Annotated in this window: 75 protein-coding genes (2 of these 75 running past the window's edge); 12 read left to right on the top strand and 63 right to left on the bottom strand. The window is 41.2% G+C overall.

All coding sequences use genetic code 11. The features are described from left to right. Positions 1-705: the 5' portion of a tetratricopeptide repeat protein gene (locus tag KZP23_RS15800; RefSeq protein WP_226332756.1), read on the bottom strand. It extends 3 nt beyond the left edge of the window; only the first 705 of its 708 coding nucleotides appear in the window; its start codon is at positions 703-705; its stop codon lies off the left edge, out of view. Positions 706-1,071: 366 nt separating this feature from the next. Here KZP23_RS15800 and KZP23_RS15795 point away from each other — a divergent pair, with 366 nt between their 5' ends. Both KZP23_RS15795 and KZP23_RS15790 read left to right on the top strand, forming a co-directional pair. Then, the gene (locus tag KZP23_RS15795; protein WP_226332755.1) at positions 1,072-1,377 is read left to right on the top strand and encodes a nucleotidyltransferase family protein; all 306 of its coding nucleotides are present in this window, start codon (positions 1,072-1,074) and stop codon (positions 1,375-1,377) included. Then, positions 1,367-1,684: a HepT-like ribonuclease domain-containing protein gene (locus KZP23_RS15790; protein WP_226332754.1), complete on the top strand. Its 318-nt coding sequence runs from the start codon at positions 1,367-1,369 to the stop codon at positions 1,682-1,684. The genes KZP23_RS15795 and KZP23_RS15790 overlap by 11 nt, the downstream gene beginning before the upstream one ends. Positions 1,685-2,677: 993 nt before the next feature. On the opposite strand, the gene KZP23_RS15785 is transcribed toward KZP23_RS15790, so the two are convergent. From KZP23_RS15785 to KZP23_RS15745, 9 genes are all read right to left on the bottom strand, one after another. After that, a complete protein-coding gene (locus tag KZP23_RS15785; protein WP_226332753.1) occupies positions 2,678-3,331 on the bottom strand; it encodes an HIRAN domain-containing protein in 654 nt (217 codons plus the stop codon). Beyond that, complete coding sequence (locus tag KZP23_RS15780) at positions 3,328-4,395, bottom strand: HipA domain-containing protein (RefSeq protein ID WP_226332752.1); 1,068 nt, start codon at positions 4,393-4,395, stop codon at positions 3,328-3,330. Before KZP23_RS15780 ends, KZP23_RS15785 begins: the two co-directional genes overlap by 4 nt. Before the next feature lie 25 nt (positions 4,396-4,420). Continuing rightward, a complete protein-coding gene (locus KZP23_RS15775) occupies positions 4,421-5,728 on the bottom strand; it encodes a restriction endonuclease subunit S (RefSeq protein ID WP_226332751.1) in 1,308 nt (435 codons plus the stop codon). Next, positions 5,721-7,358, bottom strand: coding sequence for an HsdM family class I SAM-dependent methyltransferase (locus KZP23_RS15770; protein ID WP_226332750.1), 1,638 nt, complete (start codon positions 7,356-7,358; stop codon positions 5,721-5,723). The genes KZP23_RS15775 and KZP23_RS15770 overlap by 8 nt, the downstream gene beginning before the upstream one ends. After that, positions 7,355-10,429 (bottom strand): type I restriction endonuclease subunit R, encoded by a 3,075-nt coding sequence (locus KZP23_RS15765; protein WP_226332749.1) that lies wholly within the window; start codon positions 10,427-10,429, stop codon positions 7,355-7,357. Before KZP23_RS15765 ends, KZP23_RS15770 begins: the two co-directional genes overlap by 4 nt. A 378-nt stretch (positions 10,430-10,807) precedes the next feature. Then, complete coding sequence (locus KZP23_RS15760) at positions 10,808-12,250, bottom strand: HsdM family class I SAM-dependent methyltransferase (RefSeq protein WP_226332748.1); 1,443 nt, start codon at positions 12,248-12,250, stop codon at positions 10,808-10,810. Positions 12,251-12,606: 356 nt separating this feature from the next. Then, a complete protein-coding gene (locus tag KZP23_RS15755; protein WP_226332747.1) occupies positions 12,607-12,807 on the bottom strand; it encodes a hypothetical protein in 201 nt (66 codons plus the stop codon). A 318-nt stretch (positions 12,808-13,125) separates the two neighbouring features. Continuing rightward, positions 13,126-13,557: a DoxX family protein gene (locus KZP23_RS15750; RefSeq protein WP_226332746.1), complete on the bottom strand. Its 432-nt coding sequence runs from the start codon at positions 13,555-13,557 to the stop codon at positions 13,126-13,128. Between the two features lie 543 nt (positions 13,558-14,100). After that, complete coding sequence (locus KZP23_RS15745; protein WP_226332745.1) at positions 14,101-14,964, bottom strand: follicular epithelium yolk protein subunit; 864 nt, start codon at positions 14,962-14,964, stop codon at positions 14,101-14,103. A 521-nt stretch (positions 14,965-15,485) separates the two neighbouring features. Between KZP23_RS15745 and KZP23_RS15740 the strand changes: the two genes are divergently transcribed. Then, positions 15,486-15,929: a DinB family protein gene (locus tag KZP23_RS15740; RefSeq protein WP_226332744.1), complete on the top strand. Its 444-nt coding sequence runs from the start codon at positions 15,486-15,488 to the stop codon at positions 15,927-15,929. Between the two features lie 246 nt (positions 15,930-16,175). Here the strand turns inward: KZP23_RS15740 and KZP23_RS15735 are convergent, their stop codons facing one another. The 4 genes from KZP23_RS15735 to KZP23_RS15720 form a co-directional block, all read right to left on the bottom strand. Next, positions 16,176-16,664, bottom strand: a complete 489-nt coding sequence (locus KZP23_RS15735) for a VOC family protein (RefSeq protein ID WP_226332743.1) — start codon at positions 16,662-16,664, stop codon at positions 16,176-16,178. 196 nt (positions 16,665-16,860) lie between these two features. Continuing rightward, positions 16,861-17,472 (bottom strand): dihydrofolate reductase family protein, encoded by a 612-nt coding sequence (locus tag KZP23_RS15730; protein WP_226332742.1) that lies wholly within the window; start codon positions 17,470-17,472, stop codon positions 16,861-16,863. 360 nt (positions 17,473-17,832) lie between these two features. After that, a complete protein-coding gene (locus KZP23_RS15725; protein ID WP_226332741.1) occupies positions 17,833-18,051 on the bottom strand; it encodes a hypothetical protein in 219 nt (72 codons plus the stop codon). Between the two features lie 15 nt (positions 18,052-18,066). Then, positions 18,067-18,558, bottom strand: coding sequence for a DinB family protein (locus KZP23_RS15720; RefSeq protein WP_226332740.1), 492 nt, complete (start codon positions 18,556-18,558; stop codon positions 18,067-18,069). A 288-nt stretch (positions 18,559-18,846) separates the two neighbouring features. Here KZP23_RS15720 and KZP23_RS15715 point away from each other — a divergent pair, with 288 nt between their 5' ends. Continuing rightward, the gene (locus KZP23_RS15715) at positions 18,847-19,872 is read left to right on the top strand and encodes a helix-turn-helix transcriptional regulator (protein WP_226332739.1); all 1,026 of its coding nucleotides are present in this window, start codon (positions 18,847-18,849) and stop codon (positions 19,870-19,872) included. A 320-nt stretch (positions 19,873-20,192) separates the two neighbouring features. On the opposite strand, the gene KZP23_RS15710 is transcribed toward KZP23_RS15715, so the two are convergent. The 14 genes from KZP23_RS15710 to KZP23_RS15645 form a co-directional block, all read right to left on the bottom strand. Beyond that, positions 20,193-20,600 (bottom strand): VOC family protein, encoded by a 408-nt coding sequence (locus KZP23_RS15710; protein ID WP_226332738.1) that lies wholly within the window; start codon positions 20,598-20,600, stop codon positions 20,193-20,195. 7 nt (positions 20,601-20,607) lie between these two features. Then, positions 20,608-20,988: a DoxX family protein gene (locus KZP23_RS15705; RefSeq protein WP_226332737.1), complete on the bottom strand. Its 381-nt coding sequence runs from the start codon at positions 20,986-20,988 to the stop codon at positions 20,608-20,610. Positions 20,989-20,992: 4 nt separating this feature from the next. Continuing rightward, positions 20,993-21,496, bottom strand: a complete 504-nt coding sequence (locus tag KZP23_RS15700; protein WP_226332736.1) for an SRPBCC family protein — start codon at positions 21,494-21,496, stop codon at positions 20,993-20,995. A gap of 1 nt (position 21,497) precedes the next feature. Next, positions 21,498-22,004, bottom strand: coding sequence for an SRPBCC family protein (locus KZP23_RS15695; protein WP_226332735.1), 507 nt, complete (start codon positions 22,002-22,004; stop codon positions 21,498-21,500). After that, on the bottom strand, positions 21,994-22,326 hold the full coding sequence (locus KZP23_RS15690; protein WP_226332734.1) for a metalloregulator ArsR/SmtB family transcription factor: 333 nt from the start codon (positions 22,324-22,326) through the stop codon (positions 21,994-21,996). The genes KZP23_RS15695 and KZP23_RS15690 overlap by 11 nt, the downstream gene beginning before the upstream one ends. A 1,444-nt stretch (positions 22,327-23,770) precedes the next feature. Next, positions 23,771-25,660 (bottom strand): rhamnogalacturonan lyase, encoded by a 1,890-nt coding sequence (locus KZP23_RS15685; protein ID WP_317198001.1) that lies wholly within the window; start codon positions 25,658-25,660, stop codon positions 23,771-23,773. Between the two features lie 98 nt (positions 25,661-25,758). Beyond that, entirely contained in the window at positions 25,759-27,534 is a 1,776-nt protein-coding gene (locus KZP23_RS15680; protein ID WP_226332733.1) for a RagB/SusD family nutrient uptake outer membrane protein, read from the bottom strand. A 38-nt stretch (positions 27,535-27,572) separates the two neighbouring features. Beyond that, positions 27,573-30,770: a SusC/RagA family TonB-linked outer membrane protein gene (locus tag KZP23_RS15675; RefSeq protein WP_226332732.1), complete on the bottom strand. Its 3,198-nt coding sequence runs from the start codon at positions 30,768-30,770 to the stop codon at positions 27,573-27,575. Positions 30,771-30,788: 18 nt separating this feature from the next. Next, positions 30,789-32,156, bottom strand: coding sequence for a fasciclin domain-containing protein (locus tag KZP23_RS15670; protein ID WP_226332731.1), 1,368 nt, complete (start codon positions 32,154-32,156; stop codon positions 30,789-30,791). 43 nt (positions 32,157-32,199) lie between these two features. Beyond that, positions 32,200-32,355 (bottom strand): hypothetical protein, encoded by a 156-nt coding sequence (locus KZP23_RS15665; RefSeq protein WP_226332730.1) that lies wholly within the window; start codon positions 32,353-32,355, stop codon positions 32,200-32,202. Positions 32,356-32,412: 57 nt separating this feature from the next. Continuing rightward, positions 32,413-33,888, bottom strand: a complete 1,476-nt coding sequence (locus KZP23_RS15660; RefSeq protein WP_226332729.1) for a fasciclin domain-containing protein — start codon at positions 33,886-33,888, stop codon at positions 32,413-32,415. 12 nt (positions 33,889-33,900) lie between these two features. After that, on the bottom strand, positions 33,901-35,394 hold the full coding sequence (locus KZP23_RS15655; RefSeq protein WP_226332728.1) for a RagB/SusD family nutrient uptake outer membrane protein: 1,494 nt from the start codon (positions 35,392-35,394) through the stop codon (positions 33,901-33,903). An 18-nt stretch (positions 35,395-35,412) separates the two neighbouring features. Further along, positions 35,413-38,670: a SusC/RagA family TonB-linked outer membrane protein gene (locus KZP23_RS15650; RefSeq protein ID WP_226332727.1), complete on the bottom strand. Its 3,258-nt coding sequence runs from the start codon at positions 38,668-38,670 to the stop codon at positions 35,413-35,415. A gap of 23 nt (positions 38,671-38,693) precedes the next feature. Continuing rightward, on the bottom strand, positions 38,694-40,922 hold the full coding sequence (locus tag KZP23_RS15645; RefSeq protein WP_226332726.1) for a fasciclin domain-containing protein: 2,229 nt from the start codon (positions 40,920-40,922) through the stop codon (positions 38,694-38,696). Between the two features lie 917 nt (positions 40,923-41,839). Here KZP23_RS15645 and KZP23_RS15640 point away from each other — a divergent pair. Beyond that, positions 41,840-45,511, top strand: coding sequence for a hybrid sensor histidine kinase/response regulator transcription factor (locus tag KZP23_RS15640; RefSeq protein WP_226332725.1), 3,672 nt, complete (start codon positions 41,840-41,842; stop codon positions 45,509-45,511). A 424-nt stretch (positions 45,512-45,935) separates the two neighbouring features. Here KZP23_RS15640 and KZP23_RS23100 read toward each other — a convergent pair whose 3' ends face one another. Then, positions 45,936-47,423: a PKD domain-containing protein gene (locus KZP23_RS23100; RefSeq protein ID WP_317198000.1), complete on the bottom strand. Its 1,488-nt coding sequence runs from the start codon at positions 47,421-47,423 to the stop codon at positions 45,936-45,938. Between the two features lie 363 nt (positions 47,424-47,786). Between KZP23_RS23100 and KZP23_RS15620 the strand changes: the two genes are divergently transcribed. Both KZP23_RS15620 and KZP23_RS15615 read left to right on the top strand, forming a co-directional pair. Beyond that, complete coding sequence (locus tag KZP23_RS15620; RefSeq protein WP_226332724.1) at positions 47,787-49,118, top strand: rhamnogalacturonidase; 1,332 nt, start codon at positions 47,787-47,789, stop codon at positions 49,116-49,118. Between the two features lie 565 nt (positions 49,119-49,683). Continuing rightward, positions 49,684-50,733 carry a PKD domain-containing protein gene (locus tag KZP23_RS15615; RefSeq protein ID WP_226332723.1) on the top strand — a complete coding sequence of 350 codons (1,050 nt, stop codon included), beginning with the start codon at positions 49,684-49,686 and terminating at the stop codon, positions 50,731-50,733. 1,112 nt (positions 50,734-51,845) lie between these two features. On the opposite strand, the gene uxuA is transcribed toward KZP23_RS15615, so the two are convergent. The 4 genes from uxuA to KZP23_RS23040 form a co-directional block, all read right to left on the bottom strand. Beyond that, a complete protein-coding gene (gene uxuA, locus KZP23_RS15610; RefSeq protein ID WP_226332722.1) occupies positions 51,846-53,012 on the bottom strand; it encodes a mannonate dehydratase in 1,167 nt (388 codons plus the stop codon). Positions 53,013-53,332: 320 nt separating this feature from the next. Next, a complete protein-coding gene (locus tag KZP23_RS15605; RefSeq protein WP_226332721.1) occupies positions 53,333-54,136 on the bottom strand; it encodes an SDR family oxidoreductase in 804 nt (267 codons plus the stop codon). Between the two features lie 4 nt (positions 54,137-54,140). After that, positions 54,141-57,137 carry a glycosyl hydrolase 115 family protein gene (locus tag KZP23_RS15600; protein ID WP_226332720.1) on the bottom strand — a complete coding sequence of 999 codons (2,997 nt, stop codon included), beginning with the start codon at positions 57,135-57,137 and terminating at the stop codon, positions 54,141-54,143. A gap of 24 nt (positions 57,138-57,161) precedes the next feature. Continuing rightward, positions 57,162-57,284, bottom strand: coding sequence for a hypothetical protein (locus tag KZP23_RS23040; protein ID WP_262904683.1), 123 nt, complete (start codon positions 57,282-57,284; stop codon positions 57,162-57,164). Positions 57,285-57,761: 477 nt separating this feature from the next. Between KZP23_RS23040 and KZP23_RS15595 the strand changes: the two genes are divergently transcribed. Beyond that, positions 57,762-58,811, top strand: coding sequence for a LacI family DNA-binding transcriptional regulator (locus tag KZP23_RS15595; RefSeq protein WP_226332719.1), 1,050 nt, complete (start codon positions 57,762-57,764; stop codon positions 58,809-58,811). Positions 58,812-58,883: 72 nt separating this feature from the next. Here the strand turns inward: KZP23_RS15595 and KZP23_RS15590 are convergent, their stop codons facing one another. From KZP23_RS15590 to KZP23_RS15560, 7 genes are all read right to left on the bottom strand, one after another. Continuing rightward, on the bottom strand, positions 58,884-60,089 hold the full coding sequence (locus tag KZP23_RS15590) for a purple acid phosphatase family protein (RefSeq protein WP_226332718.1): 1,206 nt from the start codon (positions 60,087-60,089) through the stop codon (positions 58,884-58,886). A gap of 4 nt (positions 60,090-60,093) precedes the next feature. Beyond that, entirely contained in the window at positions 60,094-60,951 is an 858-nt protein-coding gene (locus tag KZP23_RS15585) for an endonuclease/exonuclease/phosphatase family protein (protein WP_226332717.1), read from the bottom strand. Positions 60,952-61,011: 60 nt separating this feature from the next. Beyond that, complete coding sequence (locus KZP23_RS15580; RefSeq protein ID WP_226332716.1) at positions 61,012-61,983, bottom strand: discoidin domain-containing protein; 972 nt, start codon at positions 61,981-61,983, stop codon at positions 61,012-61,014. A 17-nt stretch (positions 61,984-62,000) separates the two neighbouring features. Further along, positions 62,001-63,830: a RagB/SusD family nutrient uptake outer membrane protein gene (locus KZP23_RS15575; RefSeq protein ID WP_226332715.1), complete on the bottom strand. Its 1,830-nt coding sequence runs from the start codon at positions 63,828-63,830 to the stop codon at positions 62,001-62,003. Positions 63,831-63,868: 38 nt separating this feature from the next. After that, positions 63,869-67,204 (bottom strand): SusC/RagA family TonB-linked outer membrane protein, encoded by a 3,336-nt coding sequence (locus KZP23_RS15570; protein ID WP_226332714.1) that lies wholly within the window; start codon positions 67,202-67,204, stop codon positions 63,869-63,871. Between the two features lie 81 nt (positions 67,205-67,285). Beyond that, the gene (locus KZP23_RS15565) at positions 67,286-68,251 is read right to left on the bottom strand and encodes a FecR family protein (protein ID WP_226332713.1); all 966 of its coding nucleotides are present in this window, start codon (positions 68,249-68,251) and stop codon (positions 67,286-67,288) included. Positions 68,252-68,622: 371 nt separating this feature from the next. Beyond that, positions 68,623-69,195, bottom strand: coding sequence for an RNA polymerase sigma factor (locus tag KZP23_RS15560; protein WP_226332712.1), 573 nt, complete (start codon positions 69,193-69,195; stop codon positions 68,623-68,625). A gap of 551 nt (positions 69,196-69,746) precedes the next feature. On the opposite strand from KZP23_RS15560, the gene ppsA reads away from it, so the two are divergent. After that, positions 69,747-72,170, top strand: coding sequence for a phosphoenolpyruvate synthase (ppsA, locus tag KZP23_RS15555; RefSeq protein ID WP_226332711.1), 2,424 nt, complete (start codon positions 69,747-69,749; stop codon positions 72,168-72,170). Positions 72,171-72,198: 28 nt separating this feature from the next. Beyond that, positions 72,199-73,059, top strand: a complete 861-nt coding sequence (locus tag KZP23_RS15550) for a universal stress protein (protein WP_226332710.1) — start codon at positions 72,199-72,201, stop codon at positions 73,057-73,059. 6 nt (positions 73,060-73,065) lie between these two features. On the opposite strand, the gene KZP23_RS15545 is transcribed toward KZP23_RS15550, so the two are convergent. The 7 genes from KZP23_RS15545 to KZP23_RS15515 form a co-directional block, all read right to left on the bottom strand. Further along, positions 73,066-74,169 carry an AI-2E family transporter gene (locus KZP23_RS15545; protein WP_226332709.1) on the bottom strand — a complete coding sequence of 368 codons (1,104 nt, stop codon included), beginning with the start codon at positions 74,167-74,169 and terminating at the stop codon, positions 73,066-73,068. Positions 74,170-74,315: 146 nt separating this feature from the next. Continuing rightward, positions 74,316-75,146: an endonuclease/exonuclease/phosphatase family protein gene (locus KZP23_RS15540; RefSeq protein WP_226332708.1), complete on the bottom strand. Its 831-nt coding sequence runs from the start codon at positions 75,144-75,146 to the stop codon at positions 74,316-74,318. 132 nt (positions 75,147-75,278) lie between these two features. Continuing rightward, the gene (locus KZP23_RS15535) at positions 75,279-76,199 is read right to left on the bottom strand and encodes a glycerophosphodiester phosphodiesterase family protein (RefSeq protein WP_226332707.1); all 921 of its coding nucleotides are present in this window, start codon (positions 76,197-76,199) and stop codon (positions 75,279-75,281) included. Positions 76,200-76,353: 154 nt separating this feature from the next. Next, on the bottom strand, positions 76,354-77,952 hold the full coding sequence (locus KZP23_RS15530; RefSeq protein WP_226332706.1) for a RagB/SusD family nutrient uptake outer membrane protein: 1,599 nt from the start codon (positions 77,950-77,952) through the stop codon (positions 76,354-76,356). Positions 77,953-77,966: 14 nt separating this feature from the next. Next, positions 77,967-81,185: a SusC/RagA family TonB-linked outer membrane protein gene (locus KZP23_RS15525; RefSeq protein WP_226332705.1), complete on the bottom strand. Its 3,219-nt coding sequence runs from the start codon at positions 81,183-81,185 to the stop codon at positions 77,967-77,969. Between the two features lie 151 nt (positions 81,186-81,336). Then, positions 81,337-82,299, bottom strand: coding sequence for a FecR family protein (locus KZP23_RS15520; RefSeq protein ID WP_226332704.1), 963 nt, complete (start codon positions 82,297-82,299; stop codon positions 81,337-81,339). 116 nt (positions 82,300-82,415) lie between these two features. Beyond that, positions 82,416-83,000, bottom strand: coding sequence for an RNA polymerase sigma-70 factor (locus tag KZP23_RS15515; RefSeq protein WP_226332703.1), 585 nt, complete (start codon positions 82,998-83,000; stop codon positions 82,416-82,418). 415 nt (positions 83,001-83,415) lie between these two features. On the opposite strand from KZP23_RS15515, the gene KZP23_RS15510 reads away from it, so the two are divergent. After that, positions 83,416-84,750, top strand: coding sequence for a sulfatase family protein (locus KZP23_RS15510; protein ID WP_226332702.1), 1,335 nt, complete (start codon positions 83,416-83,418; stop codon positions 84,748-84,750). A 95-nt stretch (positions 84,751-84,845) separates the two neighbouring features. On the opposite strand, the gene KZP23_RS15505 is transcribed toward KZP23_RS15510, so the two are convergent. After that, complete coding sequence (locus KZP23_RS15505) at positions 84,846-87,044, bottom strand: alpha-L-fucosidase (RefSeq protein ID WP_226332701.1); 2,199 nt, start codon at positions 87,042-87,044, stop codon at positions 84,846-84,848. A gap of 624 nt (positions 87,045-87,668) precedes the next feature. On the opposite strand from KZP23_RS15505, the gene KZP23_RS15500 reads away from it, so the two are divergent. Further along, positions 87,669-88,433 (top strand): 3-hydroxyacyl-CoA dehydrogenase NAD-binding domain-containing protein, encoded by a 765-nt coding sequence (locus KZP23_RS15500; RefSeq protein WP_226332700.1) that lies wholly within the window; start codon positions 87,669-87,671, stop codon positions 88,431-88,433. A gap of 616 nt (positions 88,434-89,049) precedes the next feature. On the opposite strand, the gene KZP23_RS15495 is transcribed toward KZP23_RS15500, so the two are convergent. The 15 genes from KZP23_RS15495 to KZP23_RS15425 form a co-directional block, all read right to left on the bottom strand. After that, on the bottom strand, positions 89,050-89,901 hold the full coding sequence (locus KZP23_RS15495; RefSeq protein ID WP_226332699.1) for a phosphodiester glycosidase family protein: 852 nt from the start codon (positions 89,899-89,901) through the stop codon (positions 89,050-89,052). Between the two features lie 187 nt (positions 89,902-90,088). After that, a complete protein-coding gene (locus KZP23_RS15490; protein WP_226332698.1) occupies positions 90,089-91,408 on the bottom strand; it encodes an IPT/TIG domain-containing protein in 1,320 nt (439 codons plus the stop codon). Positions 91,409-91,436: 28 nt separating this feature from the next. After that, positions 91,437-92,354: a phosphodiester glycosidase family protein gene (locus tag KZP23_RS15485; RefSeq protein WP_226332697.1), complete on the bottom strand. Its 918-nt coding sequence runs from the start codon at positions 92,352-92,354 to the stop codon at positions 91,437-91,439. A 19-nt stretch (positions 92,355-92,373) separates the two neighbouring features. Beyond that, positions 92,374-93,669, bottom strand: coding sequence for a RagB/SusD family nutrient uptake outer membrane protein (locus KZP23_RS15480; RefSeq protein WP_226332696.1), 1,296 nt, complete (start codon positions 93,667-93,669; stop codon positions 92,374-92,376). A gap of 19 nt (positions 93,670-93,688) precedes the next feature. Then, complete coding sequence (locus KZP23_RS15475) at positions 93,689-97,039, bottom strand: TonB-dependent receptor (RefSeq protein ID WP_226332695.1); 3,351 nt, start codon at positions 97,037-97,039, stop codon at positions 93,689-93,691. Between the two features lie 100 nt (positions 97,040-97,139). Continuing rightward, positions 97,140-98,330, bottom strand: a complete 1,191-nt coding sequence (locus tag KZP23_RS15470) for a FecR family protein (RefSeq protein WP_226332694.1) — start codon at positions 98,328-98,330, stop codon at positions 97,140-97,142. 100 nt (positions 98,331-98,430) lie between these two features. Beyond that, positions 98,431-99,006 (bottom strand): RNA polymerase sigma factor, encoded by a 576-nt coding sequence (locus tag KZP23_RS15465; protein WP_226332693.1) that lies wholly within the window; start codon positions 99,004-99,006, stop codon positions 98,431-98,433. 562 nt (positions 99,007-99,568) lie between these two features. Further along, positions 99,569-101,059 (bottom strand): SLC13 family permease, encoded by a 1,491-nt coding sequence (locus tag KZP23_RS15460; protein ID WP_226332692.1) that lies wholly within the window; start codon positions 101,057-101,059, stop codon positions 99,569-99,571. Beyond that, entirely contained in the window at positions 101,059-101,829 is a 771-nt protein-coding gene (locus KZP23_RS15455; protein ID WP_226332691.1) for an SGNH/GDSL hydrolase family protein, read from the bottom strand. The genes KZP23_RS15460 and KZP23_RS15455 overlap by 1 nt, the downstream gene beginning before the upstream one ends. A 41-nt stretch (positions 101,830-101,870) precedes the next feature. Beyond that, a complete protein-coding gene (locus tag KZP23_RS15450) occupies positions 101,871-103,142 on the bottom strand; it encodes an AGE family epimerase/isomerase (RefSeq protein WP_226332690.1) in 1,272 nt (423 codons plus the stop codon). Between the two features lie 23 nt (positions 103,143-103,165). After that, positions 103,166-105,127, bottom strand: coding sequence for a sialate O-acetylesterase (locus KZP23_RS15445; RefSeq protein WP_226332689.1), 1,962 nt, complete (start codon positions 105,125-105,127; stop codon positions 103,166-103,168). A 71-nt stretch (positions 105,128-105,198) separates the two neighbouring features. Continuing rightward, positions 105,199-109,494, bottom strand: a complete 4,296-nt coding sequence (locus tag KZP23_RS15440; RefSeq protein WP_226332688.1) for an Ig-like domain-containing protein — start codon at positions 109,492-109,494, stop codon at positions 105,199-105,201. Positions 109,495-109,703: 209 nt separating this feature from the next. Continuing rightward, positions 109,704-111,344: a RagB/SusD family nutrient uptake outer membrane protein gene (locus KZP23_RS15435; RefSeq protein ID WP_015267932.1), complete on the bottom strand. Its 1,641-nt coding sequence runs from the start codon at positions 111,342-111,344 to the stop codon at positions 109,704-109,706. A gap of 18 nt (positions 111,345-111,362) precedes the next feature. Next, positions 111,363-114,683: a TonB-dependent receptor gene (locus KZP23_RS15430; protein WP_226332687.1), complete on the bottom strand. Its 3,321-nt coding sequence runs from the start codon at positions 114,681-114,683 to the stop codon at positions 111,363-111,365. A 138-nt stretch (positions 114,684-114,821) separates the two neighbouring features. Beyond that, positions 114,822-115,343, bottom strand: the end of a protein-coding gene (locus KZP23_RS15425) for a FecR family protein (RefSeq protein WP_226332686.1). Its footprint extends 618 nt past the window's final position; the window shows 522 of its 1,140 coding nt (coding positions 619-1,140); its start codon lies beyond the right edge, outside the window; its stop codon occupies positions 114,822-114,824.

The raw sequence follows: 115,343 nt of genomic DNA, 5'->3' as shown, positions 1-115,343 counted from the left end.
ACTGTTATTTTTTATCCTTTTAATTTTTTCATCCGCGTAACCACAATACCATTTGATTGGACAATCTTTTTTAAACTGTATATAAATACTGATTAATGAATCTTTATCTGTTTTGCCCATTAGCTCAATTTCAGAAAGTTTTCTGTTCCATATTTTGTTAGTCCGACGCATTGAATCAATAGTTTCTTTCGGATTGTATATTTGTTTGGGAAATCCCAAATCCTCAATTATTTGAAGAATCATTTTTGGGTCATAATCAAATTTCTCATTAGTCTCATTTAATAAATCGGTATACTCTCCAAGAATATTCAATCTTTGAAATGACGATTCAGCAGCATCTAAATTATTTATTGCCCGGTCTACCCAGGTAAAAGATGCTGAATAGTTATTAATATGTCTGTTGCATCTGATTAAAAGTCCGATAATATGGAAATAAAGAAATGGAGCATCTTCAGGATTTAGATTTTCTATCGCCTTTCTAAAAAATGGAATTGCCGATTCATATTGTTGAGCCTCCCAGTAAATAAATCCGATTTCATTGTTATATCTGGTTTTAAAGACCCTGCTGTCAAATGATGATTTAATGGTTCGAGTATAATCCTTGATTAAATTTATTTTTTGTTCAAATTGTTCAGCACCAAAATCCCTGACCAGTTTGAGCACGATTTCTCTAGGTAAAAACTCTCTATTGAATTGTTCTTTCATTTTTATTTCATTTGAAAGGTAACGAGTCTATAAACATTGCGAATATCCCTCTTCTAAAACTAAACAATCCCCAAAATAAATAAAATACCCCACATAGGGTATATCTTCCATAAAACCCTCCCCAAAAAGTACCATAGTTTCTAAGAATTTAGCCAAAAGTAAACGTATAGTATACTAGAGGTATACTAGGCATGGGAGCATCCATAGGGGGACGAGCGTAAAGAAAACAGTCAGTGACTATTTTTAGCGAGTAGCCAGCTTGCAAGGCAGGCACTCTCGTTTAAGAGGTAATTACTATGCTAAGCAACAATAACCAACTATTCAGTTAAAACTTTATTGCTTATATTTGAGTTAAACTTTTACGATATGGTGGACTTAATAAAAAACAACCAGCAGGCACTGATCGCTTTGTGCAAAAAGTACGAAATAAAAACCATGCATATTTTTGGATCAGCTTCTACTGATCAATTTAATGAATCAAGTGATATAGACATATTAATTGCTTTTAAAGAATTACCCTTCGAAAAATACACAGATAATTACTTTGGTCTTCATGAAGAGCTAGAATATCTATTCTCCAGAAAAGTCGACCTGATTACAGAAAGGTCACTCAGCAATCCATACTTTATTGAGGGAGTGGAAAAAACTAAGCAGCTTCTATATGCAGCATAATGTCAAAAAATACCTTTTGGATATTGCTACCTCCATCGAAACCATCAATGAGTTTCTTGGTGATCAAAGGGATTTCAAAGCATATGAATCCAATAAACTTTTGCGAAGGGCAGTAGAGCGGGAAATGGAAATAATAGGAGAAGCTACCAACCGTCTATTAAAAATCCAACCGGACATCGAAATTTCTGATGCCAGGAGAATAGTCAATCTTAGAAATTGGGTAATCCATGCTTATGAGACAATGTGGACGATATCATTATTTGGGGGATCATTTCCAAAGACCTTCCACTTCTCCATCAACAAGTAAAAAAATTAATCGATAACTGATAAGGCTAGCTCTTCAATCAACTATCCCAAGCCACTACCCTTTCTTCCTTCAAAAACCACCAAATAAAATTTGGACGTTCCCTAGACGTTCCCACGACGTCTCCTCGATGTCCCCTCTATGTTTCCTCTTTACTCCCTCTAAAGCTCCTTCCCCAAACCTCGTCATTGCGATCCCGGTTGACCGGGAGAAGCCCGCCTTCCGGAGGGCAGGCAATCTCATCTCCAATAAACAATCTGTTGTCCTGCCAGCTGAGCTACGCCACGGCGCACAGGTGCAGGACCACCTAAAACTGAGTCTCTGACTCAGCTACTTTTATCCTTCATTCCAATGCAATCTCATCTCCAACAGTCAACACACACTTTACGCCCTTACCGAACTACCCACCCTCCCAATTCACAATTCCTCAATTCCCCGATTCGACAGCCTGGCTGCCGCAAGGCAGGTTCAACAATTAACCGATTAAACTTCCCTCTCCCCCCATCTCCCTAGCATCTTTCTACCATCTACTTAGGGGATGTCTTGGGGATACGTTACCCTCAGGTAAATTAATTCTTTGAAATGTTATATTTTTTTCTACAACCTAGAGACAACTATGAAATCCAGAAATAGGAATATAAAAAATTCCCAGGATAAAAGGTTGAAGTGGCATACTCATACCCAATCAGAGATTCTCTTTTAATAAATATCCTATCATGGTCGGTATCATGGTCGGGATCATGATCGGTCAACGTTCATGGGCGCCGAAGGATAACTGCAAAGTTATGATTATCTTCAAATTCAGATGCTTTCCAACCCTCTTTCAGCAGTATAAGCATGCCTTTTCGATATGCCGGTGCCAAAGCTTTCGATAGCTATGATATGGAACCTACACTTGACTTAAAACCAACTGCGGATAAGAATTGTAAGACTCCTTTAATTCGGGTCATATCCAATTTTTAAAGAGGTCAGTAATAAAAAAAAGTCTGTGCCATTTTAAGCACAGACCTTTACAAATATCCTTTTGATAGTTCCATTCTGCTCCACCGCTTTTACTTTTATTTTCAGTGGCCACTTACTTCTATGAAATACCTTCGAGTGTATACGCTTAATATAACCGACTTCCTTGTCTCCTTTTAGAACCTTTACCGCAAAGCTGTCTCGAGGATTTTTAGGTTCTAATTGATAGGTCAATTCATCTCCAGTCTTAACTGTATTTGGTTCAAGTTTAAGTTTGCTTAAGCTTGCTAAATCAGTAAGGAAGCGTAAATCCTTTATCGGGTTGTATTCTGCCAAAAACTCAAAATTATCAGTAGGATTCAAACCTTGGGTATGGGCCAACATATAATATTTGTCTTCTTTATACTTAGGGTCTATTTCCCAAAAATCATAGAAGTCCTTTATATCAGCCCTTTCAGATTTCATGATCCGCTGCCCAAAGGATTCCAATACTCCCTGCTTATACTCCTTTTTGACATCAGGAAATTCCGTATAAGGGGAGAAACCATCCTTTGCAGCTTTTTCAACCTCCTCTTTCAAGTACCTAAAAGACACACCCTCAGTAGCATTTCTCTTCAAAACACCTACTATGTATCGCCTTTTTCCTTGCCCTTCTCTCCAGGTTAAATAAATATGCCCGATTTCTCTCATTTATTGGATTGGTATATCGCTTCAAGTTTTCTGAACCGCAAAATTAGTAATTTAATAATCATCTCTTTCCTATCTGTAGGTAATATTTTTGGATTGCCCATTTTGACAAGTTCTTGATCAATATTATTAACAATTTGTTCTATTTTCTTTTTATCAAATCGCTTGACCATTTCTTCCAATGACTTTAAAACCATAGGTTTCAATTCCTCATCCTCCAAAATAGATGTCACCAACTCAAAATGGTTAACTTTTTTTCCTTCCCAATGTATTTCAGATTTTCCTTTATCGATGTACTTGTTTAATGCTTTGTCATCTCTTAATAAGATGCTAACCTTTTCATCCAATAATTCCCTCCCAAAACAACAACCACTGTCATAAATCTGTGCAAAACGAGTTTCCTTTGGTAACATTAATTGAGCATGTTCAACTTCCTTCCTAATCTTACCTTTCTTGGTATAAAAAAAATTATAGATTTTTTTATAAATATATGGATATGCTTTAAACTGATCTTTTTCATAATCCTTTCGTACTTCGGATAAGGTTTTTGTCATCATTGAATGCTCATTAATAACAGCCCAATTTTCCTGATGGCGATCACTATTCCCTATCAGGGCGTCAAAAACAATAATATTGATAATATTCTGTGTGTATTGGGGAAGATCAAATGAAGAAAGGGCCTTAATGATTAAATCAAAATTATATCGGCTTCTAGTGTTGGAATCCTCTGGCTTAAAGGTATGATCAAAGGCTTGTAGATATTTTCCCCCCTCCACTAATTCCTCTGATTCTGGGTCTATCATTGATTTAGAAATACAACCTACCACCTCATTTCTAAGGGCAATATGGTAAGGCAATACATCAAAGCCCAAAAACTCCCCTACTTCGTAAGCAATGATCTCGGACCAAAATTCATGTTGATAGTCCATTTTACCCTTCCTATAGGACTGTTTGAAATAATAAATCGTCCCATCTTCCGGATTTTGGTAGATCTTCTTATCCCTAGTACCACCCGTATTCCACCATAGCTGTTCACTCCAAGAATCTATTTCATATAACTTTGCCATTACAAAAATTCAATCATTCAAAAAATTATTGCTTCCCATACCCCACTTCTGGCTCAGCAGCAACATTAAGATTATAAACGCTTTCCTCCGCATCCCTTACTGTAACCTGTCCATTCATTAGCATAGGTAAAAGCCAGTCTCGTAAAGTGATTAGTTCTTTATTCTCAAAAGATCTATTTATTATCATATTATATAGTCCATCAGCTACATCATAATAATTCAATAAAATATTGTTAGGGGGCAGTACAATTGGTGATTTGTCAATTGTACCTTTATTAATATGTGGCTGTTGTGCCCCTGTTCGTAAGGACATATAACGAGGTATCTCGTTTTTTAAATATGGGTAAATAAACGACGATTTGTAAATTTCAGATTCATATATCCCTACTACTGATTGGTTTGCACAGGCTTTTATAGCTAAAATAGAAGGCCTTAAGTGACGAGTTATTGAAATGACACATGTTCCAATTGGCATTAAAGTAGTTGCAGAGTTGTTTACTCCATCAATTGATATATGTTCTTCTGCTTCAATGATTGGAAAATTAGCTATCTCACCAGAACTTAGCCACGGAATATCTCCTACCCAAAACGAATCCACTTTTGTTGAAGGGGTTCCTCCTAATTCTGTTTTTAGAAATTTTCCGATTTTACTCACCTCCCACCCCTCAGGAATCTCCCGCTTTAGTTCCTGGTTATAGACCATTTTTCCACCGGAGGATTTATAAGGTTTTCCTGTCAGTTCTGGCTTGCCAATGGACTTGGCATATTCTTCAGAAATGGGGAAATCAAACTGTACAAACCAGTAATCGTACAAGGTCTTGGCCATCTGTTCCAACTCTGCATTGATGCGGTTGTTAAGGTCTATTTTGACATCCATCACCTTTAATAAGGAACTGATCAATAATTGATCCTTTTCTTCTGGAAGGGTAAATTTGAATGAATTAAGAATTTCTCTTGTTAAATTAGGGAATGTAGATCCACTCGTTGATTTTAATAAAGAACTTAAATTTAATTGTATCAGATATTTAAGAAAATGTGTGTAATCCTCACCTTTAATGTGCCGGATTGAAGCTAGCCCTCTTCCCAATGCATATTTTCGATCTGCCAAATTCATTCTACCTGTAGTCGAACCTCTTACACAAAATAGAATATCTCCTTTTTTGGAAAATTTATTGCCCTTTATTGTGAATTGATTAGGAATTGGATAATGTATTCCAAATTCTGTAGGCCCATTTAATAATGGAACACCATTTCTATCCTTATTGCAATACTCTCCTTTTGGAGATTGCCCCATTATTATTTCCGCAATCTCAAATAATGATTTCCTATTCATATTCCGCTCTCTCTAGGTAACTCAATATTTCATTACCTAATTTATCTGACTCAGCAAAAAGCCGACTTAAATTGCTTTTAAAGTCCTTCATTTTGGCCTCAAACTCCTCATGGGTGATATCCACATATACGATCTTTACTTCGAAGTACTGGCCTGCACTAAAGCTGTAATTTTTGGCTTTGATCTCCTCATAGGTAACTACCACAGAAAAATCATCCACTGCCTCTTTCTGATTAAAGGTCTTGATAATCTTATCTTCTTCCTGCTCGGTCAGTACCGTTTTTTGGTTTTTGCCATCCTTGATGGTTTCTCCCAAATTGGATGCATCGATCAGCACCACCTCTTCCTTATTGCTATCATCGATAAAGAGTATAGAAACATTGGTGCCTGTATTGGCAAAGATATTACTCGGCATGCTTACTACTCCTGCCAGCATCTTTTGTTCCACCAAACGCTCCCTGATTTTCTTATCGATCCCACTTTGGGCCGTAATAAATCCAGTAGGCACCACCACAGCTGCTTTCCCTCCTTTATTCAGACTGTACATAATATGCTGAATAAATAAAGGATAGATAGCCATCTTATCCTTGGCCTTTTTGGGCACTTTGGCAATCCCTGCAAAAAAGCGTTCATGGTTTTCCTTGGTATCTAAATCTTCCCGGATGTCTGAGAAGTCCAGCTTAAAGGGAGGATTAGACACGATATAATCAAACTTGGCCAGGTTTCCATTTTCATCCTTATGATAAGGATCAAGTAGGGTATTACCCTTAATGATATTTTGAATGGAATGTACCAGGTTATTCAGGATTAGGTTCAGGCGCAATAGACTGGAAGACTTTTGGGAAATATCCTGGGAATAAATGGTGCATCGATCCTCCCCAATGGCATGGGCAATGTTCATCAGTAAGGTCCCGGACCCCGCACTGGGATCATAGCAGGTCTTATTTTTCAATTGACCTTGCTCTTCCTCCGGTACCATAATGGCTGCCATGATCTTGGCTACCGCATGGGGTGTAAAGTATTCTGCATATTTTCCCCCACTATTGCTATTGTAATCCTTGATCAGGTACTCAAAGATCGTTGCGTAGAAATCAAACTTCTGATTAAAGATATGTTCAAAGCTAAAACCTGTCAACTTATTGATCAGGGCCCTACAGAAATCATCCCGCTGTGAAGTATCAGAAATGTATTCACTTAGCCGATCAAATAAGGTGACCTTGGCTCCTCCAGCTGTTTTCACGGAAAATATATCCGTATTGGAAATAGCAATATCCCTTAAAGTATCATCAAAGGTCTTGGCAAAGTCTGCTTGGGCCTGAATCTTAAACAAATGGGAAATAAAGTGATGAGGCCTAAGTTTGGCGGTAGCTGCATCCAACTGCAATAAGAGCATCTCATAATCATCTTCCGAAAAGTCACTAACTACCTGCTCCCAGTTTTCCGATTTCGCCAATGATTCATCGATTTGCTTCAGTTCATAGGCGAACTTGTCATTCATAAATTTGTAAAGAAATACCTGGGTAATGATCTTAAACTCATTCCCATCATTTCCTAGGCCATATTGGGCACAAACAGCCTTTAGGCTATCAATTAATTCCTTGGTTTTGTTTTGAAAATCTATGGATGTCATGCACTTACTCCGTTAAACTCATTCATATATTCTTTTACTACCAGTCCATTGATGTACTTGGTAGAGGCAGCGTCTAGCTTGATTTTTTGTTCTTTGACAAATTTATTGATCACCATCTTGACCATCATCTGGTCAAAATAACTTTCATTATTCAGGATGCGGGTATTTTGCAATACCGTTTCATCTGCTTCCGCTTTGATCAATTGTAATGCATCAAACAATTGGCTTTCCTTTTGAGTAATCCCTCCTTTTTCCTTGATCCGCTTATGGATACGGGCATATTTCTCGTCCTTTTGATATTTGGACTTTAGCAAATTATTTTCTCTGTTCAGTTCTTTGATCCGCTCGTGGATTTTCCTCAGGCTATCGATATTGACCTTCATCTCCTCCTGGTTTACCTCGCTGAGCTTTTTACTTTTGAACAAACGTTCCAGCTCTTCCTTAAGTGAAATAAAGTAAGGGTCCTTCTTGTCAAAGTTCCTTTCCAAGGCTTCACGAGTGGTACGCAAGGTGGTTTTAAGTTCATCTGCCAGTACCAGTTCTTCTTCCCCTACCTTGGTAAACATAAAGACCATATCCTCCAAGGCTGCATTTAGCAGGTTTGAAGTATCCGCTTCATTTTCCAGATTCTCCTTTTGATGAAGCAAGTCCAAATGATTCTGAGCTTCCCTGTACAATAAGTTCAACTTTTGGAAATCGACCTTTTCCAAGAGGTCATAATGTCCAAATAATCGGATCAGGTTATAGAGGCTTCGGGCATCTGACAAGGATTTGGTAATTTCCTGCATCTGCTTGATGTCGCTGATCTGGCTAATCTGCTGTGAAAATACCTCGGCATTATCTGTGTCAAATCGAAATAACAACTCCCTGATATCGCCTATTTCTTCCTCTATCTCCTCTTTGGATTTGAAGAGATTGGAATAATGCTCCATTTCATCTCCTAGCTCATCCTGTAGCTCATCAAAATAAGCTCTATTCGTAGCGTCAAACTCAGCACGGATATCGGCAAAGTCCACCACATAACCATAACGGAAGTCCTTATACGTCCGGTTTACCCTGGTCAGTGTTTGAAGCAAATTATGCCTTTTGATAACCCTGCCTAGATAAAGCTTTTTCAGGCGCTTGGCATCAAAGCCCGTCAGTAGCATATTATAAACAAACAGAATATCAATCTTTCCGGCCTTATATTCCTCTACCAAATCTTTGCGCTCCTCTTTATCACCAATATCATGAAGAATTAGCGCAGCAGTCCGCACCTTTGATTTTTGTTTATTAGATTTTTTATACGGTCCTTCATCTTCTGCTGCCTCTGCTCTTTCCACCTTTTCGATCTCTTTAGGGGCATACTTTTCCTCAAAGATCTGGTACATTTCCTTGGCCTGCTCGGAACTGTCGCAAACCACCATGGCCCCTACACTATCATCATTAAAGGTGATCCTACTGTTCTGGAAGTCCTCAATGATGTATTCCAGCATAGGCTCCACGAACTTTCGGTGTGCAAAAATAAGTCTTTTATCCACATCTCCCTTCAAAACTTCCACCTCTTTCAAGGCTTCTTCCAGCACCATCTTATAGTTAGTGGATATCTCTTCACGGATCAAGCGCAAAGTATAACCATCGGCTATGGAAGCATTGTAATAATACTTATGGATATAGCCTCCAAACAAGGCTTTGGAATTATAGTCAGTCCCCAGGAGTGGCGTACCAGTCAAGCCAATTTTCACGGCATTACCATCTGACTCCTTCAGATTGGCCAAGAAGCTTCCTTTGGGATTATAGCTGCGATGAACCTCGTCTAAGAAGTAAACCCTTTGGATATTGATATCATAATCATTTTTTGAAATCACCTGGGGATCATCCTTGAACTTCTGGATATTGACCACAGTAATTTCCGGTTTGCCTGAGTGATTATGTATAGCAGTGGTCTTTTTGATCTCTCTGGCAAACTCCTCCCTTGAATTCACACTGTGTACGATCAAGCCACGACTTGAAAACTCCCTCTTAGCCTGAATCAATAGATCCAAACGATCTACGATAAAATAGAACTTGGGTACCACCGATTTCCGCTGATAGTAATCGGTCAAATGCTTGACATTATAATAGGTCAAGGCAGTTTTCCCGCTCCCTTGAGTATGCCAGATAATGCCCTTTTTAATCCCTTCATCCAGTTTATTAGCAATGGCTTTTGTCGCAAAAATCTGAGGGTAGCGCATCACATGCTTTTCCAAACCTCTGCTCTCCTTGACATAGGCAATGGAATACCGAAGCATAAAAGCTAAGCGCTCTTTGCTGAAAAGCGAAGTAGATAGTCTATTGGTAGGTGTATTCGGGTTTTTATTGGTTTGGAATTCAGGGTTGTGCTTGATGATAACCAGGTTGTTATCCTTTAAGATAAAATTCTCTATTTCCTCATTTTCAGTAAGCAAAAGGTTGTCAATGTCAAATTCTTCCTCCTCTCTGAAGTAGTTAAAGATGGGTTTGCTATAAGAGGGTGAAGCATAAAAAGCCCCTTGAATAGGTTCCGGTGATTCATCATCATATTCCATATTATTGGAAAAGACCATCAGCTGGGTGATGTTGACAAAACGCCTAAATTTCTTATTACCAAAACGACTATTGATCCTATTTCTTTCTGCAATGATCCCCTCCCTATTATTGGGCTTCTTGACTTCGATAAATACCAGCGGCATACCATTAATCAGCAATGTGATATCAGGTCTAAACTCATCATCACCGTTTTTGCAGGGAAGTTCCGTGACCACATTAAAGGTATTATTATCAAAATTCTCAAAATCGATCAGCTTGATCCCAGATCTAGCGGTTAGCTTCTCATAAAATGCCTTGCCAAGATCCTCGTTATCCAAGCTCAAAAGGGTATCCTGCAAATAACGACTTATTTCTTCCTCATCGGATTCTGGATTGATCTTACTTACGCCCTCCTTAAAAATCTCAGGAAAAATATTCGTATTGATATCCCATCTGCAATCCTTCAATGATAAATAATTGTAGCCCAGTCGGGTAAGATGGATCAATGAAGGGATCTTAACTCTTGAATCCTCGTTAAACTTCATTTACTAGTTGTTGGTAAAAAATGTGAATTTCGAATATACAATTTTTAGGAAAAATATGCTCGGATTTAAAGAGGAAAAGCATGGTCATTTAAAAATGTAATTTTCACTCACCCCACCCCAGGGCTACTTCCATTCGCTGCTCCGGTACCACCAAGTCAAAAAGCCGATGCAAAAGAATGACCAAAAGTGCCAATGGAAAGTGTTTTCAGCATGGAGGTTAGCAAATAGGTAGTCAAATGAACATATCCTCTACTTGTCATTTTAGCAATTTATCCGGAAACGGGAATTACAAATTCCCAGGATAATAGGGTGAAGTGGCATACTTCACCCAGTCACCACCAAAGGCTATACTACACCCGGTAGGGGCTGTGACTACGCCTAGCGGGGAATTTCTTTGATATGTGCGGAGGTCAGTTCACAGTTCTTGGCCCCTAGGTTTTTGCGCAGCTTCGCAAAGCGCTGGGAAGCATCGATAAGAATGACCTTTCCCTGTCGCTCCTTAGGCTTATGATTGGTAAGCAACCAGATATAGGTGGTGATGCCCGTATTGTAGAAAAGGTTATTGGGCAGCTGGATAATACCCTCCAATAAATCATTTTCAATGATATAGCGGCGGATATTGCTTTCCCCACTTCCTGCATCCCCGGTAAATAGACTGGAACCATTATGAACCGAAGCAATTCTAGAGCCCAAAGGGCTTTGGCGAAGCGGTTTCATCTTACTGACCATTTCCATCAAAAACAGCAGCTGCCCATCAGAAGACCTTGGCGTAGCATCTACCTCGGCAGTATTTCCCCAATAATCGGTTAATGGCAGAATAAACCGGGGATCAATAATATCTTTTCCGTCTTTGATATTTTTCAGATCAGAATTCCAGGACTTGCCATAAGGCGGATTGGAAAGCATAAAATCAAAGGTGGTCCCGGCAAACTCATCAGTGGACAGGGTCGAACCTACCCGGATGTTTTTGGGATCATTGCCCTTGATCATCATATCCGATTTACAGATGGCATAGGTCTCGTCATTGATTTCCTTGCCATAGAGATAGACATCCCCGATGGCTCGGATTTCGCCTTCCTCATCCTTAATGAAATTTTGGGATTCGGTCAGCATACCTCCTGATCCACAGGCCGGGTCATAGATGGTCATGACCTGGGGTAAATTGTTTTTAATAGGCTCAAAAACAATATGCGTCATCAGGTCAATCACCTCACGGGGCGTAAAGTGCTCCCCGGCCTCCTCATTATTTTCCTCGTTAAATTTCCTGATCAGCTCCTCAAAGACATAGCCCATACCCAAATTGCTAAGTGGTGGCAACTTACGTCCATCAGGATCTTCTTTATCAAAAGGGGTCAGGTTGATATAAGGTGAGGTAAACTTTTCCAAGACATCCAGCAAGACATCTTTGCTGGCCATATGCCTGATTTGGCTTTTCAGCTTAAACTTCTCAATAATCTCCTTGACATTGGGGCTAAAGCCATTTAAATATTCCTCAAAATTGGCCTGCAGGATCTGCTGGCTATTGGTAGCCGTCTGGTACAGCCGCATCAAGGTCCATTCGCTGGTATTATAAAACACATAGCCACTGGCATCGATCAGTCCACCTTCATCCCATTCGGTAAAACCCGCCTCATCCCGCTGGAAGGCCAACTCCTCCATTACCGCCTCCTTGGTAGGTTCCAAGAGGGCATCCAGTCTTCTCAGCACCACCATGGGCAGGATCACATCCCGGTACTTCCCACGAACATAGACATCTCTCAAACAATCATCGGCAATGGACCAGATAAAGGAAACTAATTTATTATGTACGGCAGTATTCATATAAATGGTATCAACTATATATTAATGAATGCCCTTTACCAGAAGTCATCATGACATTACCCATTATTTTCCAAATAGGAGTGATCCATATAGCTCCAAAATCATTTAACAATTTTATAAGACCTTGTTTATGAGTATACTCCAATGTAAAGTGGAAAAATGGGCAAGACATCAAACAACAAACGCTTTCAGTTCAAAAAGACTCCCTTGGTAAAAGCTGTCACAAGATGCCCAAAATTATACAAACAGGCAATGAAAATGTTAATGGTCCGGTAAATTTGGGTGTTTCTAGGGAAAGTAAAAAGCTGATCTCATCCCGAAATCAGCTTTTAGTATTTGGGTAATACATCCATAAATTAGCTAGTATGGCAGGCATTACTGCAAGTCTTGCAACCATTAGCGGTTGGGTAGATTTGCCTTGCTTTAGCTACGGCTGTGCCACAACCATAGTGTTCTCCAAGATACTGGTAGTCGGAAGGAAAATACCGACATCCTTCCCTGTGCACCTCATGATCACCATTAGTTTGTTGACGGTTGTTTACTACGTACTTTTCCATGTCACTTAATTTTTAAAGTTTAAAACATTAATTTTCAATAAGGTAGCTAAAAAAAAGGTTGAAAATAAAATAGTGACATAGGTTGTCGTACTTCTGTCTTTACAAATTCTCAGGATATTAAGGCGAAGTAGCATACTTCGCCTAGAGAGGATGAAGAGGCATCCTTTATCCACTAGGAAAAAAAGCTTTCCCCATAATTACCCCTTTCCCAGCACCACTCGTTCAACACTGCATTCATGCCTGCCCGCCATTGGAGGGTTCGGCCGTTCCGGCCATACGAATGCTTAGTTATTATGGTGTCGATTTTTCATTTTTCGTTCAGTTTTTTTGTTTAGAAATCAGATTGTCCAATTCCAAATATTTCTCTTTCATTAAACTCAAGGCAAAGGCTCCGGCAGAAGCACTGAAAACAGAATAGTCAAAGGCTCCTTTTATTCCACTTGAGAAAGTCATTGAGAGTGCAAATACTAACAATAGGAATCCACTCAATTTTGCGAACAGTTCCGTTTTAAAACCGATTATCAAGAAAAATGCAAAGATAATTTCGGCAACGGTTGCTAAAGTTCCTATTGGCGGAATTATCGAATCTGGGAACCAGGGATTTATTAATTTTGTGTAATTCAAGAAATTTTCCCAGTTTCCCCAAACAGAAACTTCTTTATCCCAGATTCCAAATCTGTCCGCTACTGCTGATAGAAATCCGATTGATATTGCGAAGCGCAAAAAAAGTTTGATTATTTTATTGTTCATTTTTAGTGTATTTCAGTATTGTTTTTTTAAATGCACCACAACTTGTTTATCTATAAACCGAAGGTTTACTAAGCGCGTTGCCTGCGTTAGCTTGGAATACCTGAGGTCAATTTTATTAATGGGTCATCCACAAACAATTCTAGTTTTTTAATGCCATACCCCTCTATCCAAAAAAGTGCTACCCTATTATAACTTGTGAAATATTTCACATCGACCAAAAGATCGAATTCCTAAACCTACTAAATCCCCTTAAACAAAAAAATACTCCACAGGGAGTATTTTTACCAAGCCCACAAAAAAAGCCCTCCAAAAGAAGGGCTCAAACACATATATCTGTGCCCAAATAGACAAAGACAGGAACATTGCAACTATAATAAGGAATAGGAATTTGCTCCACCTACTGATAATTTGTAGTTGTCTGCTATTGGGACACCCATGATGACTGCCAAATACCGCAATCATTGTTTTTTTCTAACTTGCTTTCGGCTAAGCAACTCTATGGAAAAGCAGGGGAAAATCCCCTGCCATAACTAAATTAAACAATTATACCCCCACTTCATCGGCAAGCACCCTTTCACTCATTAGTTTACCGCTTACCTTGTCCTTAAGCTCAATTTTTGAATTGGAATAATAACCTATCTCTATATCCTCGGTGGATTGAATTGAATTTGAGATCCCCCCTGATGACATGACACCCCCTATGCCCAAACTAAAAAAATGGTGCCCCTTATAGGTTGGATTATAGTTGATGGCCGTACTACCGATCAAATAGGCGTTATAGCGAATTCTAACCTTCATCACTCCCCTGCTAGCCGAAAGTTCTGCCAAAACAGATTCTCCAGGGTCTAGCTGAACGCTTACACCTGAAGTCGATCCTACCGTAATAGATTTGGACTCCTGTCCTCCAGTACCCCATGATTGACTATAGGACAGAGAAGTCTCTCCTTTCACTCCTGTTCCCAAAAATTCCACTCCATAAGTGATTTTCTGACCCACTGAAAGGGAGCCTCCTACACTCCAATTTGAACTTGTGGTATTATTGACAGATTCAGAGATGGCTACATTGAAGGTTCCCTTTTTGCTGCTCTCATTGGTGAATTCCTGGGTTTTTACAATTACTGGCTCTGAAGTAATACCAAGTATTTCGGCACTTTGAACAACCAATACCATATTGACCTGGGGCCAACTGTAGGTTTTGTACAGGTCTCCCCATGGAGTGGGACTGTGGAGATAGGCATCATTTGGTGACTTGCCAAAGTAGGCTTTGACGGCATCCTTGAGCTGCTTGTCGCCCAACCTGAACGTTGTCCTTTCTTCATCTGTAATAACATGCTGAACGGTTCCGCTTGCGTTTACACTACAAACAGATTTGTCCTGCCCTGCAATAATGCTGATACTGATTCCCATGATGTTAAAAATTTAAGAGTTAAAAATAAATTGGTGTTGCCTACTCGATTTTAGGGATTTTCGGCTTGGTCCCCTCATACAAAATTGCCAATGGCCTTTCAATCAAAGTAGCCATTGACCGCACAACAAACTTTATTGTTGTGTTCAAAAACAACCGGCCAGTAGAATTTGTCCGTACCCATAGCTCTTCAAAAGTTAGAAGACCTCCATCACCTTTCCCGCTTGAGTGTGGTTTATGACAAAGGGGATAAATGGTTCTTTTTCTTTTCGTTGGGATAAAACTCCGAAATATTCCCCTTATAAAACAGCGTATAATTTACTGATTGACTTTTCAGGTAGAAATACCCTATAACCTCAAAATAGCCTGGCCCAATGGCCTTGACTTAACGGATATAAAGACCATCAACAATAGTCCAATATTTCCTAGCCTTAAGAAATTAAGCTAAAAGTTCCTGTATACCTAACACCAGTATACTGCTTTACGTTATCTATTAACCGAATCCCACATAAAAACAGATATAATGAAACAGTTTTTTAAAGAATTATTGGAGTATAGCCATCATTACAACCAAAAGTTATCAGATATTTTCGCTGATCAACCAGACAATACACCTGAAAAAGCAGTTAAGTTATTTAATCATCTTTTGAATGCTCATCAAATTTGGAACAACAGAATTAATGCTGAACAACCAGCCTTTGGGGTTTGGGAATTGCATGACACGAAAGACTTAAAGCGCATTGACAAGATAAATCACGAACATACTTTGAAAATTCTTGGCAAATTTGACTTAAACGAGAATTGTACCTACAAAAACACAAGAGGTGAAATATTCGAAAACAGTATCCAGAACATTTGTTTCCACATCATTAACCATTCGACTTATCATAGGGGACAAATTGCGTCTGAATTTAGGCTACATGGACTAGAACCTTTAGTTACGGACTACATTCATTACAAGCGATAATATAGCATAATGGACCAACCATATTGTTTAAATATCCTGCTCCTATCCTGATGTAATAATATCCTACTTTTATTATACTCCACTCTTAAAGAACTTTATAAAATAAGCTGAATATGACTTATTCATTGGTCATATTCAAATGCATGGAAACAGTCTTGTCCAAAAAGCTGCCATCACAGTCCAGTTATTAGGAAAATACTTGCTTCCAACTCTCAATCTCCCTATTGCAATGGATTTTATTTTCTTCTAAAAATCAGCAATAATGATCTTTTTCATGCCCATCATCTTTTTAAATGCTCCTGGTCTTTTGTTGAGCTCCTCCCAATCTTCAGGGCAAACTTGCCAGCTCAAACCATACTTGTCCTTTAACCAACCACAGACACTCTCTTCACCACCATTAGCCGTCAGCGTCTCCCAATAATAATCAATTTCGTCCTGGTCTTTACAAGTGATCATGAACGATACGGATTCATTAAACTTAAACAGTGGTCCCGCATTGATACCTATAAATTTCATTCCCAATATTTCAAATTCCACCGTAAGTACCTTACCAGCAAAGTCTTTTTGAAATTCTGCTAAACCTTCTTCAGCTGTTTTTGGATAATAGGTGATATTTGAAATTTTCCCATCAGGAAAAATGGCTACATAATATTCTGCAGCTTCCTTTGCGTTTTTATCAAACCATAAATTCGGAATAATTTTACTTTTTACCATATCATGTTCTTTTGTATTCATTCGTATATTCTTTCTGAAATCAGTAGATCAAATTAATCACCAACCAGAAAAGATAGGCCTTAAGAAACATCTTTACTCCAAGGCATATTAATGGCAATTATAACAGCAGCCCCTAATATTAGAAACCTGCTTACATGCCAAACCATACTCATCAACTACCCAACTGACACAATATAAATGAATTATTTATTCTTAACTATGCCTTCTGTGGTTCATAATAGAGAATCATGGCACCACCATTAAAAGTTTTAGTCTTGAGGAGCTTAAAAACAATCCTGTCCTCTATGCCCTCAAATAATGGTAAACCTTTTCCCTCAACAACTGGATAGATACAAAGCTGGAATTCATCGATTAAATTCAGTTTTAATAGCTGTACGATTAAACTACGACTACCAACAAAAATATCTTTACCTGCCCCTTGTTTGAGCACCAAAACTTCCTCTTTTAACCCACGCTGTGCGATTGTAGCACTTTCCCATACTACATTTTTGATGGTATCAGAAAAGACTATTTTCGGGATTTTGTCTATGGCTAGCGCAAAATCATTCATTGATTTCTCTTCAGAAGGATTTTCTAGGAGACTCCGCCAAAACTCCATAAGCTGATACGTAGTCCTGCCATATAAGATGGCATCTCCCTCACCTAATAATTGCGTATAATGCTGATGTATTTCTTTATCAGGTAAGCCAGCAGTATGATCGCAAAATCCATCAAGGGTCATATTTAATACAGCAACTAACTTTCTCATAGTATATTTATCCTTACTGCCATTTCTAAACTGGAATACCCAAGTTTTACCTCTATCCAAATATATCATTTTTAGGCTTTCAAAAAAACGCAAGGACTTGTCTGAATACGGTAAATTGAAATCACTAAAACGGAGCCTTAAGTTGATGCCAAAACATGAAGTAGGGTACTCAATAGCTTATCCAAAACACTGTCCAGAGGAAAATATAGCTGCAAAAAAAAGCCATTGCAGCCTGTTAATAACGGATCAGTCCTAAAAGTTGGGGATCAAGCAATATTTCTTGGGGGGGTGAATAATTTCAAACTTAAATTTGTCTATCCTTGTCAGATTAAGCCCAACTCCATCTCAACAGAAACTACTAAGACAAAAGGGTGGAGCGCCATACTCCACCCTTTTGGGACAAACAGTTACCTCATATAGTTAAAAAAGCTCTTCACAATAAAAACCATGATATTGTATGGCTTTTAAAACTGTATCGGCTTGGACCATTGGAGACTCGACCCGAAGAATATGGTCGCAATCCTCCAAATCAAAGTTCCAACGGCCATTTTGAGCCACCAACCGGTTTAATGTGGCCTGCACTATTGCTACCTCCTTATTTTTTGTAATGGAAGTCTTAAATACCAAAACTGTCTTCATTCCAAATGATTTGGATCAACGCTCATAAAAGAACGGAGGTTCAACACCTAAAGCACGTAAATAGACATATCCTTGTCCCCGATGATGGATTTCATTATCTATAAAATAGAAGATGGAAGACCAAACAGTCCCCTCATATTGCCCAAAGGCTTTAATGCTTTGTTTAAACTGCTCAGGCCTTACCTGCGCCCAATAAGTGTTGATTTCAGCTGTAGCTTCATCCCAAAGTTCAAGAATTTTTGACTTTTGATTGCCGTGATCAACTTCTTCAACCAAGCTACTGATCTCCCCAGTAGCTATTTCCTTAATGCCTGGACCTGCTATGGCCAAAAGCTCCATTACCATATCAGCAAAACTACGCATGCCACCTATAGTGTAATTAAAAAAAGCTTCTTCAGGAAAAGCTTCAATAACCCTTCGGGTTAATCCCCGGTGACCTTGCCAATGGGCCAATAGATCAGATGGTGTAATAACCGGCGCTAATAATGTGTTTGTTCTTGATTCCATAACTGTAGTTTTTTTGTTTCAATCAAAATTATAATGGGCAGGTGACAGCTTTGTGTCAGCAGGAAAAAATAAATCCTAAAAAAATCCCTTAACTAAACGACATTGATATTCCGGGTTAAAGGTATCAACTGCCCCTGAGCCCAGTTATACTTGGCAGTTAGACAGGCTTCTGACCACTTAAGCAAAGGATTTGTGCTTATTGCCATCAGCAGATTTAGTAAACATCTCTTGACATGCCCCTGTCACCTGCTCTAGGCTTCTTTGCACCTCATATGCACTGAAGTCATCATGTTGAAGTCAATATTTAAAACATACTTTCGCCTGAAATCCTATCTTTGGGAAATAGCTTATGGTATTATGGGACTAGATACGGTAAAACGTTTTGACAGAATTGTAGCGATCCTTATTCAGCTACAGTCTAAAAACATAGTTAAGGCACAAGAATTGGCTGACCGATTTGAAGTGAGCCTGCGCACGATTTATCGAGATATACGGACGCTTGAAGCCTCCGGTGTACCCATTATAAGTGAGGCAGGAGTTGGCTATTCCATTATGGAAGGATACCGTTTACCGCCCGTTATGTTTACCCGAGAAGAAGCGGGAAGTTTTGTGGCTGCCGAAAAACTGATGCAGAAATTCGTGGACAAATCCTTGGGCAATTACTACGAATCCGCCATGATAAAGCTGAAATCTGTTTTGCGCGGTCGAGAAAAAGATTGGATTTCTGCCCTGGAATCACAAATCTTGGTTGACCCTACCAATAAATTGTTTAATGACAGTTTACCCAATGCCCTTGAAACCTTGTTTGAAAGTATCGCTGAAAAAAGACAGGTATTTCTAAAATACCAAGCCTTAAATAGCGAATCACCTTCCGAACGTTTAGTTGAACCAGTAGGGATATATCATGAATCAGGCTTTTGGTATGTATTGGCTTTTTGTCATTTGAGAAACGATTATAGGCAGTTCAGGACCGATAGGATGCAGGCCATTAGATCTACCCCACATAATTTTACCAGAGAACACATTTCCTTGGATGAATACCGCAGCCAGCATGAAGATATACCAAAAACTAAAGTAGTGATCACCATTGATAAAAGTGTAGTACGCTATATAAACAATAGTAAAATGCAATATGGTTTTGTCTCCGAGAAAGTCAAAGGAAACCAAGTGGAAATGACATTCATGACACCCTATATCAAACACGGTTTTTCGAGATGGTATATTGTTTTTTCAGATTATGCCAAAATAATTGAACCTGAAAGTTTAAAGCTTCAGGTAAAAGCAATTTTAGAAAAGGCCATTACCAAGTTATGATGCCCTTCTGACCATTTACACCACCTTTATCTTCCAAAACCACCAGATAAAATCCGGTCTTTCCCACTCTATCTCCTCTTTACCACTACCGGCTATTGGGTTTATACCTCCTTAGGCTTAACTAAAAATTGCCTGGACATCTAAGTGATTGCTCCACATCAATGAGGTGAAATGGAAAAATAGTAGCAAAGACCAAGCTCACCAATAAGAAAGCCCAAACCTCTTAATACAGTTGACCCCAATAATGGAGCTTTTCTATATTATGAGGGCTGAGCCACTTACCAAGCTGCCAGAAAACATATAGTTATTTTTGCGTCTATTTATTCAGTTGGCGCTTTTGACATATCCATATGGAATACCTCCCAAGTGTGCCCGTCAAAATCTTCAATTGTCCGCTGTTGCATAAAACCATAATCCCTTAATTCATTTGGTTCAATCCCCCCTGCCTTTAAACCGTTTTCCAGGATTTCATTCATTTCACTTACACTATCGACAGATAATGAAAAAAGCCCTGCTATATTCGCTTTGGTGTCGGCTATCGGTTTGGTAATAAAGCCTGAAAACTTTTCATGTTCCATTAACATTACAAAAATGGTGTCGCTCCACACCATACATTTTGTGGTGTCGTCTGAAAATTGAGGATTGTTGGTAAATCCCAATGCTGTGTAAAACCCCATGGATTTGTCCACATCTTTTACCGCTAAATTGATGAAGATCTGTTTTACCATTTTATTTCTATTTTAAATTCATTGCTTGAATGTTGTTTTTGTAATAGTAGGATAGTGCAAGAATGCCCAAGAATACCAAGGGCATGAGCATATACCCTAAGTTTTTATCGACAAAAGCATGGCTAATGAATGCAAAAATTAAATTAAATGAAAGTCCTGCATAAGCCCACTCTTTTAGCTTTTCAGGTGTTTTGGGGAAAGTGATTGCAATAACCCCAAGGACTTTTGCTATGACCAATGCGTAAGCAAAATAATCAGGATACCCCAAAGCTTTTGTTCCAACAGTCATATACTCCGGTGCAAAAATCCAAGTACTCAACGGCATAACACCTTCCCAAAGTGCTATGATAATAATGGCCGTCCAAAAAATGATTGCTTTCTTTTTCATTGTCTTAATGTTTATGAGTGGATAATATTTCCGCCAAATGATCTAATGTTGCCGTAAACCCCTCTTTGAAGCCCATTTGTATGTGCATTTCAAGATCTTCAAGTTTCTCGTGTTTAATGGAAATTTCCACTGTTGTAATACTTTGTTTTTCACTAAAGTCCAGGTTCCACTTTGCAGAGGGAAATTGTTCGTTGATGTTTTCATCCTTGTCAGCAAAAGCATCCTTGAATTGGAAATTGTCCTTTGGGGAAATTGAAGTAAAGTCCTGAATGGACCAATGTTCCTCTCCTTCAGGGCTAACCATAGCATAAAATCTTCGCCCACCTTCTTCAAAGTTCATATACTTTGTTCTTGATTTCCAAGGCTGTGGTGCCCACCATCGGTCAAGGAGCTCCTGTTTTGTAAAAGCATCCCAAACCATAGCTTGTGCTGCATCAAATTCCCGGTTTACGAAAACGGTACTTGTTTTTTTATCAACAGTAAAGTCAAATAGCAAATTGCTTTTCATATCATATGTCTTTAAGTGTTAGTAGTAATTCATCAAGATTTCCTAATGCCATTGTAAGACCTTCCTTAAAGCCCATTGCAATCATTTGTTCTATGTCTTCCAATTTTTCGTGTTTTAAGGTGATGACTACCATTGTAATCCCACTTTTTTGTGTGAAACTGTTCGTCCATAAGGAACGTGGTTTAGTGGTATTTTCAATTCCGTCCTCATCACAAAAGGCATCTAGCCAAGACAGTATTTTCTTTGGTTCAATGGCTTTATAATCAGCTTTGCACCACATTTTTTCACCTTCTGGGCTTACCATTGCATAAAGCCACATTCCACCTACTCTAAGATCCAATGATTTTGTTTCAATGTGATATGGTCTAGGTGCCCACCATTCATTTAATAATTCAGGTATTGTCCACGCATCCCATACCAATCCGAGATTAGCATCAAATTCACGTTTTATGTGAATGGTATTGGTTTCTCTATCTACAGTAAAATCAAATAGCAAACTACTCTTCATTTTTTTTGCTTTTTAGTGTTGATAATAAATTGTCAAGTTGGTCAAAACGATTTTCCCATATTTTTCTGAACTGTTCCAACCATCTATCTATTTCCTTCATTTTTTCAATTTTCAGTGCATAGTAGATTTCTCTCCCTTGTTGCTTGGCTTCTACAAGCTCACATTCGTTTAAAATTTGAATATGCTTTGAAATCGTTGGCCTTGCTGCATCAAAGTTTTCAGCAATAGTTCCTGCGGTCATAGCTTGTGAGGTAAGCAAAACTAAAATTGCTCGTCTTGTAGGGTCGGAAATAGCTTGAAATATGTCTCTTCTTAATTTCATTACGTAGTTATTTGACTACAAATTAAATGAAGTTATTTGGCTACGCAAGTATTTATCCTTTTTTCTCTGAAAATTATTGTTTAGGTCTTATGGATTGATATTTCCCACACCGCTCATAAATTGCCCTCTAGCAGGGATTAGACGTACATTGTATAGTCGTCACCTAGTGTAGTACTTATCCAAAAAATCCTCTCACTATATGGCAAAACCAATATATAATTGCTTGTACTTATTTACTATCCCTTATATATAATACTAAAAAACACACCACATAAGCTATCTCAAACCCGCCTCAAGAATAGCACATTTCCTAAAAACATATCCCAAAAAACGTCCCCTTAACGAGGCGTAGTATAGTACTGGGAGTTTCCATAGCCAAACCTTTTTTAAAAAAATACACCAAATAAAATTTGGACGTTCCCTAGATGTTCCCACGATGTCTCCTTGATGTTCCCTGTATATCTCCTCTTTGTTCCCACTTCCGAAGGTGTTTTTAGGTAACAATTAGAACTTCCCACATCATAACAAAAGCCATTAACTAAGCACTAAATAATTCCGCCAATACCCACAGCTAAATTCCATTTATTCCAATTACGAGAACTTTGCCAATGTTTTAAACATTGGCAAAGTTAACTCATTTTCAATTCCACATTGGTGCGATTAAAGGCAGAACAAACCTCTTAAACAGTTGAAAACATGATTTAACCATTACCCCTCCGTCCTTACTACCCCAACAATTAACCAGTTAACCCTTAACCATTCCCAAATCCCAAATCCCAATTCTCCAATCCCTCAGCTCAACAGTTCAACAACCCCACATCAAAGCCATACCAAAGCTGGGGCAAAGCTGCATCAAAGCTAGGGTAAAGCTGGGTTTAGCCCTCTTTTCAGTTAAAAAACATCCGAAAAAGGTTGAACACCCTAACCTACAATTTGGAACCAAAATAACCAGACATTTTCAATTCCCGCCCCCTAAACACTTAACTAATTAACCCTTAACCACTTCCCATTCCCCACCCCCAAACAATTAACCAGTTAACCATTAACCATTCCTAAATTCCCCATTCCTAAATTCCCCATTCCCAATTCTCCAATCCCTCAGCTCAACAGTTCAACAACCCCACATCAAAGCCACATCAAAGCTGGGGCAAAGCTGCATCAAAGCTAGGGTAAAGCTGGGTTTAGCCCTCTTTTCAGTTAAAAAACATCCGAAAAAGGTTGAACACCCTAACCTACAATTTGGAACCAAAATAACCAGACATTTTCAATTCCCGCCCCCTAAACACTTAACTAATTAACCCTTAACCACTTCCCATTCCCCACCCCCAAACAATTAACCAGTTAACCATTAACCATATTCTCCATTCCCGATTCTCCAATCCCTCAATTCGACAGTTCATCAGTTCGACAGTTCAACAATTCATCAATCCCCCCTACTTCCCGCTCAATCATTCACCCTGATCAAGGGGCGATTGGGCTTGGCCATTCCGGCTCCCAAATAAAAGCCTGTATGGGCAGGTTGGTTATAACCCACATTTTGCCATGCTATACTCAAGCGATAAACAGGATCATGCATCAAGGTATAAAAACGGAATTCGGTAGGAACAGTGCTGCTAAAGATACGCAACTCACTACCATCCGCAGTCCTCCCGATTAATTCTTCCCGCCAATCTCCCAAGATATCTGCACATAAGGCGGGATTGGACTTAGTACCGTTATTTTTGGCCATCCGGTAGTCCTCACCCGTAAAAATCCTTACCGAACGCTCATTTTCAAAATCCCACTTATCAATATCCACACCATTAAGGATCTCACGTAGCAAATCACCATCCCACCAAATCCCCATATTGCAGGACCGAGGTTTATGGGCCGAAATCATTTCACCTTTTACATTCCACAATCCGCTTAGCCCCTCTCCAGAAGCCCAGCATTCATAACCTTGATAGCGTGGATCTATATCAATGGCCAATCCGCGCCCCACATCTGGAGAAGGATAAGACCAAATAATTTCTCCTGTAGCCGCATCCCTAAGGTTCGCTCCATGCTCATGTCTTACATGCTCATGAATACCAAATACCTCCATCCCAGGACGCTCAGGGTCAATATCCGATAGGTGCAGCGCATCTCCATGTCCCAAGCCTGTCGTGTATAGACCAGATCCATCATCATCGATGGCCATGGCCCCAAATACAATTTCATCTTTCCCATCTTCATCTATATCTCCCACCGATAAGCTATGGTAACCTTGGCCTCCGTAAGGCTTATGCGCAGGATCTCCATCCTCACTGTCAAATGTCCATACTTCAGACAATTCTCCGTCCCGCCAATTCCAGGCAGCCAAAACCGTCCTGGTATAGTATCCACGAGTCATGATCAAACTGGGCCGTTCTCCATCGAGGTAGGCTATACCTGCTAAAAACCGATCCATACGATTGCCATAACCATCACCCCATAAGGACTTCAATTCTTCAGTACTTGGATTTAATTTCCCAGGATATCTGGGAGGAATATAATCTGTAGTGGCCAGTGCTTTGCCACTAAGCCCATCAAAAATGGTCAAGTACTCCGGTCCTTGCAGGATATAACCATCTTCATTGCGCCAATCAGCATTTGGGTCACCTATCACGGTCCCCATACCATCCACGCTGCCATCAGCTGTCTTGCAGGCCACTTCTGCCCTTCCATCCCCATCCAGATCATAAACCATAAACTGAGTATAATGGGCACCATCCCTGATATTCTTACCCAAATTGATTTCCCAAAGCATCTCCCCTTCCAGGGTATAAGCCTGAAGGATAGGAGGATCTGTCAAACCCTTATGGGAATTGTCATGGGTTTTCCCCGCTTGGTGAATGATGATTTCATATTGGCCATCTCCATTGAGATCGCCAACCGAAGCATCATTGGGCATATACCCTGTCGGTGTTTGCAGTGGAATGGAGAGGTAATTTTTATCCCAAGCAGCCTTGGAACCTGATCCTTGCTGTTCCTTGCCATCAAGGACCGCCTTTACCTCATAGCTTAGCCCTTTTTCAGTCGCTGACTGGTCCAAAAAACTGCTGGCTTTGTCCAGTGGACTTGCATTGAGCTTCGTCTTATCTCCAGAGTCAGAAATCCGGTATAAGTTAAAACAGATATCCTCTGGATCGGTCCCAAGCACTCGCCAGCTCACAAAATTCCCCCCACCTTCTTCAGCAGGAATAGCCACGAGCCCCCTGTCCAATGCTTCCATTTGACGTGCTTGTTGGGCTAAGGTAAAAAATGGGTAAGTATTTAAGGTTAATAGAACGACAATGCCTAAGACCTTGCCATTGCTCCAAATGTGGGTTAACATGATTTATTGTTCTTTTTAAATTGAATTTTCTTCAGACCAATCTGACAATGCAGCCCTGTCAGGTTTTGAAAACCTGAGAAGGCTTTATGTCCCCCTCTTTACTCCTCCCAATGAAATGGCAAAAACCAATCTCCACTCATTAACTTTGACCTGACGCCTGCAGCCCTGGAAACAGCTTCAGGATTATTGGACTGGGACATCTTGGCATATACCCTGTCGGCCAATACAGATGGATCTCTTCTCATCGCTATCCTCAGCAGCTGTGGCCAACGGTGCCCTTCAAATGCCAACTCCTGGGCCATTTCATCGATGATCAAATCTTCTGTCCAATCTTTTTCTTCTTGCACAAACTCAACCTCTTCAGGAAGTTCCTTAGGCGGCAGGTAAGCTCTTCCCCTGATCCCGATATGACGGTACCAGCTTCCCCTATACCTAGGAAAATCACCTTGCCTTCCATCAAAATCATATGGATGAGGATAAAATAGGGTGTTCATGATTTCTGTCACATCGTCCCCGGAAAAGCCTTCTGGTCTATATGCTCCAGGTATTCCTTGATTGACTATGGCCCTGGATAACTTACTGATATCTTCCAGGTTATCCCTGTTGGCTGCTTCTGCAAATTTCAAATGAATGGAGGCTGCCCGTTCGAGCATCCATTTGCCCTCTTCTTCCAATGGCCCTGTAATCGGATCATAATTGACCGTGTATTTACCCACTTCTGGTTGGGGGCTTTCCATATTTTCTGTCGATAGCACTCCCCTTGCATCAAACTCAAAATTGTTAAACTGAACCTCACTGTTCCATAAGTCCATCACGGATTGGGAAGGCTTCAACTGGTATTCGCCTTCTCCTGAATTGGCAAACAGCCTGATAAATGGGTACTTAGGGGCAAAGTCACTGCCGAAATGCATGGCCCAAACCCAAACTTGTTTTTCGTACCTTTCATTGGAGGCAATGCCAAAGATATGTTTCCAGCCCGCTGAAGGACTATTGATCAATGACCTAATATCATTTTCTTTATCATACCTGACATCAAAATCACCAGCACCTCCCCAACCTATACGGAGGTTATTGTAAAATTCCCCACTTGCAGCAAAGTCCCTGGTAGCAGTCTCCATAATATAGCGGTACATCTCAGCTGCCTGGGTATAGCTCCCCTGCCACAAATACAAATCTCCCAAAAGCACCCGCTTGGGCACAAAATACCGATCAATGCCATAACCATTGGAAGTGCCTACCAATCCAATATTGGAAGGATACCGGTCCAAATAAGGTACGTTTTCCATAAATTCGACCAATTCATCAATCAAATCAGGAAAGTTCAACTTTGGAAATAACAAGGGATTATTCACATCCTCTATGCTTTCTAAACTTTTGGTCACATAAGGTACGGCCCCAAAATGAATTCCCAATTGTAGATAAACCCAAGAACGTACCGCTCCAATATCAGAATACCGCTGATTAAACTGCTCTTCGGTCAGCCTGTTTTCATCCCGCATCTTCTTTAGCCCCTCCAGCACATCATTACAGTTTAAGATGACCCTATAAAAAGGCTTGGGATCTGCATATTTATTATGATCAGAAGCTACCACACTATGGTTACTAAGATCCATCAGGTCTTGCTCTGCCATCATGGTAGGCTCCATCAAATCCGCCCGCACCTCATTGAGTACCACATACTGCTCAGCCAATCCCATCAGCTGACCATACACTCCCATGACAGCCACATCTGCATCCAATTCATTTTGGTAATATTGTTCCTTTTCCAATTCTGCAGTTGGCTCCACCTCCAGCATGTCAGAACAGGAAAAAAATCCTGCTCCAAACACTGCCGCCATTATATAGCTATTGAATAAACCTTTTATCGATTTCATATTCTGGGCTGTTAAGATTCTTGTTAACTTTTGCATGATTACAATCCGATTTTAAGTCCCAAGAGTACACTGCTGAACTGTGGAAGTAATCCCATATCCACACCTTGACCAAATATGCTTCTGGTATAACTGAACTCAGGATCATAGCCCAAGTAATCCGTCAAGGTAAACAGGTTCTGTCCAGCGGCATAAACATTGACATTTTTGATAATCTTTCCGTCCACCGGGATATCATAGCTGATATTCACTGTTTTTAGCCTCAAATAGGAACCATCTTCTATCCATCGATCAGAAAAACGACTGTTTCCTGCCGGATCACCATAAGCCAACCTCGGCATATCAGTTGCCTGGCCTTCTGCTCTCCATCGGTTCCTTACACTGATCAATTGGTTTTCGTATCCTGACATGCTTTCCAACTGTTGCCTTTGATAATTATAAATATCATTTCCATAAGAGAAAGTAAAGGCAGCATCAAAAGTAAAACGCTTATAGCTGGCATGGGCAGTAAAGGCCCCGAAGAAATCAGGATTGGGATCCCCGATGATGGTCTTATCCATTTCATCTATGACCTTGTCCCCATTCTGGTCTACAAACATCACATCTCCTGCACCAAAAAACACTTGCTCTCCATCTACCCCTATAGTACTCAGCCCCGCTGATGCTGCAGCTTCTGAACTACTATAAACACCCGCTGTCTGATAACCATAAAATACATTGGCAGCTTCTCCCACAGTGGTGAGGGTCTCCCCACCTGCTACAGGTGTTACCCGCTGATCATAAGGAAGCGCCTTGATTTCATTGAGGTATTTTCCTACTTGAAGTCCAAGCTCTAATTTCACTTCCCTGTCCAATACCCGGGAACTAAGTCCTAGATCGATACCGCTATTCACCATTTCTCCGTCATTTGCCAAGTAGTAATCCAGTCCAGTGACCGTTCTCAATGGCTGATAGGTCAGCATATTGGAAATGGTGTTTTGATAAACATCCACACTTAGGCCAAAAACACGGTTGGCAGTGGCAAGATCAAATCCTGCATTGAGCTTACGATTGCTTTCCCACTGGATTTCCTTATTGGCCAGGTTTGAACGCACCAAACCTTGTACAGCTATTACATTCGCCCCCTTGTATAACTGGTATTGTTGATAGTTACCAATTCCGTCATTCCCGGTTTGGCTATAGCTCAAGCGCAGCTTTAAAAGGTCCAGACGGCTATTGGCCATAAAATCCTCCGAAGAAAGCAACCAAGCTCCTTGAACAGATGGAAATACCCCAAACTGATGTCCAAACAGACTTATTCCGTCCTGAGCAGCTGTTCCAAAACGGGAAGAGCCATCCACAGCCACTTTCACATCCAAGAAATATTTGCTGAGGTAATCATAGCTGGCATCCAAATAATAGCTCATCCAAATCCACTCACCTACATTTCCATAATTTTGGTTCAGGGAAACAACACCTGAGCCCAGTGTAATAAAGTCATCAGTACCTGAGTTAAAGGCCAAACCGGTATCTTCCTCCAAATTGCTTTTGTTATATCGGAAGCCCAGCCCCACATTCAAGTGATGCTGATAACCATAGGTATTGTTATAATCAAAACGCGTATCACTATAGGTACTGAACAACCTTTGGATCTGTCCACCTATCCTGTTCTTGACGATGGCATTTCCAGAAATTTCTTCTTCCACACCCAGATCAGGCACAAAGAAAGATTCCCTGTTTTGGTCAATGGTCAGGCCAAAAAGACTTTGAAGGCTGAATTGATCATTGAATTGATACTTCGCATTATAAGAACCAAAGAAACGGAAGCGCCTGTTCTGTCCCTGCATGTTTTCGATGATCGACCTGGGATTACTGATCCCCAAAGAATCGGAATCACTTAGGTTGGGCGACTTCTTACCTGCTTCATCATATATATTCGCGGCCAAAAATGGTGATTTGACCAAACCCAAATTCAGGGGACTGATATCTTCTACCCCATAACCATATTGGTACATATCATTCAGTGCATATGAAAAAGCCATATTCGTACCCGCCGTAAACTTCTCTGTAATCTGGAAATCACCATTGAAGCGCACATTGGAGCGGGAGAATGTTTCACCATCCATAACAGTCCGGCTTTTCAAATGTCCCATAGAAAGGGAATAGGTAGCAATATTGTCCCCACCAGAAACCTTGATAAAATAATTCTGGTCGTAGCTGCTACGCATCACCTGATTTTGCCATTGGGTATTATTATGATAATTATAATATCCCAATGTATCCGGCATATCATTCATATAACGGTGTGCCAAAACCTCATTGGTACTAAGTCCACTACTGGACAGCATCTCTGAAAAATAAGGCCGGTACTCATCTGCTTCCATAACAGGAAGACTTTGGGGCCTGATATTTACCCCTCCATAGGTATGAAAATCAATTCTTGTGGTAAGGTCTTTGGCCCTAGCTGTAGTGATCATAATCACCCCATTGGCTCCCTTGGTGCCATAGATGGAACCACCATCTTTGATAAATGTCACCTTATCGATGTCCTTGATATCAATAAAAGACAGGGGATTAGAAGTAAAGCCATTCAAAATGGAACCTTCATACTGGTTCATATCATAGATCATTCCATCCACCACCACCAATGGCTGTGTTTCGGCATTTAAGGAAGCCAATCCACGTATAAAGGTATTGGCCCCAACCCCTAATGCGCCTGATCTCCTGATCATATTCACACCAGCTGCTTGTCCCTGAAGTGCCGTCTCGGGACTGTTCGCTTTTCCCCTCCAAGCATCGGTCAGGTCTATGGCGTTTACTGATCCGGTAATATGCTCGCTCAATCTGCTATCATAAGGCAATTGGGCATAATTCCCTCCTGCCTTTGCCAATTCCAAATCACTCAGTTCAATATCCAAACTACTCCTGCCATTCAAAGGGATTTCCTTCACTATAAGGTCCCCAAAATTGATTTGGATAGTAGTACTAAATGAAGGTACCATCAGCTCAAACTCCCCGTTGGAGTTGGAAAAGGTAGCTGATAGGTCTTTATAGGCTATACCAATTCCTTCTAGCGGTTCCCCGGTTCTTTTGGATATCACCTTACCGTTGATTTGCTCAGCTAGGTACATGGATTTTTGATTGGGCTGCACTTTTACTTCCTGCACTTCCTCAACTTCTTGGGCAAATAATGCTCCTGCAAAGCCCATTTGAAGTGCCAGGGCAGCGGTACAAAATTTCTGTATATTTTTTCGCTTCATCGATTTCTAATTTTGGGTTTATTCAAATACTGGAACCAAGCGTAAATAATCCAAAACCAAGGAATTCCAGTCATTATTGGAATTGGCTTCTGCCTTAAGGATCACTTTAAGCTGTCCATAGTGCTGCACTTCATGTTCCCCAATAAATACTTCGGATAGGTCATTGATCCCTACCATTTTATTCCCATATGGAAGATTGCTTACTGAATCTATCGCAATGCTTTGCCAATTATTTCTTGGGATATAATTATCATTATTTGCCCTCCAATAGATCTTGTACTTGGTGGAATGGGCCTGAGGGACATTATAGGTCACATGGTAGGAAGGAGTACTGTGATTAATCACCAACAGGTCCCTTTTATTCGAAGCCCAACTTCTGGCCCTTACATTCACCGGCCCGGAACTGCCCGAAATGTCATCATAAAACTCTCCTTCTATTTTGATTTCAGGTACTTTGTCTGACCATTTATAGGAAAAATCATCCATCACATACACAACACCATTCGATGCGTTGATTTTTCTAAGCACATGCTCCGCATCGAAGGCCACTTTTACACTATCCACTGACAATAGGGTATCCGGTACATTATCATAATAGGCCGTGATGGAAAGTAAATCCTTTGCTAAACCGACTTTGAAGGCTTTGGACATAAAATCCTCCGGCATGGTATCCTTAAAATAAGGTTTCATTTCTCCCTTATAAGCCTCAAAAGCAGATTCATCCAACATGATCAAGGTATAAGTAGAATCCTCCACGCTTAAATCAGCTATTTCATACCGATAATAATTACTCGTCTCCATGCTGATAGGATCGGTCTCTGACATTTCCATGATCAGTTGGCTGACCGGATTATCACTTTCTTCCTGCACGATTTCCCAAACATTCTTTTTTGGGACCATATAACTATCCACCTTATAAAGCACACCATTCTTTGCTAAGCGGTCAGCATACTCAAAACCAGCAGATTCATCCACAGAACGGATACCGGTTTCGCTCAATAAGCTGATCTTACCATTGAGCATCTTTACCCTAATAGGTTCTTCTGCTGCCTGATAAGACAACCTCTCCTGGTATCCAATATGATTCCCAACAAAAAGCCTCAGCATATCATCATCTCCCGAAATGCTTTCAGGAAGTTCTTCTAATGCGGCGTTGGATGGGGCCCATACCGTGTAAGAGCCCGATGCCAACTGCTTATCCAATCCGGATTTTTCAAGTAAAGAGGCAAAGCTGCTCAAATCTGCATCTGAGTAGATCATTTGCACCAAATTATTGTTCAAGTCCTGCGGAGCGTCATTATGCGCTGCCCATTGGTCCTCACAGGAAAACAGACCAAGGGCAAACAGACCAAGCAGGTAATTTTTATATTTTCTAATCATCTTCATTGCTATTTGAATTATACGATTTTAGGTAAAATATCTTGGGACCTTAATCTTCCTGATAAACCAAGGAACCATCAAAGGAGAACTTAGGCCAAAGCTGCTCATCTCCCTCTGGGACAAAATGGATCATATCCAACCACATTCCTTCCCTGCCCACATTGATGCGATCAAACCTGATCACATGTTCTCCTGTGGTTTCCACATCTATCACCCCGACTAACCTACCTAACCAATTTCGGTTAAAGGTCCCTGCAGATAATTACTGCTTAAATCCTCTGGCTTCTGCTTCAGCCTCATCATTGATACCATCTGGATAGCGTTCCCTGGTATTCAATAATCTCGCTCCTGGGATATCCTCTCCATCAAAAGTGATCTTCATTTCACCGCCTTCACCATGATACCTGTAGCAAAACCACAGTTTATACCGACCTTTCACCAAAACCGGCGTAGTGATCTCTGCCCAAGAAAGCCTATTGGAGGCGACTCCTATTTTCATATAATCACCATTTACCCATTCCAGCGTGTTTAATCCTGGTGGTCTGTAGTCTACCAGTAAATCCACATAATTTCCTCCCCAAGTCATACGAGACAATTCACCTAATTTGAAGGTATAACTAGGTGCTCCAGCTACTCGGAAATACTGGGTAAGTTGTCTTATCTCAGGTTGATCGGCCACATCCCAATACACTGCCGTTGGGGCCCTTAACTTGATCGCAAAATGATCTCCTACACTATGTACCACCCCATTGGTCACGGAATTATCACTCTCCGAACGGATAATGGGAGAACCAGGCTCATGCACCCCAAAAAACACATCATCATTGACCAGGACATCAGTCCCCGCCAGTTTGATGGTCACCACCTCTTGCGGTGCTTTGGTCTCATGGGCGGTAGCCGTCACCAAATCAGCAATATATTTGATATTTGGAAGGATATGATAGGCCATAAAAAGGTTCAGGCTATCACTGGGATTGCTGGGCTCACCAAGATGGGAATAGCGGTTTTTCAAAGCATCATAGCTATCATAACCTGCTGCTGCCAATACCTCATCGGATTCCGCCAATACCGTATACCATACTCCCTCCGTTTCTTCGTTGACCACATCATACCAGCCAGTTTCCTTCAGGGCTTGCGCAAAAATGGAATAGGATTGATTGTCCTCTAGCCACACAGCAGCCGTCTTCGTCGGTGGTGATAATACATTGTCAATGGCATGCATGATCCCATTTCCCAATTTGATATTGCTCTGCAATATATTGGCCTGGCGGTTTACCCGTATTGAGGTCTGCCCATCCACATATTCAGCTCCGGTTACCAGGTATTTTCCATATTCGGTAGGAATAGGCAACTTACCATCGGTAAAATTGGCGGTGGAAATGGTGTCCTTCAAAAGATGGTAACGCACAATGTCCTTTGCCTCTTCTTCGGTCAAAGACGCCAAACTCAAACTGTTCTCACTGAGATATGTATCAACAGCCTCATTATTGGGAGCAAAGAAAGTATAAAGCCCATAAGCCCCTAAATAGCCTTCTGTATTCGATATTTCCAGGATACGGGAAAGACTCGAATATTGATCAGGGTTTTGCCTTAGATACCCACTGATATTCGCATCATCGGTGATATTTATATTACTGGGCTCTTCAAAATCACAACTGCCCAAGCTCAGCAATAAAAGACCGACCATATAATAGGCCATGCCTTTGCTCCATATCGATGTTATATTAAAAACTTTCATCTTCTCTTTGGATTATTTTAGGTAATAAGGGTTTTGGACCAGATTAGGATTGGAGTTTAACTCCAAATTATACACCGGCAGATAATGGCTACGCGTGTCCCGCAACTGGTTCAAAATGGTATTCAAATTGGTCTCAGGAGCATTGGTAATAGCCGCCTGTAACATCAAATCCAAGTTTTCATAATTGTTCATCTTGGATACCCTTAACAAGTCAAACCAACGCTTGCCCTCAAAAGCCAACTCCCTGGCCCGCTCCCTTAAGACATAGCGCACGATATCATTGGCAGCGGAAGCCACCGGACTTTCTTCTGTTGCAGGGATCGCTCCGCCCCTTTCACGAATCTCAGCCACAATTTCCAAGGCTTCTTCGCCCCGGCCAATTTGGGACAGTGCTTCTGCCTTCATAAGCATGACATCCGCCAAACGGTAAATGATCCAGTTGGCATAGGATGCTGTTGCCTCACGTCGTGAACTCGTTCCCGTACCTATATATTTCCAGATTTCCCCACTGCTCTTTAGCGATGCATCAACACTACGCGCATCAATATCCTCAGGGAAGTCTATACTAAAACCATAAATCTCCTCTATAACTGATGGGTATGCCAAAAAGCGTCTTCCCTGTACAGTGCTGAACATCCCATAGAATGGATTGTTCTGTGGAGCCTCATACTGGATTTCCAAAATACTCTCCGTAGAATTTCCTTCTACAAACAATTCCCTGAACCAATTTTCTTGCGCTACCAGTGCATACGGTCCTGCCAATACCTTATCAGCAGCCACCACCGCCTCTTCATAATTTTCCATCCATAGATGGACATCTGCTTGCAAGGCGTAAACAGCATATTTGGTCATGCGTCCCTTACTGGCAGCAATGGACTCATGCTCCTCATAAATATCCATTTCTGCCAATTCCAAATCCTCCAGAATCTGAGCCAAAACATCCGCTGCCGGCGACTTGGGATGGGTAAGTTCATCTTCATCACTGTCTATGGCCGCTGTGACCAAAGGGACATCTCCAAATGTCCTTACCAGATAGAAATACATCAAGGCCCTTAAAGCCCTCGCTTCGGCAACATAGTTATTCAAATCTGCCACTTGGAAAGTTTCATCCGTATCCAATGCCGCCGGACCATTTTCAATCAAATTATTACATAAGTTGATCGTTCCATAAAATGAACTCCAATCTGCTATGGGATTGGTTGACTGGATATTTCCAAAAATCACCTGGGTGTCATTGAAACTCGCGCCTGAATTCAGGCCCACCATATATCCTCGTAGCTCCCCCCAAAGAAACATCTGTTCCGGTATATGGTCGCCTCTGTAATTACCATTCAAAGAGGCGTAAGCCCCAATCAGTGCAGAACGCACCTGCTCCTTGGTCTTCCAAAAATCCTGTTTGACCACCCCATTCACTGGACGCAGGTCCAACCAACTGTCACAGGAAGTGCCTGTCATGACCAACAGCATCAATAGTGTATATGATATATATTTTTTAAGCATCATCATCTCTTTTATATTCTCTAATTAGAACCTCGCATTGATACCCAATGTCACCGTTTGTGTAGGCGGAGTACGTGCATTGTCATATCCAATCTGGAACAAGCGATTGGCATTGGAACTCGTCAAGCCCACCTCTGGATCCTGTCCGGTATAATTGGTCAGGGTAAACAGGTTTTCTGTAGTCACATAAAAACTCATATCCTTCAAATTGATCTTTTCCAAGAACTTATCCGGAGCAGTATAGCGCACCGTCAGGGTCCTGAACCTCAAGAATGAACCATCCTCTACATAGCGGTCAGAACCTAGCCAGTTATAACCTGTTCTGATCAGCGCCCTCGGCATATCCGTTTCATCCCCAGGTCTTCTCCATCGCTTTAAAACAGCCGAATTTTGGTTTTCATAACCGTACATATTTTCGGTCAGCATCTTGGTACTATTGACGATGTCTACCCCATAACGGAAGTTAAAATAGCCTGAAACCTGCCAGTTTTTATAGCTCACCCTTGGTCCAAAGCCTCCGGTCAATTTCGGATTGGCATCCCCTAACCAAACTATATCCCTATAATCAATATTTCCATCATGGTTGATGTCTTCGTACATGGCATCCCCTGGCTGGAATTCATAGGCAATAGTCGGGTAATTGAACATCATGCGAACCACATCCCCATTAGGACCGATGATGGCATTGCCATTGGCATCCCTGGCAACAGTGGCCTCACCATCTTTATATACACCTTTGTACTTGAACCCATAGAATGAACCCAAGGGATTGCCTTCTTGTATGGTCACAAAATAACTCCCATTCGAATTCATGGCTTCTAGATTATCGGTCTGGTAGAGTTCGGATATTTCCTGTACCACGTTTTCATTTCTGGCAATGTTAAAATCAAAATTGATCCTCAGATCACCGGATCGGTAAGGCGTGGTAAACACAGAAAGCTCCCAACCGCGGTTATCCATCGTTCCTATATTCATATCCACTGCTGAAAAACCCGTGGAGCTTGGAATCCTTAGATTATTTAGGAATAAGTCTTTGGTACGCTTACGGTACACATCCAGTCCTATCACAATTTTGCTTTGCAAAACTTCTAGGTTCAAACCAAAATTGGTCTGCTGTACCGTCTCCCATTTGTAATTGGTCAATTCCAGGTTTTCAGGTACCACACCTGTTTCTCCATTATAATTCCAACCCAAACTGGAGAAAGTGCTGAAGTGCCTGTAATTATCTCGAGGGGTATTGCCGCTCTCTCCATAACTGGCCCTTAAGCTAAACTCATCCATCCAACTCAGGTCTTGCATAAATGGCTCTCCCGAAATCCTCCATCTTGCTGAAACACTCGGGAAGGTGCCAAAACGGTGGTTTTTACCAAACTTCGAACTACCATCTCTTCTAATAGAAGCATTAAAAATATAGCGATCTAAAAGGCCATATTGCACATTGGCCAACATCCCTATGGACCTGGATTGATCAGTAGAAGAATTCAAGTTGATATTATCTGTTCTGCTCACAGCAGAAGGGTCCTGCAAGAAAGATGAAGCGGAATTGGTGGTTCCTACATAAAGCCCATCACCCCTACTTTCATATGTCGTGAACATCAATAAGCCCATCAAACTATGATCCTCGCCTAGATCAGGCGTATAGTACAGTTTACTAAAGGTCTGTGTGATCAAATTATCTGAAAAGTTATTGGAAGCCCTGTTGACATTGGCATTGTTCAGGGGAAGCCCTGTAGCTATTTGCGGCAAGAAGTCCTCCGAACGGTTATTGATAATATCAAAGGCCACATCAGACTGGAACATCAGGTCCTCCCGAATATGGTACTGCAAGGTGAATTTCGGAATGATCCGGTTACTCTGCGTAACATTGGAAGCTTCCAAAGCCATCGCTAAAGGATTATAGGTTCCGGAAAAAGCTCCTTGAATATTGAATTCCGGAGAGAAATAGTTAGGCGTCAGGTTACCATATACATCATATTCATATACCGACATATTGGGCATTTTTTCATAAGCCACTGACCTTAGATTATTTCTCCAATTCCTTTCTGTAGTAGACTTAGTGTAAGCCAGGTCTGTTAAAATCTTGATTTTATCAGAAACCAGGTAATCCAAACTTACTCGTGTAGCAAAACGATCGAAGGAAGTTCCTTTGGTAGTTCCCACAGAGCCGTTTTTATTCACAGATACACGGTAGCGGGTCTTTTCTCCACCACCAGAGAGGGCAATATTATGGTCAGTCATATGCCCCAGTTGCGTGATCTGGTCAATCCAATCTGTATTATTGCTATAATTATAGAAGTAATATGGGTCTTTGGGATCATAGGAAAACTCCTTATTGGCATTAATATTCAAGGGCACCCCAAAGCTGTTCATGTATCCCTCTGCTATCAAGGTAGAATACTGGTCACCATTCAACATGGGAATTTGTTCGGGTTGTTTTGTTACCGATCCCCTAAAGCTGTAGGTAATGGTAGGCTTTCCTTTCGCTCCCCTTTTGGTGGTGATCACCAGCACACCATTGGAACCCCTGGTTCCCCAAAGGGCCGTGGCGGCTGCATCCCTCAATACCGTAATGGACTCGATATCTGAAGGAGCCACATTCAATAGCTGTGCATATTCCTGCTCATTGGCGTTGGCAAAGTCAAAATTGGAGGTTTCTGTCTGAAAAGGAATACCATCCACCACAATCAAAGGCTCAGAAGAACCATTGATAGAGGATGTACCACGGATACGAATAGACATACCCGCTCCAGGATCACCGGAATTGGAAACAATGTCCACACCAGCCATCCTTCCTTGCAGCGCTTGGTCAATGGAAAGGGCAGACATTTCTTTCAGTAATTCAGCATCCACCCTTGTCGCGGAGGAGGTCAGGTCTCTTTCATCGATCTGCATCATTCCTTGATCAATGAACTTTTCAGCCGTAACCTCTGCCACATCCAACTCGGATACATTAAACTCCATTTGGAAATTAATCTCTGAGCGGCCATCTATGGGAACTGTAATGGTTTTATAGCCTATAAAGGATACCCTTATCCTGTTTTGCTTGCTCTTTACCCTGAGGGAATAATTTCCGTTTATATCGGTAGCTACCCCTCTTAAGGTCCTGTTTTCACTATCCACTTCCACTACAGTAGCACCTATAATGGAAGAATTATCATCTTTGTCCAGGATCTGTCCTTTGACTATCTCCAGGGTTTGGGCCTGTTGCTGGCCACTCACCCCTGTGCTTATCAAGGTCAGCCCCATGACAAACCACAAAAGTTTCTTGGTAAAATTTTGCATAAGAAATATTTTGGTTTTTGGGCTTAGTTCGTTTCTAATACTCGGTCAATGGAATGCAGCACACAATAGCTGCCCAAAACATTGCTATCAGGAATAATGACATTGGCCACATTGCCTTTTTCATCCGTCACCGTCATGGTATAGGGTGCTTGGAAACCATTAGCACTGTTATCAATAACTACTTCTTTGATTTCTCCTTCCACTGTGGCATACACCGTTGGGAAATCCTCGCCATTTTCGCTGACGATCTTTTTGCCATCGGGTACAATAATATTACGCGGCACAAAATGGTATTTGATAAAAGCGGCTATCTTCTCCCTTTCACCTGCATCGCCGGTACGTGGATCTGCCGGCAAAACACCATCTAAGATCGCTTGGTCTATCGCATCGTTGGAAGGAATCAAAGCGGTAAAAAACTGTCCAATCGCCACCCCTTCTATGGCCAAAGAATTGGCATTATAAACGGATGAATTTTCCAGATATTCAGCAAAACGATCAAATTGGGGATTTTCAAAAATCAATTCTGGAATGACTTTTTGAGTATAACTCAACAGGCCTTCAGTATAAAATGCTGGACCATTGACGGCTTCATAAGTCTCATCTCCTTTGACCATGACACGCTCTCCCGAATCCACATTGCCCGAGGCAAAGAACTCACCGTTTTCGTACCTTATATACTCTCCACCAAAGGTTTCCAAAATACCCGAGCCTGATAGGTCTGCCAGTTCTTCCGGACTGTTTAATTTGATGATGCTCAATTCAACCATTCTTATCAATCGCTCATATGCCTGAGCTGATTCCCCATTATAGGTCCAAGGATTCCTGGCGCCTGGATCATACTCAAAACCTGCATCATTGAGCTGTTGATTGGACATGAGTAGCATGCCAAAGTTTTGCCCAGGATCGGAAATGGTAAAGCGGTAATTATTGAGCAATTCCCTCATGATACTATACTGTGGATCCAAGTAAGGGCGGCTATATACCGTAAAAAAGAAATTTCCTTCCTGTACCTTATCTGTTCCGTAAAACAAACCATTGCTTAGGATTTTACGCTCTGCAAGATCTGCCACCGGATCAAAACGGGCCGATTCATTCAAAGTATTGGTGATCAAATCAAACTGACTGGGCCAAAGCGCAGCTTGCCACATATGCATGTTGACAAAATCATAGATGATCTGATCGGGAACATTTTCCAAACTCCCATAATATTCCAATAAAACATCATCCAAAAACTGCTGTAAGGCCTCATTACGTGGTGCAAAAAGCGTCCAACTGTCTGCCTGGGCATCATTTCCTCCATTGAGAAAGTTTTCATTATTGGGCGCAAAGGCATAGGAACCTGTATAGGCTTTGACATGCACCGGACCGGAAAGGTCATATACTGGACCATAGCGATCGGTAAGCTCTGGATAAGCCGCAGCATTATAACTTACTGCCGTATTGTTTTCCCGCGTTCTAAAACTCATCTCCAATATGGAGCGGAACAGACTGTATTCCGGTTTTTCAGCCAAATAATCAGCAATATTCGGCATGGGTTGGATTACCCTATCCACTGTATGGATATAACCATTTTCTGCAATGATATTGGATTGTACCACATTGGCATTGGCCACTTGGGCACCAGAATAAGGCCGCTCATAAAAACCTTCTATATCCGCAGCACTGATCATCGTACGATCCAAATAATGCTGCATGAAATAAGGCAGGTACTTATTATTATTGTCGTCCAGGTTATACGTTTCGAAGCCATTACGATTGGCCGCCACTACATCCAGTTGCTCACCTTCTACCTCTTCCTTATAAACACCCTTATAATAAGCGGTCTTCCTTCTAAAAGAAGCAGACAAGGTATCATTGCCCGGACCGGTCTGGTAATAGGCCAGGTCTCTCAGGTTATAGGCATTATAAACCAGGGAATAAGAGATGATCTCAGAAGCTTTTTCCTCTGAAATATCCTCTACACCATTGATATTGTTTTGTTGGAAGTAAAGCTCAAAGGCTTCATCATTGGGAGCAAAAGCTGTCCAGTATCCGGCTGAACTTAAAGTCTGCTTATACCCGGCTTTTTCCACTAGCGCCAAATAATGGTCAAAGTTCCCTTTGAACCGCACCGAATCAGAGAGGACCTGATATATAGGCCCCTCCAAACCCTCCGGCCTGGCGTAATACTCATCAAACTCTTCCTTACATCCTATAAGAAATACCCCCGACAAGCAAAAACATGCAAAAAGCAGTTTAGTAAAGTTGTTCATAGATTATTGAGGTTTTGTTAATCAACACTGAGTCCTTTTATGAAAAGCCCTTTCTTTTGGCCAATAAGATGCTGCGAATCCCTCTGACCAATTAGAAATATTTTTTCAAAAATGGATTTATACGAAATTTATAAAACTCGATCCCTAATAGTGTTATGGCTTATACTGGTAGCAGATCAGTATTTTTGAATTTCTTAAAAAATACTGATTACTAAATTATGACATATTCTTAGTAAAAGTAACCTAATATTAATTGTAATAAATACACCTAAAACAAGGCTTATAATAACCACTAAATCGATTATTCATGCTATTCTTTCTTTGCAAATCCCCTCCCCATATCCTCACTAAACAGGGCTATTTTCAGACCACATCGGAAATTTTCTAGCTATACGGGTAAATTTATTTCCTAAGGACAACTGTATATCCAAGTCAAGTCTTTTCCGCCACAGCGCTACAATCTTTCTAGACCTTTCTAGTGGGGCTGACCGGTTAAATTGTGGCATTCATATATCTAATAAGGGAAAAAACTAATCGATAGCCGTCTTATTGTTCATATAAAACATTACGCAAGGACAGGCACACTGCCCGTTCAATTAAACAAAAGCACAATCAACACTATACTAATTTTTCCTTAGCACTCATCCTTTAACCCGTTTTATGCATTAGGAATCGTTATGAGAACTGAAACTACAAGAAAATCAGGCTGTTTGGAGATTGAATCATAGCATCGCTATGGTGAACCTGTCTACCGCCAGGTAGAATCGAAAACAGCAGCGAAGCGACTGATTTTAAAGTAGTTTCAGGTCGCAATAGATAGGCTAATGCATAATGCGGGTTTAATTCATATAAAACTTATGGGTAAAAAGAAATTAGTTCTATTTTCGCTACTGACTTATCAATCAACTTAGAGGATCATGTCCCGGATTTCTATCTTTTCTCTTATATTTCAGCTGCTATTGGTATTTTTCATTGCGGAAAAGGGACATGCTCAATATAGGCCCCTAAAATTCGAACAGCTGGACGTCAATGATGGCCTGCCCCAAAATGCAGTTTATGCTATCACCAAAGACAAATATGGCTATATATGGTTGGGCACCTGGGGAGGAGCCGTAAGGTACGATGGCTATGATATTAAGGTCTTTCGGGCCAATGGAAATGACAGCACAGCCCTTAGGGATAATAGGATCAGCGCCATAGCCACCGATGCCTTGGGAAAGGTATGGATTCAGGTTGAACCCAAAACAACCATCTATCAATACAATTACGAAAAAGAAAACTTTAAGGCTTTTCCCATCGAACAAGCGCCAGATCTTATTCAACAAAAAATCAGGGCTCGCTATAGTTACCATACCAAATATGAGGAAAATGAAGAATACAAATGGCAGACTTCTTCAAACGGACTGATCCAAGTTCATAAACAGCACAATGACACCCTCATTTACCATCCGGATCCTATGGACCCCCAGTCACTTTCTGATGAAATCACAAAATACCTCTATTTGGATGACCAGGAGCATCTTTGGATAGGCACCCAATCCGGCGGACTGAACCACACTGACCTCAATACCAAACCTTTTATCAATTACCATAAGGGACAGGCTGGACAAGGCCTGTTGGACAATGTGGTCAGGGCCATTTGTACCGATCAGCAAGGAAGGATATGGGTAGGTTCAGAAAACCTCGGAATCACCCTAATAGACAACGTCAGCTCAAAACCTACTTATACCTATATCGGCCAAAACAAGCTCAATGACTTACAAATCCGTACTTTGTTTTGCGATAGTAAGGGCTTGGTTTGGATAGGCACCAAAAATGGGCTGGTCTATTATGATCCCCAAAAAGACACTTTTTTCCATGCTTCAAAAACAGATTGCAGTATTGGGGTTTTTGCCATTGAAGAAGACCAAAATGGACATATATGGGTTGGCTCCTTTTATGGGCTGTCCCGCTATGACAAAGAAAATGACCGCTTTCATTGTTATGACAGTTCGCTGGGACTTGCTGGAAAGCAAATCATGGACCTAATGATCGATCAGGAAAACAACCTCTGGATAGCAACAGAAGAGGGTGGAATGAGCAGGATGGCCTTAGGTACCGGTTCAATAGAAGATAAAGAATTTGACATTACCAATTATACACATACCGAACAAGTCCAAGCAGGTCCGCTCAGCAATCGGACCTATTCCCTCACAGAAGATCACGAAGGCAGAATTTGGCTGGCTACAGATGCGGGAATAAGCGTACTTGATCCTAACAGCAAGCAATTCCAGCACTTCACCCGTCAAAATGGCCTGACGGACGAATTGATCTTGGCCTTGGCCTTTGATGCTAAGGAAGCTGTCTGGGCCAGTCATACCAAAGGACTGAGCAAAATCAACACCACTACTGGGGAAATCCAGAACTTTAACCTATTCGATGGCCTTCAGGGCAATGAATTCAAGCAAAGTGCCGTTTTCCGTGATAGTAAGAGCTCAAAACTCTTTTTTGGCGGTTCCAATGGCCTCACCTCATTTGTTCCCGAACAAATAAAGACCAATCCCTTTGCACCAAAAGTAATCCTGACCAACTTGAATGTGATGCATGAAGATGTTCACCCAGGTACCAAAATCAATGACAGAGCCATATTGGAAAATGCGCTCCTCACCACCGATGAAATAACCCTTACGTGGTGGGACAAAACATTCAGGTTGGAATTTGCCGCCTTGCACTATGCCAACCCACTCAGCAATAAATACAAATACAAGCTGGAAGGATTCGATTCGGACTGGATCTATACAGATGCTTCAAGAAGGATGGCCTCCTACTCCAACCTCCCTGCCGGAAATTATGTTTTTAAGGTATTTGGTGCCAATAGTGATGGTGTATGGAGCGATATTCCTGCCAGCCTGCGCATTAAAGTGCTCCCCCCTTGGTGGCTGAGCTGGTGGGCCATTACTATATATGTTTTGGTCTTGCTACTCATGGGCTGGTTTATTTTCCGCTACCTCAATGCCAAAATCCTACATAGAAAAAGTGAGGCCATCCACCAAGCCAAGCTCCACTTCTTCACCGAGATTTCCCATGAGTTCAGAACTCCCCTGACACTGATCATCGATCCCCTCGAAAGACTCTTAAAAGAAAGGCCCAAAAAGCAAATTGCCGAACAATACTATCAGCTGATGCACAGCAATGCCAAACAGCTGCTGATCCTGATTAACCAGCTGCTGGATTTTAGAAAGTTGGAATCCGGCCACCTCAAATTGGCATTGCAGCAGGCAGATATCATAGCCTTTGTACGGGGCCTTGGCAGCTCATTTGAAGAAATGGCCAAAAGGCGCGGCATTGACTTCAGAATAATAACTTCAGCTGAGCAGTTTATCATGGACTTTGATACCGATAAGCTCACCATGATCCTGAATAACCTCCTTTCCAATGCCTTCAAATTCACGCCTGATCAGGGACAAATCATCCTCAAAGTAGCCCCAACATCCCTACCCAAAGAAGGAATTACCATCCTTGTACAGGACAATGGACAGGGCATCCCCAAAGAAGATCAGGAAAAAATATTCGGGATATTCTATCAAAGTGCCCATAATAAAAAGCAGCATAAAGGGTCAGGTATTGGACTCAGCCTGAGCAAAGAATTGGTGGAGCTGCACGATGGAAAAATTGAAGTTGAAAGTACTGTAGGAAAAGGTACCAGCTTCTCTGTATTTTTACCACGACAACTTGATGCCTCGGAATTTTCCCAGATAACCGACCAGGAAAGCAGCTTAGTAGGCCCCCCAACCACAGTTCTGGATACCGACCCCAACCTTCCTGAAGCTGCTGATGCAGAAACTCCTTTGATCCTGGTGGTTGATGACCACACGGACATTCGGACTTATGTGGAAATGAGCTTCAATAAGGAATACCGTATCCTTACGGCTACCAATGGTTTAGAAGGCCTTGCCCTTGCCATAGACCATATTCCCGACTTGATCATCAGTGATGTAATGATGCCTGATATGAATGGCCTCCAACTCTGCAAGCAACTAAAAACAGATGAACGAACCAGTCATATTCCCATCATCCTGCTCACTGCACGCCAATCCCCTGAATCCAAGACGGAGGGTTATGAAACCGGTGCCGATGCCTATGTGACCAAGCCTTTTAATACCACCGTTTTGAGGGCTCAAGTAAAAAACCTTATGGAACAAAGACGTCGCTTACGCGAATTATTTTCCAAGGGAACATCCATCGAACTCAAAAAGATTGCGATTAACTCCGCCGATGAGAAATTTCTACAAAAAACCAGGGACATGATAGAAAGTAATTTGGAAACCGAAAACCTGGATATCGATTCCTTGGCTGCTCAGCTCAATATGAGCCGACCACAATTTTACAGGAAAATCAAGGCCTTGACGAACAAATCCGCTGCAGATTTTGTCACCACTTTTCGCATGAACAAGGCTGCAGAGTATTTATTGTCCAGGGACCATAATATTACCGAAACAGCCTATAAGGTGGGCTATACTGTGCCCAATAATTTTTCCAGGGCTTTTAGTAAACACTTTGGCTGCTCTCCTAGCCAATATATCAAGGAATCCAAAAACAGGAATAATTAGCACAGACTTCTCTTGCTAATTGGATGACCTGATCATTCCATGCCTCTTGAATGCCTTTTCAATCCAGATTATGAGTTAGGTTTCGTCATAAGGACTGAAATTGATAGAAAATCAGGCTGTTTGGAAAATGAATCGTAGCACAGCTACGGTGAACCTGTCTACCGCCAGGTAGAGTTGAAAACAGCAGCGAAGGAACTGATTTTAAAGTAGTTTCAGGTCGTAATACTTGTGCGCCGCGGCGTAGATAGGCTAATGTATATTTCGGGTTCAATATTATTATCTGTCCCCAATATAAGTTTGATAAAAGCAGATAATCCAGACGATCCTCCCTATAAAGCAAAAAACCAATCGTCCCCATTTGAGAACGACTGGTTTCACTAACAAATCCCTATCTTTCAATAGTATAACTATATCCTGATTCCTCCTACAGCTGTACTAACCTTAGGATCTCCTCAAAATATACAGTTTTCGCTTCATCAGTAAGCTGCCAATAATAGGAAACACCTCCCTCATCGGCACCAAAACCAAAGTAGGTCCTCGGTCCAGCTGCCGATTCGCCCGCTCCTGCATAAAACTCTGTACCCGCATCAAAGCGAACATATAACATAGCTCCTGCCCCAGGATCACCTCCTGCCGCCGCTGCACTCTCTGCCAATACTTCTCCATTGGTAACCGTGGCCGTGTAAAGGATATTGATTGGCGTATTGATCCATGCAAGCATATTATCCTCCGTAAGCGTAACCTCATCAAAAGCCGCATCGTCTGTTTCTAATATTTGGGCACTAATAACCTCTCCTCCCCCTGGATTGTAGGCCACTGGATTACCGTCATTATTGAACCAGTTCAGGCGATTGTTTCTTGCTGCCCATTGTGAGTTCAGAATCAAGGGCGCTGTCAGCGAATTCCAAGCGGTTTTATCATTTCCATCAAAGTCGGAAGAATTACCACTCCGGCCAATGATGATCAAATCAGCAGCATTGAGCATATCAATATCCTCTTGAGCTGCTGTGCTTAAGGTGCTATTATAATAAGTGCTGACATTAAAGCCCTTTGCCCGTAACCATTCTATCTGCGCATCATCATTGGCATCATCGGTAATAAACATAATCGAATATAAAGAGGTATCCACAGGCTCTTCAACTGTAACCTCTTGACTGCTCACCACTACTTCTCCCTCTTCACTGCTGGCCGTTAATACCACCGTATAAGTACCTTCCGAAGCATAAGTATAACTTGGGCTTGCTTCCGTTGAGCTATTGCCATCGCCAAAATCCCATGAATAGCTGATCACATTCTCTGAGTTATTGATAAAGTTAACGGTAAGTCCATCGTCATCAAAAGTATACGCTGCCACTGGAGGACCTACCACGGTCAGCTCTTGGCTGGTCTGAACCGTCGTTCCACCCTGTGCGGTACTGTTCAATACCACTGTATAGGTGCCTGCTGCCTCATAAGTATGCATGGGATGCTCTTCTGTGGAACTGTTCCCATCACCAAAATCCCATGAATAGCTCACTGCATTCTCTGATGCATTGGTAAAGCTGACGGCCAAATATTCCTTTTCAAAAGTATAAGCAGCCTTTAAATTTTCTACTATGGTGATATCTTCATCCGCTTCTACAATTTGCCCATTGGCTCCCTTTGCTGTTAATACCACGGTATAAACTCCCGCATATTCATAGGTATGGCTCGGGCTTTCTTCCGTAGAAGTATTGCCATCACCAAAATTCCAAGAATAAGAGATAACGTTTTCAGAAGAATTGGTAAATACCGCATTCAGCTCATTGGTGGCCGTGGTAAAACCTGCGGTAGGTTCGGCAGGTTCCATTTCTTCCTCTGTACAAGCAGGAACAAACAGGGTCAATAAGGACAGGATCATTAAGCCCCATAAATTTCCGTAATTTTTTTTCATAATGATTATTTCGGGTTTCATTTCTTTAAAATGGATATAAAACCAAATTATGGTAAAATTAAATCAAAACCGTTATGGACTGTTCTGAGGCCCTTAAACTTATGAAAGGAAGGAAGTAAACAAAGGCAACTACTGCTTTGGATGGGATGGCTTGGTACATTTCAAAATAAACAAGCATCACCAGCTTCACCCTATGGACAAAAATAAATTCAGTTACACAAGCCATTGAAGATAGACAACCATGACATTACAGCATTGTTAGTTGCGCAGTTTTATTTACTTTTCTCCAAAATAGCGGCTTACAGCTAAGGATAGCAGAGCTTGTAAGTCCCAATTTTTACCCATTAAAATCAACAATAACTCATGAAAAATTGCCTTTTATCTTTCTTCCTCTTGTTTATCTTTAACTTTGCAGCTTTGGCCCAACAGGAGGTATTTCCAGACGGAACAGCCATTCCGGAATGGTTTAGTGAAACAAAACCTACAGATATCCACCAACTTGGAAAACATTATTTAATTACAGATTATGGTGTTAAGCAGGACAGTAACCTTGTCCAAACGGATAAAATCCAAGCCATAATTGATCTGGCGCATAAAGAAGGTGGTGGAGTCATCATTATCCCAAAAGGAACCTTCCTAAGCGGTTCCATATTTTTCAAACCCGGAACACACCTGCATTTAGAAAAAGATGCCGTGCTCAAAGGAAGTGATGATATCAGCCATTTCAAATTGCTGGACACCCGAATTGAAGGCCAAAACAGAAAATACTTTGCTGCCTTGGTCAATGCAGATGGTTTGGATGGATTTACCATATCTGGAAAAGGCACCCTTAATGGCAATGGCTTACGCTTTTGGCGTTCATTTTGGCTCAGGAGAAAATGGAATCCAGACTGTACAAATCTCGACGAAATGCGTCCTCGCTTGCTATTTATTTCCAACAGTAAAAACATCCAGGTATCTGGCATCCGCTTGATCAACTCGCCTTTTTGGACCTCCCACTACTACAAGTGTGAAAATGTGAAAATATTGGACTTGTATATCTTCGCTCCTCATGAGCCAAAGCATGAGAAAGCCCCCAGTTCAGATGCCATTGACTTGGATGTCTGCAAAAATGTGCTGGTAAAGAATTGCTACATGTCTGTCAATGATGATGCCATTGCCCTTAAGGGGGGAAAAGGCCCCAATGCTGATAAGGACCACAATAATGGTGGCAATTATAATATCATAGTCGAAGATTGTGAATTCGGCTATTGCCATAGCGCCCTCACCTGTGGCAGTGAATCCATCCATAACCGAAATATCATCCTTAGGAGAACAAAAGTGTCCCACGCTACTAGGTTATTGTGGTTGAAAATGCGACCTGATACCCCCCAACATTATGAGCATATTCTGGTAGAAGATATTAAAGGAAATGCCAAAAACATGCTGTTTATCAAACCCTGGACACAGTTTTTTGATCTGAAAGGTGAAGAGGGCATCCGCAGCTCTTCTGCCAATAATATCACTTTCCATAATATTGATCTGGAATGTGAACTGATATTTAATACTCGGGATTCCGATCAGTATCAGGTATCTGATCTACATTTAAAAAATATGAAACTTTCTACGCCAAAAGAACAGGATGTTCATTTGGACTATATCAATGGGCTTGAATTCAGTAACCTCAGTATCAATGGAAAGAAAATCGCCAGGTAACCGCACCTATAATATACTTAAACTGTCTGTCTTCAAAATCAAAAACACTTTATAAACAGTAAAGTGTTCTTCGCCTTCACCCAATACCAAAATGAGAAGCTTGCTTAACCCAATAAGTAGGCTTCTCTTTTTCTATTTCGATAATCACATTTTCTGTATATGTCGAGACAGAAGGCTGCTAACCCATAACCACTTTGGCTAGCATGTATTTTTCTGAAAACCTTATTTTGCAATTCCGCTATTTCACCAAACTTACCAGTATGATACCATACAGTTTTCAGCTATAATGGCAGTACTTTAATGCTGAATAATAATTTATAATACTGAAACCATACTAACTTTCGGCTAAAAGAAATTAAGGGATATCCTTCTGTCCCAACCTAGTTCATAGGTCCAAAAAGATCTACTTTCTTAATACTACCAATTAAGAAAGTACGGGATTTCGACTAATCCCTGATAATCATGAATATGTATCGTTAGAAAAAAAAACCACCAACCGTTATAGGTACCGCTTTCAAGTAATGACAGTAAATCTATTAACCAAGCAATTAAAAAATTAAGTAGAATGAAAAAAACATTTACCCCAATAGCCTATATGCTATCCTTAAGCTTATTGGTCTCCTGCAGTGAAGACACAGATGATATTAAAGCCAATGATCCCATAGCAAGTTTCACATTTGCGCCTGAGGATGGAGGGAAAATAAAGTTTGATGCAGAGGCCAGTCATGCCAATATTTACTTTTGGGATTTTGGTGATGGATATAATTCTACGGATGAGGATCCCGTACACAATTATGAAAAAGAAGGTGATTATAATGTAAAACTAATGGTTTACGGGACAGATGGAACCAAGCCGGCAGAAGTAAATGAAACCCTTAGTGTAAGCATCGTTAACGATCCCATAGCTGACTTTATCTATGAAGCGGAAGAATTGAAAATCAACTTTATGGTAAAATCCAGTTATGCCAATGCTTATCTTTGGGACTTTGGAGACGGTAATACTTCTACAGAAGAAAATCCCGTCCATACCTATGATGCTGAAGGAGAGTACACCGTAAAACTGACAGTTTCCGGAGAGGAAGGCACTAGCCCTGTAATCCTTACCAAAACTGTAACAGCTATGAAACTCCGGGTATTTGCACCCATTAGCGTAGAGAATGCAGATTTCTCACTTCCCGGAGATCAAAAATATAAAAATTGGTCCAATGTCCCTGGTTGGAACACCGATACCCAAGCTACCGACTCAGGTGTGGAAGCGGATAATACTGGAAATTATCATGGTTTCATCAAGACAAGTGACCCCAATGTCTATAATCTACTGGATCATGTAATCACAAGGACAGATGAAGAATTTAAACTGACCATGACCGCTTCAAATTCATGGAATGGACAAGATTTTACGGTTATCATATACTATGACTCAGGTGATGGTATTAGAAATGTATTGGGATCACAAACAACGGCTATCGCAGCTGGTGAAACTGCTGCCATTGATTTCACTGCAATAGCCAATGAACAAGCTGTTGGTGCCAAGGTGGGGATTGAGTTCGGAGCCACCGCACCTAGTAGTGCGGGTTGGTTTGCATTTGATGATGTGGCGGTCCAGGCCAAATAAACCTCAGCTCAATAATATTAATGTAAAAATGGGTGGCTTAATGCTTACCCATTTTTTTTGTTCATTTGCCAAGGTTCTTGTTTTTAAATTTATTGCACAAATCACCAAACCATCATCAAAAAAAACACAATCACCTAAAAACAAAACACTTACACAAAACCAACACATTAAGACTGTCCAAAAATGATAGTTTTTAGAACGCTTTGGATAGGTGTAATGACCTAAATTTCATCAACTTTATGACTAAGGTTTAGATATTAATCTAGGCTTAGGGTTAATAAATATTAGTAAGGTCTCCATGGTCGTTAAGGAAATTAATCAGACCAAATTCTTTTAAAATGTTTAAAGGAATTTGATCCGGTCGATGCCTACCATGGGGATTTTATTTTTTAATCCCATTGAGAAATGCTGATAAATTGAGAATTAACAGTCTTCAACTCCTTTCTTTAGGTCATTTGACAAGACGTCTAACATACAGATACAGTCAGATAAACACCTTTCAAAACCAAGTGTATTACCATATATCAGTGTGCATCATTTTTATCTGTGGTCAATAATTTTTATACACGGATAAACATTGATCAACGCAGGTGTTTTAGCACATTTCAATTAATTCAGCATTGAACGACTACAGTATAGGTCTGAATTATTTAAAAGAAGCATTTTAAGAGTTGCCACCAGAAATTTTGATTGATCCAATAAATTGAGGATCATGCAGAAAAATTGAAGATTAACAGCCTTCAATGTCCTGCTTTAGGTCATTCAAAAAGCACCTAACATACAGACGCAGTCAGATAAACACCTTTTAAAACCAAGCGTATAACCATATATCAGTGTGCATCATTTTTATCTGTGGTCAATAATTTTTATACACGGATAAACATAGATCAACACAGATGTTTTACCACATTTCAATTAATTCAGCATTGAACGACTACAGTATAGGTCTGATTTTTTTAAAAGAAGCATTTTAAGAGTTGCCACAGAAATTTTGATTGACCTTATATTTCCCTGCACATGTTTTTGCCCCAACAGATCCATCGAAACGACCCAAATATGCTTACTCTTCAAATTTCTACGATACAATTGGTAATGGCCTAAAACCACAAATATTAATCCTTCAATGTACAGTTGATCCCCAATTCCAATCCCCTTAATTCCGCTAAACCTTTTAGCCTTCCTATTGCCGAATAGCCGGGATTGGTAGCCTTTCCTATATCATCCAATAGTTCATGACCATGATCAGGCCTAAAGGGAATCCTTTGCTTCCTCTTTTTATTGAGTGTCACCAATAAAGTCATGATTGCTGGCATATCCACATCTCCATCCAAATGGTCGGATTCATAAAAATTGCCCATCGCATCCTTTTTGATATTCCTAAGATGGGCGAAATACACTCTTTCTCCTACAGCCTTCAAAATTTCCACTAAGTCATTATGGCCTCCTGCACCAAGAGAACCGGTACAAAAGCAAATTCCATTAAAGGACTGATCAACTTCTGCTAGAATATATTCCAAATCTTCTTTGGAAGAAGCGATTCGTGGCAAACCCAATATTGGGAAAGGAGGATCATCTGGATGTATGGTCATCTGTATTCCTTCTTCCAGACAAAGCTCGGCTATACTTTCCAGAAAATACACCAAGTTTTCCCTCAAACCAGCTTTTCCGATTTTCTTGTAAATTTCAATACTCTGCTTTAAATCCTCTAAACTGACCCCACCTTCTGTGGGTACCCCCATTAGGATGACAGCAGAAAGTTCCTCTAAACGCTCTTTGGACATCTTTTCATAGCGCTCTTCCACCTGATTTAAAACTGAAGCTTGATAAAAGGAACTGGCTTCTGCTCGCTTCAAGACTTTGGTATCAAAAACAGCCAAATCCACCCAATCAAAATACAGCGCTTTGGCACCATTATCCAAAGTAATCCTCAGGTCTGTCCGTGTCCAATCCAAGACTGGCATAAAATTATAACAAACTGTTTTGATGCCACAGGAAGAAAGGTTCCGCAAAGTTTTACGGTAATTTTCCAAATAAAAACCCGCATGCTCATTCCTGGTTTTTATGGCCTCATGGACAGGAACGCTTTCCACCACTGACCATTCCAGCCCTGCTTGGGCTATCATTGCTTTCCTTTCTTTAATCAACTCAAGCGGCCAAACATCCCCGTGAGGAATTTGATGCAAGGCTGTAACGACTCCTGAAGCCCCTGCTTGCCTGATATCACTAAGTGTGACGGGATCCTCTGGCCCGTACCATCTCCATGTTTGAATCAATCCCATTTTATATATTCATTGATGGTCTTTAAGACCGTATATTTTGGTTCTTCTTTAACTTTACTTTTTTAACCCGCATTATGCATTAGCCTATCTATTACGACCTGAAACTACTTTAAAATCAGTCGCTTCGCTGCTGTTTTCGATTTCACCATAGCGATGCTATGATTCAATCTCCAAACAGCCTGATTTTCTTGTAGTTTCAGTTCTCATAACGATTCCTAATGCATAATGCGGGTTTAATATTTGACACCACTTATCTTAGCCTGATTCCTCATCTCAATTTTCCTAGCGTAAAAATGTATTCGCCCAATAAACTTCCTCTACTAAACCCCACTAAATGAACTAAAACCACCATCTACAGGAAGAATTACGCCCGTGATAAAGGAGGCTGCCTCGGAGCACAAAAATTGTACGGCACCATTTAACTCATCGATATGTCCAAAACGCTTCATGGGCGTTCGGGCCAATACCTTCTTACTGCGATCGGTATAAGAACCATCAGGATGGATCAATACTTTTCGATTTTGCTCTCCTATAAAAAAACCAGGCGCAATCGCATTTACCCTCACTTTTTCTCCAAATTTCAATGCCATTTCCATGGCCATCCATTGGGTAAAGTTATTGATTCCGGTCTTGGCCGCCGAATAGCCCATTACACGACTTATCGCAGAATAAGTCGCCATGGAGGATATATTGATGATACTCCCTTCCCCTCCTTCGGCTATAGCTTTCCCAAAAACCAAACTGGGAACTATAGTTCCATCTAAATTGAGGTCTATTACCTTTTTGTGCTCAGCTACATCAATGTCAAAGACGGTCTGGTCCTCATTCACATTGGCCTCCGCCATATTTCCCCCAGCCACATTGATCAGCACCTGAATAGATCCCCATTTTTGTATTACTGCGTCACGGACTTTATGAAGCCTGCTCTTGTCCAACACATCACAAGAAAAACCAATCAGATCCCCCTGCTTGCCCAAGGTGTCAAGGACACTGTTTAGCTTGTCTTGATTACGTCCGAGGATCACTACCTTCGCGCCTGCCTCAAGCAAAGATTTTGCGATATTACTTCCCAAGACGCCAGTCCCCCCGGTTATGACGATGACTTTATCTACTACTTCAAACATTGATTTATCTATTATTGATTTTTGTTTCCCTTGCTCCAAAATAACCTGAAGACTGACCTGCTTTGATAAGCTCTATTTTATCCAATACCACTCCTGGATCCACCATGGTGATTTTTAAACTATGCTTCCCTGAAAATGGAAGATGGATCTCCGTCTCCACATAATTAACAGCTCTAAGCACATTGCTATTCCATTCACGGTTATGCTCATCCATCACTTCCTGGAGCGAGGCATCCATAAGAATTGGACTTCCACCATCTATGCTTACGGCAAACCTGAGCCTATAATCCCCATTAATTGGCTGCGACGGCAAACAATGCATCCTCAGGGTAAACTCACCAGTAGATTCGTTGATAAATTCATACTTCAAAGCTGGAGCATGCTCTTCTCGGCCAAGCAGTGAACCAGAGGATACAGGGAAAGTGCCTACTGCATCACTTTGTCTCCCTAAACCCTGTATCAGTTTCCATTCAGCCCCTTCAGTAGGAAGTACTTCACTAAAATGCTCCACCTCCATCGAAACTATGCCATTATCTTCCACAAATACTTGCTGCCTATCCCTTAAATCCAACTGCTTGGCTTGTACCTTAATGGAATAGTTTTCCTCGTCCAAACTGATATTGATCAATGAGCTGCTTTCCTGTCCCATAGGGAAAAGTGACCAGTCCACTGAAACCCATATGCGCTCTTCTGAAGATGTTTCTCCTTCTTTGGCGGAAATTTTAATCCATGGATCGTTGGATTGGGCTGTCCAGCTAATGGCCTCCTGCCCCGTGCTAAAAACATCTATAAAATATTCCCGGTCAGTGGAGGAAATAAAGCTGGGCAAAGTAACTTCCTGACCTGGAGCAATCGGTCTGAAAAAGCCTTCAGGAACGATTCCTCCGCCTCCTTTTTTAGAAGGTTTTGTCATGGAGCCTGTTTCAGGCATGCTATAAACAGGAAGCTTCCTTGGATTATAAGTCATCATATAAGACCACTTCCCGCCATTTTGTTGATGATAGCGCTGGGTAATTTCCTTAATTTGCTCAAATGCTTCCTTTGACTTGTCCGCATAGATTTGAGCACTGGCCCGCCCTTGCTCGGCATAAGCACGGCTCTTATAGGCGTATAGCAGCTTTTTATTCATATTGGCCGCCCCTAATACTTTATAACCCACCAACTGATAAAATGCATCCTTTAAATGCTCAGGTAATTTCTTTTGTAAGGTTGCTACCTGTTCTTCCAACAGAATATAGGCATCTAAACGCTGCTGCACTTCATCGCCCTGATCAAAAAGGGAAAGCTCAGGATCTTGTATGGGTGTATTAGGATAGATAGTTGACCATCCCATATGTTCTGGTTTCCTTGAAAAGCCCAACTGGAAATAGCGGGCAAGTATTTCCCCAATTTCCCCCGAATAGCTTTTTCCAAATTGCTCTTCGGCAAAGCGTGAATAATAACTATTAAGATCTTCTGCTGAAAATTGGTCTGGATCCCATGCCATTTCCAGAAAAAAGTTCATTCCAATTTCATTGGGCTTAATATCACCGACATTTACGATCCAGATGTCCTTGGCATTGCTGTGATAAGCCTTGTTCATCTCCTCCCAAATAAGTGCTACTGGAATGGATTCCAACCATAAGAAATCATGAGGTCTTCCCCAATAGGAAATATGGTAATAGACTCCTGCTCCACCTGATCGTTGCTGCTCATAGTTATTGGACAGCTGACGGATATAGCCATGGTTGTCATCAGGCCAGACAAGTGTGATATCTTCTGGGATCTTGGCACCTTCACTGTATATTTCTAAAACTTCCTTATAAGGAACAAATGCCTGTGGTATCCCTGTGACCTTTTTTTTCAAGGTATTCTGAAGCATTTTCCTTTGATCACCGATAATGGTCTCCAGCATATCCACTTTTTCCTCTGCAGTAAAGTCCCCCTGCATTCCGGAATCATGGATCCCACGCATCCCAAGGGTCACTATATAGCGGTCCTCATCATCCAGCTCTTCAATACGCTCCTGCCAATATTCCTTTACCATATCGCGATTACTGGCATAATTGTACTCCCCATATCTATCATGGTCCCATTCCCCTACATTATTTCTCAACATGGGTTCTGCATGGGAAGTCCCCACAAAAATCTGGTACTTTGCAGCCATTTCCTTATTGCCATCTATGGAATAGAAAGCTTTGGTTGAAGGATGCATGGCTGGCCAAATAGCATTGGCACGCAATCGCAACAGGAGCTGAAAGATTTTTTCATAGGTTTTGGGGCCTATATCTCCTGTCTCCGGCTCAAAGGTCTTGGCTGCCCAAGGCTGCAATCCCCAGTCTTCATCGTTTAGAAAAATCCCCCTAAACTTCACCTTTGGTGCATCTTGTACCAATAGCTCCTTAGGAATTTCAAAGATCTCTTTCTTTTCAGGAACAACATCTGCCCACCATACCCAAGGCGAAACTCCCACCATCCTGGATAATTCTAGCAAACCATAAGCGGTCGCCCTGCTATCACTTCCTGCAATTACCAGTACCTGTCTCCCCTTCCAATTTATATTTTTAATCAAATAGGTCTCCCACTGACTTTTAAGGGAAGAAAGGTCAACAAGCCCCTTTTCTTCCATTGCTGAAATCACCCAGCTTTTACCGACTGTTCCTGCCACCACATTGGTATTTTGTAATATTTCAGAAGTCAGGTCAAGTTGGGCATCAAAAACAGTTTTAATATCCCCTTGGAGCATAGCGAATGCCGCATGGACCACTTCACTTTCTCCTGGATCAAGTAACACGGAGCTATGACCATTCTTTTCAAACAAGACACTTTTCTTTTCTTCAAGGGTAAATTTATGGATGGCCAAATCCCTTTCCTGCTTATCATACACAACATCCTTGGGCACCTTAGCCTCCTCAAAGGTCAGAAGACTTTCCTTAAGTGGCTGTTTAAAAGCAAAGCTCCTCTCCACGACCAACAAAAACAGGATAGTGATAAGAAACAAAAAACTGCATACGGATTTCATGCTAATCATAGTTCAGGTTTATTTTTAGGCATTTCTATTGATCTCAAAATGGGCTTTATTTGTTTCCACTATTCTAATCTTTTCTACAGGAGAACAAAGCTCTTTCGCATTTACAGGACCTTCCTCTTCACAATCAATATTCAGCATTTTCCATCAATCCTGCATACTGGTTTATGGGGCATACACCATTGGGATATCCTGCTTTTCCCACTATCTCCACTCACAATACCAGCATTACAAACCTGAAAATAAATTTCAATTTATGCAATCGGTTTCATTTTTATTTTAAGAATTAACAAAAAATATTCTAATCTGCAAATAAGCTAAAACGATCAATTTTCAGCTCTAATAAGCAAATCAAGCCCTTCACCTATCCCCTAAAAGCAGGTGCATATAAAATAGTATTAACTAAAAAATTTAAATATATTATGAAATAAATGAAACCGTTTTCATTATCATATGCTAATTTTATACCATGATAATGTACTGCCTAAACAGGGCTTTAATAACTTTGACATTGGGCACTTATTTAATACTTAATACCGGTCTGATCTAGTAATCATTAAAATGCAAAAAGACCTGAAATAAAAAAGAGAAGGGCTACTCACCAAAGGCATAATTAAGATGAGCAAAGAAATAACAATTTATGATATAGCCAAAGAAACAGGGGTCTCCCCTGCTACTGTGAGCAGGGCATTGAACAAACACCCCGCAGTAAAGGAAAAGACCAAGAAAAAGATTTATGAGGCCGCAGATAAATTAGGCTATCGTTCCAATATCTTCGCCTCCAACCTCCGTAGCAAATCCACACATAATATTGGTGTAATCGTCCCTAGGCTCAACAGTCCCTTCCAATCTTCCGTGCTTGCGGGAATGGAAAAAGTGGCCAATGAAGCTGGTTTCAACCTGATCATTAGCCAGTCCCTTGAATCTGAAGATAAAGAAAAGTCCAATGCCAAATCGATGTATAATAGCCGTGTAGATGGCTTACTGGTGTCCTTGGCCAGCAGCACCAAAGAAATAGCCCATTTCAAACCATTCCTCCAAAAGGGCACCCCTGTGATCTTCTTTGATCGCGTGGCAGAAGAAAGCAATATGACCGGAGTAATGATAGACAATTCGAAAGCAGCTTATCATGCCGTTAAACATCTGATTGATCAAGGCTGCAAGAACATTGTGCATGTTTTGGGCAATCCTCAGATAAATGTATATGCCGACAGACTAAAGGGCTATAAATATGCTTTGATGGACAATGGCATAGCCTTCGAGGAGGATAATATCATTATATCTGATCTGAACGAAACCGCAGGTATAGACATTTCCCGAAAAATCCTTTCTATGAATCCCTTACCAGATGGGCTCTTTGTATCCAATGACAGCTGTGCCGCAAGCTGCCTGATCCAACTTAAAAAAGCTGGCGTAAAAATCCCAAAGGACATGGCCGTGGTGGGCTTTAATAATGACACCGTCTCCAGGCTAATAGCCCCTAATCTCACCACTATCAACTACCCCGGCTACGAAATGGGGGAAATAGCCATGAAAAACCTGATTACCCGACTAAATGAAACCGGAGACGATGTTTTACAAAATACCAATACAATCACCTTAAAGGCAGACCTTATCATCAGGGATTCTTCATTAAGAAAGAAAAACAGAAATAACATCCATCATTAGAAGCTTACCACAACAGACAGCTCAACCAAGCATTCATCCAATGGTCAGAAGCCCCTCCCGGAGCCTTTTCTGCTAACCCTTCACCACATTCTCCCCTACCACTTCTCCCTGATCGTTGAGCATTTTGATATACAACCTTTCAAGATTGGCATCCAACTGGATCAAAGTCCTGCTACCAGTCTTAGGACCACCTCCTATAATGATTGGATAATTATGTTCGGCATTGGCCTTATGAATTCCATAACGGTGGGTATGGCCTGAGATCACCATATCGATCCGATGCTTTTCAAAAATGGGAGAAAACACCTCCCTGCAATGGGTGGTTCCATGCCAGTCGCCAGAATGATAAGGAGGAATATGCATTAAGACAACTTTATATTTACAGGTGCTGTAAGCACTGTTTTCCAACTCATTTTCCAGCCATGCAGCCTGCTGTTCTCTGAAAGCATCAAAATCAACCATTCCATGATAAGCCTCATGATCATCTTCCTTATCCTCTCCTGAATCCAAAACTATAAAATGTACAGGTCCTTGTCTGAAAGAAAAATAGTACTCATTTCCTTCGTAATCAAAATAATCTTTAAATTGCCTCGCATACCTTCCTCTCGTTTCATGATTTCCCCTAATCATTATAAAGGGCTTTTCACTGGCAAACAAACTTGTACATGGCCTTATCAGATGGTCTATCAACTGCTGTTCGTCTGACTGGTAATCAAACATATCTCCGTTCAGCGCAACAAAATCATAATGAAAGTCCTTGTTCAATCCTAACAATTCTCCAAATGAATAGGGTCGGTCATGAATATCGTTCAAGATAATACATGAGACAGCTTCACCAGTTGCTGCAGGAGTGCTAAAATGATATACTTCTCCTTGAATCTCCTCTCCAAATTGTTGGTCATAGGGTTCAAACTTGATCAATGGCTTGGAAACAACCCGGTACTGATAATTTGTATTGGGCTTCAGGCCTTTCAGTTGAACTTTATTCAAACGGTTATTGGCCTGGATAAATCCATCTATCTTTGTAAATGCCTTTTTATCACAACTTTCTTCACCATACTGTACCCAACTCAAGGAATTCTCTTGGGTGATAAACATGATACTTACCCCATCTTCTTTCAAATTTTGAAGATAGGGTGCTGAATAATTTTCAGTCCGAATGGCTTCATTTTTGGACAGTTCAAAACTGGCTGAAGCAGGCGTTGCAACCCCGAATATGGCTGCTTTCCCAAGACCATTGATGAACTTTCTCCTACTTTTATTGGCACTTTTTTTCATGATCTTAATCCTGTTTTAAATTAAATGTGGCTACAACTGGGAAGTGATCCGATTCTCTGTCGGCCCAATCGAAAACACCATAGTTTTCTACTCTAAGTCTATTTATACCCTTGTAAAAAATATAATCGATGGTCCGGTTTGGCTTGGAGGTGGAAAAGGTATGCTGACTACAGTTATTGTTCTTACATCCAAGAACGAGGGTCTGCTTTATGATAGAAATGGTTTCTGAATCTGGCACAGCATTAAAATCACCACCCAGAATCATAGGTCCGTCAAATTGCTTCACGATATCATTCAACTCATGTGCCTGTTTCAACCTGTTTTGTTCATTACCTAAATGGTCCAAATGAGTACTGGCAAAATAAAGTCCCTGCCCCTCTATAGCTACCTTGATGACAGCCACGGAACGCTGCTCTCCTCCCAATAAGGGATCCACACCCATATTAAATGCGTGCTTGGATTCAATAGGGAATTTTGACAGTATCGCATCTCCATATTCACCACTTCCCAAATCCATTGCCTTGGCAAAGAAATATTCCATCCCACACATTTCCCCTAATTCCTTGGCAATATCTACCTCTTTACCGTTCCTCTCTGTAAACCGGTCCACTTCTTGTAACGCTACCAAATCAGGATTTGACTCCTTTATTACCGCCGCTAATGCAGCCAAATCAGGAATCCCTCCCTGCCTTGCCCCATAAATATTGTAAGACATGGTTTTGATTTTCAGACCATTGGTCTTTGGCTTGTCCGGGACTACAGCCTCTTCTGCACTACATGCTGCCAGCATTAAGATTATTAAAACCTTGGTCACCCAAGGTTTTAATAATCTACTTATCTTTCTTCCTGTTTCTTTCATCATCTATGATTGCTACAAATAACATAACCTTATGGAGCAAATCCGCCCCATACGGCATTAGGCCTAGAAAGCTTCAATCTCTGCTATATGCGTTCTATAAACATCCTGATGACTTGCCTTGACGGTAATCTTAAAATACCTGGCTTCCAAAACTTCAGGAAAGTAAATGGTGTTGGATGCTGTATTTTCCAAAACATAATCCAAGGTTCCTGTCCAGTGCTCTCCATCTGTACTCACTTCCACATATATGTCCCTTGGATTGCCATTTCCCCCAATTTGATTGGTCCTCCCAAAGAGCTCAAGTCCATGAATGGGCTTTGTCTCATTCATATCAATGACAATATAATGAGGATGGCCTGGCCTGTTCCCGTTCTCATCCCTCCTCCATTGGCTGTGCCAAAAAGTATCCAAACTTCCATCAATGGCATGATGAGCACGCCCACCTGTAGTTGGACCATCATTCTCATCAGATGAAACATCCATTATTGTCCAGTTTTCTTGGGAAAATTTGGTAAAAGGATTCTCTTCATACCTGCCTGTAACAAGTAGGTAAACAGTTTTAAGATCCTCATTAATTTGTGCTTGTCCATCCACTTCAGAAATAGAAACAGGAAGTATATGGGGCCTAAGACCGGTAAATCTTAAAGGGTTAAACTTAATAATTGCATTCCCACTGCTATTTTCCCCTTTAAGGATAGTCAGCACATCATTTTCCAATTCGTAGCTATCCTCGGGCATTAACGGATAGTTGGTTCCATTATTTTCATTATACTCAGCAGCGAGCTGGGGTTCTACAAGTAATTTTACCTGCAAGTCATTTTGAGGCAATGTCAGCCCTCCATAACCAACCCCCAAAGGAATAGGGAACCACTCATCTTTTACAGCAACCGTAAAACCAACTGGATTTTCGACAGCAGCACTGATATAAACCTTAGAATAATCACTACTATTGGGCACCTCTAAATCCTCTATTTCGCAAGCAGAAAGCAAGCACATGAGGCCCAAAAACCAATTATTTTTAAATTTTGAATTCATTTTTCTCATGTTTTCTATTACCATCCTGGATTTTGGACACAATTTGGATTTCGTTCAATTTCTGCTTGGGGAATTGGAAACAAATAAAAAGCCTTCCTAAATATCCTGTTTTCAAAAATCGTCCTTTGGAAAAATGCCGGATCAGTAGCAAAATTTCCTGCATTGACATTCATTCCCCAAAAAGGCCCCGCATCGGTTTCTTCAGCAATCTTCCACCTCCTAGTATCGAAGTACCTCAAATGCTCCATGGCCAATTCAATTCGCCTTTCCCTCCAAATCCGTTCTCTCATACCACTCTGCCCATTGTCAGATAAATGGCCGGGAATTCCTCCCCTTTCCCGTATCAAATTCAAATAGGCCAAGACCGCTGTATTTCCAGGATCATATTCATTTAATGCCTCCACATAGTTCAAAAGAATTTCCGCATAACGGTACATCACATGTGGCCTTGAAACATATTTGGATTCACGGGGATTACTGTCTGGATGTACATTTTTTCTAAACAAATAACCTGTCTCTGAATAATCATGAGAACCTCCTTTCCCTGACTCGCCATTATACCATAATTCTATTTCCCTTACGCCCAGACTAGATGAAGTGTTGATCCAATCGCTACCACTATATGTAACTGAGGCATAAAAACGAGGCTCTCTCCCCACATACATATTAAAAGTATTTGCTTTGGTATACCCCTCAGCTTCTTCACTAAAACCATCTTCTGTATAACCTGAAGCAGTGTTGATTATTGGGGTACCATCATTTTGATAGCCCAATACAGGTACTTGTCCATTGGCCATATGATAGGTATCCACTAATTTTTGAGTAGGCCCCATACTGGCATAACCGTTGGCCAGGCGCGGAGTAAGTGACCTTTCATAATTGGAAAGGGAATTACTGTTTCTGGAAAGAATCCATTCAGCGTTCCAAGGTTTCAAAAAGAGATTCCTGTATGACAGCAAAGGATCCAATTCTCCATTTGAATCATATTCTTTGTACAATGACAATACGCCCAAATCAATAATTTCTTTTGCCGCATCTGCTGCCCGCTTCCACTTGGACGCATCATATTGGGTGTTCATCAAGCTGGTACCATCCTGATTTTTGAAGTCATTATAATCACCATTACCATTAAACAAAGGGCTGGCCGCATAAAGTAGCATCCTACTTTTCACTGCCATGCACATTAATTTGGTCGCTCTCCCATAATCCTGGTCAGGCTGATCGGTATAGTGCAAGGGCAAATCTTCCGCTGCCATATCCAACTCATCGACAATATAATCAACACACTGGTCAAAAGGGGTACGGGCAGCTTGCATCAGCGGATCCTCTGTGGACAGATCAGGATCAATAACATCCTCTCCCAGAATAATCACCGGACCATATTGTTTAAGAAGCTCAAAATAAAAATAAGCCCTTAAAAACCTCGCTTCTGCCTTATATTGAATGATAAGTGCTGGTCCTGCCCTATCCTGAAGTATCTGCTCATTACCATCTATATTATTCAGAAAAGTCGTCGCAGACCTTATTCCCTTATAATAATGATTCCAGAACACCCAATAATTGGAAGCGGCACTCCAGTTTCCCAAATTTACACGAAATGGATTGTTTTTCTGGGACACATCAATATCATCAGAAATCACATCCCATGGCGTATTGTTCGTTCTATGGGCTTCATCCCTAAGATAATTGTATACATTGGCCAAATAGGATTCCGATAAGTCTTTTCTATTAAAAACTTCTTCCAAAGTCATGATATCATCCGGGACCTGGTCCAAAAAATCTTCATTACATCCCTGTATGAAAACCATCAGAAAAGCCATAACCCAAGAAAACTTATACTTATTCATGCTTATAAATTCTTTATTGCTATTCATCGTAATTGCGGTTAGAATTTTAAATCAATTCCCAAGGTATAACTGGAAACATTTGGATACCTGGCACCTCTTCCATCCCCTAACTCTACATCCCAAAAATCAAATGGACTCCAGGTCAGCACATTATAGCCCGTCAAAAACAAACTTGCATTATCTAGCTTCAGCCGATCAACAAACGTTTTGGGAAGATTATAAGTCAATTGCACATTTTTTAATCGTAGGTATTTACCGTTTTTTAACCACCAACTACTGGTAGCATAGTTACTATTGGGGCTTCCATCTGACAAACGTGGATAAAAAACATCTTGACGGGGATCTTCCACAGTCCACCTGTCCTCAATATTGCTCAATAAATTGCCCCTGCTCATAGAAACCATAAATGGCATAAACCCTTCTCCATTCATAAAAATATCTACATTCCCTACACCTTGGAAAAGTGAAGAAAGGGTGAAATTCCCATAACCCAAGGTCAGACCAAAACCATAAACGATTTCAGGAACTGTTCCGTATCCGATGGGAATCCTATCGAAGTCATTGATCAAACCATCTCCGTTAACATCCTGAAACTTAATATCCCCCGCTTGCACCAATCCAGGATGCACAGGGCCGTTATTGATCTCTTCTTCGCTTTCAAAAAGTCCTAAAGCATTATATCCAAAACGCTGCCCTACCTTCCTGTTCTTTTGGTCTAACCATGGATAAGTCGGATCAGGTTTATCATTTTCAATGACCTTGTTTCTGCTAAAGGTGAAATTACCCAGTGCTTTTAAATGGAATTTTTTAAAACGTTTGGAAAAGGTCAAAGAAGCATCTATCCCTTTATTCTCTATTATTCCCAAGTTGCCATATGGTGCACTTTGTAAACCAACATAAGCTGGAACAGCTTCCCTGTTCAGAAAAATCCCCTCACGTAGCTCTTTGAAATAATCAACCTGCAAGTTCAGGTCATTGCCTAGGCTATACAAATCAACACCTATATTGGTTTTGGTTGCGGTTTCCCAAGTAACATCTACACCATAATCCCCAATATCATAGCCCCCATAATTATTGTTCCGCTCCTTTCCATAAGAATATCCGCCTGTTTGATCAATGGTCGTCAGATAAGCAAAACGCCTCCCCACTATCTGACTGTTACCCACTTTGCCATGGCTAAAACGGAACTTAAGCATGGGAATCACGTCTTTCAACGGCTCAAAAAAACTTTCCTCACTCGCTACCCATCCTAAGCCCATCGCTGGGAAGAATCCGAAACGGTTCTCAGGATTGAAATTTTCCGATCCGTTATAACCAAAATTCAATTCCAAGAAGTACTTGTCGGCATAACCATAGGTACCACGACCGGAAATCCCCAAATACCGATAGGGCAATGAACTGTTAAAATCTCCGGCTTGGGAATTTAACTTATCACTTTTATTGAACAATAACATTCCTGTTACCTCATGCTTATCGTCAAAATATCGATCGTATTTTAAAGCAGCTTCCCAGTACAAGGTCCTTTCGCCGGAACTGTTCCTAGAAAAACTTAAATACCGCTCTCCTCTATAGGTTTCCTCATATAACATATTACCGTCTTCATCCCTCCCTGTTGCCAAAAAAGTATCCGGCCTCTTCGTCCTTCTCATACTGGTATAATTATATACATCAAAAGAAAACATGGCAGTAGCTGACAAACCCTTTATGGCTGGAATTTCCTGTGTGACTCTTAAATTGGAAAACAACTGATTTCTCCACTGGTTAGCATATCCCGTAGCAGTAAGGTGCCCCCAGGGATTAGCCAAACTCCCTTGTCTTTGATCGGCTATAGCACCATTTTCGTAGACAACAGGATGCACCACAGGAGTCATATAAAAAGCATTTTCAAAAATGGTCGCTTGCCCAGAACCGGGATAATTGGCATTGGCAAGATAACCTTGTATCCCTAAATCTACCTTGGTGGTATTGGAGGCTTTAATACCCAAATTGGCCGTCAAATTATATCTCTTAAAACCTATTTGATTGTTATAGTTAGCAGCTTCTCCTTGTTTATATAAGCCTATTTCATCAAAATAACTGGTTCCTACATAGAAAGTAGTATTCTCTGATCCTCCACTTATATTGAGATTGGCCCTTCTTTGATGTCCAAAATCATTGAACAGCTCATCCATCCAATTTACATTGGGGTACAGATAGGGATCTGTTCCATCTGCGGTCATCTGAATGACATCCTCGCTGTATATGGGTACTCCGCCTCGGTTACTAATCGCCTCATTGGACATACGCATATAGGTAGGTCCATCAGCAAACTCTGGTAACTTGGTGAATTTGGTCAGTCCTTCATAATAGCGAAAAGAAAATTTCGGCTTGCCTACAGCTCCGCTTTTTGTCTTAATAATGATCACACCATTTGCTCCCCGTACACCATAAACTGCCGTCGCAGAAGCATCTTTCAACACCGTGAAGCTCTCAATATCTTCAGGATCTACATTGGCCATAACTCTAGGAACTCCATCTACCAAAATAAGTGGTTTGCTTAAACTTTGGCTAAAAGTAGAAATCCCCCGGATCCAAATATCTGAATCATCAAAACCAGGTTCGCCCGTTCTTTGGACCCCAACCACCCCAGAAAGTCTGCCGGCAAGCGAATTCGTCAGGTTACCTGAGGGAATCTGCAAATCCTGCGCCTCTACGGTAGACTGCGCACCTACCAAACTGACTTTTCTTTGGGTACCAAAACCTACCACCACCACTTCATCAAGGGAAGTTTCATCCGCTTCCAATCGGATATCGATCTTGGATTGACTTTTAACGGTCACCTTTTGGGTTTTAAATCCCAAATACCCAAAAACCAATACAGCTCCTTCATCTACACTGATGATATAATTACCGTCCACATCTGTTATTGTTCCTTTGGTGGTCCCTTCTACCGACACAGATGCTCCAGGAAGGCTTTCTCCTTCCTTTGTACTCACCTTGCCTGTCACAGTAACTTCTTTCCGGATGGCCGCTTTCAATTGCTTTTTCCTACTGAGGCCAATAGAATTATTGACATGTTTGAATGCATAATCTGATTGGTCTGAAACACGCTCCAATAGGCGCTTTAAATTAATTTTCCCCGGATTTACTGCTATGGAGGTCCTCAGATCAAGATCTCCCCTATAGGAAAAATAAAATTCCGACTGGTCTTCAACTATTTTAATTAATTCTAAAATCGTATAATGATGATCTTTTATATTAATCATCGTCTCTTCGATTTCTTGGGCCCTAAGGTTTCCCGCTAAACTAAGCGAAACACTGAAACCTATCATTAAAGCCAAACAAAGCATTCTCGTTGTTATCCGCATAAGCAGGATAATTAGGTTTTTTTTCATAATTTAGACTTGTTCTTGAGTTAAAGTAATGTCCTTAATTGCTTTAGCCATGATTTGGTAGGGCTGTTGCAGCAGCTCTACCTATTCACATGCTTCCGAAATAATTTTTACAGTTGCATCATTGATTTCATATTTTATTGGGATTGAAAAACTTATTACTTCCAGAAGTTCACTGAGTTTGAGATTACTATAGGTTCCTGTGAGCAAGCATGTATTTTCGGGGCTTACTTTCAGATCAATTTTTACCCCATACCAATTTCCTATTTTGCTCGCTACTTCATCCAAATCATCATTATAAAAGACCAATTTATTCTCCATCCATCCGAATACTTCCAACGGATTTTTAATTACCGAATGTCCTAGCGTATTTTCTACCAGCAGGGCTTGCTCACCTTGCTGTAAAACCACCTCATCCTTTATTCCATATGCCACTTGTACCCGTCCAGATTTTACCGCAACTGCTTCTTGCCCACCAGGCAGCGCATCTATTACAAATGAGGTTCCCAATACGGTAGTCTTAAGGCTTTCTGTGCTAATGGTAAAAGGTGAAGCTTCATTCCTTTTCACTTCAAAAAATGCCCTTCCTATTAGCTTTACATTTCTCTGTCCTTCAAAATTATCAGCTACAAGCAGCTGAGTATGACCATCTAAGACCACCTTGCTTCCATCACTGAGTAATACTGACTTTCGTTCACCTTTACCTGTACTATATTCTATATAGGATAAATCATTGGCTCCCTTGGGAAGAATATAAAACAATACTGAAATCGTTGCAGCCAACAATACCACAGATGCGGCAATTTTACGCCATAAAAAACGAGGTGAATTGATCCTAGCTTTATTATTTTCGATCTTTTCCAAGGTTTCCTGATAAAATTTCATTTTGAAATCTTCCTTCGACAGATCACTATAAACCACAGGAAGCACTTCCTCAAAGGAAGTATACCACTGATCCAGAATCATCTTCTCTTCAGCTGTTAACTTTCCTTGAAGCGCTTTATCTATCAGCATTTTTAATTCACGAGGATGAGGTCTCTCTTCTTTCATATATAGGTAAGTGAGAAAAATTAAAAATCACTACCTCCATTTTAGATGAATTATAGGTTAAAAGGCATGGTTCAAGCTTAACAAATTATTAACAATTAGCATCAATCATTGCATTTCCCTTAACCTAACACTTAAAAAGAACCAGCAATAAAATAATAAACTACAAAAAATTAAAATTTCAATATATTTTATTTTTTTGGTGAAAAACATAAAATTATAAGACACAACATCAAGTATTTAACAAAACATCAAGGTGTTTCTATCCAGTTTTCTGAAATAATAAGCTGAAATGATCTACCGCCATCAATTTGTATAATCAAACAAAGACGCACTGCATAGAGGAAAATGCAGTTTTTTAACAATTGGTCTCACTACTCCAATAGCCCCATTAAAAACAAAATAACAACAGGACTATAATCTTTCAGTTCCGTCCTAAGGGTGGAAAGTGTCTTATGAAGATTATTGAAAATAGTCTGCTCAGAAAGGTTAAGTTTTTCTGCTATTTCCTGACTACTCAAACCATCATAGCGACTCATCCTAAAAATAAGCTGCTGTCTTTCTGGTAATTTGTCCAAAGCAATCTCAAGAGTGTCAAGCAATTCATTAAAAGCAAGGTGATTATCAGTATCACTATGCTGAAAAGCCCTACTGATATCAAATTCCTCAAGCATCCTATTTTGTTGATAAACCTTTAGGACATGGTATTTTACCGCGGTATGAAGGTAGGATTTCAAGCTGCTTTTAATTTCCAAACTATGTCTACGATTCCAAATATCTGCCAGTATCTCCTGTACGATATCCTTGCTGAGATCTTGGGATTTTATTCTTTTTAAGGCAGCAGCAAACAATGATTCCCAGAAGTGCTCAAATAGTACACGAAATGCCATAGCATCGTTGTTCTTTATCCTATCTAATATTTCCTTATCGCTGCTGTAAGTATACATCCAAAAATTTTTAACCAAATTAAATTAATCATTTCACCTTAATTAACATGATCATTGTTATCATTTTATTAAAAAAAACATCTGAATCACCTACTAAATCATTACACTTTGAAATTTAATTCCATAAAAACATCAACCAAAACCTATAATATAGACTATTTTAGGACATATTCCCATGTATAAGTCCTAAAACAAATATTGTTAATCTCTTAAAATTAACACGAAAGATCCCACATAATCCAACCTCTCCCCCTACCTCAAAGTAGTACCAAAGCTAGGGCAAAGCTATATCAAAGCTAGGGTAAAGCTGGGTTTGGGCTATAAAATCTTCAGTTTTTCTTATTTATCACCTATTTTATAAGGCTAAGCTTCTCCCTCCCCCCCTTATTGCATTCCCATTCCTGACTCAGCTCATACCCCCATACTGTATTCCTATTTCAATTTTTCATGATGATACTGATCATCATTCAAGGCAATTGGCATCATTTGAACTGAACTATAATCAAACTAGATTGAATAGATCAACACAGACTTAAGCCAGAACGCTATCCATGTCAGCTCCCCCAAATTCATATTGTATCCATTTTAAGGATATCTCCAACAAGGACATTCAAAAGGTAGGCGGCAAAAACGCTTCCCTTGGAGAGATGACCCAAAAGCTTCAGCCGCTGGGTATCCATATCCCGGAAGGCTTCGCCATCACTGCTGATGCCTATTGGGAATTTATACACTTCAATCAGCTCCTCGCTCCCCTGAATGAACAATTGCAAAAGCTAGACTTGGAACAGTTAAGCAACTTGGCAGAAATCGGTAGCCAATGCAGAAAAATCATCGCCGCTGGGCATTTTCCACAAGAAATCAGTTCAACCATCCACCTGGCTTTTAACCAACTGAACCATAAAGGGCTGAGTTTTGCTGTTCGCAGCAGTGCCACAGCCGAAGACCTTCCGACAGCCAGTTTTGCAGGACAGCATGATAGCTTTCTGCACATTACTGACTTTCAAAAACTCATCGCAGCAATCCAAGCATGCTATGTCTCTCTATTTAATGACCATGCCATCAAATACCGCATAGACCATGGTTTTGACCATATGAAGGTAGCCCTCTCCGTGGGGGTCCAAAAAATGGTCAGGTCCGACCTATCCGCCGCAGGCGTAGCCTTTACCCTGGAACCGGAGACGGGATTTGATCAAATAGTTTATATTACCGCGGCCTATGGACTGGGTGAAAATATCGTGCAGGGTGCCGTAAATCCTGATGAATTTTATCTGTTCAAACCATTCTTGGCGCAAAACAAGGCTAAGCTGCTTTTTAAAAAATTGGGGCTAAAACAAAACAAGATGGTTTATGCAGAAGAAGGTCCAAAGCCTATCAAAAACATCCCTTGTACCGATATAGAAAGGAATAACTACTCCTTGACGGATACAGAAGTAAAAAAGCTGGCCATGGATTGTCATCAAATAGAACAACACTATGGCATGCCCATGGACATAGAATGGGCAAAAGATGGCAATACAGGAACCATCTATATTGTACAGGCACGGCCGGAAACCATCCATTCCCAAAAGGACAAAGACCAATTGCATGAAATCGAATACCAAATAAAAGCCAAGCCAAAGCCATTATGTTCCGGCACGGCAGTGGGCAGGGCGATCATCTCAGGACGGGTCTGCCTGGTCAACAGCTTGGCGGACGAGGCCAAAGTCCAACAAGGTGATATCATCGTAGCAGACATTACCAGTCCAGACTGGAATTCCTTATTGCGCAAAGCAGTGAGCATTGTGACCAATAAAGGGGGAAGAACCAGCCATGCTTCCATTGTGGCCAGGGAACTGGGCATTCATGCGGTGGTGGGCACCCAAAATGCCACGGAAATATTAAAAGACGGACAGATAATCACCGTTTCCTGCGTAGAGGGAGAAACAGGCCATATCTATAATGGAAAAATCAGCTGGGAAGAAAAAGCCCTCACCATTCCCCGACAACTAAGTACAAATACCGAGGCCAAGTTTATTTTGGCCAATCCCTTTCAGGCCTTCCGCTTAGCGAATTATCCCAATTTGGGTGTGGGCCTATTAAGGATGGAATTTATCATAGCCGATGTCATTGGTATTCACCCCATGGCCTTGGCGCGATATGACCAACTTCCTGCTGGTCCTGAAAAAACAGCAATTGAGCGAAAAACGGCACTTTTCAAAGACAAAAAACACTATTTCACTACTAACCTTTCCCAACACCTGGCTTTGGTGGCCGCAGCCTTTTACCCCAAAGAGGTCATCGTACGCATGAGTGATTTCAAAAGTAATGAATATGCCCAGCTACTCGGTGGCAGCACTTTTGAACCCTTGGAAGAAAATCCCATGCTGGGCTTCAGGGGAGCTTCCAAGTATTACCACGAAAATTATAAAGCTGGATTTGCACTGGAATGTGAAGCCATTAGAATCCTGAGGGACGAAATGGACATGACCAATATCAAAATCATGATCCCTTTTTGCAGAACCCCCGAAGAAGGCAAGAAAGTCTTGAATACCATGAAAGAATTTGGCTTGGAAAGAGGCAAAAATGGCCTTGAAATATATGTTATGGCCGAGCTTCCCTGTAATGCGGTGCTTGCCGAAGACTTTGCCGATTTATTCGATGGTTTTTCCATTGGCTCCAATGATCTGACCCAACTTGTACTTGGCGTGGATAGGGATTCCACCATCATCCACCATTTATTCGATGAAAGAAATCCCGCAGTAAAAAAAATGATTTCCCAGTTGATACAGACCGCACATGCTAAGGGAATAAAGGTGGGGCTGTGTGGACAGGCTCCCAGTGATTACCCAGCCTTCACCCAATTTCTTGTCACGGAAGGAATAGACAGTATTTCTTTCAATGCTGATGCCCTCTTAACGGGCATTGAAAATATCAGCAAAGCGGAAAAGCTACTAAGTAAGCCTTCCTTGAACAGACCACCTTTGTTAAAGCGATAATACCTCCTTACATCCAACCCCTTGAAATATGAACAAGATTTTAGTTCCTTATGATTTTTCTACACCCGCTAAATATGCATTCCGATTTGCGGTGGATATTGCCGAAAAAAGTGGTGGAGAAGTGATATTACTTCATATCATTTACGCCTCTCCTATGTATGAAACCATGTACGTCAAAGGTCTTGGCAACAGTATGGATTTTGACATTATCCAAGAGATGCAGCAATCTGTCCATACAGAAATGCTAAAGCTCTTGGACAATACACCTCTTCCTAATATCAGTACAAAGGTCTTGACAACCCATAATAATATATCCGCTAGTCTATTGGAAAAAATAATCGCTTGGAACATTGACCTTGTCTTGATGGGGACAACAGGCATTAAGGGTTTTGATGGGCTTGTTTTTGGTTCGGTCACTGCAAAAATAGTGCGCAAATCCAGCGTTCCTGTATTGGCCTTGCATAAGGAGACAAAGGTAGCTGCCATCAAGAACATCCTGCTCCCATCCAACCTGGAACATGGACAAGAAAAATTCATCGAAAAACTCAAATCAGTTCAAGCATTTTTCGGTGCAAAACTCCATTTATTGCTGATCAATACACCTGTACATTTCCAGCCAGAAGAAGAAGGAAAAAAGGAACTAGGCAATTTTATCGAACGGCACCAATTGCAAAATTGTCAACCCCATTTCACTTCACATTGGACAGAGGAAAAGGGAATCATCCAATTTCAAAAATCCCATAATATAGACCTTATCACCATGTCCACCCATGGCAGGACCGGTATAAGTCATGCGTTTTATGGAAGTATCACAGAGGATGTGGTCAATCATTCCCTATGTCCTATTTGGACCTTTCGCATCCATAAAACCGATAAAAAGACAGGATAGCAATCATTATTTTTCTTTCCTGCTCCATCTTTGTTTGAATTTGGTCCACAAAGTCTCCTTCTGGCGGAATTCAGGCATTTCATTGCCCAGCAAATACCCAAATGGACGCAAGGATGCTATATGGTCAAATACAATCTTGATGACCCCCATCAATGGTATAAAGAGCATTACCCCGGAAATCCCCCAGGTCCAACCACCCAAAATAATCGCCAGGATGACCGCCAATGGATTGAGTTTTATCTTCATCCCCACCACCATAGGGGTAATCAGGTTGTTCTCTATCAATTGGATGCCCCATAGCAGCAAAAGTGTAAGCAGCGGATAAATGATCGAATCAGTGATCAACAAAACATAAACCACCGAAATCAGAGAAGAGAGAAACACCCCTATATAGGGGATCAAATTAAATATGGACACAAACAAAGCAAAAAACAAAAAGTATTTAACCCCCAATAGATAAAAAACCACACTGGCCATGACAAATACAATGATCGTTACCAGAGACAAGCCTATCAAATAGTTTTTGATCAGGCCACTGGCTTCAACGATCCAGCTCCGATCCCCAAAACCTTTTTCCGCATGGCTCATTTGAAGCTTTCGCAAAAACTCCATAAAAAACTCCTGGTAATACATAAAAAAGAAAACCAATACCGGCATGATCCCCAAGGTCATGATGGTCTCTACCGAATCCATCAAAAAACTACTGATGGTCTTGGTATTCACCAGGCTGGATAGCTGCTTATCCAAATCAGCTACTGTCACTTGTACGCCCAAAACATCTAATTTATCCTGGACATAAACCAAGTATTGCTCCAGCTTATTTCCTATGGCAGGGCTACTCTTTAATAAGCCCACCAGCTGGTTGGCCAGTACATATATCACGACCACAACAAGCAATGTCGTCAAGAGAATACTTACTATAATGGCAATTTGTCTTGGAATCCCCTTTTCTTCCATCCAGTCACATACCGGCAATAAAGCAATGGCCAAAAGTGCGGACCAAGCCACAGGAATAAAAATAAATGAGGCTGTTTTCAAAACCACAAATATCAAGCATAGGGCAATCAAAAAATAGGTAAAGGATTGCAGTATGGATAAATTACGGTTCATGAAAAGCTTTTTGGGTTAATACTTAATAGCTAACTTTTCCAGTCTGATCAAATATATGCCCAAAAAATCATAGAAAACAATAAATCCCCGGGCAATATAGGGGATTTATTACTGAAATACTTTTAGTAATCATTTACAATTAATGCTCAAAACTCCTTTAACACCAGCTTTGCCAAAACGGGGAAATGATCTGAGGCATAAGTTTCATCGATCACCTGATGGGATGACACATCAAAATCCTTAGAGGATTTATAGATGATATAATCAATGATCTTTCTTGGATTATTTGTAGAAGCGGTATTGGCGCAGCCTGTTTTACAGCTCCGTTCAAAATACCTGTCAAAATGAAGTATGGCCGGGCTGCTGGGAACGGCATTAAAATCACCCACTACAATTGCGGGAATTTCATTATCCGTAGATTCATCAAAATATTTGGTGATAAATTTTGCTTGCGCTAAGCCATTGGACTCACTCGTAAAATCCATATGGGTATTTCCAAAATAAAGCTTTGATTCTTCAGTAAGACTTACCGTTACCAAAGAAAGGGTACGCTGTTCAGTTCCCTCTTCTTTAGGTAGCTTGATCGTCTTTTCATTTGATATAGGATACTTGGACAAAATGGCTGTTCCATATTCACCTCCCCTATAATCAATACCCTTGGAGAAATAAAAATAATCAAAACCAGTCATCTCGGCCAATTTTTTTGCCATATGCAAATCTGTTCCGGACCGCTCGGTATACACATCGACTTCCTGCAAACCCACAATATCAGCATTGCTCTCTTTGATTACCTTGGCCACGGCATCCAAGTCAATCAAATCAGGCTTGGATGGTGGATTGGAATGGTGGATATTATAGGACAATACGGTGATTTCCTTTGTGCTTTTTGGTTTTTCTATTTCTGGTGTAGGCTGCTCACCTTCTTTGCAGGAAAGTAAGCCCAACCAGATAGATAATAGGATATAAATGAATTTCATTTTTCTTATGGATTATTTTTTGTGTAAATAGAATTAGTCATCTATGGAAAGCTTCTAATATGGAGTCAAAACAAGCTATTTGAAACTTTCAAAAACGGGTTAAATGGCCCAAGCCAATTAACCTACTTTTATTTATTGATTGGCCAGTTGTTCAAGAACCCTATTCGGGTAGTTACTGATAATTCCGTCCACTCCCAATTCAATCATTTTGGCGATATCAGCTTCTTCATCTACTGTCCAAGTTACCAGCTTCATTCCTGCACTTTTGCATTTTTTTAATAATGCTTCATTTACCATCGTGTACAAGGGACTATACACTTCAGGCACAAAATCCAACTTGGACATATAGGTTTCAAAATCCTTTTTATAAACAGCCAAATACGACAATTTCACATCAGGATATTTCTTATGAAGATAGTTTAAACACCTGGGATCTCCTGACTGGATTACCAAGCGGCCTTTCAGGTTTTTGCTTAATAAAACATCCATCACCTTGTCTGTATATTCCTCATAGGGATAAACGAGTCCATTCTCTTCTTTTAGCTTACTTGATTTTATTTCGATATTGTAGCATATAGGTTCCAAACTGTTTTCTTGGATGAAATTCTCCACTGAATCAATCACATCAGAGGCCAGTGGAATGCTTGTTTTAAACCTTTTTTTATCTGGAAACCTATCATAATACTTACTGCCGATGTCATATTCCTTTATATCAGCGTAATTCATTTTGCAGAAAATCAACCTTTTGGCCTCTTCTTCCGGTATTTCTTCTCCTTGAGTACCTAAGGTATATTTTGGATTAATATGGGCATCATGCGCTAAGATGACCTTTCCGTCCTTTGATATTTGGAGATCGAACTCCAAGGTATTTACTCCTAATTTGACAGCTTCAATCATCGCCTCCAAGGTGTTTTGGGGCATCAATCCTGCAGCTCCCCTGTGGCCTTCTACTTTGGTTTTTTGAGGCTGTGGGCCATATGTTTCTTGTCGTGCCAATAAAGGATGTAAACCAAATACCAGTGTCGCAAACAAAATTAGTTGTGGTCCTCTCATATAAGTTTGATGATTTTTGAGGTATAGATTGAGATAATAGTAGCTAGAGTTTGAAGTAAAAAATCCTTGAAAAGAATCCTATAACTGATTTTAAAAAAGGGCCCAAAAAGCATGACTATTTGGGCCCAAATTCAATTATACAAAACAAGTAAAATTAATAACCAGGATTTTGTTTCAATCCAGGATTAACTTTTAAACTACTTTCATGGTATGGCCATAAATACTGGTGCTGGGCAAAAGACCTATCCTCGATTTTTAAGGAAACCAATTGTCCATCGACTTTTCTTGTATGCCCCAAAGCTGGTTGGTTCAATACCTCTTCGGCGATCCTCCAACGGATAATATCATCATATCTACGGCCTTCTGCAGCCAATTCTATCCTTCTTTCATTTCTGATCAGCTCAACCCACTCGTTTTGGCTAAACGCGCTGTATTCAGGAAGGGTCACATCTGCTTCGGACATGTCCAGACCAGCGCGTTCTCTCAATTGGTTAATGCAGTCCTTGGCCAATGCATCCACATCATTCATCATGATCTTAGCTTCTGCATAGGTCAATAATACTTCTGCATACCTCAAAAGCGGAAATTCCATATTACTGCCATTTTTGAAAGCATCATCATCAGAGACGAACTTACGGAACCAATAACCTGAACCACTTGCACGGTTTTTTTCATAAAACATGGTAGATTCAGGGTTATAAACATCAATAGGTTCTCCATAGAATTCATCCCCATGCCCCATAATACTGAATGCATACCTTGGATCCCTGTTCAAATTAGGATCAAGTTCGTATTCCTCCTTCGTATGATAAGGACAATCATCAATGGCATTGCCTTGTAAAGTCCAATAACTGTCTACCAGGGATTTCAACGGCACAACATAAGATTGGCCATAACCAGTTCTAAAATGGGGACCTAAATGTGGAAATGCATAGGTGCTACCACTGTAACTTTCTCTATTTTGATGAAGGATCACCTCATCATTTTTATCGGAAGCCTCATATTGGAACAATTCCCCATAAACCGGATGCAATGAATATTCTTTGCTGTCTATAATTTCTTTGGCCAACCTTGCTGCTAACTCGTAACGCTCAAAATACAAGGCATAACGCATGACGATAGCCTTCATAGAAAGTTGGTTAAACATGTATTTATTGGAAGAATAAGTTCCCACAGGAAGCTTATTGGCGATTTCTTCTCCTAGAGGAAAGATGGTATTCAATACTTCTTCTTTGGGGGTAACAGGCTGTCTGGCTTCATCCAAATCAGCAGGTTCAAGAACGAAGGGAACATCCCCCCATCTCGAGGTCAAAATAAAATAATGCCAAACACGGATACCCTGAAGGATATTAGAATATCTTTCTCTTACGGCTTCATCTTCCACATAAGGCACACCTACCTTGTCTATAAACGTATTCAACCTTCCTAAGTGCTTCATATGCAAACTATAATAATATTCCACTACCCTGGAATTGGCATTCAAATTACCATTGGCAATGACCTGATGGTGGTCTCCGCTAAGTCGGGCATAAGCATTGTCAGATCGTCCATCCTGCATATAAATCAACAACCTACGATCGCTATTGTGAGTAAAAACATCTCTATAACTACTGTAAACTACTCGACGTAGGTCCTCTTCATCATTATAAAATTCATCAAATGATGTAGCCGTTGGATCGGTCTTGTCCAAGAAGTTCTCGCAGCCCATAAGGGACATACATGCTAGAATTAATATTATCGTTAATTTTCTCATTGCTCACTATTGATTTAAAGTATGGTGAATTTCACGCCAAGACTATATGTAGCCATTCTTGGATAGCTTCCATTTCCTCCATTGTCTTCAGGCTCCAATCCTTCCCAGTTGGTAAAAGTGAATGCATCTTGTGCATTGATGTACATGCGTAAGTTTTGTACACCTTTGATTGGTTTTGGAATCGTATAGCCCAATTGCAAGGTCTTGATTCTGAAATAAGAAGCATCACTTAACCATATATCACTTAAATTGGCATTTGGACTTGTCCCTGTCCATACTCTAGGAAATCTACTGTTAGGGGTTTCTGGTGTCCATCTATTATCCATATAATATTGTCTTGGGGTTCCAAGAGCATTGGTATTCCCGTCCATGATGACTGGATATCCCTCAAGACCATTTACCCTTCCCAGTCTTTTGCCAACTCCTTGGCCCAAGAAACTGAAATCCCAGTTCTTAAACCTTAAATTCATATTTACCGAATAGTTCATATGAGGAAAAGGATCACCTAGATATACCCTATCGTTCTCATTGATGATACCGTCATTGTTTTGATCTATATAGCGGATATCACCTGGAAGGGTGTTAGGTAGCTTGGCTTCTGTGGAATTTATCTCTTCTTCTGTTTGAAAATAACCATCACTTTCATAACCATAATAATTATTGATGGAACTTCCATTATACCAGATTTTATCTATATCTCCTTTAAAGACCAAAGTATCCGATTCATTATAGCCCGCTTTGAGGATTTTGTTTTTATTGTCAAACAACATACCACCAATGCTGTACTCAAAATCCCCTACTTTATCACTCCAATTGGCTGATACTTCCCAACCCTTGTTTTCCACTTCACCGATATTTACAGAAGTTTCTAAATAATAGGATCCAGTAAGAGGTGGTACTGGAAAATTCCCATACACAAGGTCTGTAGAGAGCTTATTGTAAAGCTCTCCTGTAAACATCAGCCTGTTCTTCAATAAGCTTACATCTAGGCCAATATTGCTTTGTGTTTGGTTTTCCCAAGTAAAGCTAGGATTAGGTACCCTCATGGTCCATCCCCAGGTATTTACATCTTCCTGCCATAAATAAGGGTCCACGTTTTCGTTCCCTACTTTACCATAGGACATCCTCAACTTGATATTATTGACAATACCTCTTTCATTAAGATCTCTAAAGAAGCTTTCATTGTGCATGTTCCAGGCAACTGCTGCTGAAGGGAAGAATCCCCAACGATAGCCAGGAGCAAACTTGGAACTACCATCCCTTCTTGCTGTCACTTCCAATAAGTAACGCTCATCAAAAGAATAGTTCACTTTGGTATAAAAAGAAGCCTTGGCAATCTCCCTATAGTCCGTATAGACATGGTTCATGATCTCAGAACCGGCTATCAAATAAATTTTGTCCTTTTCCTTTCTTAACTTACTCTCATAGTTGATATTACCCCTAGCAGTAAACTGGCTGACACTTACTCCTTGGGAAGCACCTACGGCATTGGCCCAAGTAGTAGTTGGCCTTCCTTCTTCATCGTAGAATTTAAAAGTCTCTCTTTTATATTTATTTGCAGACTTATTGATCATATAGGATACATTGCCGCTTAAGTGCAAGTTGTCATTGATATGATACTTTGGTCTCAGGTTAATGGTGCTCCTGTCATACAAGTTATTATAGAGCCCTCCATGGTGGATACTGGCTACAGGGTTTCTGTCATCATATAAGGCATAATGCTCTGGAAGATCAGAATCATAAAATACTGCCTGGGTAGGGTTCATTCTCCAAGCATCAGTATATAGGCCATGACCGTTTGTATTGGCATAAAGTCTGTCTACTTGTAACCTTCTTGCATAAAAATCAGCCAAAAGCACAAACTTATCATTGATATTGATATTGGTATTGAAACGGGCAGAAAATCTTTCACTTCCTTCATTGATATTCAAGCCATTCTCCTTTAAGTATGCCAGCATTAAGTTGAAGGTACCTACACCACCTCCTCCTGAGATATTGGAAGAAACATTATAGGAATGTGCCTTCCTCTCCATGATCTCTTCTAACCAATTGGTATTGGGCAATTCACCCTGCTCACTCAAAGCGATATCTTCATCTGTATAAAGTAAGCTCTGGCCCTGAATCGTTCTGGCTTCATTATTAAGCCTCATATAATCAGCTGAATTCACAAAGTCAGGCATCATAATAGGATCATTGACCGCCGTCCAAGCGTGCATATCTACCTTGAACTTACCCGTAGTACCTCTTTTGGTTTCGATGATGATTACCCCATTGGCTCCCCTAGAACCGTACATAGAGGCTGAAGCGGCATCTTTTAGCACACTGATGCTCTTGATTTGGTTGGGATCAAGGTCTGTTAAGCTTTGCTCCATACCATCCACAATGACCAATGGAGAAGCACTTTGAAGTGTTGCAATACCACGAATATTGATACTTCCCGGTGTACCGCCAGGAATATTGGAAGCTTGCATCATCGTCACACCTGGAATAGTCCCACTGAATACTTCCTGCAATTTTCCAAGAGGACGGTTTACCGCTCTTTCCATATCCAAATCAGAAACAGCTGATGCTACGTGCTTCTTCTCTACTGCACTATAACCAAAAACAACCACCTCATCCAAAGACGCACTTTCTTCCTGTAACACCATATTGATAGTCGAGCGGTTGTTTACCGATATCTCTTGGTCACTAAAACCAAGCATGCTAAATATCAATATGGCATTATTATCCGCTTTTAAGGAGAATTTCCCATCCAAATCCGCTACCGTACCTATATTGGTTCCTTTAACCAATACTGTCGCCCCCGGAAGTGGCTGACCTGCTTGATCACGGATGGTTCCGGTAATCAATATCTTATCTAAAACTGCAGTTTTGCCCTCTTCAAGCTTCACTGAAATGCTATTATTAAGTTGCTGAAACTTCAAAGGGTGGGTTTTGGCCAGGATATCCAAAAGTTCCGCCACAGTAATTTGCCGCTTGGCCAAGCTAAATTTCAAATCACTTTCTATGATACGCTCATCATAGAGAAATACAAAGTCAGTCATCGCCTCGACTTGCTCGAACACCGATTCCAAACTGGCATTTTTTGCCTCAAATTCTATACTGATCTCTTTGGGATTTTGGCCTTGAACGACATTCGCCAAGGATAGCTGCATACTCAATAACTGCAGTCCCAAAAGTAGGGACAACAGCTTTGTCTTGCGCAGCAATTGTTTTGTAATAGTATTAAACATAAATTCAAAGGTTAATTAAGTTAATTTTAAGGTTTAATTTACTGGTACTTAAAATGCTTGTTAGCAGTGGTAAGCCAATTTTCGACCCCTGGCTTACCGCTTTTTTTTAAGCGCAGGATTCTTCTGGATTTGGTATTAATTCATAGGCATCTCATTTTTTGTTGGAAGCTATTTTTATAGTACCATTGGAAGTTTTTTCCCAATGAATGTCTTTGATAAACTGGATTTGATTTAAAAGATTGGACAAACTGTCCTTTTTGAATTTTCCTGATACGGTCTGCATGGCCGTGGCCTGATCTTCAAAAATGATCCGAACATCATAATTCCGCTCAATAATCCGCCCCACTTCCTCCAATGAGATATTGTTCAAATAAAAAATCCCCCTTCTCCAGGCCAATACCCTGTCCATATCCACTGCATGCTTAGACAATGCATTATTTCCATCCAGCTGTGCTTCTTGATGGGCAAGCAGGGTCACCTTTTCTCCTTTTGATATGCTTTCCACCAGCACCTTCCCTTCCAGCACACTGACCCTAGGAAGTTCATTCTTATAGGCATTTACGTTAAAGGAGGTCCCCAGCACACTGGTATTCAGTTTCTCAGCATAAACTTTAAAAGGCCTTTTGGCATCCTTGGCCACTTCAAAATAAACTTCACCAGTCACCTTTACTTCTCTGCTTGATTTGCCAAAGTGTTTGGGGTAAGATATACTGGAAAGGGCATTCAAAAAGACCTTACTGCCATCTTGTAGGCTAAGTTCTAAGACCTCTCCTGTGGCGGTTTGCTGAGTCACCCAGTTTTTTTCAGTATCATCTACTACAGTAGAATAAATCCAATACCCGGCCAGTAACAAAACTGTCACCGTAGCCGCATACTTCCATAGACCAATAGAATGGGAGCTGGCTTTCGGCACATCTGTATGGGCAGGCTTGGCTTGCTCCTGAATACGACTAAAAATCTCTCTCTTGACATTTCCCAGATCTTCCTCTGCCAAGTCATATTTAGATGTACTCAGCTGTTCAAACCATTTATCTATGATTTGATTTTCATCCTCGGATGTCTTTCCCTCAAGGTATTTTTTTAGAAGCTGATCAAATTCTCTTTCGCTCATCATTCGCGTGTCATTTGATCTATAGTAGAAGAAGAGATGCGCTGCACCTATGAAAAAATATAAAAAATCAGAATTTTAATAATTAGTTAACAAACAAAACCTATACTTAACACTGAAAATCACAAAATACCCAAAATAAACATCATGGCCACACCCAAATCGGCTGATTTTCTTAAATGGTTTAATGCCTTATTTAATTGGTTTTCAACGGTACTCTTTGAAATCCCCAACCTATTGGCGATTTCCTGATTGGACAAATGCTGGTACCTGCTCAAAGTAAAAATTTCCCTACACCTGGAGGGCAGTTCAACCAGCCGACTATCAATTTGATGATGAAGCTCTTCAAAATAAATCTTTTCTTCTACATCATTGCTTAAGTGAAGGACTTCATTAAAATGTGCTATGAACTTTTTCTGTAAATCTTGTCTCCTGATATGTTCTACAAAACGGTATTTCGTTGCTTGATAAAGATAAGCATATGGATTCTTGATGGATAAAGACTGTCTTCTGTTCCATAAGTCCAAAAATATCTCCTGTACAAAGTCCTTGCTCAGCTCCTCATCCCCTGTTACCCTAACACTCAATTTGAAAAGCTTCTCCCAATATTTATTGTATAGGTGCTCAAAAGCCTCCCAAGAGCCTTCTTTCATTGCTGCTATTTCATAACAATCTTCGCTGAGTTCCTTTTCGTAAATTTGGGACATATCCTAAGTATCTAACTTTTAGAAAACGTTTACAAAAGTCTAAGAATTATCAAGAAAAATTGAAAAACATATATTATGCTTTCTTTAACAATTCTCTACAATCATAAACCCAAAAATATTTTAATTAAACAAATATTCAATCATCAATAACGAACTTTAATAGTTTATTCTCCTTGCTTTGTAATATATTCAAAATTTATCATTTAATAAAAGTAATTAATACAAAATTTAGCATAACATTGCTATCTGAAATAAATTTACCTTCAACAAGTTTATTTTTTTCATTTTATACTTAACCTATACAGCTAATTTGATCATTTTCTTTTATGCCCATATACCGACCAATGCCAAAGACAATCAACCGGAGCAGAAAACTGGCTGCATATGGGTATCAGCTATCTAAAATTATATGATTATGAATAAGAAAAATCTCTTCAATTACATTTTAGTTGTTTTCACTACTTTCCTCTTTACAGCAGGCATTCATCAGGACACAAATGCAGCTACTACTCCCCCTAATATCATCATCTTTTTCACCGATGACCAAGGCTATGCAGATGTGGGCAGTTACGGCGCTGAAGGCTATGAAACGCCCAACTTTGATGAATTAGCTGCCAATGGCATCAGATTCACCGATTTTTATGTACCTGCTACGGTATGTACCCCCTCCAGGGCTGGACTATTGACTGGTCGCTATCCCAAAAGAAGTGATCTCCACGAAGCAGTCCTATTTCCTTATTCTGAAGGAGGATTAGCCCCTGAAGAATATACCATGGCTGAAATGCTCAAAGCCAGTGGTTACACCACTTCCTGCATTGGCAAATGGCACTTGGGACACAAAGAAGTGTATATGCCCAATAACCAAGGCTTTGATGAATTTTATGGCGTGCCCTATTCCAATGATATGGATGGATACTATTATAAAAATAATGATTTCCAATCTCCCCCACTTCCTTTTTACAGAAATACTGAATTGATAGAAGAAGGTCCTGACCAGCACTACCTGACCAAAAGATATACTGAGGAAACTATTCGACAAATACAGGGTCGCGGAGAAAAGCCTTTCTTTATTTACCTGGCTCATAATATGCCGCATAAGCCATTATATGCCTCACCAGAATTTGAGGGAAAAAGCGGTAAAGGGATATATGCAGATGTGATCATGGAATTGGATTGGAGCATGGGAGAAATCGTTAAAACCTTAAAAGAAGAAGGTATTTATGATAACACCATCATTATTTTCACGTCCGATAATGGTCCACAAGTAGGTTCTGCCAAACCCCTAAGAGGCAAAAAAGCCCAAACATGGGAAGGCGGTCAACGTGTACCAGGAATCATATCCTGGCCAGCAGCGATCCCCGCAGGTATCGAAAGCCATCAGTTTGTAAGCACCATGGACCTCTTTCCTACCCTCGCCCATATTGCTGGGGCCAAAATCCCCGAAGACTTGAAAATGGATGGAATGGACATCAGCAAACACCTGTATAAACCTAATAAAACTACACTTCCGGAACGTCCTCTATATTACTTTGCAAGGAATGGAAAAGTGGAAGCTGTCAGGCTTGGAAAATGGAAGTTACATATAGAAAAATCCATTGGCTGGAATCAGCAAGATAATGGCACTTTCACAGTATCCCTTTATAATCTGGATGAGGATATTTCTGAAGAAAGCAATGTGGCAGATAAATACCCTGATATGGTCAAAAAGCTGACAAGCATGATAAAAGCGGCTGAAGAAGACATCTCCTGAGCTATTATATTTCATTTCAATAACCAGAATAAAAACGCCCGACATCAAGGTATCGGGCGCTTTTATTTATTCCAGTGAGGAAGTATTATCCTTCCTTATTCTACAATTACCTCATCCACATATAACCATGCCTTTCCTCCGGAATTAAAATGCGGATGCGGACAAACCCCAATATTCGCAGCGTCGATCCTGATATACCTTGCGGCTTCCGACATGCTGTCCAGTACATAATCTTTCTTATAAATCTCCATGGCAAAGGGAGAGATATTATACTTCACGGTTCCCCCCAATTTAAAATCTTTACCATCCTTCGATAAATGGAAATTGACTGAATCAGGTACAAAAATCGATTCATATACATTCTTCAAAAAACCCACAGAAATCCTTTCAAGCGCCACTTCCTCACCTAAATCTATCGTCACATCAAAATCGCGGCCTTCAAATCCCAACCATTCACCAGAACGATGGTCAAGCCCCCCTCTATCATAATCCATAAGACTTTCTGCTGTCAAGCCCCTGTGCTCATTATCCCATGGTTCTTTGAGTGTAAGCCCTGCATTTTTCTTCACCTTGGTCACCAACTGAGTACCCACCGGACTGTCTGCATAGCCCTTTTTCTTGGCCAATGTTTTGATGAGCTTAGTCTCATCAATGCTGATCTCATGCTCATACACTGAAGAACTTTCATCAGGCATGGAGCCATCCAATGTATAATAAATGGTCGCTCCAGGGGTGCTGTTTTCCAGTTGAAAGGTATAAGTATCACTGAATAAATAGATGTCCTCATGGTCTGTATGGATACTTTTTACGTGTACTTCTTCCAGTGAAGCAGAAGCTTTTCCTTCAATCTTAAAAACATAGGCTTGATGGGAAGCATGCGGCAAAGCGTTTTTTATACTTGCCGGGGTTGCTATCCTTAACACCCCATCATCAAAATGCCAGTTCAGGGCCTTGTCCGAGCCCAACAATTGTATACTCGCCTCCTTTGCAGGTATCACTTTGGTCAATTCCAAGGCTTCTTCCGGCCAAGATAAACATAGGGCATAAACGGTCTTGCCATCTTTGCTTCTGGTATAATAAACCTGTTCATTTTCACTGAAATAGTCAAAACTTCTCGTTTTATAGATTCCCTCTCCATTAATATCCAACCATTCCCCTATTTCCTTCATACTTGCCCTCGCAGCCTCAGGGATCTCCCCACTGGCAGGTGGGCCGACATCCAAAAGCAAATTTCCTCCTTTGGCTACCACCTCAATCAGTACATCAATGATCTCTTTAGAAGGTTTAAAGACATCATTGATCCTATGGGACCATCCTTCTCCCAAAGACATACATAATTCCCAAGGCTTTGGAAGAGGTTTCTCAGGAAGATGGTGCCTTCCTTCAGGGGACATATAGTTTTCATGCCTGCCTCCTGCAAGTCGGTCAACCACGATCAGGCCTGGTTGGTGCTTTCTGGTCATACTGGCTATCCTATCCATATCTATATCCTGATTGGCCACAGGCAGCACCTGTGCCCCATCCAGCCACAAAATATCAATGGGCCCATATCCTGTCATTAACTCTTCTATCTGCTTATAAGTATAATCCTTAAAGCGCTTCCACTTTTCCGGATATTCCCTGGGGTCATAATTCACACTGTGGTCGGTAACCGGGAAATCTGGTGACCAGTAATTTTCATTATGCCAATCTGGTTTGGAAAAATAGGTTCCTACACTGATTCCCTTGTCCCTGAATGCCTCAAACAAAACTTTGGTAACATTGGCATTTTCATTGGAATGGAAAGGACAAGCTGCCCCAGTAGTGCTAAAATCCGTTTGCTGGGTATCAAACAGACAAAAGCCGTCATGGTGCTTGGTCACCATCACAAAGTATTTCATCCCTGCTGAACTGGCCGCGTTGGCCCATTGCTCAGGATCGAATTGCTCAGGATTAAAGGTCTCATTAAGCCTGTAATAATCCTTAAAATACCTGTCAAAATCCCGATCTCGCTCAGCAAAGGCTGGCCCAATCTCCCTAGTGCCTTCAAAATTCTTGATTAAAGGCCAAGAAGCTACCGCTCCCCATTGGCTGTAAATCCCCCAATGCACAAAAAAACCAAACTTTTGATCCTGCCATTGCTCCAGCTTTTCCAATACCAAAGGATCTGTTTCAAGCTCCGTAGGATCAAAATTCATGGAAGCATTATCCTTTGTGGCTCCTTGCTCTTTTTGTTCTTGACATCCAAACAGGCCCAATATAAAAACTGCCATTGCAGCCAATATGCCCTGCTGATTCTTAATAGATAAACTCATTTGATCTTAATAAAATATAATAAATTATCTTTTTCAGGTTAATTTGGGAATTGCCAAGAGGGAAATCGTTTTTAAGGTATCAGTGTATAGATATCAGCCTTAGCGGACCTGTCTAAGCACCAGCTAGAGTCGAAAGCTAAACGTAGGACCTCAACTCAGCTCGTTCTACCCCTTATTAGCCATTAAATCACAACATTGGCCTAAAGGCAATTTCCCTGGAATTGCCAACCGCTTTGAAATCATTATATGGGCCTATCTACTGGTGATCCATCAAAAATGATTTTTTAGCTATTACTACACCTTATGCCTTTGGTCTCTCCAAGTTGGAATCGACAAATTTCGTCTGACCTCCCTAAACTCACCATTCAAATTTAGACCAAAAGCACTAAACAAACCCAGTGTAAGTGAATTTAATTCGAATTATTCGATAATATTTGACCATTTAAAAGAAATGAACAGCCTGCTCCATCAACAAAAAGCACATCAAGTAGAGTGATATCAAGACAATCATAGGGAGAGGAGGCCCTAAATACACTTAAGCCTACGGAATTAGAGGCCTTTGCACCCAAATGATAGAAAATTACGTTAATCATTTCAACATCAAATCCTTAATCAAATCATACTGTGATAAATTTCAAAAATATAACCCTTGCTGGAAGCGGCGTATTGGGTTACCAAATCGCATTTCAGTCTGCTTTTCACGGCTATAATGTTACCGTGTATGATATCTCTGATAAAGTATTGGAAAAAGCAAAAGGCAAATTTGAAGGCTTAAAAGCGGCCTATAAAAGAGACCTGAAGGCCACGGAAGAGCAACTGCAAGCCACCTATGAGAATTTAAACTACCAATCAAACCTTGCCGAAGCAGTTAAGGACGCAGACCTGATGATAGAGGCCATTCCTGAAAATCCCAAAATCAAAATTGAGTTTTATGAAAAGCTGGCCAAAGTGGCACCTGAAAAAACGGTGTTTGCCACCAATTCTTCTACCCTGCTTCCCAGCCAATTTGCGGCTCATACAGGAAGACCATCAAAATTTTTGGCCTTGCATTTTGCCAATGAAATCTGGAAACATAATACCGCAGAAGTGATGGGACATTCGCAAACAGATCCGGAGGTTTTCCAGGCCATAGTAGACATTGATAAAACATGGATGAAAGGTACCGGAGCTCCTTTAGGACCTGTGGCCATTCTGGATATTATCGGCATTACAACCATGTATAATATCAATAAAAACATCGCTGAACAAACCCAGGATCCTTTGATGAACAATATTTTGGAATACCTACAGGACAACTTTATCAAGAAAAATAAATTGGGTGTATCCACTGGGGAAGGATTTTATTCCTACCCCAATCCCAACTATCAAAAAGCTGATTTCTTGAAATAACCCTTAAATTAGCCAATAAGAGGCTGTCTCATAATCAAAGCTCAGCAAAGTTGAACAAATAATATTTTCTGATTATCCGCAATGATGCCAGTAACCTTAAATCCTTTGCTTAAGTGGTCGGGAGTTTGAAGACTGAAGACCGAAGCAGTTGATGTTTTAATTAAAACGAACATTTCGATTCGCTTTTAACTTTTACTGGTGCAATTGCGGATATACATTTAATATTTCACCTCAAATGAATGATCAGCAGTGGATCGGTATTGAATAATTTGTGTCTAGATTAACAGACTAGCTAAGTACCGGTCGAATGTCGATTAGCAATTCATTATTGTCCTGAAATCTGAAGAATCTTTGGTCTACGAATCCTGAACATTCCTTTTGAGACAGCCTCTTATAATATTAACTCTAGTTTGCCCTATAAATCCATGTCAAACATTCATTGCTAGCCCCTTTAAGATAAGACCTGAATTGCAAAGGCCGCCCCCCCCTTCTTGATGGAGGCTGCCACAGCCCCTTGCCAATACAGCTCATTTAAGTCTACCAATGACCTAGAATACATATTGGCTCAGCTGGATGTTTTTTATCATCTCCAACTAAATAACATTCGCGATTCTTATCAATCCTTAGTGATATAGAATATACCTTTAACAGCCCTTTCACTCCCATCAGTGGGTACATTCACAATATCATCTTCATCATAGCCCTTCACATACAAGGTACTGGAACCTCCCCCATCAAGATTAAGGATATCATCACAGCCTAGCGCATCGCAAAAGAACTGAACCTCATCCAGGCTCATACCCGCGGCATTTTCAGACCTTCCTCCAATAACAATCAACAATAGGTGACCATTATTAAAGGCAATTACAGAGCGAGGGTGTCTCTTGAGAACAAAAGGAGTGCCTGACAGGTCTACCATCTTTTCATTATCCATGAGCAGCGGACCAGAGGTAAGGGCATGGTCGGCCTTCCCTGCAATCCCCTTTTCCTTCTCCCTGGACCAACCTGTGATATCCACCTGATTATTAAAAACCACCACGGCCCCAGTGCCCCTTGTCTCAAATTCGGCGGAGTCAGTTCTTGCAAGTACTTTTCCATCAACCATCACCAAATGACGGCTATCTCCCAGTGGTTCTGCATGATTCCTAAAGAAAGACCCATTTATGGCAGCAATGGCATCATTTGCTTTGGCTTGCACAGAGGTCTTTTCCATATAATCTGCCATTCCAACCAAATAATTTACTTTAGCCTTGGCCGTATCTATTTCCAACATAAATATTTCCTGTGGAGCATCAAATAGCCGCATACTGGCAGTCTTGACCCTCATGCCTTTGGCTACCTTTTTGGTTTCCCATTCTACGCTTTGAATCTTTTCTTTGTCTGCCTCATTCCACTTGACAGTGGATACTTGTTGTGCAGTGACGCCACTACTTATTAGCATCAACAATAGGTATATTCTCATCATCATTCTAGTCCTGATTAAAATTTTAATAATTCATTTCTACATTCCTGACTATGCATTTTAAGTCTATAATTAGGCAATGTATATTTCGGGTAAAACAAGGGGAAGCCCAAAATACTGACTTCCCCCTTTTCAATTTAACTTTTAAGCAATCGGCCAAAATCAAGCCATCTATTTGAATCCCTCTTTTGGCTTATTTTTCCACGATTTTTCTGATCCTGTGATTTCCTAAGTCGGCCACATATATCGCTCCGTCCAATATTTCCACATCCGTAGGACTATTAAATTGAGCTACTGCACTTGGACCATCCAAAAAGCCGCGAACAGTACCACTGACAGTCGACACTTCTCCTTCCCTTATCATTCTAATTTTATGATTGGTCAGGTCTGCCACAACAATTTCTCCGGACACTCCCACCGCTACGCCATACGGGTTATTAAACTGGGCTTCCTCTGCCAATCCATCGATGGAGCCTTGGCTACTACCTGCAACTGTACTCACCTCACCGGTACCCAAGTTGATTTTTCGTATCAAATGATTGAGCCGGTCAGCGACAATGATATTACCTTCATTGTCCATATCCAAGCCCGAAGGATTGCTGAACATTGCTGCTGACCAGTCCCCATCCTGATAACCCTTTTCACCATTACCAGCCACCGTACTCACTGTTCCATCCTTATCAATTTTACGGATCCTATGGTTGATATTGTCGGCCACATATATTACCCCGTTCTCATCCACAGTAACATCTATAGGTTGGTTAAACTGTGCAGTAGTGCCTGGGCCATCTTGATATCCAGCAGTGCCTGTACCGGCCAATGTACTCACATTTCCATCCACATCAATTTTTCTTACCGCATGATTGTTTCGGTCAGCCACATAAATATTCCCCTCTTTGTCCACACAGGACCTCCATGGGTAATCCAATGTGGCAGTGGCAACCGGACCATTTTGAAAACCATTATTACCATTTCCAAGAATAGTACTTACGTTTCCCTCTAAATCCAGCTTTCTAATCGCATTATTTGTACGGTCAGTAACGATAAGGTAGCCAGCAGGATGTGTAGCTATTCCTTCTGGATTCCTAAAAAAGGCATTTGTACCTTGACCATCAGTCAAGCCGTAATCGCTGCTACCCGCTAATGAGATGACTTTGTACGCTGCCGGAGCTTGGATAAAATTAAATGCGAGATCGGCTCCCGCAGCCGGTTCCCCACTAACACTCACGGTCAAATTGACCTGTCCTTCACCTTCAGGTACCACCACCTGCAATTGCTCAGTACTGGCTTCCAAAACGGTGGCTGGACTTCCATTGAACAGGACTTCATTATTTTCCCGCAAGGACGAAAAGCCCCTACCTAATATGATGACCGCATCCTTGGCATAGCCCTCTTGAGGATTCATCGTATATACAAAGGCTCCTTGGCTCACTTTCGGAGAAGTATCCTCTTCGGTACAAGACCAAAAAACAGTGTTCAATATGGCTAAAAATAGAATATTGATATATTTCATGATTTTTAATGCTTTAGTGGGTTGAATATTAGTTTTCATTTACCAAAATAGCCCAGCCATTGGCTACCGCTCTAGGACTGCCATCTGAAGGCTTATTTCTGACATGAAATACATCTGACAAGCTATGCAAAGTGACAAATGTAGAAGAACCACCTCCATCTATATTGGTAGCATCCTTTACCCCTAATGCCTTGAATATTTCTGCAAGTTCCGACAAAGCCAAACCATTGGAATAATCAAAATCCCGTCCATCCACTACAATGAAATATACTTCTTGATTATCGGTGAGCCCTACGCCCGTCCTAGGATGAATATCTGTGCTACTGATCGGTGCCAAATCATAATCTTTCACCAGAATATCTCCAGCACCAAGACCAAACTGCAGCTCTTCTTTGTATTGCTCAAAATCTTCTGAGAGACCAATCACCGGCTTGCCGTTTTTATCCACTCCGAAGAATGACGCCAATAATGCAGATGATTTAATTACTTCACCATCAAGCACCACTATTCCTCTTGGCACACCGGTACTAGTATTGAAAAAATCGGCATTGACCGCCCCAACGACCTTTTTTCCGGGCACTTCCATATAAGTCATCATCTCCGGAATAGCTTGCATACCATAAGCCTTACTTCCATAAGGCATTAAGGCGTTCAGCTCCACTCCATCCTCTTTTAGGTCTACTTTGAAAACAAACATCCTCATGGACAAACCTTTCATGGACAAATAATGAATATCGGTCTCTTCCACACCTGGAGCTACCATAAAAGTGCTATCCCAAAACACATTGCTCACCAAGCTTGTACTGTCCATTAAGCGTTGGGTGATGGCCGAAAGCTCTTCCTCTATTATGGAAGGCTGCACATCCTCATTTTCGCAGCTGACCGTTATCATGGACAATACTGCCAGCAGGAACAAGGAATAATAATATTTTATATTTTTAGTCATCCTTTTCTAAAGTTTGTGATTAATAACCAGGGTTTTGAACAAGCTTCTCGTTCAGCATCAATTCGGTTTCAGGAATAGGCAATAAGGTTTCCCTTTCTTGAATCCCTATTTCCGTTATGGCTTTGCCTGTCCTTACCAAATCCACCCATCTAAATCCTTCTGCAAACAGTTCCCTGCGACGTTCTTCCAATACCAAATCAAGGTATTGGTCTTCTGAAGAAGCAGTAACAGGACCTAATCCCCTCGCTGCTCTCAACTCATTCAACCGATCCAACCCGGCCAAGCCTTGCCCCTCTGCGCTGATCAGGTACATTTCGGCGAGTCTACTCACATTCAATTGATCAGTACCTGTTTGTCCACTAGGGTATTTATTGACCACATCAAGTCCTTCATAGATGTCTACAGAGACGTCCGTCCTATTGTCTTCTGCGGTAAATATATCCATGGCCCAAGGGTTTGGTTTGAACACGTAGGAACCGCTTTGGGGATGGGCATAAGTATAGAACCAAGTGCTTAAGTTGATACTTGACTCAATGGTCAGGTTGACAAAAGCAAATATCAACTCGGAATTAGCCTGTCTCCGGAATATTTTCTCGAAACTATCCAGCTTAAAATAGGGCTTGGCAATCAGTTCTTCTGCCAAAGCAGCAGCCGCTGAATTTTTACCCTGCTGCAATTTCACCCTTGCCATCATGGCCATGGCGGCATCTTTGGAGACATAATGGTAATCACCTCCCAAATCAGCCGAGAAATCGGGAGCATACTGCACGGCATATTCCAAATCCTCTTCTATAAATGCATACACTTCCTCCAGCGTGTTTCTAGGAAGTTTTTCCATGGTGTTTTCCCTCATTATGGGCACTCCACCATATTTGGAGACCAAATTATAATAAATATAGGCCCTGAAATAGTGGGAAACACCTCGTACTTGGTTGAGTTCTGGAGAATCAGATAAGCTTTCCAAACTTTCAAGCAAGGTGTTTACTTGGTACAAGGCCTCGTAATACCCAATCCAAATATTTTTGGGATAGGCATGCTCAGGTCTCAAGATATTGCTGATAAAAGCATTGGTACCACCACCATTTACCGAACCTGCTGAGTTGAGATCACCTCCCAAGAGATCCCCCATAATATAAGATTCCCTTCCCGGATCATTTTGCACAGATTGGTAAACACCTATAAGGAAGGACTGAGCATCCTCTTCTGAAAGTTCAGATTCCGAAGAAACCGCAGATCTTGGATATAAGTCCAACTGGTTACTACAGGATGTGGCCAAAAACAAAGCCACTATAAATATGGATAAATTAAACTTCATGATTGCTTTCATTTAAATGTTAGAAAGTAATGTTTAGGCCTAAACGCAAGGTTCTAGGCTGAGGCAGGTTCATATTATCATCCCCCATAAATCGCGCATCGTAATTTTTGGAGACCTCAGGATCCAAACCGGAATACTTGGTGAGAATCAATAGGTTTTCACCCTGCACATATAATCTGCAATGCGACATATCCAATTTGGACAATAAAGTTTTTGGCAAGGTATAGCCCAAACTCAATGTACGAAGTCGGATAAAAGAGCCATCTTCCAAAAACCTGGATGAATTATAGAGATTATAACTATTCCCATGGATCGCCCTAGGCACTTCATTGCTGCTTCCTGGACCAGTCCATCTCTCCAACGCCACTTCTTCCCTAAATCCTTGCTTACCATAGCCTATCCTATCTGTGGTCAATCTCCAGTTGGCGTATATCTCTGCACCCTTGGAGTAGGTCAAAAAAGCCGATAAATCAAAATTTCTGTATTTTAAGGTATTGGACCAACCACCATAAAAATCAGGATTGGAAGTACCAATAATTTGACGGTCATCTACATTAATGATCCCATCGTCATTTACATCTTCGTAGATTACATCACCAGCACGAACGCCTTGATCATATAAGGTTTGAGGTACTTCTTCGTCGTACTGGTAAATGCCCAGCATTTTATACATATAAAAACTGCCCACTTCCTGGCCCACTTGCAGGGTGCGGTTGGCACCGATCAACAGGGCCTCGTCTCCCAACAAAGACGTCAATTCATTATCTATGAATGAGATATTGAAGTCTGATTGCCACTGAAGCTCACCAAAACGGTTATTATAAGCCAACATCAATTCAAGGCCACGGTTTTGCATGCTCCCAATATTACTGGTAATGCTGCTAAATCCAGAGGTCGCATGGATGGGCATACTGTACAGGAGGTTTTCGGTATTCTTGATAAAATAATCAGCAGTAAGGTTAAATTTGCCCTCCAAGAAGCCTGCATCTAGGCCTATATCAAACTGCTTGGCTGTTTCCCATGTCAAATTGGAATTCCCAAAAGTGGATATAGCCAAACCACTATTCCCATTATAGTTGGCACCACCGCTCATCAGGGCTTGATAAGCATAACTGCCAATGCCATCTTGGTTACCCGTGGCCCCATAACTGGCCCGAAGTTTCAAATCCGTCTTGTTCAAATTCCAAAATGGTTCATCAGATACATTCCAACCCGCAGAGACTGAAGGGAAAGAACCATATCGCTTTTCAGGTGAAAATCTGGATGAGCCATCAGCTCTTAGGGAAAGTGAAAGCATATATTTATCAGCATAGCTCAGATTGGCCCTACTGTAATAAGATTCCAAGGCACTCTCTCCAAAACCTGAAGTGGCATTGGCAATCTCACTGGCCACTGATATCACATCAAAAGAAGCTGAAGGAAAACCCCTGCCATCGATATAATTGGTACTTGAAGTTACTTTCTGATAAGAATGGCCCACTAAGGCATTGATGCTCAGCTTTCCAAAATCATGATCATAATAAAGGGTATTTTCTATCAAACCATTGGTCAACATCCTTCGCTCATCCAAAACCCTTCCTTGACCAGCGCCATATGGGTGGACATCTGTATAGTGAAGGTAGTCTTCCGTATAGCTGGCATCCATCCCAAAGCTATTCTTCAAATGTAAGGATGGACTAAATTGAATATCTGCAAAAGCATTGCCCAACATCCTGTAATTGTCCAATTTGGTCTTTTGCTCATTAAGGATCTGGACATTGTTATGGTATACCAACTCTTCAGTTCCCCCCACATAATAATCTCCATTGGGCTTGAAAGGCCTATCATAGGGACGCTGTCCCATACTTCTGAGGAAAATAGAAGATCCATAATCGCCGTTGGGAATTCTATGATTCCTGGAAAAACTTAAATTCGTGTTTACCCCTACTTTTAACCAGTCTGTCGCTTGGTGGCTTACATTTACCTTACCGTTATACTTTTTGTACTCATTGGTTTCGATTACCCCTTGCTGATCCAAAAATCCTCCTGATATAAATAATTTGGTCTTTTTGGTTCCAGTGCTAAATGACATGTTTACATTCGATACCAAGGCATTTCTGGTCACCCAATCCAACCAATCCGTTGAAGGCATGCCAGGATATGGATTTTCCAGGTATTCCACGAAGTTGCCATCTCCTGGTTGATAGCCATATTGTTGGTTGAAATTGTATTTGGCTTCATTTTGTACTTCCAAATAGAGATCGGTTTCTGCCATTTTCAGCTTATCTACATTTGGAAGGTACTGAACACCGAAGTTGGAGTTTATGGAAAAACTGGACTGTCCTTCCTTACCAGATTTTGTAGTGATAATAACCACCCCATTGGTAGCTCTGGAACCATATATCGCTGCAGAAGCCGCATCTTTAAGCACTTCTATTGATTCTATATCGGCTGGATTGAGCTGGGACAAAGGGTTCATTCCCTCACCTAGATTGAACAAGGCAGCATTGCTATTGACCAAGGGAATTCCGTCTACCACATATAATGGCTCATTTTCACCACTCAAAGAACCAATCCCCCTGATACTGACTCTTAGGGCACTGCCAGGAGTACCTCCACCGGCGCCCACATATACACCAGGCATACGGCCTTGCATCAGTTGATCTGGTCCCTGAACTTGTCTGAAATTTTCTTCTGTAGGTTTAAAGTCTGCGATGGCACTGGTTACCTTCTTTCTTTCCTGTTGACCATAACCTATGATCACTACTTCTGAAAGAGCTGTCTCAGTTGGCGTCAAGGCAACCTCAATGACAGATTGGTTGCTGATGGTTACTTCTTTTGGATTATAGCCGATATAACTGATCACCAAAACGGATCCTTCGGGAATATCTTTAAGACTAAACTTTCCGTCCAAATCCGTAATGGTTCCCTTAGAAGCTCCCTTCAACCTAATAGTGGCCCCAGGAAGGATTTCTCCATCCACACTTGTAACTGTTCCGGTAATATCTATATTTTCCAGTCCTGCAACTCCTCTTTTTTGGATCACCACAAAATCATCCACGACCTTATAAGAAAGCGGCTGTTGGGCGAAAAGTGCATTTAAAGCATCTTCCAGTTTAACATTTTGGAGACTGATGCTTACTGGCATGGCAGTCTTGATAATTTCATCCGAATAGACAAAACTTATATCCGTCTGAGCTTCAATCATGCTTAAGACCTCAGTGAATTGCTTTTCATAAACATCTACAGTAAGATCTTGGGAATGTACTTTGGCATTTACCTGAAAAACCAGGGCAATACTTAAAATAAAAGTCCATTTCATAGCCAAAAGGTAATTTGGTGGAGCGAAGGAAAGCCTGTCCCTTCCTTGTCCCAAGTGGGTAAATTTCATAACTTTACAGTTTAGAAGTTGATCGATAAAATTTTAATTGTGATGAATTGAATGGCGTTGATCAGCCAAGCCAGTGGTTTTCCGAGGACCACTGGTTTTTTTAGTCCTTTTCTGTTACATAGAGTATCCCATTTTTAAATTCAAAATCAATTCCGCCAGAAAGCTCCAACACTTCTATCACTTTGGATAGTGGAGTATCCATATCTATAGCGGCATTAAAATGCCGCATAGGAATGCTCCCTTTTGCATCCACTTTGATATTGTACCAGCGCTCCAACTGACGGAGAATTTCATCCAACCTGGTGCTTTGGAATAAAAAATATCCCTCTTTCCAAGCGATTACCTCTTTGGTAGAGACCTGTGAAACCAAAAGCTGCTGGCCGGAAATCACCTGATCCCCAGGAACCAACATTTTCTTTTGACCATTATGCGCTACTTCTACTTTTCCTTCCAGCAAAGTCGTCTTGGTAGCGACTTCATTTTTATATGCCTTGATATTGAAATGCGTTCCCAAAACCTTGACCTTGGTTCCATTTGCGTCCACTGTAAAAGGTGATCGGGGATTGTGGGCGACCTCGAAATAAGCCTCTCCATCAAGGCTTACTTCCCGTTTGTCCTTTTCAAATGCTGATGGAAAACTTAATGAAGAGGCACTGTTTAACCATACCTTTGTTCCATCTTGAAGTTCCACGCTGTACTTGCCGCCAATGGGAACGATGATCTTAGAAATTTTTTCGGGTACGAATTGGGGTGCTGCCGCTAAACTAATGGCCACAAAATCCTTTCTTTTGCTGACCTGCATCCCTGCGATTTTCCTATCGTTTCCTTCTTCCAAATCCTCCAAGGCGATTTCCTCTCCATTGGGCAATACCAAAATGGCCTTGTCCTCACCTGGCGAAACATCTGTGATGACAGCCTTATCCTTATTGCTTCCATTGAAAACTGACTTTTGGATAGATTGGAAGGTAATCCATGCAGATATAAACAAAGCCAAAACCGCTGCTACTGATGCCATCCTCTTGAACCATAAATGATGGATTACCGGCACTTGCTTTCTGTAAGAAATTCTGGATTGAAGTTGTTGAAAAGACTTGTCGGTATCGATTCGCTCCAACTTGCGCAATTCACCATCAATGAAGCCATCTGAAACCAGTTTATCATAAAATATCTTATGTTCGGGATCTTCCAGAAGCCATTTATCCAATGCTGTTTTTTCCTTGGCAGAGAGTTCCTCTGCTAACTCCTTATGGATCAGTTTGGCATAAAAGTGATATAAATTGTCTTTATTCATTCCAATGTCTTTACCTTATTACATTGGAATTGCAAAATGGGGTGAAAGAAAATTAAGGTTTTTTCAAAAAATACCTCAAATTAACACTGTCTTTACATTCTTAACCATTAATTAATATAACAAAAGTCATAAACACTTCAGGATTAAGCCTTAACCTCAGCAGCTTTAAACTTCTTTGCTTTTGGGTCTTTACTGTATTCACCGTAACACCTAAGATCTCCGCCACTTCCTTATTGTTCTTCCCTTCTAAATAGGCCAACTCCGCAACAGTCCTGCATCCTTCTGGAAGGCTTTCCATTGCTTCATATACCATACCTACAAGTTCTGATTGGATAAGGTGATGCAAAACTGTAGTATCTTGTACCGGTTCCTGTAAATCCCCTGATTTATCCATTAGCTTTTGTTGGCCTTTTAGGGCATTGATACTTTGGTTTTTTACAGCCTTGTACAGATAATTCCTAATATAATCTTCTTCTCTATAAAAATTGGAGGCCGGCCACTGCGAAATATGTATAAAAACCTCTTGGACCAAATCATCAGCGAGCGATTGATCTCCCACAATCTGCATGGAAAAATAAACCAATTTCTTATGATAAGTATAAAATAACTCCTTCAATGAATCAGCAGGTGATTTAGTATCAGCAGGAAGAATTTTATGATTCTTATTATCGTCCATTATTTTATTTTTCTATATATCGAGGTAAAAATGATCAGCATAAATCCTATAATGATCAATTCTACTTGTAAAATTAATCAGCGATTTTCCAAACGGTTTCAAAACCGTGTTATCAATTTATTAAAATAGGTCTATTAGTCCATCACCTAAACTTCCCATGGTCATCACACAGCCCCTTGCTCAAAAAGACAAAAAGTAAACCAGCTTAAAAAATATTTATTGGATTTAATTCTTGCCTATCACAGGATATTTTTCACTGTCCTAAAATAAACAATATTAATGAATTACAAATCCATGTTGACAAAATCAGGACATATTCTGCCATATGAAACAATTATGTCTCCGCCCCCGGCTATAAAAAACTGTCAATCCTTTGGGTTTATTCAAATATTTAACCCGAAATATGCATTAGCTTATCTATTACGGACTGAAAATGCTATAAAATCAGTCGCTTTGCTGCTGTTTTCGACTTCACCATAGCGGTGCTATGCCTCAGTCTCCAAACAGCCTGATTTTCTTGCATTTTCAGCCCTCACTACGATTGCTAATGCATAATCCGGGTTTAAGGAATGATTTTGGTCCTCTTAAACGCCTCAGGGAATATTTCCGGCTCAATATTCCAAATTGAGGGTAAGATATAATAGCACAATAAGCTGATCAATAGAATAGAAAAAATATTCATCCAGAAACCAGCCTTAACCATGTCTGGAATTTTCAAATAGCCTGAACCAAACACCACGGCATTTGGTGGAGTGGCCACAGGAAGCATAAATGCACAAGAGGCAGCAACAGTTACTGGAACCATCAACATAAATGGATGTGCATTAAAAGACATGGCCAATGGCGCCAATACCGGCAAAATCATGGCTGTGGTGGCCAAATTGGAAGTGATTTCTGTAAGAAAATTGACCATGGCGACCAAAATCAATATCATCAGTATCATGGACATGCCATTCATCTGTCCCATCTTTCCGGCAATCCACTCCGCAAGACCTGTAATACCAAAACCCTTGGCCAAAGCCATTCCTCCACCAAAAAGTAAAATAATGCCCCATGGGAGTTTTACAGCCTCTTCCCAATTGATCAGTTTTCTCTTCCCGCTTTTACTTGGCAAAACAAACAAAGTAATGGCAGCCATCAATGCAATCACGGCATCGTCAATACCCGGAAGCAACCTTTGGATAAAGGACCTTAGTATCCATGCCGCTGCTGTTAAGGCAAATATGATCAGCACCCATTTTTCTTCAAAACTTATTTTGCCCAAGGCCTTCAACATTTTATTGATCTCCTGTTTTCCCCCTGGAAAATCCACCTTTTTACAGTCGAACGCATAAGTGGTCAGGTATTTCCAACAAATGATCAGCAATAGCATGCTTAAAGGAAAACCAAATTTCATCCAATCAAGAAAGCTCAGTTTCACATCATATAATTCTTCTATAATCCCTGCCAGTACCAAATTGGGGGGCGTGCCGATCAATGTGGCAAAACCGCCAATAGAAGCACTGTAGGCAATCGCCAACATTAAAGCTTTGCCCACCTCTTTTTCCCTGTTATCAGGATAGATATCACTCACTTTTGCAAATTGATTGACAATGGCCATCCCTATGGGCAGCATCATCACAGCAGTGGCTGTATTGGAGATCCACATGGACAAGAAGGCCGTCGCAAGCATAAAACCCATCATAATACTGTTCATATTGGAACCGATCAGGGAAATGATGATCAGGGCAATACGTTGGTGTAAGCCCCACCTTTCAATGGCCAGGGCCAAGATAAACCCTCCCATATAAAGAAAAATATACTTATGACCATATGCCTCGGTAGTAATACCGATTTCTACCGCTCCCGTTATTGGAAATAAAACAATAGGAAGTAATGCCGTCACAGCTATGGGGACTGCTTCCGCTATCCACCAAATGGCCATCCATAGCGTCACCGCTAACACCTTCAAAGCCTCCTCACTCATGCCACTTGGAGGATCCAACAAAATCAACCCGATAAAAACCATTGGGCCTAGAATAAGTGACCACTTTTTACTGAAAGTTTTTCCCATTATTCCTGCTCCATAGTTTTAACAAGCACCTTATCTACCAACTGATGGATAAATTCAGCCTCACCTTCAGGAATAATAGCCAAAAAGATTTCCTCACCATCCTGATCCACCCAAGAAAGCCTTCCCGACAAACCTTGGCTCGCTTTGCCACTCAGTATCCTATAAAAAACACAGGCTGTAAGATAAGTCCCTATCTGAGAGGGATGGCTTCCGTCGGGATCAAACAAACTTAAATCTGGACGTAATATCCTTGCCTGCCCCCATACTTCTCCCACAGGGGCCAAATCCACTCCTGTGCTTTTGGCCAAATCACGGTATCCTGTAGAAACGGCCTCTTGCATTAAGGGATTCCAGTTCCTGGCCCAGGTCATATAAAGCAATGGTTTCGCCCCCTTTGCTTTCACCAGCTCTATGAACTTTTTACCATAATCCTCAAATTCCACAGGATCATTAATGGTGCTCTTGCTGTGGTTTTGAAGGACAACCACATCCCATTCCCCTTCTGAAATCATTTTCTTTGATTCCAAGCCACGCTCACCCTCCCAATGTTGCTTGAGTGTGGCGCCGCCCAAAGTTGATTTTCGTGTAATAATGGACATCCCCTGATCCGCTGCAAGAGCACTTACCATTTGAGGTAAATTCCAAAAATAAGTATAGCTGTTTCCTACAAACAACACCCTCAATGTCTCCTTCTCCTGACCTAAAACATTCAGGGAAAGCAATAAGGCCAATAATAAAAGATTGGACTTCAGATAATTGAATTTCAACATAAGTACTTTTTTAGTTTTTGTTCATCAAAATAAAACATCACCTACCAAGATAATCCTGATCCATTATTCATGTTTGATAAAGCATAGTTATTGGCCCGGATTAAGGCCTCCACATAATAATAATCCGCATAGACCAAAGGGACATCTACTTCAGCGTCATGAGGCTTTGAGCCTACACTATGGTCCAAAAGAAAAGGTAATTCCTCTCCTTTCATGCGGTAGGTTGAGGAAGACAAATGCTTCAGAATGGTATTTGCTGCCTGCCAATATCTCCTAGTCTGTTCCTGACGGCTATAGGTGGAGAGTTCCAATAATGCAGCAGCGATCACAGCGGCTGCGGAAGCATCCCGCGGTGTATTTGGGATCTTGGGATCATCAAAATCCCAATAGGGAATTTTATCCTTAGGCAGCCTTGGATGATCGAGAATAAATCTAGCGACCTTCTGTGCCTGCTCGAAAAATACCGGATCAGCGGTCTCCCTATAGCACATGGTATAACCATACAATGCCCAAGCCTGACCCCTCGACCAGCTGGAGTTTTTTCCATATCCCTGATGGGTAGTTTTCAGTCTGGGCATTCCGGATATGGTATCATAATCGACCACATGGTAACTGGAATAATCCGCTCTAAAATGATTTTTGAGTGTAGTATATGCATGTGCTTTTGCCACTTGATAATAACTCGAATCCCCTGTAAAGCGTGTGGCAGCAAACAATATTTCCAAATTCATCATATTGTCTATGATGACAGGATATTGCCAAGTTTCCTGGTTAAAGTCCCATGAACGAATACAAGCTATCTTTGGGTCAAACCTCCCCATCAATGTGTTAGCCGTTTGTACGATGATATTTCTATCGCTCTCCTTTTCTTGGACTTTATAGGCATTGCCAAAGCTGCAATATACCTTAAACCCCGTATCATGCGTATGCCCATCATATTTTTCCTTTTCTATAAAGGCTGTCCAAGTCCTGGCTGCGGACAAGAGTGCCGGGTTTCCTGAATATCCGTACAGGTACCAAAGCGTGCCCGGGAAAAAACCGCTAGTCCAATCCCTGGAGCCCACTCCTGCCAAGTCGCCTTGTGCCCTTAATGAGCGGGGAATCATGGTAGAATCCACTTCCAAAAGCTCTAATTTCCCTGCCATCTCTAAAACGATCCTATCCAACTCTCTCGCATATGGATTCTTTTCAGTCATTTGTGCATTTGTGCGCAAAGGCAGCATCCACAAGGACAGTACAAAGATCAATAGGCCAATGGATGATACGACCTTGACAGGATAGGCTAACATGGATATTACTGGTTGACTATTCATTAAGATATTTCTATTTATATATTTTATTCTGTAGATACTTTCCAACTATCCGTTCTAAATGGACTGGCGGGTAAATGCACACTATTGTACAGATTGAGTGCTCCGGGATTATCTGCCCAAGCATACCTTACGGCCTGGGGTCGGACTACATACTGGCTACTGACCAAAATGGTTGAATCAGATTCAAGGACTGCCTTGGCCCAATAAAACTGTTTATCCTTGCCAGCGATGGCAAAACCTCTCAGCTCCTTATCATTCTTTCCAGTCTTCATCCCATCACCAATATTTGAAAAGACTAAACGCAGCTTATCTCCCAAAACTTCCTGTCGGGAATAGGTTGGACCTGTACTCAATATATCATGGTGATATGTCTTTGAAAGGGCCTCTAAGGCCAATCTTCGTCCCACCTCCTGTTTGTTTTTGGGATGTATATTGTCTGCTTCCCCCAGATCGATGGCCACGGCCATTCCCGTATGAGGTATTTTTAAGGCGGCCATTTGGGATTCCCGTACTTCTGCCCAGGTACTTTCACCGGGACTTGCTTGTTCAGCCCTGTAATTGGCCAGTTGAACAAAGTAAAAAGGAAAATCACCTTGTCCCCAGTGTACTCTCCAATCCTTGATCATGGCGGGAAACATCTCCCTGTAAGCATATGCCCTTGTAGCGTTGCTTTCTCCTTGATACCAAATAGCACCTTTGATACTAAAGGGAATTAGCGGTTTTATCATCCCATTAAAGAGTGTGGTCGGAAAATTATTTGGATGGATATTCTTGGGAGCAATGGGCAAATCCACAGTTCCAATATTCATCTCCCACTCTCCTGATAAGTCCAACTTTTTATTTTCCAATGCCAAATTCATCTGTTGGGGAGTGCCTTTAAAACCACCGGTCCAACCTTTGTCTTTTACCCTTACTATGATGGTATTAAGTCCTTCATTCAGTACTCCTTGTTTGATTTTATAAGACCTCAGGGGATCGGTTCCGATCATCGATCCTACAAGTTGTCCATTCACATAGGTAAAATCTTCCTCATCTATTCTTCCTAAGGAAATTTCAGCATCCTGATTTGCTTCATTTTCTGAAAGATAAAGGGTCTTCTTGAACCAAATAACCCCATCTGTATTTGGGACATCTAAACGTTCAAATACTTCGGGCAAAACCACAGTACTACTATTTTCCCATTCAATTTCAGGATTGGACCAATTTTCCTGCAAGCCCAGGTCCAGTGAGTCGATGGCCTGTACCCAACTATCTGTGGCCAATGAAGCTATTGAGGCCATTTCCTTTAAATTGATGGTATCATATGCCGCAATTGTAGCCCTATGCGAAGGGAATTCACCTAACATGACTGCGCTGGTCCAGGCCTCCACATTGGTACCGCCCCAATTACTGCTGATCAAACCAATGGGCACATCCAGTTCCTGTTGCAATTCTCTACCAAAAAAATACCCCACTGCTGAAAAATTCTTAATGGTCTCCGGAGAGCATACCTTCCATGCTACGCTATCAGGCAAAGATTCAGAGGGGGATTGCTCCATTTGATGCGGTACATCAAACAGTCTTATTTGGCCATAATTGGCCTGACGGATTTCTTCACTGGCATTTCCGACCCTTTCGAGTGGCCACTCCATATTGGACTGACCGGAGCAAATCCACACATCCCCAAGCCACACATCCTCCAATCTCAGTGTACTATCCGCAAGCACCTCTAATTGATAAGGTCCGCCCTTCTTCTGGGCAGGCAGCTCTACTAGCCAAGTGCTATCTTCTCCTGCTTCGGAACTCGCCGTAAAACTATTCAGCTTTACCGTCACCACTGTTCCTGGAAGAGCCTTTCCCCATATGGGAATGGGCTGTTCCCTTTGCAGTACCATATGATCTGAAAACAGACTATGCAATGTTAGACTCGCAGGCCTATCCCCACAGGCCATCATAGTCCATACCGCTAGTAGACAAAAAAAACTCGACAAATGTTTTCTTTTCATCTGATGATAATTTTTATGGTAGTTAGCCAGAGGTGAATTCCTTCTAAGTCCCCACCTCTGGCTAATTTGGATTATTTTACCTTCAATTTGCCCATGATCAAATGATCCTCACTTTCCGTCACCACAGAAAGGTGATAGACAAATAGTTTTTTATTGGCTGCATTGGATTGGGAAAGATCCCAATGGATTTCATGGTATCCCGACTCTACTTGCCCTTGATCCAATCGATCAATTTCATTTCCATTTAAGTCATAGATGACCAAAAGCACCTGAGATGTTTCGCTTATTTCATAACCTATGCTTACTTCATATTCAAATGGATTTGGATAAACTTTCACCTTAGGCTTTTTGCCTGTCTTGACTTTTTTATCTTTATTTTCACTACTTGTCGTATCCCCTAAGGACTCCTCCACTACATACGAAGCATAAATGGAATAAAGGGCATCTCCCTGACTCCCGCTGCCAAACTGCTCAGGCATTCCACCTGTCCAGTTGTCACCCGAATCAAAACGCCCGGGGCTACCAGATTCATAATAGATCGATGTCGGACTTTCATACACCCAAGCCAGCCAGATGGTCTCTCCGGCCCCCACACTGATAGCAGACTCCAGCAATACCTCCTGCCAACCATCAGTTTGACTGACAGGGGTAAGTGGAGTTATGGCAATCCTATTGGTCGGTATACTATCTCCTTCATACACTGCCAAAATCATGTTTCCAGTTCCTGCCCTATGGTACATGGTTACACTTTCTATCTTACCATTTTCAGGCATGGTATAAGGCACTGCCCTTCTGTTGGCATTATTGGTGGCACTGGCCAAACGACTGGTAATTCCCACAGTATTGAGCAGGGAATCAGGTGACTCCACTGTGAAATTGACCAGCTCAGAGAACACCTCATTAGAAGAGCTATCCATAGCGGAAGCATATACACTATAGACACCAGGGAAAATATCCTGCCATGTAAAAGTATAGGGGGCAGTATAAACAGCCTGCAATGGAACGCTATCTTGATAAAAGGTCACCTGGGACAGGCCTTCCATATTAAACACCTCCGCTGTCATTTCAATAGCTGCTGGTGCGTCATATACAGCCCCATCCAAAGGACTGATCAGGTTCACAGCAGGAGCTGCGTCCGGAATATAAGAGGCATAAATGGAATAAACAGCATTTCCCTGGGTGCCTGAACCAAATTCCTCAGGCATGCCACCACTCCATGTTTTTCCAGAATCAAAGCGTCCAGGACTTCCTGATTCATAATAAATGACCGTTGCATTTTCATATACCCAGGCCAACCATACCGTTTCTCCAGCATTTACGCTTATGGGAGTTTCTAACATCACTTTCTGCCATCCATCCACTTGATTTACAGCGGTAAGGGGTGTAATCGCAATTCTGTTGGTCGGCACACTGTCTCCTTCATAAACTGCCAACAGCATATTACCGTTACCCGCCAAATGATACATACTGATGCTTTCTATTGTTCCATTTTCAGGCATGGTATACGGTACTGCTCTTCTATTGATATAATTGGTCGCACTGGCCAGACGATCGGTAATTCCAATTGTGTTGAGCAAGGAATCGGGAGATTCCACCGTGAAATTTACTATCTCGGAAGCTACTTCATTGGAAGCACTGTCCGTGGCCACAGCATAAAGACTATATGCTCCAGGAGAAACATCTGCCCAATTAAAGGTATACGGTCCAGACTGGAGTGTTTGTAAAGGTAGACTGTCCTGAAAGAAAGTCAGCTCCGACAGTCCCTCAATATTGAGCACTTCTGCCGTCACTTCAATATCTGCAGGTGCTGAAAAAACCGCTCCTTCTGCCGGACTAGTAAGATTAACATAAGGGGTTGAAGTGGGTACATAAGAAGCATAAAGGGAATACATGGCTGTTCCCTGAGTGCCACTTCCAAACAAAGCAGGCATTCCCCCTGTCCAAGCGATATTGGAATCAAATCGACCAGGGCTTCCCTTATCATAGCGAATCCCTGGGTTACTTTCATACAACCAAGCCAACCATACCGTTTCTCCAGCACTGACTTCCACACTGTCCAAAAGGCCAATGGTCTGCCAACCTTCCACATTGTCCACAGGAGTCACCGGTGTAATGGCCAACAAACTATCTGGGGCCGAGGTGCCATTATAAATGGCCAAAATCATTCCGCCACTGCCTGCATTATGGTACATGGACATACTCTCTATCCTTCCATCCTCAGGCATCACAAAAGGTTGCGCTCTTCTTTTATTATTGGTGGTATTGATTCCCAACACATCGGTAATACCTACTGTACCCGGAACCAAGTCCTTCTCTGTGATGGTAACCATGCTGGTATCTGAATATGCAACCGCCCCTTCATTATCTTGTACTGTTGCGCTAAGTGAATAAGTACCTGCACTAACATTTACCCAATCCACCGTAAAAGGAGAACCATTTGCACTTCCCACCAAATTGCCATCCACGAAAAAATTCACTTGTGTTACTTCCCCATCAAGATCGTTGGCAGATGCCAATAATTCTACCAGGGCCAATCCAGGGTTAATTTCCAGTATTCCTGCTGATGGATTTGTCAGTTCAATACTTGGGGGGATATTTTCAGGATCCAATGAGGCAAAAATAGAATAAACCTTATTTTCTTCTGTAGTGGCACCAAAAGTCAGAGGCATTCCACTTTGCCAAGAACCTGATGAATGATGGACTCCAGGGCTTCCCGACTGGTAATGAATCCCCGGATTATTTTCAAAATTCCAAGCTAACCATATCTTTTGCCCCAAGTTGACTTCCACTAAACTGTCCAAAGGAAGGTGCTGCCAACCAGCAGTTGCATTGACGGCTGTAATGGCTGTATTGCTCAATAAATTAGTAGGAGCCACTTCCCCTTCATAGACCCCCAGTAACATATTTCCTGTTCCTCCTTCATGATAAATAGAAATTTCGTTGATGGCACCTGGCTGTGTTACCTCCACAGGAATAGCACTTCTGTTACTTGCCGTGCTGATCATTGGATAAATGGCTGTATTGCCCAAAGCAATGTCTCCATCATTGACGATTACAGAACAGGTAGCTGTCTTACTACCGTCTGTACTGACCACTGAAATGATCCCTTGCCCCAAGCCTATGGCCCTTAGCAAACCATTTTCATCCACCGTCACTACATTGGTGTTTGATGAGCTCCAGGTCACCGACCGGTCATTGGCCATTAAGGGCAAAACCTGATCCACTAGCTGTTGTTTATCCCCCACTTCCATCAATACCGAAGTTAAATCCAAAAGGACTGTATCAACTGAAAAAGCAGGAGCGCTGTACCAATTTTGTGGCACATTCGGGTTTGGTCCAGGATCCTGATCCAGAATGGTCAATGCCGAATTGTAGAGCGTATTGATACCATTATCATAAGTATTGTTATTGTAAACGTAGGTGTCAAAGCCCAAACTTTTAAAAGAATTGCCATATAGCCCTCGTTCTTCACAATTAAAAACGGTATTTCCGATGATATAACATCCAGATCCCCCGAACATGATCCCATTATTGGAGCTTCGCTCTTCATAACCTCCTGCCACATTATAGATGATATTGTTTTCCACCCAGGTATCGCGCCACTCATCCAAACGGTAATCATTGGTAATGGAAACTGAAGCAGCTTCCACGGTCACCGCCGCTTGGTTATACTGTGTAGCCGTTCCAGGTGCAATATCATACATGACATTATCCCTGACCGTCACATGGAAGCTCTCTCCCTTGATATTGATGGCCTCACCATTGCCGCAATGATGAAGTTCATTGTTTTCTATCCAAATATTTTCACAGTTATCCGGAAAGGTCGTGTAGGCATAATTGCCTGTGCCCACATAGATGCCTTCTCCATATTGGGAGTTTCTTAATCCAGTATTATAAATATGATTCCCAATAATATCCACATATGAACAGCTGTAATGAACATGTATGCCTGCCTGACCTGGTCCACTGATATCGTTGTTGAGGATCATAATATGGTCACTTCCCTCTAGAACTATTCCGTTTAGTCCTCCTCGAACAAAGACACCTTGCAACACTATATAACTGCTATTAATAATCTTAAAAGCCGTACCAGTATTGGTTACCGTTTCGAAAATCACTTCTCCGGTTCCATCAGATTTGATAATCAGGGGCGCATTTTCTGTGAATTGTCGGTTTTGTATCAACACTTTACTGTAAGTACCTGGGCTGAATACCAGTTCGTCTCCACCATTTGCGTTTTGAATAATGGCGGCCACATCATCTCCAGGGTTTACCTGGATCACATTGGCCAATACAGCTTGTGCACTGGCCAAAAGCAAGCACAGCACCAAATAAATTGGGATATATATTTGTCGAGATAAAAGCATGGAATTTTGGGTTTGGTTTAATTTTGATTGATGGGGAAAAGCACAAAATCCCCCATTTCCTCGGGTTTCTCTTTTCAAAAACCACATAGGATCATAGGTAAGGTTATAGCCTTCCCGTTCGCCTTAGAAAAAGGACGTATTACGCTTTGATAAATGGTTCCTAGAGGCACAGCCTCCAGGAACACATCAACCGTTTAGCCTAAAAAGAATTACCATCCGGGGTTGTTCGAATTGATATTGATATTATTATCAATTTCTTCCTGTGGTATAGGGAACAAAGGATCCAAATTAAGTTTTCCAATAGGATGATCGTATTTAAGCAGCGAATTATCAGGTAAAAAGTCTGAATAAAAATGCCGCTTCACCTTGGTACCATCACCAAAAACATCATCAATTTCACCCCATCTGATCAGATCAAAAAGGCGCAATCCTTCAAAAGCCAGTTCTACCCTTCTCTCATGGCGAACCACTTCTACCAGATCACCACTGTTTACCGGAGGCATGTTTACCGAGGGTCTAGCCCTTACCTTGTTTACCCAAGTATAGGCTTCTGCATCACCCTGTTCTGCGAGGGCTTCTGCCAAAATCAGGTAAAGTTCAGACATTCTCATCACAGGAACATCCTGACCGGACCAGCGGACATTTGCCAAATTAATGACTGTCCTGATCATCTTTCTAACATTCATGCCCGATGGAGACCAACGGTAATCATACTCCACCATATCTCCTGCTGAATACACCACATCCCATCTAAGCGTATCCCCATTCTCATCCAATTTTTGGTGTCTATAGGAAAAGTCTTCACCTGGATATATCTTATAATCATCACCAGGAGCAAAAATGGTATATTCCCTTCTGGGATCGCCTGCTTCAAAGGCGTCATAAAGATCCCGCTGAGGCAAAGCATAGCCCCAACCATCCCCGTCAATGGCCGTCTTAAGTTCTGCAGGCAGGTCCCTGGTCAATCTTTGAACCGCATGGTTTCCACCGTGGAATTCATCGTTTTCCACAAATCCCCAATACCACAATAACTCAGGATTACTGTCCCCTTCATTTTCAAGGGCCCAGATAGCCTCGAAGTCATCCATCAAATGCTTACCAGCTGCTTCTGCAATTTCTATGGCTTCCCTGGCGGCAGCTTCTGCATTGATCCAATCTCCTAAAATCAAATAGGTTTTGGCCAGCATGGCGGCTGCAATGGGCTTTGAAGGAGCTCCTGGAAAAATCGGTTGGTTCTTCAGGTTTTCTTTGGCAAAAGTAAAATCTGCAATTACTTGCGCCAGCACCTCATCCTTGGGTGATCTGGGCAAATGGAAATCATCAAAACTACCCGCCAAATCCAAATACAAAGGCACATCCCCATATAACATGGTTAAAAATTGATAAGAATAGGCCCTATAAAAAGCTGCTTCTCCCAAATAAGGTGCCTGCTGCTCAGGCGTAAAACTTTCGTCTGTAGATTGTGGAATATTGGCTAGGGCAAAGTTAGCCGCATTGATACACACATAAGGGTATCTCCACCAGCTTTTGACATTTTCATGGGTAGGTGTAATGTTCCATTCTTCAAGCGCTATGGAAGCCGCTCTCACTGGACGCCAGTAGCCATCATCCGTAAGGGCATCCAGATGGATCGTCATATCTCTATAAAGCATATTGGCATTACCTCTGTGCCAAGGTTCATAACAGGCATTGACCGCCGCTCTAGCAGATTCCGGACCTACAAAGAAATTGGCTGAATTAGGTCTATCCAAAGGATATCTGTTCAGAAATTCCTCTTCATTACAGCTGGACATTAGCATGATCAAAGAAAAGAAACTCGCTATATATTTAATATTTTTTATTGAATTCATGGTTTAACTCTTTTGGGTTTAAAATGCTGCTTTTATACCTAGTGTAAGCGTTCTGGGGATAGGTACCCCAGTAACGAAGGCATTCAAACCAGATCCGGTGGCAGTGGCATTTCCTACTTCTGGATTATGGTTTTTGGTAAAAGTATGGGCATTTTGCACACTGAAGTAAACACCCAAATTGTCAATTTGAGCTTTTGAGATCAACGCTGTAGGCAAATCATAGCTCAAGGTAATGTTCTGAATTCGCAGATAAGAGGCATTTTCCAGCCAAAAATCCGAAAACTGTTCATTTCCACCAGAACCATTTTTGTTCAAAAGCGGAAAGGTTCCATCAGGGTTTTTAGTAGGGTGATAACGGTCATAAAGTCTAACATCTTCATTTTGGGCAAAACTGGTCATCAACTGAAACAAGTCAGTGGACTGGCCCGGTCCAAAATATTCATCAGAACCATGCGAGCCTTGTAACTGAATGGATAAACTAAGGTTCTTATAACCTCCGGAAATCACCCCTCCGTAAAAAAATTCAGGGTACCTGCTTCCAATGATGGTTCTGTCGGCTTCATTCACCACACCATCAGGTTCGCCTGTCAAATTTCCCTCTGCATCATACCCATTGATATCCATCAGGGCGATGTCTCCTACTTTTTTGGTGGGGAAGCTCCCTCCAGCATATTTGTCCAATTCGCTTTCCTCACGGATAAGTCCATCTGACTTATAGCCAAAAAATGAATGGGCCGGTGCTCCTACCTTATGTTTATAACTGATCCTACTACTGCCCAAATTGATTTCTTCCCTACCTGCCAAATCAGTCACCTCATTTTTAATTTTGGACAGGTTAAAGCTGACATCATAAAACCAATCTGAATTGCCTCCTCTTGCTCCCAAAACCACTTCAAAACCTTTGTTTCTTACATTGCCCCCATTGATCACCGGAAAGCCGGACAATCCAGATGAGCGAGGAATGGGCTCTGCAAAAAGCATATCAAAGGTGTTTTCAATAAAGTAATCGAGAGAACCATAAAAACGTCCGTTGATTACACTGGCATCAACACCGAGGTTAGCCTTATTGGCTGACTCCCAAGTCACGTCCCTGTTGACCGCTGAGGTCATCGTATAACCCAAAGCAGGTTGATTATTCGATACGGCTCGTTCACTGGTAAGTGCGGCACTGGTCCCATATATTCCGATGGAGTTTACATTACCCAAGGAACCATAACTGGCCCGCAACTTCAATTCTTCCAATACAGCACTGTTTTCCAAAAAAGCCTCTTCAGAAATCTTCCAAGCAATAGAACCTGAAGGAAAAACTCCCCATCTATTATCCTCCGTAAGTCTGGAAGTACCATCTCTACGGATAGTACCGGTAAAAAGGTATTTGTCCTTGAAGGAATAATTCAGCCTTCCAAACATGGATACCAAAGCCCAGTCCCTGAAAAAGTTACTATTGATCTGGCTAGTAGGATCTCCTGCATCCAAATACCGGATGTCATTATTAATCGTACCAGTACGCTGAGCTGAAAGGGTTTCTGCAGAATTTTCTTCTCTGGAATAGCCCAACAAAAAGTTAAAAGCATGGTCCTTGACATCAAGTTTGTACTTTAACAAGTAGTCATTGCTCCAATAAACATTTTCATAGGATTCCTTATAAACGGTATTGACATTAGTACCTCCCCATCCATACTCTGGAGGCACACCTGGAACAAAATCAGATTGTTTTTTCCCCGAATAGTTAAGACTTCCCCTTACAGTAAACTCAAGGTTTTTCACCGGAGAAACGGTGATATAAAGGTTTCCCTGTAATCCCTTCCAAATGGCTTCCTGGCTGCTATTTTGTGCCTCCCATATTGGATTGGCAAAGAAGTGCTCCAATCCGGGATTGTGAATGATCCCCCAGTCTCCATCTTCCTCCTTATTTCTTGTAAGTGGCACCTTGGTTAGTGCTTTTCTATAGTAGGTTTGGTCTCCCAGCACCTTATTAGAGCTAATGTTCAGGGAATTACCGAATTTGAACCAATCTCGGATCTTGTGATCGGTATTGATTCTGAAAGTATATTTCTTTTGTCCAGTACCAATTACCATCCCATCCTGATCTACTAAATTGGCAGACACAAAATAATTGGAACGCTCAGAACCTCCTGCTACCGATACATCATATGATTGTATACCGCCCTGTTGTAGCATCAGGTCTTTCCAGTTGGTATCGACGCCTTCATAATAAGCCAAATCACTTTGCTCCCAATCCAAAGGGATATTGGAGTTCTCATAAGACTCTGTCCAAAGCTCCAAAAACTGGTCTGCATTCAACAGTTCATGCTTCAAGTTACTCTCATTGCTTATTCCCCAATAAGCATTAAAGGTAATTTGAGGTTCAACATTTACTCTTCCTCTTTTGGTGGTGACCAAAATAACGCCATTGGCCGCTCTGGCCCCATAGATGGCTGAAGCAGAGGCATCCTTTAGTACAGAAATTGACTCAATATTATTTTGGTTGATATTTTCTATACCATTAGTGATCACACCGTCCACTACATAAATGGGTGATGAACCGCTCCCGTTTCCGGTATTGATCGAACCGATTCCCCTGACCGTCACATTAAAGCCAGATCCAGGCAGACCTGATCCACTTGAAATGGATACACCGGCGGCCCTACCCTGAATGGCATTTAATGGCGAGGTACCCGCTATTTTATCAAAGTTTTCGGTATCCACAGTACTCACTGCTCCGGTCAAGTCACTTTTTTTGACACTACCATAACCGATGACCACCACTTCATCCAAAGCCTCAACATCAGGCAAAAGGGTAATATTAATTTCTTCCTGCCCGGCTACATTTACTTGTTTGCTGACAAATCCCAAGAAGCTGATTTCCAAGATAGCATCAGAAGGAACGGATAAACTATAATCACCATTTACATCTGTTACTGTACCTTTGGAAGTACCTTTTATCAGTACATTCGCACCCGGCAGTCCTTCCCCGTTTTCATCGGTCACGCGACCTTTCACCAGAATAGGGTCCCTAGCGGTCTGAAAACTTTCATTTGGAGGTGCTTCACCTTCTTTTTTAAAAACAATGGTCTTATCCCTCAAAACATAGCTATAGCCATAAGGAACTATTAATTTGTTAAAAATGGTGCTCAAGGTGGCATTCTGAACATTGATGCTCATATTGGGGAGCCCTTCAAACAAATCACTGGGGTACAAAACTTTGTACTTACTCTTTTTTTTGATTTCCTTGAGAATGCTCTCAAAGGATTCATTTTGGACATTGAGGTCCATGGTCAAGGTCTGTGAAAAAACATTGGCCGAAACCTCCATACTCGCGACTGCTAACAGCAACATCGTCAACAAGAAGGTTTGGAAATATTTTTTCCGGATTTTTTTGGGTATTATTGTATCCTTGTTAAACATAAATTTTAATTGTAAAAGGTTAAACATTTATTTAAACAAACTCAAGGAGTGTTGGGAGCACTCCTTTTTTTATTTCACGGTTACTACATTTTTATCTAATTTAAATTCTACAATTCCTGAAGCTTCCAACATTTTCAAAAACTCTGAAATGTCATCATATCTGGCGATTTCCCCTGTAAACTTTTTTGTCCTAATAGCCTGATTTTCATATTCCACTTTTATGTCATACCATCTCGATAGCCTACCGAGCAGTTCGTGCAGTTCCATATTATCAAAATGCATAATGCCGTCCTTCCAGGCGATAAAGTTTTCGACCTCCACCGTTCTTTTTTCGATCATGCCCGTAGCTTTGGTCAAGCTACTTTGTTCGTTGGGTTGAAGTATCAGTTGCTCGCCTGAAGCTGGCTGTATGGCCACACTACCTTCTATCAAGGTGGTTAAAATCCTATCCTCGTCCTTATAAGAAGTGACATTAAAGGATGTACCTAAAACGCGTAATTCCTGAGATTGGGAATGGAGAATAAAGGGGCGGTTTGCATCCTTTGCCACTTCAAAATAAGCCTCACCGGAAAATTCAACTTCCCTGATTTG

The sequence above is a fragment of the Echinicola marina genome, from assembly GCF_020463795.1.
GTDB classification, from domain to species: Bacteria; Bacteroidota; Bacteroidia; order Cytophagales; family Cyclobacteriaceae; genus Echinicola; species Echinicola marina.
The sequence above is the reverse complement of the archived record's forward strand: the minus strand, read 5'-3'. Positions and strand labels throughout refer to the sequence as shown.

Excerpts from the sequence above, each read along its gene's own strand:
- KZP23_RS15510 (WP_226332702.1), top strand. The coding sequence starts at position 83,416 with ATGAATAAGAAAAATCTCTTCAATTACATTTTAGTTGTTTTCACTACT.
- KZP23_RS15570 (WP_226332714.1), bottom strand. The coding sequence starts at position 67,204 with ATGAAAAAAAACCTAATTATCCTGCTTATGCGGATAACAACGAGAATG.
- KZP23_RS15620 (WP_226332724.1), top strand. The coding sequence starts at position 47,787 with ATGAAAAATTGCCTTTTATCTTTCTTCCTCTTGTTTATCTTTAACTTT.
- KZP23_RS15740 (WP_226332744.1), top strand. The coding sequence starts at position 15,486 with ATGAAACAGTTTTTTAAAGAATTATTGGAGTATAGCCATCATTACAAC.
- KZP23_RS15700 (WP_226332736.1), bottom strand. The coding sequence starts at position 21,496 with ATGAAAAGCAATTTGCTATTTGACTTTACTGTTGATAAAAAAACAAGT.
- KZP23_RS15640 (WP_226332725.1), top strand. The coding sequence starts at position 41,840 with ATGTCCCGGATTTCTATCTTTTCTCTTATATTTCAGCTGCTATTGGTA.
- KZP23_RS15755 (WP_226332747.1), bottom strand. The coding sequence starts at position 12,807 with ATGGAAAAGTACGTAGTAAACAACCGTCAACAAACTAATGGTGATCAT.
- KZP23_RS15445 (WP_226332689.1), bottom strand. The coding sequence starts at position 105,127 with ATGAAAAGAAAACATTTGTCGAGTTTTTTTTGTCTACTAGCGGTATGG.
- KZP23_RS15565 (WP_226332713.1), bottom strand. The coding sequence starts at position 68,251 with ATGAAAGAAGAGAGACCTCATCCTCGTGAATTAAAAATGCTGATAGAT.
- KZP23_RS15495 (WP_226332699.1), bottom strand. The coding sequence starts at position 89,901 with ATGATGATGAGAATATACCTATTGTTGATGCTAATAAGTAGTGGCGTC.
- uxuA (WP_226332722.1), bottom strand. The coding sequence starts at position 53,012 with ATGGGATTGATTCAAACATGGAGATGGTACGGGCCAGAGGATCCCGTC.
- KZP23_RS15680 (WP_226332733.1), bottom strand. The coding sequence starts at position 27,534 with ATGAAATCGATAAAAGGTTTATTCAATAGCTATATAATGGCGGCAGTG.
- KZP23_RS15590 (WP_226332718.1), bottom strand. The coding sequence starts at position 60,089 with ATGAAAAAAAGTGCCAATAAAAGTAGGAGAAAGTTCATCAATGGTCTT.
- KZP23_RS15655 (WP_226332728.1), bottom strand. The coding sequence starts at position 35,394 with ATGATGATGCTTAAAAAATATATATCATATACACTATTGATGCTGTTG.
- KZP23_RS15475 (WP_226332695.1), bottom strand. The coding sequence starts at position 97,039 with ATGAAATTTACCCACTTGGGACAAGGAAGGGACAGGCTTTCCTTCGCT.
- KZP23_RS15790 (WP_226332754.1), top strand. The coding sequence starts at position 1,367 with ATGCAGCATAATGTCAAAAAATACCTTTTGGATATTGCTACCTCCATC.
- KZP23_RS15460 (WP_226332692.1), bottom strand. The coding sequence starts at position 101,059 with ATGGGAAAAACTTTCAGTAAAAAGTGGTCACTTATTCTAGGCCCAATG.
- KZP23_RS15585 (WP_226332717.1), bottom strand. The coding sequence starts at position 60,951 with ATGATGAAAGAAACAGGAAGAAAGATAAGTAGATTATTAAAACCTTGG.
- KZP23_RS15575 (WP_226332715.1), bottom strand. The coding sequence starts at position 63,830 with ATGAATAAGTATAAGTTTTCTTGGGTTATGGCTTTTCTGATGGTTTTC.
- KZP23_RS15715 (WP_226332739.1), top strand. The coding sequence starts at position 18,847 with ATGTTGAAGTCAATATTTAAAACATACTTTCGCCTGAAATCCTATCTT.
- KZP23_RS15470 (WP_226332694.1), bottom strand. The coding sequence starts at position 98,330 with ATGAATAAAGACAATTTATATCACTTTTATGCCAAACTGATCCATAAG.
- KZP23_RS15685 (WP_317198001.1), bottom strand. The coding sequence starts at position 25,660 with ATGTTAACCCACATTTGGAGCAATGGCAAGGTCTTAGGCATTGTCGTT.
- KZP23_RS15540 (WP_226332708.1), bottom strand. The coding sequence starts at position 75,146 with ATGAAATTCATTTATATCCTATTATCTATCTGGTTGGGCTTACTTTCC.
- KZP23_RS15525 (WP_226332705.1), bottom strand. The coding sequence starts at position 81,185 with ATGTTTAATACTATTACAAAACAATTGCTGCGCAAGACAAAGCTGTTG.
- KZP23_RS15705 (WP_226332737.1), bottom strand. The coding sequence starts at position 20,988 with ATGAAAAAGAAAGCAATCATTTTTTGGACGGCCATTATTATCATAGCA.
- KZP23_RS15745 (WP_226332745.1), bottom strand. The coding sequence starts at position 14,964 with ATGGGAATCAGTATCAGCATTATTGCAGGGCAGGACAAATCTGTTTGT.
- KZP23_RS15600 (WP_226332720.1), bottom strand. The coding sequence starts at position 57,137 with ATGAAATCCGTATGCAGTTTTTTGTTTCTTATCACTATCCTGTTTTTG.
- KZP23_RS15505 (WP_226332701.1), bottom strand. The coding sequence starts at position 87,044 with ATGAGTTTATCTATTAAGAATCAGCAGGGCATATTGGCTGCAATGGCA.
- KZP23_RS15750 (WP_226332746.1), bottom strand. The coding sequence starts at position 13,557 with ATGAACAATAAAATAATCAAACTTTTTTTGCGCTTCGCAATATCAATC.
- KZP23_RS15480 (WP_226332696.1), bottom strand. The coding sequence starts at position 93,669 with ATGAAGTTTAATTTATCCATATTTATAGTGGCTTTGTTTTTGGCCACA.
- ppsA (WP_226332711.1), top strand. The coding sequence starts at position 69,747 with ATGTCAGCTCCCCCAAATTCATATTGTATCCATTTTAAGGATATCTCC.
- KZP23_RS15490 (WP_226332698.1), bottom strand. The coding sequence starts at position 91,408 with ATGAAATATATCAATATTCTATTTTTAGCCATATTGAACACTGTTTTT.
- KZP23_RS15485 (WP_226332697.1), bottom strand. The coding sequence starts at position 92,354 with ATGACTAAAAATATAAAATATTATTATTCCTTGTTCCTGCTGGCAGTA.
- KZP23_RS15615 (WP_226332723.1), top strand. The coding sequence starts at position 49,684 with ATGAAAAAAACATTTACCCCAATAGCCTATATGCTATCCTTAAGCTTA.
- KZP23_RS23040 (WP_262904683.1), bottom strand. The coding sequence starts at position 57,284 with ATGCTGAATATTGATTGTGAAGAGGAAGGTCCTGTAAATGCGAAAGAG.
- KZP23_RS15765 (WP_226332749.1), bottom strand. The coding sequence starts at position 10,429 with ATGAAGTTTAACGAGGATTCAAGAGTTAAGATCCCTTCATTGATCCAT.
- KZP23_RS15450 (WP_226332690.1), bottom strand. The coding sequence starts at position 103,142 with ATGAATAGTCAACCAGTAATATCCATGTTAGCCTATCCTGTCAAGGTC.
- KZP23_RS15455 (WP_226332691.1), bottom strand. The coding sequence starts at position 101,829 with ATGTTGAAATTCAATTATCTGAAGTCCAATCTTTTATTATTGGCCTTA.
- KZP23_RS23100 (WP_317198000.1), bottom strand. The coding sequence starts at position 47,423 with ATGAAAAAAAATTACGGAAATTTATGGGGCTTAATGATCCTGTCCTTA.
- KZP23_RS15535 (WP_226332707.1), bottom strand. The coding sequence starts at position 76,199 with ATGAGAGGACCACAACTAATTTTGTTTGCGACACTGGTATTTGGTTTA.
- KZP23_RS15560 (WP_226332712.1), bottom strand. The coding sequence starts at position 69,195 with ATGTATACTTACAGCAGCGATAAGGAAATATTAGATAGGATAAAGAAC.
- KZP23_RS15645 (WP_226332726.1), bottom strand. The coding sequence starts at position 40,922 with ATGAACAACTTTACTAAACTGCTTTTTGCATGTTTTTGCTTGTCGGGG.
- KZP23_RS15780 (WP_226332752.1), bottom strand. The coding sequence starts at position 4,395 with ATGGCAAAGTTATATGAAATAGATTCTTGGAGTGAACAGCTATGGTGG.
- KZP23_RS15720 (WP_226332740.1), bottom strand. The coding sequence starts at position 18,558 with ATGGAATCAAGAACAAACACATTATTAGCGCCGGTTATTACACCATCT.
- KZP23_RS15650 (WP_226332727.1), bottom strand. The coding sequence starts at position 38,670 with ATGCAAAATTTTACCAAGAAACTTTTGTGGTTTGTCATGGGGCTGACC.
- KZP23_RS15785 (WP_226332753.1), bottom strand. The coding sequence starts at position 3,331 with ATGAGAGAAATCGGGCATATTTATTTAACCTGGAGAGAAGGGCAAGGA.
- KZP23_RS15660 (WP_226332729.1), bottom strand. The coding sequence starts at position 33,888 with ATGAAAGTTTTTAATATAACATCGATATGGAGCAAAGGCATGGCCTAT.
- KZP23_RS15580 (WP_226332716.1), bottom strand. The coding sequence starts at position 61,983 with ATGAATTCAAAATTTAAAAATAATTGGTTTTTGGGCCTCATGTGCTTG.
- KZP23_RS15690 (WP_226332734.1), bottom strand. The coding sequence starts at position 22,326 with ATGAAATTAAGAAGAGACATATTTCAAGCTATTTCCGACCCTACAAGA.
- KZP23_RS15795 (WP_226332755.1), top strand. The coding sequence starts at position 1,072 with ATGGTGGACTTAATAAAAAACAACCAGCAGGCACTGATCGCTTTGTGC.
- KZP23_RS15545 (WP_226332709.1), bottom strand. The coding sequence starts at position 74,169 with ATGAACCGTAATTTATCCATACTGCAATCCTTTACCTATTTTTTGATT.
- KZP23_RS15770 (WP_226332750.1), bottom strand. The coding sequence starts at position 7,358 with ATGACATCCATAGATTTTCAAAACAAAACCAAGGAATTAATTGATAGC.
- KZP23_RS15670 (WP_226332731.1), bottom strand. The coding sequence starts at position 32,156 with ATGAAGATGATTAGAAAATATAAAAATTACCTGCTTGGTCTGTTTGCC.
- KZP23_RS15695 (WP_226332735.1), bottom strand. The coding sequence starts at position 22,004 with ATGAAGAGTAGTTTGCTATTTGATTTTACTGTAGATAGAGAAACCAAT.
- KZP23_RS15725 (WP_226332741.1), bottom strand. The coding sequence starts at position 18,051 with ATGAAGACAGTTTTGGTATTTAAGACTTCCATTACAAAAAATAAGGAG.
- KZP23_RS15515 (WP_226332703.1), bottom strand. The coding sequence starts at position 83,000 with ATGTCCCAAATTTACGAAAAGGAACTCAGCGAAGATTGTTATGAAATA.
- KZP23_RS15530 (WP_226332706.1), bottom strand. The coding sequence starts at position 77,952 with ATGAGAAAATTAACGATAATATTAATTCTAGCATGTATGTCCCTTATG.
- KZP23_RS15440 (WP_226332688.1), bottom strand. The coding sequence starts at position 109,494 with ATGCTTTTATCTCGACAAATATATATCCCAATTTATTTGGTGCTGTGC.
- KZP23_RS15465 (WP_226332693.1), bottom strand. The coding sequence starts at position 99,006 with ATGGACGATAATAAGAATCATAAAATTCTTCCTGCTGATACTAAATCA.
- KZP23_RS15430 (WP_226332687.1), bottom strand. The coding sequence starts at position 114,683 with ATGTTGCTGTTAGCAGTCGCGAGTATGGAGGTTTCGGCCAATGTTTTT.
- KZP23_RS15595 (WP_226332719.1), top strand. The coding sequence starts at position 57,762 with ATGAGCAAAGAAATAACAATTTATGATATAGCCAAAGAAACAGGGGTC.
- KZP23_RS15735 (WP_226332743.1), bottom strand. The coding sequence starts at position 16,664 with ATGAATACAAAAGAACATGATATGGTAAAAAGTAAAATTATTCCGAAT.
- KZP23_RS15605 (WP_226332721.1), bottom strand. The coding sequence starts at position 54,136 with ATGTTTGAAGTAGTAGATAAAGTCATCGTCATAACCGGGGGGACTGGC.
- KZP23_RS15760 (WP_226332748.1), bottom strand. The coding sequence starts at position 12,250 with ATGAATACTGCCGTACATAATAAATTAGTTTCCTTTATCTGGTCCATT.
- KZP23_RS15520 (WP_226332704.1), bottom strand. The coding sequence starts at position 82,299 with ATGATGAGCGAAAGAGAATTTGATCAGCTTCTAAAAAAATACCTTGAG.
- KZP23_RS15710 (WP_226332738.1), bottom strand. The coding sequence starts at position 20,600 with ATGGTAAAACAGATCTTCATCAATTTAGCGGTAAAAGATGTGGACAAA.
- KZP23_RS15435 (WP_015267932.1), bottom strand. The coding sequence starts at position 111,344 with ATGAATTCAATAAAAAATATTAAATATATAGCGAGTTTCTTTTCTTTG.
- KZP23_RS15775 (WP_226332751.1), bottom strand. The coding sequence starts at position 5,728 with ATGAATAGGAAATCATTATTTGAGATTGCGGAAATAATAATGGGGCAA.
- KZP23_RS15675 (WP_226332732.1), bottom strand. The coding sequence starts at position 30,770 with ATGAAGCGAAAAAATATACAGAAATTTTGTACCGCTGCCCTGGCACTT.
- KZP23_RS15550 (WP_226332710.1), top strand. The coding sequence starts at position 72,199 with ATGAACAAGATTTTAGTTCCTTATGATTTTTCTACACCCGCTAAATAT.